Here is a 112,089-nt window from a genome sequence, read left to right as displayed (position 1 = left end):
CTGAAAGTAGTGGGCTGGGATGGCAACCCGGCATTCGACCAGCGCGTGTTTACGGAACTGTACGAAGCCAGCGGCGGTATTCCGCGCCGGGTGAACCAGATCGCCAATCGCCTGCTGCTGTTGGGCGCTGTGGAAGAGAGAAACCGCATCGATGCTGCCATGCTGCAGAACGTTCTGGCCGAGATGGAGGCGGAGCGTGCCTTCCCCGAAGCGGCACCCTCGCCGATGCCCGCGCAGGAGGTGAGCTATGAGCCTGTGAAGGCCATGCCCACCACTCCGCGGGTCGACAGGGAGATGCTGGAAGAATACCTGGCCGAGCGCGACGCCCAGATCGCCGAATTGCAGCAGGCCATCGTGGAAATGGCCGATCAGCGCGACGCCGATATTGCTGAGAAGGTGAACCCGGAGATCGAAAGCCTGCGCGCGCAGCTCGCCCGCGTCGAATCCAGGTGCTTTGAACAGGAGCGCACGATCCGTCAGACGCTCACCATGTTGATCGACTGGATCGAGAACGACATGGATTCGAGCAAGGCCGCCTGAACGCCAAGGCGGAGCCAATCCGGGCAAGGAGCCGAAACGCCGTGAATGCTCTGAACTTCGACAACAAGCCGGCCAAGGCGGAAGAAGTCGTCAACGGCCTGTCGGTCGATGTGGAAGACTGGTTCCAGGTCGGCGCATTCGAGGATGTGATCGAGCGCGGCCAGTGGTCCACTCTGGATGACCGGGTGGACCGCAACGTGCGCCGCATTCTCGACCTGTTCGACGAGGCGGGCGCTAAAGGCACCTTCTTCACGCTGGGCTGGGTGGCGCAGCGCCACGGAAGCCTACTGCGCGACATTGCCGGCCGCGGCCACGAAATTGCCAGCCACGGCTGGGATCACCAACGCGTGTTTCGCATGAACGAGGCGAGTTTCGCGGCCGATATTGCCAGCACCAGAAAGGTGCTGGAAGACGCGAGCGGCACGCGGGTTGTCGGCTATCGCGCGCCAAGTTTCTCCATCGATGCGCGCACGCCATGGGCGCACGAGGCACTGGTGGATGCGGGCTACCTCTATTCCTCCAGCGTCGCGCCGATTGCGCACGATCATTATGGCTGGCGGGAAGCGCCGCGTTTCGCGTTCAAGCCGGTCGAGGGCAGCAATTTCGTAGAGCTCCCCGTCACAACTGCCATGTTTCGCGGTAAGCGCCTGGCTGCAGGCGGGGGCGGGTTCTTCCGTGTCCTGCCATACGCGTTCAGCCGCTGGGCCATCCGCCAGGTCAACCGCACCGATGTGCGTCCGGCGATCTTCTATTTCCACCCCTGGGAAATCGATCCGGGCCAGCCTCGGGTGGCTGGGGCGCCGCTGCGTTCGCGTTTGCGGCACTACACGAACCTTGGCAAGATGTCCGGCAAGCTCGAACACCTCGTGCGCGAGTTTCACTGGGGCCGCATGGATGGCGTCGCCAAGCGTGAGAACCTGCGACTACGCCTGGAGAAAGCGGTGCACGGATGAATGCGCCGTTCCCCATGGTTCGCGAAATGACGCGCGCTGTCGACCTGCGCCAGCCAGACGAAGTGGCCCGCATCGAGGCATACGTGGCGGACCAAGCTGGATCGGTCTTCCACCGGCCGGCATGGTTGCAGGCTGTTGAAACAGGCACGGGCCAGCGCGCCCGAGGTCTTGTCGCGGAAAGAGGCGACAGGGTGACAGGCTGGCTGCCGCTGACCGAGGTTCATTCACCCGTGTTCGGACGAATGCTGGCGTCCTCCGGTTTTGCGGTTGAAGGCGGCGCACTGGCCGAAAGCGACGAAACCGCCTTGAACCTGATTACTGCGGCCGAGGAATATGCGCTTCGCCTGTCCTGCCCGACGGTGGAGGTTCGTGGCGGCGTGGCAGGCCGCGGATGGCACCTGCGCCACGAAAGCCATTGCGGCTTCGTCGCGCCGCTGGCCGTGGACGACGATGCGCAACTCGCAGCGATCCCGCGCAAGCAGCGCGCCGAGGTTCGCAAGAGCCTCAACATCAATCTGAAGGTCACGACTGGCAAGGGCTCGCTAGAACGCCTGGCGCATTACCGCGTCTATGCCGAAAGCGTGCGTAACCTTGGCACGCCGGTGTTCCCGAAGGCCCTGTTCGATGCCGTGCTCGACAGGCTCGATGCGGACATCCTGACAGTGTGGGACAAGGGCGCGCCCGTCGCGAGCGTGCTTTCGCTTTATCACGATGGCGCGGTCATGCCGTACTGGGGCGGCGGCACATGGAATGCGCGCCGCCTCCGCGCCAACGATCGCATGTATTTCGAGCTGATGCTGCATGCTCGCAGCCGCGGGTGCGAGCGCTTCGATTTTGGGCGCAGCAAGACCAACAGCGGGGCCTACGCATTCAAGAAGAACTGGGGTTTCGGAGCCGAGCCCTTGTCCTACGCAAGCTGGACCGCACCGGGCCATGAGGCGCGGGACGCCGATCCTACCAGTGCGCAGCACCAGTCGCGCATCGCGCTGTGGAAGAAGTTGCCGCTGGGCGTGGCGAACCGGGTCGGTCCGATCATTGCGCGCGGACTTGGGTAGGGGACAGCCATGAGCGGCGATATCCTCTTCCTCGCGCATCGCCTGCCGTTCCCCCCTGACCGCGGCGACAAGATTCGTTCGCACCACGTCCTCAAGGCGCTGGCGGGCATTGCGCCCGTGCATGTCGGCTGCCTCGCCGAGACCGATGCCGATATGGCGTCCGCGCACTTCCTGGACGGAATGGCGCGCAGCTGGTGCATGCCACGCCGATCGAAGCCGCTTACACTAGCCGGTGCCGAAGCTTTACTGCGCGGTGAGCCTGTAAGCTTTGCCGCTTTCCGCTCGCGCGAGTTGGCGGATTGGGTGCAGAACCTCCTCAGTTCGGGCAAGATAGCGGCAATCTACGTCTTTTCCGGGCAAATGGGACAGTATGTGCCGACCGATTGGCAAGGACACCTTCTGCTCGATCTCGTCGATGTCGATTCCGCCAAGTTCGAAGCTTACGGCAAGGCGGGAACCGGTCCACGGGCGTTCGTCGATGCACGGGAGGGGAGGCTGCTGAAAGCGGAAGAATCCCGCCTCGTACAACGCGCCGACACCACGCTGCTGGTGAGCGAGGCCGAGGCCAACTTGCTGCGGGAGCGGACGAGCGGAACGCACGATATTCGTGCCCTGCGCAACGGCATCGACTGTGCGCTGTTCGATCCGGGTTCGGTCGGACCTGCCCCGGTACTGATGGAAGGTGGCCCGCATTATGTTTTTACAGGGCAGATGGATTACGCCCCCAATGTCGAAGCCGTTACGCGGATGGCCCGCGAGATCATGCCCGACGTCCTACGCACTCTGCCCGCGGCACAGTTCCATATTGTCGGCCGCGCCCCTACTAAAGAAGTGCGATCCTTGCACGGCGTTCACGGTACCAGCGTCATCGGCGAAGTGCCCGATACGCGGCCCTGGCTCGCCGGCGCAGATGCCGTCGTGGCACCGCTCCGGATCGCGCGGGGTGTGCAGAACAAGGTGCTGGAGGCAATGGCCATGGCGCGGCCCGTCATCGTGTCGCCAGATGCTGCGAGCGGCATTCACGCAGCCGAGAACGAGCAAGTCCTCGTTGCAGAAGACAACGCCGCTTTCGTGGCTGCACTGCTGCGGCTTGCATCTGAGCCCGCCGCTTCACGGACATTGGGGCATGAGGCGCGGCGGTTCGTCATGGAGACAATGAACTGGCGAGCCATGCTGTCTGAATTGCCGCAATTGTTGAGCATGGTTCAGGTGTCTTCGCGCGATGCTGCTTGAAGCGGCCTCTCCGCATCGCGCCGCGATCACAGAGAGGATTGCGCCTGCCTGGCGTATGCCCCTGCTACGTCTTGCAATCGCCTGGGCCGCGATACTGGCGCTGTTCGCGGCGGACTGGGCGGTAATGGTGAACCAGTGGTGGAACATCTCCACCTTTAACCACATCCTGCTTGTACCGGTGATCATTGGTTGGCTGGTGTGGCAGAGATCGCCAGAACTGGCGAAACTGGTGCCGCAAGCATGGGGGCCGGGATTGCTGATGGTGACAGGGGCCATGTTCGCTTGGCTGCTGGGTGATATTTCCGGAACGGCAACCGTCAGCCACCTCGCGCTCGTGATGGTATTGCAGGCCAGCGTCGTCACCTTGTTCGGGCCGCGCGTGGCATGGGCGTTGCTCTTTCCGCTCGCGTTCGGCCTTTTCCTTGTCCCTGTCGGGGAAGAGCTTGTTCCGGCATTGCAGATGATCACGGCGCACATCACGATCGCACTGACCCATGCCAGCGGGATTCCCGCCGCGGTGGAAGGCGTCTTCATCGACACGCCGGTCGGCCTGTTCGAGGTCGCCGAAGCATGCTCGGGCGTGAAATTCCTGATCGCCATGGTGGCGCTTGGCACGCTGGTCGCGCACGTATGCTTCCTTGCGTGGCGACGGCGCGCGGTGTTCATGGTGGTGGCGGTTGTCCTGCCGATCCTTGCGAACGGCGTGCGCGCATGGGGCACGATCTACATCGCCCAGTCTCAAGGTATCGCCTTTGCCGCAGGCTTCGATCACATTGTTTATGGCTGGATTTTCTTCGCGCTGGTGATGGCGGCGCTGTTGGCCGCAGGCTGGAAGTTCTTCGACCGGCAGATCGGCGTTCCGTTCATCGATGCCGCTACGATCCGCGCCGCCAGGTGGCCCGGCCGCCTGGAACGCTGGAACGGCAATGGCTGGTTCGTCATGAGCGCGCTTGTTGTTGCAGCCGTGGTCCACATCGCCTGGGCGGCCCAGGCCCGCAGCGTAGAGGCAGCGCTTCCGGACGAAATCGGACTGGTCGAAATCGAGGGGTGGGAGCCTGTCGCGCTGGACCAGTCGTATCCGTGGCACCCGCGCGCGACCGGCTACGATCATCGGCTGATTACCAGCTATCGAGATAGGCAGGGCAGGGTGGTGGACGTGATCTTCGCACTCTACGCCGCGCAGGAAGAGGGCCGAGAGGCGGGGGGCTACGGCGAAGGCGCGCTGCCGAGCGATACCGAATGGCGGTGGCTATCGGCGAACAACGCGCCTGCTGGTGCGAGCGGCGTGCGATTGCAGGCGCTGGGCACGCAGCAACGCGTCGCCTACACCTGGTATCGTCATGACGAATGGACCGGCAGCAGCCGCCTTCGCCTCAAGCTGCTCAATATGCGGGATCGCCTGCTTTCCGTTCCACAGCCGACGATGATGCTTATCGTCTCTGCCGAGGATACGTCCACGCAGGACGGTGAGACCGTGCTCGCGGACTTTCTGCAATCCACCGCTCCCGTTTCGGATTGGATGGACGCTTTGGCCCGGCTCGACTAGTTCGCACGCATGTGCGGGATCGCGGGCCTTTTCCATTGCGGCACGATCAAGCCGGTCGATCCCATCAGGGTCGAACGGATGACCGACGTGCTCGCCCATCGCGGTCCGGATGGCTCCGGTGTCTGGACGGCGCAAGGGGTGGGCCTCGGCCATCGTCGCTTGTCGATCATCGACGTGGCAGGCTCTCCGCAACCGATGCATTCGATCAGCGAGAGGCTGACGATCAGCTTCAACGGCGAGATCTACAACTTTCGGGAAGTGCGAAAGGAGCTGGAAGCGCGCGGCACTACCTTCCGCACCGAGGGCGATACCGAGGTGATCCTTGCAGCCTACGAGCAGTGGGGTGCCGAATGCGTTTCCCGCCTCCATGGCATGTTCGCCTTCGCCATCTACGACCGCAAGCGACGGGAGCTATTCCTGGCGCGTGACCGTTTCGGCGTGAAGCCGCTGTTCTACACGCAGCTTTCCGACGGATCGGTTGCTTTTGCCTCCGAGCTCAAGGGACTGCTCGCCCACCCTTTGATGCGGCGTGATGCCGATCCAAGGGCGGTGGAGGACTTCATGGCGTGGGGCTACGTGCCCGACCATCGTTCCATCCTAAAAGGCGTGCGCAAATTGCCTGCCGGGCATACGCTAACGCTGCGTCACGACAGCCCGGTTCCGGAACCGCAGCAGTACTGGGACATCAGTTTCGCCAAGCGCCACAAGGGCAAGGCGAAAGACCTCGAGGCGGAACTGCTCCACCACCTCCAGCAGGCGGTGACGAGCCGCATGGTTTCGGACGTGCCGCTCGGCGCGTTTCTCTCCGGCGGTGTCGACAGTTCCAGCGTGGTCGCCTTCATGGCGGAAGCAAGCCGCCAGCCGGTGAAGACCTGTTCCATCGGTTTCGACGTCGCCAGCGCGGACGAGACGAGTTACGCCCGGCAGGTAGCAGAGCTTTTCGCTACCGATCACGAAGCCCGCACCGTAAGCGCCGACCAGTTCGACGCGATAGACACGATTGCAGGCATGTTTGACGAGCCGTTCGCCGATGCCAGCGCGCTGCCCACCTGGTGGGTGTGCCAACTGGCAAGGGAGAACGTCACCGTGGCCTTGTCCGGGGACGGGGCGGACGAAGCGATGGCGGGTTACAGGAGACAGGTGTTCCACGCGCACGAGGAGCGACTGCGCGGTTTGATACCAAAAGCGGTGCGCAAGAACGTGCTCGGCCCGCTCGGCCGGGCTTATCCGAAGGCGGACTGGGCACCGCGGCCCCTGCGGGCCAAGACGACGCTTCTTTCGCTCGCGGGTTCTGCCGAGGAAGGCTATGCCCGTGCGCTGTCGGTCGTGTCGCCGGAGGCGCGGTTCGCCCTCTACTCTCCGGACTTGGCCGGACAGCTCGGCAGCTATCGTGCGGAGCAGCCGCTTTACGATCTGATGGGCAGGGCACCGATGCGCAGTGGGCTGGATCAGGCTCAGTACGCGGACCTGAAGTTCTGGCTGCCGGGCGATATCCTCACCAAGGTCGACCGCACCAGCATGGCCGCCAGCCTCGAAGCGCGCGAACCGTTGCTCGATCATCGCCTCGTCGAGTTCGCGGCGGGGCTTCCGGAAGGGCTGCGCATCAAGGGCCGACAGGGCAAATGGCTGCTCAAGAAGGCGATGGGGCGGTACCTGCCGGAAGACATTCTTTACCGCCCCAAGCAAGGCTTCGTCACTCCGATCGCGGAGTGGTTTCGCGGCCCACTGGCGGGCAAGGCACGCGGCATTTCCAAGAGCGCGATGCTGGCGCGTACCGGGTGGTTCGACAATGTGCGCCTCGCCGAGATTGCCGAGGAACATATCGGAGGCCGCGCGGATCATTCTCGCCTGCTGTGGCAACTCGTCATGCTGGACCGCTCGCTGGCCCGCCTGGGAATCGCCTAATCCGCCATGCCGTGGCCGAGAGCCATGTATTCCTCGCTCTGCATTTCCTTCAGGCGGCTGACCGTGCGCTGGAACTCGAACGCACCATCGCCGGCTGGATAGAGATCCTCCGGTTCCGTCTCTGCCGTGGCAAACAGTTTCACGCGGTTTTCGTACAGCGCATCGATCAGGGTCACGAAACGGCTCGCTCCGTTGCGCATGTCCTTGTCCATCTGCGGGATGCCGACGATGAAGACCGTGTGATAGGTCCGCGCAATGGCGAGGTAATCGGGCGCGCCGCGCGCTTCCTTGCAGAGGCGCTTGAAACTGAACACGGCCACGCCTTTCAGGCTTTTGGGAACATGCATCATCCGTCCGCCGCCTACATCGAGTTCGGCGCTGGGAACGTGCTTGGCATCCTCGGGCGGGTAGTCGGTCAGGCGGAAGAACGCCTCGCGCACCTTGGCCGTTGCCTCATCGCCAAGCGGGCAGTGCCAGGTTTGCAGCCCGCCGATACGCTCCATGCGGTAGTCGGTCGGCCCGTCCAGTTCCACCACGTCCAGTTCGGCCTGGATCAGGTCGATAAAGGGCAGGAAATGCTCGCGGTTGAGACCATCCTTGTAGAGTTCGGTGGGGCGCCTGTTGCTGGTGGTGACGACCGTTACGTTCCGTTTGCAGATGAGGTCTGTGAACAGCCGGCTCATGATCATGGCGTCGGCGGAATTGTTTACCACCATCTCGTCGAAGGCGAGCACCCGAAGGTCTCTCGATAACTTCTCTGCCACCGGGGGGATGGGGTCGCCGCTCTCGCTCTTGCGGGCCTCCCGAAGGGCGGCGTGGACTTCCTGCATGAAGGCATGGAAATGCACGCGGCGCTTTTCCGGGATGTCGAGCGTGGCATGAAACAGGTCCATCAGCATGGACTTGCCGCGCCCCACGCCGCCGACCATGTAGACGCCCTGTGGCCGCGCCTTCTTTCGGCCGAACAGTTGCCCGAGCAAGCCGCCCGATTGCTCGGCCTCCAGTTCCTTCTGCAACGCCTCGAGCCTCTCCGCAGCGCGGCGCTGGTCCGCGTCGGGTTTCAGCTCTCCGGCAGAAATCAGGCGTTCGTAGCGGGAAAGGATACCGCTCATCGCTCGCGGGGCTGCATCGCCTCGAACTTGGGGAGGTCGGGATCGAAGAAATCCCAGGCCGGCGCGTCCTTCACGTAGATAACGCTCTCGGGCGAGACTACATTGGGATCGTCCAGTGATCCTGCCTGCAGGATCAGCACTTCATCACCCGGCAAGTCTCCGGTGGTGTAGAGACGTCCACCGCATTCGCCGCAGAAATGCCGCGTCACCTTGCCGCCCGTGTCACCGCCGTTGGTATAGGTCTTCGGCTCGCCGCGCAGGACCAGCTGGTCGCGACGCAGGCCGATAATCGTCGTGTGGCCGGTCCCGGTCGCCTTCTGGCAATCCTTGCAGCAGCACTGCGAGGTGAACATCTCCGGCCCGGTGACGGTGTAGCGGATGGCACCGCACAGGCATCCGCCCTCGACCTTGTTTCCTGCACCAATCGCCATCGTCAAACGTGCCGTTCCACCTGCATCTTCTTGATTTCCGCGATGGCCTTTGCGGGCGAGAGGCCCTTGGGGCACACGTTGGCGCAGTTCATGATCGTGTGACAGCGATAGAGACGGAAGGGATCTTCCAGGTCATCGAGCCTCTCACCGGTCATCTCGTCACGGCTGTCGGCCAGCCAGCGGTACGCCTGCAGGAGGATCGCCGGCCCAAGGAACTTGTCGGAATTCCACCAGTAGCTGGGGCAGGCTGTGGAGCAGCAGGCGCACAAGATGCACTCGTAGAGGCCATCCAGCTTGTCGCGCTGTTCGGGCGACTGGAGCCGCTCCTTGCCCGAAGGCGTGGTGGAGACGGTCTGCAGCCAAGGCCGGATGCTGGCGTACTGCGCGTAGAAGTGCGTGAAATCGGGCACGAGGTCCTTCACCACTTCCATGTGCGGCAGCGGGGTGATGCGGATGTCGCCCTTCACGTCCTCGATCGCGGTCGTGCAGGCGAGGCCGTTCTTGCCGTTCATGTTCATCGCGCACGAACCGCAGATGCCTTCGCGGCAGGAGCGGCGGAAGGTCAGCGTCGGGTCGATCTCGTTCTTGATCTTGAACAGGGCATCAAGAACCATCGGCCCGCATTCGTCCAGGTCCACTTCAAACGTGTCGTAGCGCGGGTTCTTGCCGCTGTCCGGATCGTAGCGATAGATGCGGAACTTGCGGATTTTCCCGCCGGTTTCCGCCTTGTGGACTTCGCCGTCGTTGCGGATCTTGCTGTTGGCGGGGAGGGTGAAGGTAGCCATGATCTGATCGTTCCTGTCGCTTCTGCGTGCCTATCTACTCATCCGGCGTGCGAGAGCAAGCAAAGCCTTGGGTTTTCTGCCCGGATTTGCACGCTTGCCGCGGCGAATGTGGAACACCTGGAACAGTGTCCTGACGCAAATGTCCGGACCTTCCATAGGCGAATGAAAAACCGGCGGAAATACGGGCTAGAGAGGGTGTTTTGCAGGCCATGCGCGGTTCCTATGTGAAAGACTTGGACGTAGGAAAGGAGCAGCGCAGGTATGACATGGAAACGGGCGGCAGTGTTCGGCAGCAGCGGCGGGATCGGCTCTGCACTCGTGCAGGCACTGGCGGAGCGGAACATACCCGTCTTCGCAGGGTCGCGAAGCGGCAAGGCGCCTGATCTTCCCGGCGTGACGCCATTCCGCTTCGATTTCGACGATGAAGCCAGCATCGCCGACGTTACCGAGACGTGGCGGGACGATCCGCCCGATCTGGTGATCGTCGCCACGGGCGTTCTCACGCTGGAAGACGGGACCGGGCCGGAGCGCAGCTTCAAGAACCTCGATGCCAGGGCAATGGCCCGCGTCCTGCACCTCAACACCATCGGCCCCGCGCTGGTGGCAAAGCACGTCCTGCCGCTGTTCCCTCGCGATGCCCCGGCGACCTTTGCCGCGATTTCCGCGCGCGTCGGCTCGATCGGGGACAACCGCATCGGTGGCTGGCACAGCTACCGCGCCAGCAAGGCCGCGCTGAACATGCTGGTGCGCAATTTCGCCATCGAACTTGCCCGCACGCACAAGCAGGCCGTGGCCGTGGGCCTGCATCCCGGCACGGTAGACACGCCCCTGTCGGAGCCGTTCCAGAACAACCTGCCCGAAGGCCAGCTCACCGCGCCCGACGAAGCCGCGGCCAACCTGCTGGGCGTGCTGGAAAAGCTGACTCCCGACAACAGCGGCGACGTGTTCGACTACAAGCGAGAGCGGGTGGAGCCCTAGCTGAAACCTAGCTGATGAGCCCGTGACGGCGCCAGCACTCGGCCAGCAGCGTTTCCAGCAGGTCGGCATGGCTGAAGCCTGCCTGCGCGGCCGCCTTTGCCATCACCTTCTCGCTCCACAGGTTGCAGTTGAGGTTGATCTCGATGAAATTGATGTCGCCGGTCTTCAGGTCGACGCGGAATTCAATCCGGCCATAGTCGAAGGGCGTCATCTGGCGGGCGAACTTCTTCGCCATTTCCTCGATCTTCGGCGCAAGCTCGGGATGGTCGAATCGCTTGAGCGCGGCCTTCTCCGTGTTGGGCACGAGGTCGCGCTTTTCGTAGTAGGTCCACAGCTTCTGCGTGTTCTCGCGCTCGTACCACAGCATCGGCAGGGCCGTCGGCTCGTTGTCCAGCGTGATGAAGGCGCACTGCACGTCGTAGCCGTCGAGGTAAGGCTCCACGATGGCATCGTGGCCCTGGCCGTGGATATCGGCGACGGCGTTGGTCACGCCATTCCAGTCGTGCGCGTCGGAAATGCCCCAGCTGGCGGAGCTCGCATTGGGCTTGATCACCCAGCGGCCATCGGGCGCGGGCGGCAGGTCCGCTTCCAGCACGGGTGCGCCCCTGCGATAGCAGAACCAGGGTGCCGTCGGCACGCCTGCGTGGGTGCAGACCAGCTTGGACACGCTCTTGTCATCGCCCAGGCCGCGCAGGAACGGCATGGCGCCGAGGTAGGGGATGCGGTGCATGTTGCACAGGATCGGGATCAGCATCTCGCTGTTCACGAAGCCGCCGCGGTTTAGCAGCGGGAATACGAAATCCACCTCGGGCCGTGTGAACAGCACGTCGTAACTGTTCGCGAATTCCAGGTTCAGGCCGAGGTTTTCCAGCGTGGTGCGCACCTCGTGGTGGTAGATCGCGTGGTTGCCATCCTCCGGATGCATCCCGCCGCCCCACAAGGCGTGCTTGGCCATGAACAGCATCTTCACGCGTTCCTTGGCGTCTTCGGGAATCCGCAGCGGGGCAATTTCGGTGGTCATGGACTCGGCCTTCTGGTGGCGGTTGAATTCTCGCGGCGGTTAGGCCCAAACGGGTTCCGGTGCAATCGCTGCGCAATTCGCCGTTGCAAAATCCGCGTATCGTGAAACAATCCGTTACTCCGGTGCCAGCCTGAGGAGGCGCGAATGGGGTTTGGCAAATGGTATGACGAGACCATCCTGCCCAAGGTCGTCTCGCTCGGCTGCGGTTCCGAGGACGTGGACGAACTTCGCCGCGAGGTGGTGCCGCTTGCCAAGGGCGCGGTGTTCGAACTGGGCTGCGGTGGCGGGTTCAACCAGCGGCACTATGATATTGATGCGGTCACAAGCTTTTCCGGCATAGATCCCAATGCCAGCCTGCTCGATGCGGCCCGGCAGCGAGCGCAGGAGAAAGGCTGGCAGGCCGATATTCGCGAAGGGAAGGGGGAGGACATTCCTTTCGGCGACGGGGCTTTCGATACGGTCGTGTGCACTTACACGCTATGTTCGGTGGACGATCCCGGCCGCGTGCTTTCGGAAATGCGCCGGGTGCTGAAACCGGGCGGGCGGCTGCTATTCCTTGAACACGGCAAGGCTCCCGATCCCGGCCCGGCGACTTGGCAGCGCCGTATCGAACCTGTCTGGAAGCACCTGGCGGGGAACTGTCACCTGACGCGCGAAGTGGGCGGCTCTATCCGCGCGGCCGGGTTCGAGATCGAGCCGATCGGACAGATCTATTTCGAGAAGGCCCCCAAGTGGGCGGGCTGGATGGAATGGGGCGTGGCGCGCCGGGCAGGCGCCTGAGCCGTTAGTTCCAGTCCTCGATTTCGGGCTTGGGAATATCCATCCCGAGCCGCTGCCCCAGCACCCACTCGCAAATTGCATAGGTCCGCTCGTTATCGACATCGATGGCGAGCGCACCATCTTCGAACACGACCGGACGCAGCTTTGCGCCGAAGCGCTTGCCAACTCGGTCAAGCCCGCGCGCGAAGGTGATGAGCCCAAAGCGCATCAGCAGGATATTGAAGATGCCCGCAGCCCGGACCATGCGGCCCGGATTGGACTGGAACTGCCCGCCTTCACGGAAGATTTCTGCTGCTTTCAGGCCTTTGCGATTGGCGAGGCCATAGAGATTGCAGTTTGCGTAACCGGCGTCCTTGAACTCGTAGAACCCGCGCTGGCCGCGCTCGTGCACGGCATGGACCCGCTCTTTGGTGGTCACGCCGATCACGGCATCGGCATCGCGCATGGCGTTACGGACCTGCTCGAAACCGTCGTGGGTCAGCAGCACGTTGTCTGCCGTCGTGATGACGAACGGTCCTTCCTCGCCCCTGGAGGCCGCCAGTACGCTCTCGACGATGTTGGCGTCGCTATCCACCAGCGTGATCGGCGCACCGCGATCGCGGAAGGTTTCCAGCACCGGATCGACTTCCGCCTGCCCATCGGGTTCCAGCACCACGCGGATCTCGCGAATGTCCGGAAGCGTGGTGAGCGTTTCCATGACATGCGCGATCAGTGGGCGGCCGCAGATCGGCGCCAGGCACTTGTGGCTGACCCCCGCGCGCGCGGCGAGGGGGTTGACCACGCCGGTGCGCTGGGCCGCCAGCACGATCACGGTGACGGGAAGTGGGTCCATCGTTGGCCTCCGTTAACGGCGGCGATCAGTTGCCGAAGGTGCGCTGCCACCAACCGCCGCGACGGGGAGAACCATCCTCGCTGGTTCCTTCGTCGCCTTCGGCCTGTTCACCGTCATTGGCGGGTGCTTCTGCCTTGGCAGTTTTCTTCGCAGGCTTTGCCGCAGGTTCAGCTTCAGCTTCGGCTTCGGCGGCTTCGGCCTCGACTTCTGCAGCAGGCTCGGCCTTCTTGCGACGAGTGCGCTTGGGCTTCGGCTTTTCCTCGGCTTCGGCGTCTTCCGGCTTGGCCTCTTCAGCCTCTGCGGGTTCGGCCTTCTTGCGACGGGTGCGCTTGGGCTTCGGCTTTTCCTCTGCTTCGGCGTCATCCGGCATGGCCTGTTCTGCTTCGGCGGGTTCGGCCTTCTTGCGACGGGTGCGCTTGGGCTTCGGCTTTTCCTCGACTTCGGGCTGGGCCTCGTCCTGCGGAGCGTCTGCCTGCTTGGCTACTGCTTCATTGGGTTCTTCGCCATCAGGACTTTCGTCCGAACGCTGTTTATCGTCGTTGGCGCTGTTGTCGTTGTCCTGCCGGTTGCGGTTCCTGCCGCGACCGCCGCGGCGACCCCGACGGCGGCGTGGCTTGCCATCGCTGTCGTCGTCGTTGCCATTGTCGGACGAGGTTTCGTCATCGTCGCCATCATCGTCGTTGTCATCGGAAGAGTCGTTCTGACCTTCGTCCTGCTGGCGATTCTTGTTGCGACCGCGACCGCCGCGACGGCGACGGCGACGCTTCTTGGGCTGGCCGCCCGTATCGTCATCGTCCTCGCCGCTCGTATCGTTGTCGTTATCGTCGTCGTCTTCGATGTCGTCATCGTCATCGTCATCGACGATCGGCTCGAACTTGGGAGCCTGCGCCGGGCGCGGGCCGGAGGAGGCGACGCGCATCTTCGCGCCTTCGTCTTCGCCTTCGGGCTTCACTTCCACGGTCACGCCGTAACGCTGTTCGATCTCGGCAAGGTCGGCACGCTTGGCGTTGAGGAGGTACACTGCCGCTTCGGTGGAGGCGAAAAGCGTGATCACCGTTCCCTTGCCCTTGGCGGCTTCGTCCTCGATCAGGCGCAGCGCGGAAAGACCGGCGGAGCTTGCCGTGCGGACAAGGCCGGTGCCGTCGCAGTGCGGGCATTCGCGCGTGGTCGCTTCCAGAACGCCGGTACGCAGGCGCTGGCGGCTCATTTCCATCAGGCCGAAGCCTGAAATTCGACCCACCTGAATACGCGCACGGTCGTTCTTCAGCGCATCCTTCATGCACCGTTCGACCTTGCGCACGTTTCCGGTGCGCTCCATGTCGATGAAATCGATCACGACGAGGCCCGCCATGTCGCGCAGGCGCAGCTGTCGGGCGATTTCCTTCGCCGCCTCGAGGTTGGTGTGGAGCGCGGTCTGCTCGATCCCGTGCTCCTTGGTGGAGCGGCCCGAGTTGATGTCGATCGACACCAGCGCTTCTGTCGGATTGATGATCAGGTAGCCGCCAGATTTCAGCTGCACCATCGGATCGTACATCGCCGACAACTGGTCTTCCGCGCCGTAGCGCTGGAACAACGGAACAGGATCGTTGTAGGCCTTCACCCGCCGTGCGTGGCTGGGCATCAGCAGCTTCATAAAGGACTTGGCGGCCTTGTAGCCTTCCTCGCCCTCGACCACGACTTCCTCGATCTCGCGATTGTAGATGTCGCGGATGGCGCGCTTGATCAGGTCGGAGTCCGAGTGGATCTGCGCCGGAGCACTGCTCGACATGGTGCGTTCGCGGATTTCGTCCCACAGGCGGGCGAGATAGTCGAAGTCGCGCTTGATCTCGGTCTTGGTGCGGCTGAGACCGGCGGTGCGCACGATCAGGCCCATGGACTTGGGAAGGCTGAGATCGGACACGATGCTCTTCAGGCGCTTACGGTCGGAACCGTTGGAAATCTTGCGCGAAATGCCGCCGCCGTGGCTGGAATTGGGCATAAGCACGCAATAGCGGCCAGCCAGCGACAGGTAGGTGGTGAGCGCAGCGCCCTTGTTGCCGCGCTCTTCCTTGGCGACCTGCACCAGCAGCACCTGGCGGCGCTGGATGACGTCCTGGATCTTGTAGCGGCGACGCAGCGCCTGGCGCTTGGCGCGGGCTTCGTCGATTTCCTTCGCACGGCTGCCACCCTGGCGGCGGCCCTGCGGACGACGGCCCTTGCCACGACCGCGGCCGCGACCACGGCGCTTGTCGTTCGATTCTTCCTCGTCGGAGTCGTCATCGTCCTCGTCGGAATCGTCCGATGCTTCCTCGTCGCCGTTCTCTACGTGGCCATCCTCGATGGTGGAGACGTCGTCCTTCTCGCTGGTGTCGATTTCCTCGACGCCGGTTTCGTCCTCGTCTTCATCCTCGTCGTCGATATCCTCGTCGAGCGGGGCGCCGTCCTCGTCCTCTTCGGCGCGAAGCTTTGCCTCTTCCTCGGCAGCGGCTTGTTCCTCGCGCAGCAGCGCTTCGCGGTCGGCGGCGGGGATCTGGTAATAGTCGGGATGAATTTCGCTGAAAGCGAGGAAGCCGTGGCGATTGCCGCCGAAGTCGACGAAAGCCGCCTGCAAGGAGGGTTCGACCCTCGTTACTTTTGCCAGGTAGATATTGCCCTTGATCTGCTTGTGTTCGGCAGATTCAAAGTCGAACTCCTCAATCCGGTTTCCCTTGAGCACCGCCACCCGTGTTTCTTCCGGGTGGCGCGCATCGATAAGCATGCGCGTTGCCATGTAGTATTCTCCGGGCAATCGCCGTCACTCCGGTCAGACGGCATGATGCCGGGCCGGGTGGAGAGGATTGCCGATATGTGTGGGGCCCGCGATTGTCGCGGGTGTTGGAAATCATCACGCCGCCCGTCCGGCAGGTCGCCGGTTTGCGGGTGGACGCGCGAAACGTGTCTGTCGCGGTGAAAAGGCGCAGGGTTTTCGTCTGCGCTGGAAGCCTTGCAGCCGTCGCACGTTCAGTCGAACGCTCCGTGGCTTGCTGGCTTTTACTTTGCATCGCGGCATCAACCTGTAAGCATTGCCGGGTTGGCCAGAAATGGGGCCGAGCCGGGCGCCGGATTGCATTATCGCTCCGGCTGCGTTCTAGCTAGCATCGGGGAAAAGATACGGCAACCTTGTTGCGCATTCGCGCAAATTTCCCTTGGTGTTGCCTTAACCATTCCCGCGCCTGCACGGCGCGCCGCAAAGGACGTTTCGCCGCCCGCATGGCGTATCGATTTCAGATCGGCCTGCTGTTCGCACTCCCGGTGCTTTTGCTGGGTGCGCTCTATACACTGGGCGCGGCCATCCCGGTTCCGGTGCTGGGCCGCGATTACGTGGTGCGCGTTGCCTTGCCCGACGGCAGCACGCCCATCGGCTTGCCGGAGATATTGGGCCCCTCCGATCCGGCGCGTCCGCTGGTGGTGATCGACGCAGGGCACGGCGGCCCCGATCCCGGCACGGTGAGCGAGACATACCGGGAAAAAGCTATCGTCCTTGGTCTGGCGCGTGCGCTGCGGGACCGATTGCTGGAAGATGGCGGCATCCGCGTCGCCATGACCCGCGACGACGATCGCTTCATCGTGTTGCAGGAACGCGCTGAGATCGCGCGGGCGCTGGGCGCGGACCTGTTCCTTTCCATCCACGCCGATTCCGCAGGCGACAAGGAGGGGGTGAGCGGGGCGAGCATCTACACCCTGTCCGAGAATGCCAGTTCCGAGGCCGCGGCCCTCTTTGCCGAGCGCGAGAACGATGCCGATATCGTCAACGGTGTCGATCTCTCCGGGCAGAACGAGGACGTGAACGCCATCCTTGTCGAATTGTCGCAACGACGCACGTCGGAGAAATCGGTGGAGTTTGCCGAACTCATAGAGCGCGAGGGCGAGGGGACGCTCGTCTTCCACCCCGAGGCCCGCCGCTCTGCTGCGCTGGCCGTGCTGCGCGCTCCAGACGTGCCGGGCGTCCTGTTCGAATCGGGCTTCGTGACCAATCCGGAGGATGCTGAAAGGCTGGCTTCGGTGGAGGGGCGCGAACGCTTCGCCGAAGTGATGGCACGGGCCATCCGCATCTATTTCGCACGCCAGACCGCGACGAACTGATGCTTATTCATTGTGGCGCCATCATCGGATGGCATGTAAGACGCTGGCCTGCCTTATGACGAACTCTGAATCATCTGCCATCGGCAACGCGTTGCAGCGTTTTCGCGAAACCACCCATCGCATCGGTGCACCGCTGCGCGATGCCTGGCGCGAAAAGCGCCTGTTCCGGTGGGCGGGCTACGCCGTTTTTGCCGCGCTGGTGCTGTGGCTGCTGGGCTGGGCCTGGCTGGCGCGCGACCTGCCCGATGCGGAAACCCTGCTGGATTACGAGCCGAACCTGCCATCAGTCGTGCGCGGCATCGATGGTGAGATCGTCCACCGCTACGAGCGTGAACGGCGGGTGGAACTGCAGTTCCGCGACCTGCCGGAGCAGTTGATGAACGCCTACATCTCGGCGGAGGACGAGACGTTCTGGACGCACGGCGGCATCGACGCGGGCGGCTTCATCGGCGCGGTGATCGATTACGTATCGAAGATCGGCTCTGGCGAGCGCGCAGTCGGCGGTTCGACCATTACGCAGCAGGTCGCCAAGAACATTCTTGTCGGCAACGAATACTCGGTGACGCGCAAGCTGAAGGAGATGATCCTCGCCACGCGTATCGAAGGCGTACTCTCGAAACAGCAGATCATCACGCTTTACCTCAACGAAATTCCGCTGGGTCGTCGCAGTTTCGGTGTGCAGGCCGCCGCGCGTGCCTATTTCGACAAGGACGTGGACGACCTTGAACTGCACGAGATGGCCTATCTCGCCATCCTGCCGCGTGCGCCGGAAGTCTACAGCCGCCAGGCGAACTACGATACCGCGCGCGAACGCCGCAACTGGGTGCTCGCCCAGATGGAAGACAACGGTTTTATCACGCCGCAGGAGTTGCAGGCCGCGCAGGCGCAGCCGCTGGGCATAATCCAGGGCCAGCGGGCGGAGCGCTCTGCGGACGCCGGCTATTTCCTTGAGGAAGTGCGCCGCGAACTCATTGAGCGCTTCGGTGAAGAGGCCGAAGATGGCCGCAACAGCGTCTATGCAGGTGGCCTGTGGGTGCGCACCTCGCTGGATACCGAGATGCAGGACGCCGCGCGCAATTCGCTGCGCGGTGCCATGCTGCGCTATCACGGCAACCGCGGCTGGGCGGGGCCTGTCGCGACGCTCAATCCCGATAATGGAGACCTGACGGCGCAGCTTCGCAGCTCCTACCTCTCGATCAATTACGAAAACTGGCGCGTTGGCGTGATCACCGCGCTGGGAAGCGGTTCGGCAACTATCGGTTTCTCGGACGGCGAGGAATATCCGCTGTCCAATCCCGCCGACGAGATGAGTGTCGGTGATGTCGTGGTCGCCTCGCCGCGCGGCAATGGCTGGCGGCTTGAGACTATCCCCAGTGTGTCGGGCGGCTTCCTGGCCATTGCACCCGACAGCGGGCGCATTCTTGCCATGCAGGGCGGTTTCGATTCCCGCCTCGGCAGTTTCAATCGCGCCACGCAGGCCAATCGGCAGCCCGGCTCGACGATCAAGCCCTTCGTCTACGCGACCGGCCTCGACAATGGCATGACGCCTGCCTCGATGATCCCGGATAGTCAGTACTGCTATTACCAGGGCGCTAACCTTGGCGAGAAATGCTTCACCAACTTCGGTGGTAGCCGTGGCGGGGGCGAGTACCCGATGCGATATGGCCTGGAGCAGTCCAAGAACCTGATGACGGTCCACATCGCGATGGACTCTGGGATGGAACAGGTAATCGACACATTCGAAGATGTGGGCATCGCGGACGAAGGTGCATACGAGCCGTTCCCCGCTTTCGCGCTTGGCGCTGGGGATACGACCGTAGAGCGCATGGCCGCGGCCTACGCAGCCCTCGTCAACCACGGGCGGCTCAATGATCCCACCGTGATCGACTACGTGCAGGACCGCGACGGCAAGGTGATCTTCCGCGCCGACAACCGCGAATGTACGAATTGTAACATGGACGAGTGGGACGGCGGCCCTATGCCGCGCTTCGGCAGGACCGGGCGGCAGGTGATGGATGCGCGCACCGCATTCCAGATCGTCAACATGCTGACAGGTGTGGTCGAGCGCGGGACCGCTACGCGCCTGCGCGACCTTGAGCTGCCGCTGTTCGGCAAGACCGGCACAAGCTCCGGTCCCACCAACGCGTGGTTCGTGGGCGGTTCGCCCGATATTGTGGGGGCGACCTATCTCGGGTTCGATCAGCCTCGCAACATGGGCGGATGGATCCAGGGCGGCAACACGGCAGCGCCGATCTTCAAGCAGTTCGTGCAGGAAACGCGCGACCACTGGAGCGGCAGGCCGTTCCTCGCGCCCGAGGGCGTGCGCATGGTGCGTGTGGATCGTCGCACGGGCCGCCGGGTGTTCGATGGCTGGCCTTCGGATGAGCCTACGTCCGCGGTGATCTGGGAAGCGTTCAAGCCCGACACCGAACCGCGCCGCAGCCAGCGGCAGGATGAGATCGACGCCATGCGTGAGATGATCCTTGCCCAGCTGCGCCGTCGCAACGAGGGCCCGCGTGTCCAGAGCGGCGCGGGCGAGCGCGAGGACTTTGCCGAGGAGCAGGGCGGCATCTATTGATCCGTCCGCTTTTCCACCACCGCACTTCCCCCGCGTCACGCCTTGCGCTAGGCGCGCGTCTCAAATCTTGTGAAGGACTAATGCCATGCGTGCCGAAGGGCAGGCCCACATCGACCGGATCGAAGCCGCGCTGGCGCTGGTGCGCAAGTCGCTGGACTGGGAACACGCGCTCCGCCGTCTCGACGAGCTGGAAGCCCGCGTGCAGGACCCCGACCTGTGGAACGATCCGAAGCAGGCGCAGGCCATCAGTCGCGAGCACAAGCAGCTGAAGGACGCGGTCGAGACGGTCAACGAGATCAGCCAGGAAATGTCCGACGCCTCCGAATTCGTGGAAATGGGCGAGGCCGAGGGTGACGATGATGTCGTGGCCGAGGGTCTTGCCAGCCTGGCAGCACTGGCCAAGCGCGCCGACCGCGACAAGGTGAACGCCCTCCTTTCGGGCGAGGCCGACAATTACGACACCTACCTGCAGGTGAACGCGGGCGCCGGGGGCACCGAGAGCCAGGACTGGGCGGAAATGCTGATGCGCATGTACGTTCGCTGGGCCGAGCGCCGCGGGTTCAAGGTGGAAACGGTGGAATACGCCGCTGGAGAACAGGCCGGCATCAAGAGCGCCACGCTGCTGATCAAGGGCGAGAACGCCTATGGCTATGCCAAGACCGAGAGCGGCGTCCACCGCCTCGTTCGCATCAGCCCCTACGACAGCTCGGCGCGCCGCCACACCAGCTTTTCCAGCGTCTGGGTCTATCCGGTGATCGACGACGATATCGACATCGAGATCAACGAAGGCGACCTGAAAATCGACACCTACCGCGCATCGGGCGCGGGCGGGCAGCACGTGAACACCACCGACTCTGCCGTGCGTATCACCCACAAGCCCACTGGCGTTGTCGTTGCCAGCCAGAACGATCGCAGCCAGCACAAGAATCGCGCAACCGCGATGAACATGCTGAAAGCGCGCCTCTACGAGCGGGAGCTGGCCGAGCGCGAAGCCGTGGCGGCGGGCGAATATGCGGAGAAGACCGAAATCGGTTGGGGCCACCAGATCCGCAGCTATGTTCTCCAGCCCTACCAGATGGTGAAGGACCTGCGCACCGGCACCACTTCCACCTCACCGGGCGACGTGCTGGATGGCGAGATCGACGATTTCATCGCCGCGGCACTGGCTCAGCGCGTGACGGGGGAAACGGTGGACGTCGATGACGTGGAGTAAGGACTCTTCCCGATAATAGCTCGACGGGATAACATTTTCGCGGGCCTCGCAATCGTGCAACGCTTTGATATACAGACCCTTGAGGGAGGGGCTTGCTGCGCATGATGGCGGGCCGGATTGGGCGAAATGGATCACGCACGAGATATCGATAACGTCCTGGATACGCTAACCGACAAGCAGCAGGACGTGCTGGACCTGCTGGTGCTGCACAAGACATCGAAGCAGATCGCCCGCGAACTTGGCATCTCGCCACATACCGTGGACCAGCGGGTGACGGCGGCGCGCAAAAAGTTCGGCGTTGAGACGCGTAGCGAACTCGCCGCTGCCTACATGGCCGCCACTGCCGACAGGGGCGATGCGCCATTATACGAAAGACCCGTATATCAATCCTCGCAGGTCGAAACTCTGCCGGAACCGCGCGACCAAGATGCCGGGTCCGACACGGTGCCGGACGATAGCCAGGTGCATGCCGATTCAGGCAGGCCTCCCGAAAGCACACGGCCAATCGTCCAGTACCGCGTCGTCCCGGAGTCTTTTGAGGGTCGCTACGGGTATTTCTGGCGTCTAACCGCTATCGTCGGAATTACCCTTGGCCTGCTGGTTGCAGCTTTGGTTGGATTGGCCATTTTCGGCGAACTATCCGAGCTCATGCAGTAGGCTGCCTTAGGACTCCTTCGCAGATCAAGAGGCCGCATGGCCGCAAATGGAGTTATCGAGATGGGCATGTCTCCCGACATTGCGCAGATGCGTATCACCCGCGAACTGAAAGCCGCCGAAGAGGCGCTGGACAATGCCTTGCTTCGCCAGAGCACCCTGCTTGCCACGATGATCGAGGCTCGGCGCGATACCGATGCCGGCCCCTTCGTTGGACAGGAAGCCCTGCTGCGTCTCACCAAGTCGCATCAGACGCTGGTTTCTGCCGGAAGCGACCTTGCCCGTGTCCACGCGAACCTGCTTCAGGTTCAGGGCGACGTGCTTGGTGTCGAGAAGTGCCCTCCGGGCGAGCCCATGGGCCACAAGGCCGATTTGCGCGCCGCATCCTGACCTCCCGAAAGCGATAGTGTGAACCTGTTCGTCCTCATTGTCGCTGCCACTTTCCTCGTCGTCGCTTTCGCGGCGGCGAGGGGAGATGCGCCCGAGAAATGTTGCGCCGCGATCATCGCTGCCGAGGCGATCATCGACCTGTTGCTCCAGTTCACGATCGGGCCGCGATCCTTTGTCGAATTCGACCTGAGCAGGTTACTGCTCGACCTGTTTGCGGCCAGTGCTCTCATCACTGTCGCAATGCGCGCCAACCGCCTTTACCCCTTGGCCATTGCCGCAGCGCAACTTGTCGCCGTGACCGGAAGTATCTCTGCGCTCGTGGCTCGCGATGGCTGGTCGCAGGCGTTCTGGGCGATGACGCAATTGCCGGTGCTGCTGCAACTGGCCCTCTTGCTGGGCGGAACACTAATGCACCGTTACCGCCTTTCCCGCGTCGGTCCTTACAACAGCTGGTCGCCGCTCCCTCGAACGAATGCACAGCCCGGCTGAACGGGAGCGGCCGCGAAACACGCTCGCCAAGGCATTTGCCGCTTTGCCTTCCGCCGCGCCTGTCGCTAGAGCCGGGGGCATGAAGAGAGGGTCCTTCTTGCGAATTCTGGCGGCTGGTGTGGCGTGCACGTCTCTTGCCGCGTGCGACGTCGCCGAGGACGACCGCCCCGTGACCGCTCGCGATTTTCCGCGGCCCTATCGCCCCGTGTCTGATACCGGATCGAACGCCTTCTCTACCGAGCAGATACGCGACGACCGGCAGGAAGCGCAGACCGTGATGGACCAGGCCGATATCACGCGCGGGATGACAGTGGCCGATATTGGTGCGGGCGAGGGATACTACACAGTGCGCCTGGCTGCGCGGGTAGGGGCCGATGGGCGCGTGCTGGCGCAGGATATCGACGAGGACGCGCTGCGCCGCCTGGGCAGCCGTGTGGAGCGCGAAAGGCTGGACAATGTCTCCATCGCGCTTGGCGACCCGGACGATCCCAAGCTGCCTGACGATAGCTTCGACCGCATCTTCATGGTCCACATGTACCACGAGATTGCCGAACCCTATGCCCTGCTGTGGCGCATGCGCCCCTCGCTGAGAGAAGGCGGGCAGGTCATCGTCGTGGATACCGACAGGCCGGCAGATCAGCACGGCATCAATCCACAACTACTGTTTTGCGAATTCGAACGCGTCGGCTATCGGCTCGTTCAATATGTGCGCAAGCCTCAGATTGCAGGCTATTACGCGCAGTTCGAAGTGGTGGGCGAAAGGCCCGATCCACGCGATATCGAGCCCTGCATGCAACCGGGCGATACCAACACCGAGTTCTCCCTGACGGATGAGAACACTTCTGGGGACAATGATGAGTTTCAAGGGTCTTAAGCCGATTTCCTACGGCGGCCGTGAAGTCTGGCCGCTGATCGAAGGCGGCAAGGGCGTTTCCGCCACCAACCACGCCAGTTCCGGCGCATGGGCCGCAGCCGGCGGCATCGGCACGGTCAGCGCCGTGAATGCCGACAGTTACGACAGCGATGGCAACCCCATTCCGCAGGTCTACCCGCAGGCGACCCGCACCGAACGTTTCGAGCAGCTTGTCCGCTATGCCATCGACGGCGCGACCGAGCAGGTGAAGCGCGCGCACGAGATCGCGGGCGGTAACGGCGCGATCAATATCAACGTGCTGTGGGAAATGGGCGGCGCGCAGCGCGTGCTCGAGGGTGTGCTGGAGAACTGCAAGGGCTTGGTGACGGGCGTCACCTGCGGCGCAGGGATGCCCTACAAGCTGGCCGAGATCGCCCAGCACTACAACGTCTATTACCTGCCGATCATCAGCTCGGCCCGCGCTTTCCGCGCGCTGTGGAAGCGTAGCTATTCCAAGGTGCCGGACCTGATGGCGGCGGTGGTCTACGAAGATCCGTGGCTGGCAGGCGGGCACAACGGTCTGTCAAACGCAGAAGACCCGCGCGAGCCGCAGGATCCCTATCCCCGCGTCGCGGCCCTGCGAGAGACGATGCGCAAGGAAGGCGTGTCCGAGGAAACGGCGATCGTTATGGCGGGCGGCGTCTGGTATCTGCGCGAGTGGGAAGACTGGATCGACAATCCGGAGCTTGGCAAGATCGCCTTCCAGTTCGGCACGCGGCCGCTGCTGACGAAGGAAAGCCCCATTCCCAACGTGTGGAAGGAAATGCTGCGCACGGTGGAGCCCGGCGATGTGCTGCTGCACAAGTTCTCGCCAACCGGTTTCTATTCCAGCGCGGTGAAGACGCCTTTCCTCTACGACCTGATGCACCGCTCGGAGCGGCAAATCCCGATCTTCAAGCGGGACCAGGAAGAGGGCACCATCCCGCTGATGGATCACGGCAAGGCGAAGTATTTCTACGTCCATCCCGGAGACCAGCGCAAGGCGCTGGCGTGGATGCACGAAGGCTTTACCGAAGCTCTCAAGACGCCGGACGATACCGTGGTTTTCGTGACGCCCGAAAGCGCAGACCAGATCCGTACGGACCAGGCGAATTGCATGGGCTGCCTGTCGCACTGCCAGTTCTCCAGCTGGAAGGATCACGACACGCACACCACCGGCCGCCTTGCCGACCCGCGCAGCTTCTGCATCCAGAAAACCTTGCAGGACATCGCCCACGGCGGCGATCCGGACGAGAACCTCGCCTTTGCAGGCCATGCGGCATACCGCTTCAAGACCGACCCGTTCTATTCCAACAACTACACCCCCACGGTGAAGGAACTGGTCGAGCGGATCCTGACGGGCGACTGATCCTGGCGGACGCGCACGAAGAGCCACCGCCCTTGCGCAATACCCTGCGCGAGGGGCTGGCCATTCCGCGCGTCCTGCTGAACCCGTTCCGGCTGCCGAAGGCGGGCAGGGAATTTGGCCGGGGCAGGGCAGTGATCGTCATTCCCGGCCTTGCCACTGGCGATGTTTCCACCACCCTGCTGCGGCGGACGCTGAAGGCGCGCGGCTTCAGGCCAGAGGGTTGGCGGCGCGGGCTGAACACCGGGGCCGATCCGGCGAAGCTGAAAGCGCTCGAAGCGCGGCTTGAGGATCTGCACCGCCAGACCGGCGAGAAGGTCGTCCTGATCGGGTGGAGCCTTGGCGGACTATATGCGCGGGTGCTCGCGCATCGCTCACCACAGCATGTCGGGATGGTAGTGACGGTCGCCAGCCCCTTCTCGGGCGACCGCCATGCCAATGTCGCGTGGAAGCTATACGAGGCGATCAACGATCACACGGTCGATAATCCGCCTTTCGCGGAGCAGGTTTCCGATAAGCCGCCTGTGCCGACGCTGGCAGTCTGGTCTGCCTGCGACGGTATCGTTTCGCCGCTGTGCTCGCGCGGACGGGACGAGGAGGCGGACGAGACGCTGCGGATCGACGCGCAGCATTTCGCGCTGGGAACGTCAGCTGCTGCAATCGAAAAGATACTGGCAAAGATGGCGGAAATGGACGCCGCCTAGGACTCAGGTCCAGAGCTGGAATTTCTTCAGCGCCTCGCCCAGGGCATTGTCGCCCTCGGGCCGGGAGGCGACGCGCTCCACCAGTTTCCACTTCCTGCTCACGGCAGACCTACGCCACAGGTCAGACACCCACACGGTGCCTTTCCATTCGTGCTCGCCGATCGAAGCCTCAATCTCCATCTGGCAGGCGAACAGACCGATGGAGCCGTGGCGGCGCACGTAGATGTCGCCGAAGCGGTAGGAGTGGCAGCGCAGGCGCGTGGTTGCCGCTTCCAGCCAGCTCACCCGGTCAAGCAGGGTGGCTTTCTTGCCGCCGAGGAGAAACACGAAGTCGCGCGCAGCGACTTCCTTCATCAGCTTGCGGTCGCCGCGCATCCACGCACGCATCCATTGATGTTCAAGGGTTTCGAGGCGTGCGGCAAAGGTATCCATGTCCCCTGCGCACCTAGCCGAACGGCAGCGGCGCGCAAGGGACGATCACCCGATCAGTCGAATTGCCAGCTGCGCTCGCCGTGGCTCGTCACGTCGAGACCTTGGACTTCCTCTTCCTCCGTCACGCGCATCGGGATGAACAGCGATACGCCGATGGCGATCACCGCCGTCACAACGGCGGAGAACAGGGCGACGATGGCGATGGCAAGCGCCTGCACGCCGACCATGCCGCCCATCGTCATGCCGTCGGCATAACCGGTCCCGCCAAGATCCTGCGAGAGGAACACGCCCAGCAGCAGGCTGCCCAGCATCCCGCCCACGCCGTGAACCGCGAATACATCGAGCGAATCGTCGATGGCCAGCTTGGTCTTCACCAGCTGGATTGCGTAGTAGCAGACGAGCGCGGCCAGAATGCCAAACAGGATTGCCGCACCCGGCGAGATGAAACCGGCGGCGGGCGTCACCGTCGCAAGTCCAGCGATAGCACCGGTAGCAAAGCCGACCGTGGTGGCTTTCCCGAAAGCGATTTTTTCCACCAGCGCCCACGCCAGCGCCGCAGTCGCGGCGGCGACATGGGTGTTGATGATCGCCATCGAGGCATCGTCCGTCGCGGTGAGAGCGCTGCCGCCGTTGAAGCCGAACCAGCCGACCCACAGCAGCATCGCGCCCAGCATCGTCATGCCAGGGGCGTGCGGTAGCAGGGTGGAGCCGGGGAAGCCCTGCCGCTTGCCCAGCAGCAAGGCGACGACCAGCGCCGAAGCGCCCGCCGTGGTGTGAACCACGAGGCCCCCTGCGAAATCGAGCACGCCAAGCTCGCTCATCCAGCCGCCGCCCCAGATCCAGTGGGCGACCGGCGCATAGACGAGCAGGCCCCAGATGGCAGCGAAACCGATGACCCAGCCGAAGCGCGCGCGGTCTACCCATGCGCCCACCATCAGGGCCGGGGTAATCGCAGCGAAAGTCATCTGGAAGGCCGCGAAGGTGCTTTCGGGAAGGGTGATGCCACTGCGCACGTTATCGAGATTGATCAGCATCCACTTGCCGCCATCGCCGATCCAGCCACCCGTGGTGTTGCCGAACGCGAGGGTATAGCCAACGACGATCCAGAGCACCGAAGCGATGCCCGCCACCGCGCCGACCTGCAGCAGCACGGAGAGGAAGTTCTTCGCCCGCACCAGTCCGCCGTAGAACAGGCCGAGACCCGGCAGCGTCATCAGCAGCACGAGGGCCGTCGCCGTCAGGATCCACGCGGTATCACCCGTCTCGTTCTGCGCGATGTTGGTGAGTTCCTGCGCGCGCGCCGTCTGCGGCAGGGCGGTAAGCACCGCCGCGGCGGCAAATGTGCGAAGCATAGATGTTCCCCTCGAACCCGTTCTGAAGCGGGATTGCGTCCGGCGCGCGTGTTAGGACAGATTCTTCCAATTGGGCAAGGCTTCTGTTGCGTGTTGCGGCACCCTGTTGTGGACGGCTAATCCATTGCCATGCCACGCAGCTTCCGACTCGCAGCCTGTATCACCGCTTTCCTTGCCGTTCCTGCCACAGCGCAGGACGTGGAGCTTCCCTACTGGGCGAGCATCGACGCGCCCGAAGCGAACATGCGGGTGGGCGCAGGGGAGCAGTTTCCGATCCAGTGGGTCTACAAGCGCGAGGGGCTGCCAGTGAAGGTCGTGCGGCTCATGCAGGGCTGGCGCTATGTCGAGGAGCCCGACGGCACGACTGGATGGATTTCTGCCAGCTTGCTCAGCCGCCAGCGCACCGCCATCGTGGTCGGGGATGGTCTGGCTGCGATGCGCGAGGGGCCATCGGACGATGCAGACCTGCGCTGGAATCTCGAGCCGGGGGTAGTCGGCGAGCTTGGCGATTGCGAAGCTGGTTGGTGCGAACTGGATGTGGATCGCCACATCGGGTGGGTGAGAGAGGGCCGCCTCTGGGGTGCGGGCGAGCCCTGATCGCTTCCGCCAACGAAAAAGGGCGGCCCCGAAGGACCGCCCTTTCGATTGTTCCGGGCGACCGGCGTTCAACCCTCGAAGCTGTAGCTCATGGTCTGGCCGGTAGAGTCGGTCACATCCATCATGCCGTCTTCGGCACCGGGCTGGATGTTCCAGCAGTCTTCGCCGTCGCCACCTTCAGCGGTGAGGCAGGTGCCGCGGATGTTGTCTTCCCAGGTGCCGGTTTCCACCTGTTCGCCACCCTGCATCACGGCGTAGGTTCCATCGGCGTTGAGAGCGACGGAGACTTCGGTGCCGTCCTCTGTCGTGGAGGTGTAGGTCCCGGCACTGGTGCTGGGGATCACTTCGGCAGCCGCTTCGTCGAGGCTCGCATCCTCGGCCGGTTCGTCGGCACCGCCGCCGCAAGCGGCGAGACTGGCGAGGGCGGCAACTGCGATAAGCTTCTTCATTCTTGTTTCCCTGTAACTCTTGGTATGAAATTCATCCCTCGTAACGGGCGAGGGGGCAAATGGGTCCGGTCTGGTCCGCAGCCGATCAGGCCGGGATCTCGTCGACGTGGTCTGCCAGAGTGCCATCGACCGGCATGACCGTCGAGACATCGCCTGCTTCGGACGTGGTTTCCATGCTGCCGTCTTCCTGCTTCGGGCCGTCGGTGAAACAGCTTTCCTCGTCTTCGCCTTCGACCAGGAAACAGGTCATTCCGCCTTTCATGAAGATAACGCCGCCCGTGGCATCGCCGCCTTCGGCAACGCGCGAGAATGTCATGCCGGGATGGATTTCGATGAAATCGATCTCGCCGCCGCTACGCGTCACCTGGTAGGTTCCGGGGGCGACCGCTTCGAAACCGGGCGCATCGCCTTCCAGCATGTCGCTGGCGTCGGCCGTGGCGGTTTCTGTTCCAGCTGCGTCGTCTGCCACAGGTTCTTCGCCGGCACCGTTGCAGGCGGCGAGCGCAAGTGCGGCGCTGATGGCGATTATTCTCTTCATGCTAAGGCTCCTCTTTCCTCCGTTTGTTGACATTGTCCCACGGAAATCGAGGCTTGCCAAGGGCGGACCTTGCAGCCCGCCCTGACAATTTCTTGATCAGGCGATCTCGACGGCGACTGCCGTCGCTTCGCCGCCGCCGATGCAGAGCGAGGCGATACCGCGCTTCTTGCCCTGCGTCTTGAGAGCGTTGAGCAGGGTGACGATGATGCGCGTGCCGCTGGCACCGATGGGGTGGCCCAGAGCCGTGCCGCCGCCGTTCACGTTGATCTTGTCGTGATCGATGCCGATGTCGCGCATCGCGAACATGGCGACGCAGGCGAAGGCCTCGTTCACTTCCCACAGGTCGACATCGTCAACGCTCCAGCCGGTCTGTTCGAGCAGCTTCTTGATCGCACCCACCGGCGCGATGGTGAACTCCTCGGGGGCCTGGGCGTGAGCGGTGAGGCCGTGGATGGTCGCAACCGGCGTCAGGCCCTTTGCTTCGGCCACGCTCTTGCGCGTCAGCACCACGGCAGCCGCGCCGTCGGAGATCGAAGAGGAGGTGGCGGCGGTGATGGTGCCGTCCTTGGCGAAGGCCGGACGCAAGGTTGGAATCTTGTCCGGGCGGCCCTTCGACGGTGCTTCGTCGGTATCGATGATGACCTCGCCCTTGCGGGTCTTGATCGTGATCGGAACGACCTCGTCGGCGAAGGCGCCGCTTTCGATCGCCTTGTTTGCACGGTCCAGCGAGGCGATGGAATACTCGTCCATTTCCTCACGCGTCAGCTGGTACTTGTCGGCCATGTCCTGCGCGAAAGTGCCCATGGCGCGGCCTTCCTCGTAGGCATCTTCGAGGCCGTCGAGGAACATGTGATCGTAAGCCGTATCATGGCCGAGGCGCGCGCCGCTGCGGTGCTTTTTCAGCAGGTAGGGAGCATTGGTCATGCTCTCCATCCCGCCCGACACAATCACGTCGACCGTGCCGGTGGCGAGCGCTTCTGCGCCCATGATCACGGTCTGCATGCCGCTGCCGCACACCTTGTTCACCGTGGTCGCCTGCGCCGAGAGCGGCAGGCCGGATTTTACCGCGACCTGGCGGGCAGGGGCCTGGCCGAGACCGGCGGGAAGCACGCAGCCCATGTAAACGCGGTCCACGTCCTCGCCCGCCACCCCGGAGCGATCCATCGCCGCCTTCACTGCGGTCGCGCCAAGATCGGTGGCCGAAGCGTCGGACAGCGCGCCCTGCATCGAACCCATGGGGGTACGGGCATAGGAGAGAATGACGATCGGATCGGCTTCGTTGAAAGTGGCCATGGAATGCTTGCCTCTCGTGAGATTAATTGAAAGAAACGTGTTTGGTGGGCTGTGTAGAAGGGGATTGCGACATGCGCAAGATTGTGCGCTGCAACATGATGATCGCAGCACTCACCTTCGTACTGGCTGCTTGCGCCACACCAGCCTCGTCTGAAAAACCGCCGAGCGAAGCGCGCGTTCCATGGCATCCGGTCGATGCCCGGACAGGCGCGATCACCGATGTGGCTGATCTGGAGAGCCTGGCGCAAGCCTTTCCGAATTCCTCGTCCGTCCGGCTTCGTCTGTTGAATGCATATGTCGCTTCCGGTCAAAACGCGCAGGCAACAGTGGTGGCAGAGGGACTGGTGCTGGACGGTTACGCTTTCTCGCCCGGTGCGATGGATTACCTCAAAGGGCTGTTTGCCACCGGATCGGTGCCCTCTTGGTTCGTCATGAACGATGAAAATGCCGCGCCGCTGCCCGCCAGCGAGATCGTGGCCACCATTCCTGAAAAAGCCAAGTTGCCCGAAGGCTTGTCGGTTGTTGCCGATGGTCTCTTCGCAGTCACGACTGTCGTTTCGCGAGAACTCTGGCTCCGTGGCGAAGAGTCCTGGTCTGCGGTACCCTTGCCGGATGCCGGAAACCTCAGCGGCATAGCGAGCGATGCAAGCGGCCTTGTCGTGGCATCGGCGGACCTCGGGATGGTTCCTCCGGGAGAAGAAGCCTTCTCCGGCCTCATCGCGATGGAAGAACGGAACTATGCCGTTTCGATGCCCGCTCCGGAGGGCGTGAACTTGTCAGACCTGACATTTGTCCGCGACCAGACCATCTACGCCAGCGATCCCGCTGGTGGTGGGGTCTACAGGTCGGAGGCCATAGGATCGGCTCTCACGGCTCTCGTGCCGCCGGGCACCTTGCGCTCGCCACAGGGGATTGCGCCCAGCGAAGACGGGGCGCGGCTCTACGTCAGCGACTATCGTTATGGGCTGGCGGCGATTGACAGCGCGACGGGGCAGGTGTCGAGGCTCACCGCCGATACACCGATGCTGTTGGACGGGATCGACGGTCTCTGGCTGCACGAAGGCGAGTTGATTGCCATCCAGAACGGTCTCAGCCCCAGGCGGATCGTGGCCCTGCGCCTGTCCGAGGACGGCAATCGCATAACCGGGATGCGCGTGCTGGAACGGGCCAATCCCGACTGGACCGAGCCGCTTGGCGGCGACATTCACGAAGGCGCGCTATATTATATAGGGAACGGCAGTTGGGACCTGTTCGAGGAGGGCGGCACGCTGAAGGAAGGTGCGGAACTGCGCCCCACGCACATTCGCCGACTTGAGCTGAGGGAGAAACCCACGGATTAGCGGGCCATAGGGCGCTCGACTGCCTTGCATCGCGGCCTTCCATTGCCTAGACGCGCCCACGAAACCCCGCAGCAACCTGTCGAGTCTGTCTTGGTCGATCTCAGCCAGTATTTCCCCATCCTGCTTTTCCTCGCCATCGCGGCGGGGCTTTCGGCAGCCTTCGTGTTCCTCCCCATGGGCGTCTCCCGCCTTACGGGCGCGCACAAGCCGCAGGCCGAGAAGTTGACCGAGTACGAATGCGGCTTCCCCGCGTTCGAGGATCCGCGCAGCCAGTTCGACGTGAAGTTCTACCTGGTCGCGATCAGCTTCCTGCTGTTCGATCTGGAAGCGTCGTTCCTGTTCCCCTGGGCCGTCAGCCTCGATCACACGGGCTGGGCTGGCTGGATCGGAATGATGATGTTCCTCGGCATCCTTGCCATCGGGCTCGCCTATGAATGGAAGAAGGGAGCTCTGGACTGGCAATGAGCACTCGCGACGAACCTGCACTCTATCCGCCGTACCAGGATACGGTGGCCGACTCCGCCAATCCGGCGCTGCACGACTTGCCGACCGCGAAGGGTGGCGACGTGAAGCAACCCGATGCGGAATACTTCAATGCTCTGCAGACCGAGGTGAACGACAAGGGCTTCCTCGTCACCAGCACCGAGGACCTGTTCCAGTGGGCACGCACCGGCTCGCTGTGGTGGATGACTTTCGGTCTCGCCTGCTGCGCGGTCGAGATGATCCACGTCAACATGCCGCGCTACGACATGGAGCGCTTCGGCGTCGCCCCGCGCGCCAGCCCGCGCCAGTCGGACGTGATGATCGTGGCAGGCACACTGTGTAACAAGATGGCGCCTGCGCTACGCCGCGTTTACGACCAGATGTCGGAGCCGAAGTACGTGATCTCGATGGGCAGCTGCGCCAACGGTGGCGGCTACTATCACTACAGCTACTCTGTTGTGCGCGGATGCGACCGCATCGTGCCTGTCGACATCTATATCCCCGGCTGTCCTCCGACTGCCGAGGCGCTGCTTTACGGCGTGATGCAGTTGCAGCGGAAGATCCGCCGCATCGGCACGATCGAGCGTTGAGGGAGGCAAGCTGATGGCAAAAGTCCTGCATTCCGCCCCGCGCTATGCCACCAACGAAGGTGTGCGCGATGCCCTGTGCGCCGCGCTCGGCTCCATGGTGGTCGACAGCATCGAGGAATTCGGTGAGATCGTGATCACGGTGAAGCGCGAGAGCATCGAAGATGCCCTGCGCCTGCTGCGTGACGAGCATGCCTACCAGCAGCTGATGGAAATCGCCGGGGCCGACTATCCGAGCCGTCCCGAGCGGTTCGAAGTCGTCTACATGCTGCTCAGTCTCACCAAGAACCACCGCGTCATGGTGAAGGTTTCGACCGACGAAGCAACGCCTGTGCCCACCGTCACCACGCTGTGGCCAGTCGCCGGGTGGCTCGAACGCGAAGTGTTCGACATGTATGGCGTCATGTTCGACGGGAACACGGACCTGCGCCGCATCCTGACGGACTACGGCTTCGAGGGGCATCCCTTCCGGAAGGACTTCCCGCTGACGGGCTACACCGAGCTGCGCTATTCCGAAGAGGAGAAGCGCGTGGTGTACGAGCCTGTCGAACTCGCGCAGGATTTCCGCAGCTTCGACTTCACCTCCCCATGGGAAGGCGCGGACTACGTGCTGCCCGGTGACGAAAAGGCGGACGTGCCGCCGGTCGACGACCCGAAGGTCACGGAAAAGCCCAGCGACACCGGCGCCGGTGCCAAGGCCGATGAAAAGGCCGAGGAAAAGGTGAGCGCGGGTGCTCCTGCCGAGGAGGACACCGGTATCGACACCGAGGCGCCCGAAACCACCGAGGACCAGCCCGACCGCAAGGCGAGCGAGGGTGACGTGCACGATACCAAGGGCGCGACCAAGCCGGAGGACAAGGAATGAGCGGTCTCACTTACGAGCAATCGCCGACCACCGAAGGCGAGGAAATCTCGAACTACACCATCAACTTCGGCCCGCAGCACCCCGCGGCGCACGGCGTGCTGCGCATGGTGATGGAGCTGGACGGCGAGATCATCGAGCGTATCGATCCGCACGTCGGCCTGCTGCATCGCGGCACCGAAAAGCTGATCGAATACAAGACCTACCTGCAGGCCCTGCCGTACTTCGACCGGCTCGACTACTGTTCGCCGCTGGCGCAGGAATACAGCTACGTCCTCGCCATCGAGAAGCTGCTGAATGTCGAGGTGCCCGAGCGCGCCCAGTACCTGCGCGTGCTGTTCGCCGAGCTGACCCGCATCTGCAACCACATGCTCAACATCGGCGCGCACGTGATGGACGTGGGCGCGATGACGCCGAATCTGTGGGTTTTCGAGCTCCGTGAGGATTGCTTGAACTTCTTCGAACGTGCGTCCGGCGCCCGCATGCACTCTGCATGGTTCCGTCCCGGCGGCGTGCACCAGGACGTGCCGCTTAAGCTGCTGACCGATATCGGCGACTGGGTGGACGGGCGCCTGCCCGAACTGTTCGGCGACGCGATGAGTCTTGTCACCGACAACCGCATCTTCAAGCAGCGCAACGTCGATATCGCCGTTGTCAGCAAGGAAGATGCGGTGAAATGGGGCTTCTCCGGCCCGATGATCCGCGCTGCCGGCATTCCGTGGGACCTGCGCAAATCGCAGCCCTACGACGTGTATGACCGGATGGACTTCGAAATTCCCGTCGGCACGAACTCGGACTGCTACGATCGCTTCATGGTGCGCGTGAAGGAAGTTTACGAGAGCGCCAAGATCATCAAGCAGTGCCTGGCGGAAATGCCCGAAGGCCCGATTGCTTCCGAAGACCGCAAGGTCTCGCCGCCCAAGCGCGCCGAAATGAAGCAGTCGATGGAAGCGCTGATCCACCACTTCAAGCTCTATACCGAGGGCTTCCACGTGCCCGCTGGCGAAGTCTACGTCGCAACCGAAAGCCCCAAGGGCGAATTCGGCGTCTATCTGGTCAGCGACGGGTCGAACAAACCCTACCGCTGCAAGATTCGCCCGACGGCGTTCTCGCACCTGCAGGCGATGGACTTCATGTCGAAGGGCCACATGCTGCCGGATGCGACCGCCATTCTCGGGGCGATCGACGTGGTGTTCGGGGAGTGTGACCGGTGATCTGGCGCGAACTCTTCATCTTCGTCGCCGCGTTCGCGGCGTTTGCTTCGGCTGTTGCCGCGTATCTCGCGGCGTTTCACGGCGAAGCGAGCCTGAAGGAAGTGCTTTCCACCGCCTTTGCCGCGGTGATCGGCCTCTATGCGGGCCGTTATCTGGAACGGAGGCTGGCACATGGCCGCTCGTAAGATCGCTGCCGACACCCCCGAACTGCGCGCGCAGTGGGGAGGTTGGACTTTCACGGATGCCAACCGTGAAAAGGCCGACTGGCACATCAAGAAGTATCCCGAAGGCCGCCAGAAAAGCGCGGTGATGCCGCTGCTCGACCTGGCCCAGCGCCAAGTTGGCGAGGAAACGCAGACGCAAGGCTGGCTGCCGCTGCCGGTGATGGAATACATCGCCGACTACCTCGACATGCCGGTGATCCGCGTGCTCGAGGTGGCGACCTTCTACACCATGTATAACCTCGAACCCGTGGGCAAATTCCACGTTCAAGTCTGCGGCACCACGCCGTGCATGCTGCGCGGGTCGGACGACCTGATCGAAGCGTGCAAGAAGCGCGGCATGAAGGCAGGCCACGTCTCCGACGATGGCCTTTGGTCCTTCACCGAGGTGGAGTGCATGGGCAACTGCGCCACTGCGCCGATGGTGCAGATCAACGACGACAACTATGAAGACCTGACCGCAGAGCGGCTCGACAAGGTCCTCGACGCGCTGGCCGCGGGCGAGCAGCCCAAGACCGGCACGCAAGAGCCGGGTCGCCACACGAGCGAACCTGCTGGCGGTCCGACTAGCCTCAAGGAAATGGTCGACGCCAACCACGATTACCGGAGCGAGTGGTAATCATGGGGCTCAACGTCTTTGGCATCCTCGGGCTGGTGTTCCTGTTCATCGCTGCCGGTAACTTCATCGGCGGCGAGGGTTCGCGTGGCTCGTCGTTCCTGGCGTTGGGTATCGTCTTTCTCGTCTTCTTCGGCCTGAAGAAGAAGCGCGGTTCCGCTGCGGAGGATGCCGAATGATCGAGCAGATCATCCCCATCCTCATCGCCGTCGTGCTGATCGCTCTGGCGTGGAAGGTGTTGAAAGGCATCGTGAAAACCGTTGCGCTGGTGGTGATCCTGGCGGCGGTTGCGGTGTGGGTGTTCGGCGGAGGGCTGGGCGCATGATCGACAAGCTCGTCCTGCGCCAGATTTCCCGCGTCGGCCTTGCTGCCGGAAGCCTCGGCTTCATCGTGGGCGGCGTTCTGATTTGGCTCGGCATGGATACGCTGGGCGATGGTTTGATGATTTTCGGCGGAGTGGCCTTGCTGGTCTTCGCCTTGTTGCTGGCGAAAACGCCGACAGGAGACAAAGATGCTGGCTGACAAGGATCGCATCTTCACCAACGTCTATGGCTTCCAGGACTGGGGGCTGAAAGCCGCGCAGAAGCGTGGTGACTGGGACAATACGAAAGACCTGATCGCCAAGGGGCAGGACTCGATCATCGACGAGATCAAGGCCTCGGGCCTGCGCGGTCGCGGCGGCGCGGGCTTCCCCACCGGGATGAAGTGGTCCTTCATGCCCAAAGAGAGCAAGGACGGTCGCCCGTCCTTCCTGGTCATCAACGCCGATGAATCCGAGCCGGGTTCGTGCAAGGATCGCGAGATCATTCGCCACGATCCGCACAAGCTTATCGAAGGCGCGCTGGTCGCCGGTTTCGCCATGCGGGCGAGGGCGGCCTACATCTACATTCGCGGCGAATACATCCGCGAGGCCGAAACGCTCCAGGCCGCGATCGACGAGGCCTACGACGCAGGGCTGATCGGCAAGAACGCCAGCGGTTCTGGCTACGATTTCGACGTGTTCATGCACCGCGGCGCGGGCGCTTACATCTGCGGGGAAGAAACCGCGATGATCGAGAGCCTCGAAGGCAAGAAGGGCCAGCCCCGCCTGAAGCCGCCGTTCCCGGCCGGCGCGGGCCTCTACGGCTGCCCGACCACGGTGAACAACGTTGAGTCGATCGCGGTGGTGCCCACCATCCTGCGTCGCGGCGGCGAATGGTTCGCCAGCTTCGGGCGCGAGAACAACAAGGGCACCAAGCTCTTCCAGATCAGCGGCCACGTGAACAATCCGTGCGTCGTCGAAGAAGCGATGAGCATCACCTTCGAGGAGCTGATCGACAAGCACTGCGGCGGCATTCGCGGCGGGTGGGACAACCTGCTGGCCGTGATCCCCGGTGGTTCGTCCGTACCGCTGGTGCCCGGTGAGCAGATCCGCAATGCGCACATGGATTTCGACGGGCTGAAGGAACTGGGCTCCGGCCTCGGCACGGCGGGCGTGATCGTGATGGACAAGTCCACCGACATCGTGCGCGCCATCAGCCGCATCAGCTATTTCTACAAGCACGAAAGCTGCGGCCAGTGCACCCCCTGCCGTGAAGGCACGGGCTGGATGTGGCGCGTGATGGAACGGCTGCGCGTTGGCGAGAGCAGCCCGCGTGAAATCGACATGCTCTACGAAGTCACCAAGCAGGTGGAAGGCCACACGATCTGCGCCTTGGGCGATGCCGCCGCATGGCCTATCCAAGGCCTGCTCAAGCACTTCCGCCCCGAACTCGAGCGCCGCATTGCCGCGCGTGAAAATGCCATGCCAGAGGCTGCTGAATAATGCCTAAAGTCAAAGTAGACGGACAGGAAATCGAGGTTCCGGACGGCGCGACCGTCCTTCAGGCCTGTGAACTCGCAGGCAAGGAAATCCCGCGTTTCTGCTATCACGAGCGCCTGAGCATCGCGGGCAACTGCCGCATGTGTCTGGTGGAAGTGAAGCCGGGGCCGCCCAAGCCGCAGGCGAGTTGCGCGCTGCCCGCCACCGAGGGCCAGGAAATCCGCACCGACAGCGAGATGGTGAAGACCGCGCGCGAAGGCGTGATGGAATTCCTGCTGATCAACCACCCGCTCGATTGCCCGATCTGCGATCAGGGCGGCGAATGCGACCTGCAGGACCAGGCCATGGCCTATGGTCGCGGGGCGACGCGCTATCACGAGAACAAGCGCGCGGTGACCGAGAAGTACATGGGCCCGCTGATCAAGACGATCATGACCCGCTGCATCCACTGCACCCGCTGCGTCCGCTTCTCCGAGGAGATCGCCGGGGTGGACGAAATCGGCGCACTCTATCGCGGCGAGGACATGCAGATCACCACCTACCTCGAGCAGGCGGCGAAACACGAGCTGTCGGCCAACGTGATCGACCTGTGTCCGGTCGGCGCGCTCACCAGCGGCCCCTATGCTTACGAAAGCCGCCCTTGGGAGCTGAAGAAGACGCTGGGCATCGACGTGTCCGACGCCGTCGGCTCCAACATCCGGATCGACAGCCGCGGTCGCGAAGTGCTCCGCGTCCTGCCGCGCATCAACGATGATGTGAACGAGGAGTGGATTTCCGACAAGGCGCGTTATCAGGTCGACGGCCTTGTACGCCGCCGTCTCGACAAGGTGTGGATCCGCAAGCGCGGGAAACTCGAAGCCGCTTCGTGGGAAGACGCCTTCAAGAAAATCGCCGCCGCCAAGCCGGGCAAAAGCATCGCCGCCGTCGCTGGCGACCTGCTCGACTGCGAAACGATGTTCGCGGCCAAGGCCCTGCTGAAGGCGAGCGGTTCCAACCTGATGGAAAGCCGCCAGACCGGCATGGACTACGACGTGTCCAACCTCGCGGCGGTCAACTTCAACAGCACCTTTGCCGGGATCGAGGAAGCACAGGCCGTGCTGATCGTCGGCAGTCAGGTTCGCTGGGAAGCCCCGCTTATCAACGTGCGCCTGCGCAAGGCCGTGAAGCGCGGAGCCAAGGTGTTCGTGGTCGGCCCCGAGTGGGATACCACCTATCCGGCAGAGTTCCTTGGCGACGACGCATCCGTCCTTGCCAAGCTGCCGCAGCACGTTCGCGATGCTTTTGATGGCAAGGACAACACCGCCGTCATCCTCGGCGCTGGCGGCTTTGCCGCCGGTGCGCACGGAGCGGCGATGGCAGCTGCCAGTTCGCTGGGCGCAACCTTCAACGCTCTGCACACTGCGGCTGCCCGCATGGGCGCGCTGATGCTGGGCTTTGCCAGCAAGGGCGGCATTGCCGATCTCGCGTCGGCCAAGCCCAAGGTGGTGCTGGCGCTGGGCGCGGACGAAGTGGACTGGAGCCAATTCGATGGCTCGCTGAAAGTCTACATCGGCCACCACGGTGACAAGGGCGCACACGCTGCCGACATTATCCTGCCCGCCTCCGCCTACACGGAAAAGGCCGGCACCTACGTCAACACGGAGGGCCGCGTGCAGATGTCCGATAAGGCCGTGTTCGCTCCCGGCGATGCGCGCGAGGACTGGACGATCCTGCGCGCACTGGCCGATGCGCTGGGCGTTTCCGTTGGCTTCGACAGCTTCGACGAGCTTCGCGCCGCCATGGCTGCCGAAGTGCCCGCGCTGGGCGTGGAGGGCCTGGCCGATTACGGGGTGATGCCCGCATCGACCGATGGCTCGAGCGCCAGCGGCACGATCGGCTACCCGATCAAGGACTTCTACCTCACCAATCCCATCGCGCGCGCCAGCGTGGTGATGCAGCGCTGTTCGGACGAACTGCTTCACGGTGACGAGATCAAGGAGGCCGCGGAATGACCGACTTCTTCATCTCGCTGGGCATGGACGCAGGCTGGGCGTTCTTCGTCGCCTCTCTTGCGGGTGTGTTGCTGATCGCTTTCCCGCTGATGCTGGCCGTGGCCATCGTCATCTATTGCGACCGCAAAATTTGGGCAGCGATCAACCTGCGCCGAGGCCCCAACGTTGTCGGCCCCTTCGGCATCCTGCAAAGTTTTGCGGACGGCCTGAAGGTGTTCTTGCAGGAAACGATCATCCCCTCGGCGTCCAACAAGGGCATTTTCATCCTTGCGCCGATCATCACTTTCACCGTGGCGCTGCTCGCCTGGGCGGTGATCCCGTTCGATGCGGGCGTGGTGCTGGCGGATATCAACGTCGGCCTGCTCTACATCCTGGCGATCTCGTCTCTGTCGGTATACGGCGTGACGATGGCGGGCTGGGCATCGAACTCGAAGTATCCCTTCTTCTCCGCCATGCGCGCCGCCGCGCAGATGATCTCGTATGAAGTCTCGATCGGCTTCATTCTCGTTTGCGTGGTGCTCTATGCCGGCACGTTCAACCTGACCGGCATTGTCGAGGCGCAGCGCGGACACGGGCTCGGCATCGTCAACGGCTACTGGTTCAACATCCTGCTCTTCCCGATGTGGGTGATGTTCTTCATCTCCGCGCTGGCGGAAACGCAGCGCGTGCCGTTCGACCTGACCGAAGCGGAAAGCGAGCTGGTGGCCGGTTACCAAACCGAATACAGCTCGATGGCCTTCGCGCTGTTCTGGCTGGGTGAGTACGCCAACATCCTGCTGATGTGCGCGCTCAACACGCTGCTGTTCTTCGGTGGCTGGCTGCCGCCGGTGGACTGGGAGCCGCTCTACGCAGTGCCGGGCTTCATCTGGTTCTTCGCGAAGACGTTCTTCTTCTTCTTCATGTTCAGCTGGGTGATGGCGACCGTTCCGCGCTACCGCTACGACCAGCTGATGCGCCTTGGCTGGAAGGTGTTCCTGCCGCTCAGCCTGGTGTTCGTTTTCCTGATTTCCGGTTGGCTGATGCTGACCCGCTATGGAGGTGCCGCATGAGCGTCGCCCATCTCATCAAGTCGTTCACCCTGTGGGAATTCGTGAAGGCGCACGCCCTTACGCTGAAGTATTTCTTCAAGCCCAAGGTGACGATCAACTATCCGTTCGAGAAGAACGCTCTCAGCCCGCGTTTCCGGGGTGAGCACGCGCTGCGCCGCTATCCGAACGGCGAAGAACGCTGCATTGCCTGCAAGCTGTGCGAGGCCGTGTGCCCCGCGCAGGCGATCACCATCGAGAGCGAGCCGCGTTCGGACGGCAGCCGCCGCACCACGCGCTACGACATCGACATGACCAAGTGCATCTACTGCGGCTTCTGCCAGGAAGCCTGCCCGGTGGATGCCGTGGTGGAGGGGCCGAACTTTGAATACGCGACCGAAACCCGCGAGGAACTGCTCTACGACAAGGCAAAACTGCTGGCGAACGGGGACAAGTGGGAGCGGGCCATTGCCGCGAACCTTGAAGCCGATGCGCCGTATCGTTAAGCGCGCCGCAAGACTCGCCAAGAGCTAAACCCAGGGGCTGACTTTGACCGTCTTCGCTTTCTACCTTTTTGCCGCATTGATGATCGCCTCCGCGGCGTTCACCATCTTTGCGCGCAACCCGGTGCACTCGGTGCTCTGGCTCATCCTCGCCTTCTTCAATGCGGCGGGCCTGATGGTGATCGTGGGGGCCGAATTCCTCGCGATGCTGCTGGTCGTGGTCTACGTCGGCGCGGTCGCGGTGCTGTTCCTGTTCGTCGTCATGATGCTCAACATCGACTATGCCGAAATGCGCGCGGGCTTCATGAAGAACGCGCCGCTGGGCGTGGCCGTGGCCGTCATCCTGCTGGCTGAACTGGTGCTGGGCGTGGGCGCCTATCGCGCCGGCGCGCTGGACCTCGGCACCCCCGATGGCAGCGCCGCGCCGCTTGTGGGCGAAAGCAACATCGAGAGCATCGGCGCGCTGCTGTACGGGCAGTATCTGTTCCTGTTCGAAGTGGCGGGCATCATTCTGCTCGTCGCCATGATCGGCGCCATCGTGCTGACCCACCGCGGCAACACCAATCCGCGCGGGATGCAGGACATTGGCAAGCAAAACCGCCGCCGCCCGGAAGAGGCGACGCGCAACGTGAAGCCGGAAATCGGTCAGGGGGTCGAGCTATGATCGGTATCGAACATTATGTCGTCGTGAGTTCGATCATCTTCGTGATCGGCGTGCTGGGGATTTTCCTCAACCGCAAGAACATCATCATCATCCTGATGGCGATCGAGCTGATCCTGCTGTCGGTGAACCTGAACCTTGTGGCTTTCAGCGCCTACCTGGGCGATCTGACGGGCCAGATCTTCGCCATGTTCGTGCTGACCGTGGCTGCCGCCGAGGCCGCCATCGGCCTCGCCATTCTCGTAATCTATTTCCGTAACCGCGGCACCATTGCGGTGGACGACGTCAACCGGATGAAGGGATAGACCTTGAACTCGATCCTGATCATCGTTTTCGCGCCGCTGCTGGCTGCGATTGTCGCTGGCCTTGGCGGCAAGTGGATTGGCCACACCGCGGCAAAGATCGTCACCACCGCAGGCCTGTTCCTGGCCTGCGCGCTGAGCTGGCCGATCTTCCTGTCGTTCATTGCCGGCAATGCCGAGGCGAGCGTGACCCCGGTCATGACCTGGGTGCAATCGGGCGCGATGACGTTCGACTGGGCACTGCGGGTCGATACACTGACGGCCGTGATGCTGGTGGTGATCACCACCGTATCCGCGCTCGTACACCTCTACAGCTGGGGCTACATGGACGAGGACCCGGACCAGAGCCGGTTCTTCGCCTACCTGTCGCTGTTCACCTTCGCCATGCTGATGCTGGTGACGGCGAACAACCTGGTGCAGATGTTCTTCGGTTGGGAAGGCGTAGGCCTCGCCAGCTACCTGCTGATCGGGTTCTGGTACAAGAAGCCCAGCGCCAATGCCGCCGCGATCAAGGCCTTCGTGGTCAACCGCGTGGGCGACCTTGGATTCATGCTGGGTATCTTCGGCACCTTCCTGGTGTTCCAGACCACCAGCATCCCTGAAATCCTCGATGCCGCACCCGCGATGGCGGGTAGCTCGATCACTTTCATGGGCGCGCGCTGGGATACGATGACGATCCTTTGCCTGCTGCTTTTCGTGGGCGCGATGGGCAAGTCCGCACAGCTTGGCCTGCACACTTGGCTGCCCGATGCGATGGAAGGCCCAACGCCGGTCTCCGCGCTGATCCATGCCGCCACCATGGTGACCGCAGGTGTGTTCATGGTCTGCCGCCTGTCGCCGATGTTCGAGGCCGCGCCTGTCGCGCTGGCCGTGGTGACGACGGTCGGTGCGGCAACCTGCCTGTTCGCCGCCACCATCGGCACGACGCAGTGGGACATCAAGCGCGTGATCGCCTATTCCACCTGCTCGCAGCTGGGATACATGTTCTTTGCCGCTGGCGTGGGCGCATACGGCGCCGCCATGTTCCACCTGTTCACCCACGCCTTCTTCAAGGCGCTGTTGTTCCTCGGCGCGGGCTCGGTCATCCACGCGATGCACCACGAGCAGGACATGCGCTATTACGGCGGCCTGCGTAAGGAAATCCCGTTCACGTTCTGGGCGATGATGTTCGGCACGCTGGCGATCACGGGCGTCGGTATCTATCACCTCGGCGCAGGCTTTGCCGGCTTCTGGTCGAAGGATGCCATTCTCGAGGTGTCTTATGCCGCTGGTGGCAATGGCACCGGGGCGTTCTGGGTTGGCGTGTTTGCGGCGCTACTAACCAGCTTCTATTCTTGGCGCCTGATGTTCCTCACCTTCTGGGGCAAGCCGCGCTGGATCGAGAGCGAGCACATCCAGCACGCCGTCCATCACGGCCATGACGAGCCGGACGAGCACAATCCCGCAGCGCAGGAAGACGCTGGCCACGACGTGACCCATGCCGTCCCCAATCCGGACCATGGCGATGGAACCGGTGGTTATCATCCGCACGAGAGCCCTTGGACGATGCTTGTGCCGCTGGGCGTTCTCTCGCTGGGTGCAATTTTCGCCGGTCAGTTCTTTGCCGAGTCGTTCCTCGACAGCGCAGAGTTCTGGGATGGCTCCATCGCCTACAACGCCGAATTGATGCACGCGATGCACGAGGTTCCCTACTGGGTGAAGTACTCGGCGCTGGTAGTGATGTTGCTCGGTCTGTTCGGAGCCTGGCTGGCCTATATCCGCCGCCCGGACCTCCCGCGGCAGACCACGGAGCAGCTCGGCCCGATCTACAACTTCGTCTTCAACAAGTGGTACTTCGACGAACTCTACAATCTCATCTTCGTGAAACCCGCCTTCTGGCTCGGCCGCGTCTTCTGGAAGAAGGGCGACGAGGGCACGATTGACCGCTTCGGCCCCAACGGCGTTGCCTGGGTGGTCGATCGCGGCAGCGGCTTTGCGAAGAATGTCCAGTCCGGTTATCTTACGAGTTACGCCCTGATCATGCTGCTAGGCCTTGTCGCCGCAATCACCTGGGTGCTGTTCTGATGGGCGGCTTTCCTATCCTTTCCGTCATGCTGGCGGTGCCGCTGGTCGGGGCCATTGCCTGCCTGTTCCTCGATGCGAAGCCTGCGCGCATGGTCGCGCTGGTGGCGACGCTCATCAACCTCGCGCTGGGCGTGGTGCTGTGGGCAAATTACGATATCGGCGGCGCGCAGTGGCAGTTCACCGAATACAACGAGCTGTTTGATGGCTTTGCCTATGCCCTAGGCATTGACGGCATCGCGCTGATGCTGATCATGCTCAGTGTATTCCTGATGCCGATCTGCATCGGAGCAAGCTGGGAAGCGATCACCAAGCGGGTGGGCGAATACATGGCCGCCTTCCTGCTGATGGAAGTTCTGATGATCGGCGTGTTCGCCGCGCAGGACATCTTCCTGTTCTACATCTTCTTCGAGGCTGGCCTCATCCCGATGTACCTTATCATCGGCGTGTGGGGCGGGCAGAACCGCATTTACGCTGCCTACAAGTTCTTCCTCTACACACTGCTCGGCTCGGTGCTGATGCTGATCGCGATGCTGTGGATGGTGAATGCAGCGGGCACCACATACATTCCGTACCTGATGGAATACGACTTCCCGGTGGAAGCGCAGACCTGGCTGTGGCTGGCCTTCTTCGCCAGCTTCGCGGTCAAGATGCCGATGTGGCCGGTCCACACCTGGCTCCCCGATGCCCACGTGCAGGCGCCGACCGCAGGCTCAGTCATCCTGGCGGGCGTGTTGCTCAAGCTTGGCGGCTACGGCTTTATTCGCTTCAGCCTGCCGATGTTCCCCGATGCGAGTGCCGATTTCGGTTGGCTGGTCTGGGGCCTGTCGATGGTCGCTGTGGTCGTCACCAGCCTGATCGCCCTGGTGCAGGCCGACATGAAGAAGCTGATCGCCTATTCGTCTGTCGCGCACATGGCTATCGTGACGGTGGGCCTGTTCGCGTTCAACGTGCAGGGCCTCGAAGGCGCGATGATGGTGATGCTGGGCCACGGCCTTGTCTCGGGCGCGCTGTTCCTGTGCGTCGGCATCATTTACGATCGCCTGCATACCCGCGAGATTTCGCGTTATGGCGGCCTCAGCATCAACATGCCGGCCTACGCCGTGCTGTTCATGCTGTTCACCATGGCTGCCGTTGGCCTGCCGGGCACCAGCAACTTCGTGGGCGAGTTCCTCGCTCTGGCCGGCATCTACCAGGCCAACAGCTGGGTCGCCTTCGTCTGCACGACCGGCATCATCCTGGGCGCTGCCTACATGCTCTATCTCTATCGTCGCATCTGCTTCGGCGAACAGAAGAACGCCGATGCCGCGGCCATGCCTGACCTGACCGTTCGCGAATACCTGCTGCTTGGCCCGATTGCCGCCGCAGTGCTGTGGATGGGCGTCTATCCGGAAAGTTTCCTTGCTCCCATGCGTGCCGATATCGAAGTGCTCGATGCCCGTCTTGCCGCTGCCGCTCCTGAAGGCGATGCAAACCTCGCCATGGGCGAAGGTCTGCCCGCCGAAGAAGAGCATGCCGAAGGGGGGGCACACTGATGGACTATGCCGTTTCCCTCTCGCTGATCGCGCCGGAGATCATTCTCGGCGTATCCGGCCTGCTCCTGCTGCTGGTCGCCGCCTGGGGTGGTGACAAGGGCGCGCGCGTCATCTCAATTGCCGCCACTATTGCTTTGGGCGGAGCCTTCGCACTCGTCGCTCCCGCGGTCTGCGGCGGATGGTCCGGCCCCGATACGCTCGCCTTTGGCGGACAGTTCCGTGCCGATGCCTTTGCCGGGCTCGCCAAGCTGATGATCTTCGCTGCCGCCGGTGCGGCCTTGATCGTGGCCCCGCGTTTCTTCGAGCGCCTTGGCGCCATGCGGGCCGAGTTCCCGATCCTGGTGCTGTTCGCCACTCTCGGCATGAGCATCATGGTGTCGGCGGCCGATCTCATCACGCTCTACATCGGTCTCGAACTCAATTCGCTCGCTGCCTACGTTCTCGCCGCGATCCTGCGCGATGACGAGCGAAGCGCGGAAGCGGGCCTCAAGTACTTCGTGCTGGGCGGCCTTGCCTCGGGCATTCTGCTGTTCGGCATGAGCCTGACATACGGCTTTGCCGGCACCACGAATTTCGGTGGCATTGCTGTTGCGGTTTCGGATGGCCTGTCGACCGGCCAGTTGTTCGGCCTCACGTTCGTGCTGGCGGGCCTCGCTTTCAAGATCAGCGCCGCGCCGTTCCACATGTGGACGCCCGACGTTTACGAAGGCGCACCCACGCCGGTAACGATGTTCTTCGCCAGCGCGCCCAAGGTCGCGGCTATCGCGCTGCTTGCCCGTGTTTCGCTCGAAGCGTTCGGCAGCCAGTCGCTTGCCTGGCAGCAGATCGTGATCTTTGCCGCGCTGCTCTCCATCGTGATCGGCGCGCTGGGTGCGATCGGCCAGCAGAACGTCAAGCGCCTGCTTGCCTATTCCAGCATTAACAACGTGGGCTTCATCCTGATCGGCCTGGCCACCGGCACACTGGCCGGTGCCAGCGCCATGATGGTCTACCTCGCGATCTACGTCGTGATGACGGTCGGCAGCTTCGTTGCCGTGCTGCTGATGCGCGATGCCGAGGGCAACCCGGTGGAAGGCATTTCCGACCTTGCCGGGCTTTCCACCACCCGTCCGGCCCTTGCATGGGCGCTGATGGCGCTGATGTTCAGCCTTGCAGGCATTCCGCCGCTGTTCGGCTTCTGGGGCAAGTTCGTGGTGTTCCAGGCTGCGGTTCAGGCAGACCTGATCGTGCTCGCTGCAATCGGGATCGCCGCTTCGGTGATCGGCGCGTTCTACTACATCAAGATCGTCAAGGTGATGTTCTTCGATGAGCCTGCCGGAACGGTGACGGGCAAGGGCGATGCGCCGCACTGGGCGCTGCTGTTGATCTGCGGCGTACTGGTGTCGCCACTGGGCTACCTGCTGACGGGCTGGCTGGGCGGCCTTGCAGACATGGCAGCAGCCTCGCTCGCCGTCGCGTTCTGATGTGTCCCCGCAGATAGAGACCGTTCCCGAAACCGGCAGCACCAATGCCGATCTCCTCGCGCGTCTCTCGGCGAGCGAGCTGGTGCGGGAAGGTTACTGGCTTGTAGCTGATCGTCAGACTGCGGGGCGGGGGCGGCAGGGTAGAAGCTGGATCGACGCGCCGGGCAACTTTATGGGCTCCACCGTGGTGCGGCTGCACGACCGCGATCCGTCGCCCGGCACGCTCAGCTTCGTGGCTGCACTGGCGGTTTACGAAACGGTGCTACCGCTGCTGGCCAATCCTTCGGCGCTCATGCTCAAATGGCCGAACGATGTCTTGCTTGATTGCGCAAAGTTCTGCGGGCTCTTGCTCGAATGCGAGCGTGGCCATGCTGTGATCGGCATCGGTGTAAACCTTGCCGCAGCGCCGGAAATCACGGACAGGAAGGTGAGGTCGCTCTCGGATAGTGGGCCAGCCCCGGCTCGCGATGCATTCGCAAGCGCACTCTCCGCGCAGTTCGCGACGGAATTGCAGCGGTGGCGCGAATTCGGGGCAGGGCCGATCACCAACCGCTGGAAAGCCGCCGCGCACAAGCCCGGTACGCCGCTGTCGGTCCACGATGCAGGCGGAAGCGTGCTGTCCGGTACCTACGATGGCCTGACGGACGATGGAGCGCTACGCTTGCGCCTGCCCGATGGCACCACACATATTGTCCACGCAGGCGATGTAACGCTGGAGGAACGCTGATGCTGCTCGCAGTCGATGTCGGCAATACGAATGTCGTTTTCGCCCTTTTCGAGGGCAAGGACATTCGCGCGCGCTGGCGCATCGCCACTGATGGTCGTCGCACGGGGGACGAATACGCCACCTGGCTGCTGCAACTGCTTTCGATGGAGGGGATCGAACGAGGCGAAGTGACCAGCATTATCTTCGGCTCCGTCGTGCCGCGTGCCGATCACAACCTTACGGTGCTGGCCTCGAAGTATTTCGGCATCGAGCCGCTGATCGCCGGGCAGGGCAAGGCGGCGTGGAATTTCGAGATCGACGTCGAGCAGCCCCACACGCTTGGCGCAGACCGCGCACTCAATTGCATCGCCGCGCATGAGATGGTGGGCGGAGACATGATCGTGGTCGATTTCGGCACGGCGACGAAGTTCGAGGCGGTGGACTTCAACGGTGCCTACAAGGGCGGCATCATCGCGCCCGGCATCAATCTTTCGCTTGATGCACTCGTAGGCAAGACCGCGAAGCTTCCGCGCATCGCCATCGCTGCGCCGAAGACGTCCAGCGTGATCGGCCGCAACACCGAAGACCAGATGCTGATCGGGGTCTTTTGGGGGTATGTGGCGATGATGGAGGGGCTGATAGAGCGCATGAAAGCGGAAATCGGCCGCCCGGTGAAAGTGGTGGCGACCGGGGGACTTGCCATCCTGTTCGACCAGAAAACCGACATATTCGACGTGATTGACGCCGACCTTACCATTCGCGGCCTGCAAATCCTGGCCGAGCGCGCTGGAGCGACATGAAGAAAGATTTTACCCCGCAAGACGAATTGCTGTTCCTGGCCCTGGGGGGATCGGGCGAGATTGGCATGAACGTCAATCTCTACGGATGCCAGGGCAAGTGGCTGATGGTGGACCTTGGGATGAGCTTCGGCCAGGCCGAATATCCCGGCACCGAACTGATGTTCGCCGACCCCGAATTCATCGAGGAACGTGCGAAGGATCTGCTCGGCATCGTGCTCACCCACGCGCACGAGGATCATATCGGCGCGATCCCCTATTTCGCGGCAGACCTTGGCGTGCCGCTCTATGCGACGCCTTTCACCGCCGATCTCATCGTGCGCAAGCTGGACGAGGCGGGGTTGACCCGCGAAGTGGAATTGCACGTGATCGAGGAAGACCACGGCGAATTCGAACTCGGCCCGTTCTCGATCACCTACATCCCGCTTGCCCACTCGATTGCGGAGGGGAATGCGCTGCTGATCGACACCCCCTTTGGCCGCGTATTCCACACCGGCGACTGGAAGCTGGATGACGACCCCCAGATCGGCACCCCCGCGACCGAGGAAGAACTGACGGCCATCGGCGACCAGGGCGTGCTGGCTCTCGTCTGCGACTCCACGAACGTCTTCAATCCTGTCCCGTCGGGCAGCGAGGGTGCGGTTTACGCGGGCCTGCTGGAAGAGGTGCAGAAACATCGCGGCAAACGCGTGTTGGTCACGACTTTCGCCTCCAACGTGGCGCGCCTGAAGACATTGGGTGCCGTGGCGCAACGAACCGGGCGGCAACTGTGTGTCGCGGGTCGCTCGCTCGACCGGATGATCGAGGTTGGCAGCGCCAACGGCTACCTCGACGATTTCCCCGACACGGTGGATTTCGACACCGCCATGGGACTGCCCCGCGGCGAAGTGATGATCATCGCGACGGGCGGGCAGGGTGAGCCACGCGCTGCACTCTCGCGTATCGCCGATGATAGCCATCCCATTGGGCTCGACGAGGGCGACGTGATTCTTTTTTCCAGTCGCGTGATCCCCGGCAACGATATCGCCATCGGCCGGGTGCAGAACCAGCTGGCCGAGCGCGGCATCATCATGGTCACGGACCGGCAGAGCGAAATCCACGTTTCCGGCCACCCGGGACGCCCCGAACTCGAGGCGCTGTATGGCTGGCTGCGTCCCGATGTGCTTGTCCCGGTGCATGGCGAAGTGCGCCACATGCAGGAGCAGGCACGCCTCGGTCGGGCCTCCGGAATTGCGCACAGTGTCTTCCAGAAAAACGGCGATATCGTGCGACTAGCTCCAGGCGCGCCGGGCAAGATCGCGGAAGTGCGAACCGGCAGGCTGGTGCTGGACGGCGATATCATTGTGCCAGCCGATGGGGACGCTGTGACAATGCGCCGGCGCCTTTCGCGCGACGGCCTTCTGATCGTCATTCTCGACCAAACGGGCGGCGTGCACGTTGAAGGCATCGGACTGCCGCTCGATGAAGATTACGAGGAATTCGTCGAGGAGGCCGAAGCCGACGTTCTTGCAGGCATCCATAAGTTGAAGGGCCGCCGACGGGAAGACCGGGAGGAAGTGCTCGAAGCGGCCCGCCTCGCAGCCCGCCGGGCGGCGCAGCGCTGGTCAGGAAAGAAACCGCAGACGCGCGTGATAATCGCAGGCGAGTAACCCGTGCAGATAACTTCGATCATCGCAATCTACGCCCTGTTCTGGGTAATGAGCGCTTTCGTCCTGCTGCCATTCGGCCTCCGAACTCCGGACGAAACGGGCGACAGGCTGGTGCCCGGACAGGCGGACAGCGCGCCGGTCAATTTCCGGCCGGGCCGGTTGAGCATGCGGGCGACGATACTGGCGGCCGTGCTGACAGCTTTCTTCGTCGCCAATTACTCGCAAGGCTGGATCACGGTGCAGGATATCGACCTGCTCGGCCAGCTTAGCCCGCCGCCGGAGTAAGTCTCTGTTAGTCGCGCAGGCGGTCTATCGCCTGTGCCAGCGCAACGTAGAGCTTGCCCATGTCGCTTGAGAGCAGGGTGACGGCCATGGCGTTGCCATCCCTTGTCGACAGCACGCCCCGCAGCATCGCCTCGAAATCGTGGATGTAGCGGTTTACCGTTTCGCGGAATTCCGCGTCTTCGGAATAGACGGCGCTCACCTGACGCGCCTCGTTGTTGTCGAGCAGCTTCACCGCGCGCCGCGTGAAGATACCGCGATCGCCGCGCAGATAATGCGCCCATTGCGTGTCGCCGATATCGTTGTCGAAGGCCTTGGCAATGTCGATGGCGCTGGAATTGAGCGCTTCCGTGATCAGGGCCATTCGACGCGAGAAGTCGTTGTTGATCTGCTCCTCGGCCCGTTCGCGCGCATATCGCACGCGGCCTTCAAGGTTGGCTGCGAGTTCGTTTACCTGCTCGAGTTGTTCACGCAGTTGCTCGGCGGTTTGGCGTCCCGCCGTATCGGCGCGTGAGGTCGCTTTTTCCAGCTCTGCGATAGTCTCTTCCGCATGGCGGCGCATCGCAGAAGCGAGTTGCTCGCGACTGGCTTCTGCAAGCTCTTCCGCCATGTTCGCAACGCCCTGCGCCTGTTCCCCGCGCAGGTTTTCGAGCACTTCTGTCGATGCCTTGGTCAGCATGTCGATGGCGTCTCGAAGCTCGCGCGACGTGCGCTCTGCCAGCCTTTCCGCTTCGCTGCTGACCTTGCCGAGCTGGCTTTCCAGGTCACCCATCTGTTCCAGCGAGGCACTGCCGGTTTCGCGGGTTTGCGCCAACTGGTCTGCAAGTTTGGCCCCGCGCGTTTCCGCATCCTGGATCAGGCCATGCAGCTCACGCGCGGTCGCGCCGAAGGTGTTCAGACGGTTTTCCGCACCGGCAACGGCGCTGGACAGTGCGCCTTCGGAATGATCGGCGCTGGAACGGATGATTTCCAACAAGCGAACGCTGTCATCGGTGAGGCGCGTAATGAACTGCCCGCTTTCGTCGAGAACGGCGCGGCTCTGCGACAGACGATCGGAGAGGGCTTCTGTCGCGGCAACCACCTTGTCCTGCGTGTCATCGGTTTGCGACCTGAGGTTGACGAGGCGCTCGTCCAGCGTGACCAACCGTCCCGCCAGTGCTTCGCCGCGCTCGGCCAGACCGGCGACGTGAGCAAGATGTTCCTCTTGCCGTTCGCTCAATTCGCTGTCGAATTGGGCGATGCGCGCGGCAAGTGCGGAAAGCGCCTCTTCCTGCGCCGTGGCATATGCCTGGCGACGCTTTTCGAAATCAGCCTGGAATGCGTCCATCGCATCGCCAAGACGCTGGTCCACTTTCGCGGCTTCGTCGTTCAGGGCAACGAGCCGCATGCGTGCGTTGGTCATGGCGGACTCGTCCAGCCTCACCACGCCTTCGAGGACCTGCTTCATGCGATCTTCGAGCGCGGAGATCGCATCGGACCAGCGCTTGATGGCCGCGGACTGGCCGGTGTCGAGGCCGCCAACCAGTTTCTCGCCCTCCAGGCGAAGGGCAGCAAGGCGTTCGCGCATTGCGGTTGCCGCAGCAGCCTCCCGCTCGTGCATGGCATCCGCATCATCCTGCAACTGCTTGGCCAGCGCTTCGGAGCGGGTGGCGATCGCATCGAAAACGCGTTCTTCGTCGTTGTCGAGCTGGCGGCGGAATTCGTCGCTGTTTGCTCGCAGGCGGTCAAACCTCTGACCGGCCAGTTCGCCCAGCTTTGCCAGCTGATCCTCGAACGCGGCAAGCGTGTCCTCGACCTTCGCTCCAATCTTCGCGACATGGGCTTCCCCTGTTTCCTGAAAGCCGTTCAGACGCTCGAACGAAGCGATCAGTCCATCAACCTGTTCCTGAGCATTGTTGCCGGCGTTGCCCAACTGGTTATTGAGGTCACGCGCCGAATTGGTGAGGACCGGCAACTGGTCGCGGAGCCGCTCCATGTTGGAAACGGCCGAATCGCTGACGTTGCCGATGTTCTCCACTTGGGCTGAATTGTCGCGAATAAGGTCCTGAAGACGATCAGCGTTGGTCGAAAGACGCTCCGCCGCGATACGACCGAGGCTTTCGAGATCGCGTGATTGCGCTTCGATGAAATCGCGGGCGAGGGCGAGTTCGCGGTTAACCACCAGCAGACGGCTTTCCAGGCGGGCCGACTCGTCCGCCAGCGCGCGTGCCGCATCAGTGAAGCGATTCGCCTCTCGGCGACTGTTCCGCATGCCGATGAGATAGAGACCCGCGAGCAGGACCAGTGGCACCGACCATTGCACGATCCATTCAATCCAGCGCTCCGGCGTAGCGCCTGCCAGAATTTCCCGGTGATGCACCCACCCGAAGAACGCCGTCCAGACTACCGCCGCCCCTATGGTGAGCGCCGGTGCGAGCCAGGTCGCCTTCGGTCTGGCCGGCTCATCTTCCCAATGTTCTTCCTCGAAAGCCTGTTCTTGAGAGGTTTCGTAGGCTTCCTCCCGGTCTACCGGGGTTTCGTCAAAGGTATCCCGGGCAGTATCGTCCTGCCCCGTCACAAGGTTCTGTCTGCGGCTCATTTCGTGTCCTTAACACACCGTAAACGCCTTGGGAGCAGGGGAAATGGTTAAAACCCACCGCGTAGCGCACACGGCGGTCATTTTGTCCGCAGGCTCGCTTCGCCATCTTGGCAGTGGGGCGCATGCGCCCTAGCTAGGCCCCATGCCGACCACGAACGACACCCCATGCGCGCCGCGCTGATCGCGATACCGCAGCCGGGTGAGGGGCCTTCGCCCAAAGTCGCCGGCAAGACCATCGCGCACCGGCAATTGCTGTTCGCGCGCGAGGCAGGCTGCAAGAGCGTCACAGCGTTCGGCAACGGGGCATCGCCCGAAGGCATTGAACTGCGCCACGCTGCCGAGCGTATGGGCCTGAAATACCATGTCATATCGAGCGCCCATGCGCTGCCCGGCATCATTCGCGACGATGACAGCCTGATGGTCCTGCAGCCGGGTTTGTTACCCGAATCCCGCGTCGCGCTGGAATTGCTGCGCGCCGAAGGAGACCGGATCCTCGTCGTTTCGGCAGGCCCGGGGGCCAGCGCCGGGTTCGAGCGCGTGGACCTCGATCGTGCATGGGCAGGGTCGATGACGGTTCCGGGGCACCTGCTGGGGAAGCTGGCTGATTTGCCGGAGGATATCGCTCCGCATGGCGCCCTGCTGCGGATTGCCCTGCAGCACCGCTTGCCAGAGGCGCGCCTTGCGGATGACGCGCTGGACAACGGCGGGTGGACGCTGGTTTCTACGCCGGAAGCGGCAGCAGCGCAAACTCTCGCGTGGCAACGCAGGCATTTGCGAGAGACTTCGCCCGCAAGGTTATCTCGCTGGATCGCCCGGTTTCTGGCCACCGGACCGACAAGGCGCCTTCTGGATTTGCCATACATCCGGTCCGGATTGCTTGTGCTGGCCGGACTGATGCTAGGGGGCGGCATTGCATCAGGGCTTTACGAGCGGCCCGTCCTCGGTTTTGCGCTGATTGCTCTGAGTGTGCCGGTGGTCGAATTCTTTCTCGCACTAGGAGCCCTTGCGGTCGCACCTTTCGGGAAATTGCGACACTGGCCCTGGCTAGGCTATGCCGTTGATGCGGCTCTTCTTGCGCTGGGTATTCTTGCCATCGACAGCCTCGCGCATCGAAGCGTTTTCCCGCCACTCGTTCTTGGCTCGGCGTTGCTGCTGCTGGACAGGCGCGGGCTGCCGGCATGGCTCGAGCCGCTGCGCGACAGGATGGTGATTGGCGGCTTTCTGGCCATCGTTGCCTCACTTGCGTCGCCTGAACTTGCCATCATGCTCGCAGGATTGCTGGTGCTTTTCGCCAACATCATTCCGCCACGAAGCTAACGCGGGTTTAACCAAGCTGCACTATGGCCGAACGTATGAACGACTCTTCATCCGCAGGCCCTTACGCACAATCCGTCGAGGACATGCTGCGGGGCGAACTGGCGCAGGGCGATGTGATCCTGTCCACGGCGCGCCCGATCCTGCGCCACCTGCTTGCCAACGACGACCATGCGCTATTCAGCGACGAGGTTATCGCCCGCATCCGCGGGATAATGCTGCACCTCGCCCGGCAAATGCTGTTCGAACTTGCCGCGGAAATCGAGGCCGAAGACCGCAACGCCTTTGTGACGGATCGCGAGGATGCGCTGGCAGGCACTTTGCTGGAAGACGCGGCGTTCCTTGGACACGCGCATGCACTTGCGATCGAAGCGCAACTGGCCGATCGGCTGAACGCGCGCAGCGGTATCGACCCGGTGCTGTCGCCGCTTATGCAGGAACTGGCAGCATCGAGTGACGAGGCTCTTGCGGCCGCTGCGATGGGTGTGGTCGCGGCACAGGCCCGCTTCATGCGGAAAGTCCGGCGAATGGAACTTCCCCTTGAAGAGTTGCCAGCGGAGTTGTTCCACGCAGCCACCAAGGCGCTGAAGAGATCGCAAGGTGAACTTGACGGTCAGGCAAAGACGGTTTGTGACCGGCTCCGCGAAAATTTCGACGAAGCCGAGCGACGCATCGGCAGGATGACAAGACTGGTGTTGGCCATGGGGTCGAAAGCCAGTCGTGCACTGTCGATAGACCACGCCGGGCTTTCACTCTTCTCGACAGCGCTGGCGATGGCCTGCGAGCAGGAGCGCGACGTTGTCGTCCTCTCCCTCGGCGAGAACCATTGCGCGAGGCTTGCCATTTCGCTGCGGGCCGCCGGCCTTGGTCAGAGTGCGGTGGAGGAGCAGTTTCTCTACCTGCACCCGGACATTTCGCTTCCCGAGGGTTTCGATACGCTGCGTGCCGATCGGGCGGCAGACCTGTTGAGCGCGGCAGCGTCCGGAACGGCGCATTGAGCCCATGGCCGCCGCATCACCCATCATCGCGCATGCGCGCACCGACGGGCAGGACCGCCTGATCGAAGCCGATGAGCCGCTGGCGGGCTTCCACATGCGCGCTGGCGGGGAACTGCCGGGCGCTCTCATCACGCCCGCGCTCATCGAACTGGTAAGGAAGGCGCGCGTCTACGGCCTTAGCCTTGCGCGGGTAATCCGTGCGCAGGACGAGAGCGAGCAGGTGACGGCCTGGGTCGAAGTGAAGCCGGATGGCGACGGCGCGAGGATCGCCATTGCCGATTGGCAGGCGGAACCCCTTCGACCCATCGCGCAAGCGGACGCATCGCGCGAAAAGCACGCCCTTATACGCCAGATCGCGGGATTGAGCGCCCAGCTAGGTCCGTCGCAGGAACTTCTGAGCGTAGAGGGCGCGGCCGATGATCTTGCCGACTTGGTGAACCAGATGCGCTCCGGCATCGGCGAAGCATGGACGAATTTCGTCGCGCCGGGGCGGACTGCCCATCACCAGCCCCTTCACTGGCGCTTGCTCGACGGGGCCTCTGTCGACATTCCCGGCTCCGACCGCCGATGGAACGTGCATCTCGTTCCGCTGGGAAAACCACAGGCGGGAAGCGCGGGCTTCGAGCTTTATCTGGTGCCGCAGAAGGTTGAAGCGGAAAAGCCGCCGAAGTCCGAGCGCAGCACTGATCGAACGAGCGGGATCGGGCGCGATATCGCCCCTGTCCTGCGCCAGCCGGTCAGCCGCATCATCGCCAATGCCGAAACCATCCGCACGCAGCTGGCCGGTCCCCTGGCGGAAGAATACAGCAATTATGCCGCCGACATTGCCTCGGCGGGCGAACACCTACTGGCACTGATCGACGATCTGACCACGCTGGAACTGGTGGAGGACGAACAATTCGAAACCGCGCCCGACACCATCGATCTCGCCGACGTGGCGCAGCGCGCAGTTGGCATCCTCGGTGTGCGGGCAGGCGAGCGCGGCATCACGCTGGATGCACCCAAGTCGGCCGACAGCGTTCCTGCCGTGGGCGAGTTCCGCCGGGTATTACAGGTCTTGTTGAACCTCGTCGGCAACGCCATCCGGCATTCGCCGGAAGGCGGGGAAGTCTGGATACGAACCGAGCAGGTGGGTGAGCGTGCCCGCATTACCGTCGCCGACCAGGGCGAGGGACTGGACGAGGACGAACAGAAGAAAGCTTTTGCCAAGTTCGAGCGCCTCGGTCGCAGCGGCGACGGCGGCTCGGGGCTCGGCCTCTACATCTCGCGCCGACTGGCCGAGGCGATGAATGGCTCGCTGACCGTAGAGAGCGCCAAGGGGCAGGGTGCGCGCTTCACGCTGGAGCTGCCCAGCTTCAAGGAGCGGCGCAGGGAACCGCGCTAGCCATCGTGCAAAAGAAAGCGCCCGGCCTTTCGACCGGGCGCTTCGTTGCTTGATTATCGCTTCTATCAGCGCTGGCTGAGCGGCACGTAGTCGCGCTGCGTCGGGCCGGTGTAGAGCTGGCGCGGGCGACCGATGACCTGGCCGGGATCGGAGATCATCTCGTTCCACTGCGCGACCCAGCCCACCGTGCGGGCGAGAGCGAACAGGGCGGTGAACATCGTCGTCGGGAAACCGATGGCCGAGAGGATCACGCCGGAATAGAAATCCACGTTCGGAAACAGCTTCTTCTCGATGAAATAATCATCGTTCAGCGCCATTTCCTCAAGCTGCAGGGCGGTTTCGAAGACCGGATCCTTCACGTTCAGCGCATCGAACACTTCGCGCACGGTCTTCTGCATTACGGTCGCGCGCGGATCGTAGTTCTTGTACACGCGGTGGCCGAAGCCCATCAGGCGGAACGGGTCGTTCTTGTCCTTGGCGCGCTCGATGTAATGCGGAATGCGATCCGGAGTGCCGATCTCGCGAAGCATGTTGAGCGCCGCCTCGTTCGCGCCGCCGTGGGCAGGGCCCCAGAGGCAGGCGATACCCGCGGAAATACAGGCGAACGGGTTGGCACCCGACGAACCGGCGAGGCGCACGGTGGAGGTCGAGGCGTTCTGCTCGTGGTCGGCGTGAAGGATGAAGATGCGATCCAGCGCCTTCTCAACGGCCGGGACGATCTCGTATTCCTCTGCCGGCACACCGAAGGTCATGCGCAGGAAGTTGCCGGTGTAGCTGAGGCTGTTCATCGGCTGCATGAAAGGCTGGCCAACGGCGTACTTGTACGCGTTGGCAGCGATGGTCGGCATCTTGGCGATCAGCCGGTGGCTGGAAATCTTACGGTGCTCGGGGTCCGAGATATCGGTGCTGTCGTGGTAAAACGCGGAGAGCGCGCCCACCACGCCGCACATGATGGCCATGGGATGTGCATCGCGGCGGAAGCCCTGATAGAACTGCCGCATCTGGTCGTGCAGCATCGTGTGATAGGTGATGGTGTTGGTGAAATCGTCCAGGCCTTCGGAGCTCGGTAATTCGCCGTTCAGCAGCAGGTAGGCTACTTCCATGAAGCTGGACTGTTCGGCGAGCTGGCCGATGGGATAACCGCGGTGCAGCAGCACGCCTTCATCGCCATCGATAAAGGTCAGCGCGCTCTCGCACGAGGCGGTAGACTTGTAACCGGGGTCGAAAGTGAACCTGCCGGTCTTGCCGTAAAGCTTGCGGATATCGATGACATCCGGCCCGCAGCTGCCCTCCAGCGTGGGGAAATCGAAGCTCTCGCCTCCTACTGTCAGATCCGCTTGCTTGTCAGCCAAAGCTGTTCTCCTTCATGTGTTTGCTATCGGCAATTGAGAGAATGTCTCAAGCGCCGGTTTGATCGTCGATCCGTGCAAGGCTTTCTTCCCTTCCGAGAAGCACCAGCACGTCGAAAATTCCTGGCGAGGTGGTTTGCCCCGTGAGTGCCGCGCGAAGCGGCTGCGCAAGTTTGCCGAGGCCCAGCTCCAGCTCTTCCGCGTAGGCTTTCAAATTGGCCTCCAGCGCCTCGATTGTCCAGTCCGTTTCGCCGCGCAACCGATCGGCAATGACGGCGAGGCGGGAGCGCGCGTCGTCATCCAGCAAACCCGCGGCCTTCTCGGTAAGTTCCAGCGGTCGCTGTTTGAACAGGAAAGCGGCACCATCGGCAAGTTCGTTCAGATCGCGGGCGCGGGTCTTGAGCTCGGGCATCGCCCTGGTCAGCAGCGCTTCGTCCGCCTCGGGGCCGATCAGCGGTGCAATCAGGCTGGCGAGCCGAGCGTCGTCGGCCTTGCGGATGTAATTGCCGTTCATGCTCGACAGCTTCTTCATGTCGAAGCGGCTGGGCCCCTTGCCGACGGCATCGATATCGAACAGCGCAATCGCTTCGTCGCGGCTGAATTCTTCCTGATCGCCATGGCCCCAGCCAAGACGCAACAGGTAATTGAACAGCGTTTCGGGCAGGATGCCCATCTCGCGATAGTCACGTACGCCCAGCGCCCCATGGCGCTTGGAAAGCTTGGCCCCGTCGTTGCCGTGGATCAGCGGCACATGGGCGTAGGTCGGCTCTTCCCAGCCATCCTCGATACCCTGCATCGCGCGGATTACCTGGATCTGGCGGAACGCGTTGTTGAGGTGATCGTCGCCGCGAATGATGTGGGTGCAGCCCATGTCCATGTCGTCCACCACCACGGCGAGCATGTAGGTGGGCGTGCCATCGGCGCGCAGCAGGATGAAATCATCGATCTCGCGGTTGTCGACCTTCACACGGCCCTGAACCGCGTCCTCGATCACCGTCTCGCCGCCTTCCGGTGTCTTGATGCGAATGGTGTAAGGCGCACCTTCAGGCGCTTCGGAAGGATCGCGATCGCGCCAACGCCCGTCATAACGCAGCGGCTGCTTGGCAGCTTTCTGTTGCTCACGCATTTCGGCGAGTTCTTCCGGCGAGGCGAAGCACTTGTAGGCATGGCCGGCTTCAAGCAGCTTGCGCGCAACTTCGGCATGCCGCTCGGCGCGCTGGCTCTGGTAGACCGTCTCGCCATCGAATTCGAGGCCGAGCCAGTCGAGCCCGTCGAGGATGACGTCGATCGCTTCCTGGGTGGAGCGCTTCTTGTCGGTGTCCTCGATCCGCAGCAGGGCCGTACCGCCGTGGTGGCGGGCGTAGAGCCAGGAAAACAGCCCGGTGCGGGCATTGCCGATATGCAGGAAGCCGGTTGGACTGGGCGCGAAGCGCGTCACTACCGGACGCTGCTCTGAACCGTTGCCAATCGAACTTGCCATAACTGCTTGTTTCCTGTCCTGTATTTCCATGGCCAGCAAACATCCCCCTCTTGTCCCGCTGGGCGACGAACCGGGCGATGTTGCAACGCAGCAGTCGCATTGGCGAATGCCGCGGGATTTGTCCAGCATAGCCGATGGGGCGGAGCGTTTCCTCGGCCATTCGGGCTTTGATCGTGGGCCGTGGCTGGCAGTTGCCTTTGCCGCCGGCATTGGCGCATGGTTCGCGCTCGGTTCGCAGGCGACATGGATCATGGTAATAGCTGGCGGCGTGCTGGCGGCGTTGGGTGCCGTTGCACTGTGGAAGGGCCGGGAGGACCGGGTTCACCTCGTCGGTGCAGTGGTGGCCTGCGGGCTGCTGGTGTCATTCGGGACGGGGCTCGCGTGGGCGCGCAGTGAACTGGTCGGGGCGGAGGCGTTCGAGAGACCGCTGTACGACACATTTCAGGGCCGCGTTCTGGAGCGTATCGAGCAGCCGGCGCAGGACAGGGTGAGGCTGGTGATGGCAACTCGCCATCCTGACAGCGGCGAGGCGGTCAAGATCCGCGTCAATGTCCCTCTGGACGACGCGACCCCGGCCATGGGTGAGGGTGCGCTGGTGGAAGTGCAAGCGCGCCTGATGCCGCCTGCTCCGCCAATGCTGCCCGGAGGTTACGACTTCGCGCGCACCGCCTGGTTCGAGGGTTATGCGGCGACCGGCAGCGTGCAAGGAGAAGTGCGTGTCGTCGAGAATTCCGCGAGGGATGGGGGCTTCATTGCGAGCTTGCAACGCCGGTTATCGGGCCATGTGCGGGAGAATCTGGGCGGATCGGCAGGCACCATCGCGGCCGCCTTCGCCAGCGGGGATCGCGGTGCCATCAGCGAAGCGGACGAAGACGCCATGCGCGATGCAGGGCTCACCCACCTGCTTTCGATCAGCGGCTTGCATGTGAGCGCCGTGATCGCGGGCACATACCTGCTGGCGATACGCCTGCTTGCCCTGTGGCCTTGGCTCGTACTTCGGGTCCGCCTGCCTGTGACAGCCGCGGCAATCGCTGCCCTTGCCGGCATCGGGTATACCCTGCTGACGGGCGCCCAGGTGCCCACCGTGAGAAGCTGCATTGCCGCGCTGCTGGTGCTGGGAGCGCTGGCGTTGGGCCGGGAACCGCTGTCGCTGCGTATGGTGGCTGTCGCGGCGGTCGCGGTCTTGCTGATGTGGCCCGAAAGCCTGGTGGGGCCCAGTTTCCAGATGAGTTTTGCCGCCGTGATTGCGATTGTTGCCTTGCACAACGCAGAACCTGTGAAACGATTTCTGGCGCCGCGAGAGGAAAGCCGCGCTGCCTGGCTCGGACGGCGAACGCTGATGCTGCTGGTAACGGGCATGGTCATCGAGATCGCTCTGATGCCGATCGTGTTGTTCCATTTCCATCGCGCCGGTGTTTACGGAGCATTGGCGAACGTCATTGCCATCCCGCTCGTCACGTTCATCTCCATGCCGCTTATCGCTGTTTCGCTGGTGATGGACCTCGTTGGCCTTGGCGCGCCCTTCTGGTGGCTCGTCGGTGTCTCGCTCGACCTGCTGGTCGGCATAGCCCATTTCACCAGTAGCCAACCCGGAGCGGTGAAGCTGATCCCACAGATTACCGGTTTGACGTTCGCCCTATTCGTCGCCGGCGGCCTCTGGCTGGCGTTATGGCGCGGGAAGGCTCGTTTGTGGGGTTTTCTGCCGGCGGCACTGGCCACGCTCATGCTGGTCCTGACTCCGATCCCTGATGTCCTCATATCGAGCGACGGGCGTCATGTGGGCGTTACCGGCGAGGGCGAGCGGCTTCTCGTCCTGAGAGACACACGTAGCGACTACACGCGCGACAACCTGCTGGAACTTGCCGGGGTCGAGGGCGAGACTGTTCCCATGGCCGAATGGCCCGGCGCAGATTGCACCGCGGATTTCTGCGTGGTGACGCTGGAGCGGGGCGGCAGGTCTTGGAGCATCCTCATGAGCCGCAGTCGCAACATCGTGGGAGAACGGGCTCTCGCGGCGGCATGCGAACGCGCGGATATCGTCGTGTCGGATCGCTGGTTACCTCGCAGTTGCTCGCCAAGGTGGCTGCGGGCCGATGCACGAATGCTTTCCCAAACCGGCGGGCTAGCCATCGTCCTGGGCGAGGAGCCGGAAATCCGGAGCGTTGCCGATGTGCAGGGCGGCCACGGCTGGTGGCGGGGCCGGGAGCCGGATTGAGAAACGAAAGAGGCGGCACCCATGCCGGACGCCGCCTCCTCGAAACATGCTTTGCGATTGAGCCCTAGTGGTAGCGGCGCAGCAGCCCCGCAAGCTTGCCTTGCACCTTGACCTGACGATCTTCGTAGACCTGTGGATCGTAGGACGCATTTGCGGGGTCGAGGCGGATCTTGCCGCCATCGTGATAGAGGTACTTCAGAGTCGCTTCCTCATCGTTGACGAGGGCAACAACGATATCGCCGTCGCGTGCCGTATCCGCCTTCTTCACAAGGGCGAAGTCGCCATCGAAGATACCGGCTTCCACCATCGAATCGCCCGAGACCTCCAGCGCGTAATGCTCACCCGAGCCGAGCAGGGCGGCGGGCACGGGCAATGTCTGGTGATCTTCCAATGCCTCGATCGGGACACCGGCAGCAATGCGGCCGTGCAGCGGAATTTCGATAACGTCATTCGCCGGCGCGGGCTGGCTGGCGGGCGCGGTGGTTGCCTTGGCGACGGGATCAGTTGCCCTTCCGCCGAGATTCTCCGGCATCTTCACCACTTCAAGAGCGCGAGCACGGTTCGGCAGGCGCCGAATGAAGCCCCGCTCCTCCAGCGCAGAGATCAGGCGGTGGACGCCTGACTTGCTCTTCAGGTCGAGCGCTTCCTTCATCTCCTCGAAACTGGGAGAGATACCGCGTTCTTCCAGGCGACGGTGAATGAACAGCAGCAATTCGTGTTGCTTGGCAGTCAACATGGGCAAGCCCCTCATCAATGTTCCACATCGGGAACGAATAAGGAACAATTAAGAAACAGATTCGCTCAAGTCAAGCGATACCGCCATTTCGGATGCGATAGGTTTCCACGGTTTCGGCGGAACTCGTCGGTGCGGCGTCGATATTCCGCCGGATAAGCACATCTGCTTCGGCGAGCGCGCGAAGGGCGCTGCTATCCTGCTCCTCGATTAGTGTGACGGTTCCGCCGACCATCCGGCCGCGGAGGAATTCCGTGCGCTTGCCCCCTGCGGGAAGGGGGGTCTTGCAAGGCATGGCAACGGGATGCGGCAAGACTTCTTCGGCACCCCCCATCTTGCGAAGCACCGGCAGGAGAAAGAGGTAGGCGGTGACGAAGCTGGATACGGGGTTGCCGGGGAGGCCGAGAATCACCTGATCGCCGCGCCGCGCCACCATCAGGGGCTTTCCCGGTTTCATCGCCACGCGCCAGAAATCGATTGTCGCACCCCACTTTTCCAGCGCAGGCTTCACGAGGTCGTGATCCCCGACAGAGGCACCGCCGCTGGTAACAATCACATCGGCAGATGCCGCGCGTTCAAGGCCTTCTAGCATCGCATCCATCGTATCCTTGACGGGACCGATACGAAGACAATCCGACACGAACGGGCGAGCGAGTGCTTCGATTGCCGGGCCGTTGCTGGCCGGGATCTGATGCGGTTCGCATCGTTCCGGATCGGCGCTCAATTCGTCGCCGCTGTCGAGAACGGCGATCGACGGCAACTGGTGAACAGGCAGATGGCCATGCCCGCCAGACAGGGCGAGCGCGAGTTGCACCGGCCCGAGGCGCGTGCCGCTCCGCAGCAGAAGGTCACCCACCTTGAAATCGAACCCGGCCCGGCGAATGTGGCGGGGAGTTGGATCGCCTTCGCCGTTGAGCGATAGGCTATCGCCCTCTCGCGTCGCATTCTCCTGAAGCAGGACCGCGTCGGCGCCCCGTGGCATGATAGCCCCGGTGGAAATGCGGACCGCTTCGCCTGCCTTCAGCATGTCGTCGAACGGGTGGCCCGCCGCGCTTTCACCCACGATATGCCACGGACCGGCATGGTCCCCCGCACCGATTGCGTATCCATCCATGGCAGAAAGGTCCGCGCTCGGCTGCGTTCGCCGGGCCTCGACGTCTGCAGCCAGGCATCGGCCTACCGCGTCGGCAGCGGCGACTTTCTCCGCAGGCAGAGGGGAGACAAGCGCGCAGAGGCGCTGCTGCGCATCTTCTACCGGTATCGGCATGGGCACGCTCACCCGGCGCGCCAGTCGCCGCTCTTGCCGCCGGTCTTTTCCAGCAGGCGGACGCTTTCGATGATCATGCCTTTCTCCAGCGCCTTCGCCATGTCGTACAGCGTCAGCAAAGCGATGGAGGCGGCAGTGAGAGCTTCCATTTCCACGCCGGTCTTGCCGGTCAGGGCCGCGCGGGCCGTCACTTCAACCGCGTCGTCCGAAAAGGCGAAGTCGACCGTGACGGTATCGAGCGCGAGCGGGTGGCAAAGGGGGATGAGATCACCTGTCTTCTTTGCCGCCATGATGCCGGCGATGCGCGCGGCGGACAGCACGTCGCCCTTCGGGCCACTGCCCTCGCGCACGGCTTTCAGCGTGGCTGAAGACATGCGGATCCGGCCCTCGGCCGTGGCACTGCGCACTGTTTCTGCCTTGCCGCCCACATCCACCATGCGCGCGGCACCCTTGTCATCAAGATGGGTAAGATTGCTCATGCCAGCGACCTATCCCAGATCGCCGGAAGGGAGCAACGACTAGCTGCGCAAACTTTGCGGAACCTTGCCACCGTTCTCGGCCAGCTTGTCCATGACGTGCCGGTGCAGGGCGATGTTTTCCTCCGCCTTGCCGGAGTAGTCGTTGTCGCCAAGTTCGTGCGCCAGCTCCTTGCGGTTCTCGAAGCTGGGATCGAGACCGACGAGTTTCATCAGGTCGACGATGGACGAGCGCCAGTTGAGCTTGTCGGCGCCGTCCATCGAGTCGAGCCGAGCCTCCACATCGACTTCGCTAATGGGAGAGCCCTTGGCCTCGGCGCGCCCGAAGCCGCCTGCGCCGGGGTTCGAAGTGGTTTTCGGCGCTTCCTGCGCCTGTGCTTCCTTGCCGAAAATCGCGTCCTTGATGGATCCGAAAATTCCCACGTCACTTTCCTTGTATGGCCAAGGTCGTGAGAATGTAAGCCAATTGCGACGCTGGCAAGTCTATCCGTTCAACAGTTTATGCGTTGCCGCCTCGATGTCGGGCTGGCGCATCAGGCTTTCGCCCACCAGAAAACACCGCACACGAGAGCGCGCGAGGCGCTGGCAATCGGCGTGGTTGTTGATGCCGCTCTCGCCTACGAGAAGAGTGCCTTCCGGAGCCAGCGTAGCAAGGCGCTCGGTGGTTCCAAGATCGGTGGTGAAGGTCTTCAGGTCCCGGTTGTTGACCCCTATCAGTCGTGACGTCAGGTGCTGGGTCGCGCGTTCAATTTCGGACTCGTCATGCACCTCAACCAGCACATCCATGCCATGATCCAGTGCCGCGGCCTCGATCTCGGCCATCAGGTTATTTTCGAGTGCAGCTACGATGATGAGAATGGCGTCGGCGCCCAACGCGCGGCTTTCGGCCACCTGCCAGGGATCGACCATGAAGTCCTTGCGCAGCACCGGGAGCTCGCACGAGGCACGCGCTTCCAGCAGGTAGTCTTCGTGGCCCTGAAAATAAGGCGCATCTGTCAGGACGGAGAGACAAGCGGCACCGCCCGCAGCGTAATCCATCGCATGCTGATGCGGGCGAAAATCCTCGCGAATGAGACCTTTGGAAGGGGAAGCCTTTTTGATCTCGGCAATCAGCCCGAAGCCGTCGGCGGACTTCGCCTCCAGAGCCTTGCGAAAGCCGCGCGGGGCGCTGGCTTCTGCGGCAAGACGACGGAGATCGGCCTCGGTCTTCGCAGCCTTGCGAACGCGCACTTCCTCGCGCTTCGTGGCGCAAATTTCTTCCAGCTTGTTCATTTCGCAGCCGCAATCCAGCATTCGAGCAGCGTCTTGGCTAGACCCTTGTCCAGCGCTTCTGCTGCTTCTTCCACGCCTGCCTCCCAGCTTTCGACCTCGCCAGCCACGATCAGCGAGCCTGCCGCGTTGAACAGTACGGCATCGCGATATGGCCCGGGCGCGCCCTGCAACAAGGCTTGGAGAGCCTTGGCGTTATGCACCGCATCGCCGCCACGGATGGCTTCGACCGGGGCGTGGCGAAGCCCTGCGTTCTCGGCACGAACGCGCGTCATCTGCACTTCGCGGCCCTGCACGTCGGCAACTTCGTTCCCTTCGTCGAGGCTGAGTTCGTCCAGCCCCTCGTCACCCGAAACGATGAAGGTGCGTTCGGTGCCGAGCCGCGCCATGGCATTGGCGTAGATCGGCACGTAGGCGGGGCGCGCGATCCCGATAAGCTGGCGGCGGACCCGAGCGGGATTGGACAGCGGTCCCATCAGGTTGAAGATCGTGCGCTTTGCCAGTTTCTGGCGAATGGGCTGGATGCGCGCCATGGCCGGGTGATGGTTCTTGGCGAACAGGAAGCAGATGCCGATCTCGCGCAAGGTATACTCTGCCGTGCGACCGGCGGCGTCCATGTCGAGACCCAGCGCTTCCAATGTATCCGCCGCGCCCGCCTTGCTGCTCGCCGCGCGATTACCGTGCTTGGCAACCGGGACTCCGCAGGCAGCAACCACCAGCGAGACCGCCGTCGACACATTCAGCGTATGGTGGCCGTCACCGCCGGTGCCGCACACGTCGATGGCGTTTTCCGGCGCTTCGATGGGGATCAGGCGCTCACGCATCGCACGCGCCGCGCCGGTAATTTCCTCGGCGTGTTCGCCGCGGTCCGACATGGTGGAGAGGAAGCTGGCAACTTCCTCTTCGGAGGGCTTGCCGTCCAGCATGTCTCCGAAAGCCTGCTCGGCCTCGGCTTCGCTCAGCGGGTGATCGGCAGGTGGGAGGACGCTCATGCTACCAGCCTTGCAGGTAGGCTCACTTCGATCTCGCAGATGCGGCAGAAGTTGGCGAGCAATTCGTGGCCGTATTCCGTGGCGATGCTTTCCGGGTGGAACTGCACGCCATGGATGGGAAGCTCCGCGTGGCGGAAGCCCATCACAGCAGTGCCATCGAGGCCCGGCGTCTCGCTGGTGGCGTTCACGACAAGCGAGGCTGGAATATCCTCAACGATCAACGAGTGGTAGCGGGTGGCGGTAAAGGGGGAGGGTAACCCATTGAATACGCCCGTGGAATCGTGATCGACCGGAGAGGTCTTGCCGTGCATCAGCCCCCCTCGCGCGACAGTGCCGCCGAAGTGCTGTCCGATGGACTGGTGCCCGAGGCAAACGCCCAGCAGCGGACGCTGCGCATCGGCGCAGGCGGCGACGAGGTCCAGACTGATCCCCGCCTCGTTCGGCGTGCAGGGGCCGGGTGACAACAGAATGCCTTTCGCGCCTGTCGCCAGCGCCTCGCGGGCGGTGAGCGCATCATTGCGCACCACGTCCACTTTCGCCCCCAGTTCCATCAGGTAATGGACGAGGTTGAAGGTGAAGCTGTCGTAGTTATCGACAACGAGAATATCGGGCTTCTGGCTCATGCGGGTTGCCTTTTGCCTGTCACGGCTTCGCGATCAAGCGGATTTGCCAGCGAACTGGTCTGTTGCGCGCACCAGACCGTCGATGATGCCGGGTTCCGAGGCACTGTGCCCCGCATCGTGGACGATGCGCAGTTCGCCTTCGGGCCATATCTTGCTGAGAGCGTAGGCCGAGGTGGGCGGGGTGCATATATCATGGCGGCCCTGCACTATGATACCGGGAATACCCTTCAGCCTGTCCGCATTATTGAGGAGTTGTCCGTCCTCAAGGTAGAAATCCTCGAGAAAGAAGCGCGCGGCAATCCGCGCCATCGGGAGAGCCGTCGCGGCATCGGCATAGTGCTCCAGCAGTTCAGGCTTGGGCAGCAGGGTAGCAACATTGCCCTCCCACAGCGCCCAGGCACGTGCCGCTTCAAGGCGTACCGCCTCGTCATCGCTGGTAAGGCGTTGGTGGAAAGCGGCGACGATATCGCGTCGCTCGTCCTCGGGAATGATGTCGATAAAATCGTCCCAGGCTTCCGCCATGATCTCGCTGGCGCCGTACTGATAGAGCCAGTCCTTTTCCTTTTGTCGCGCAAGGAACACACCGCGCAGCACCAGTTCGCTGACCCGCTCGGGATGGGCCTGCGCATAGGCGAGAGCGAGGGTCGCGCCCCAACTGCCGCCAAAGACCTGCCAGGTCTCGAACCCGCACATTTCGCGCAGCCGTTCCATGTCGGCGACGATGCGCCAGGTGTCGTTGTTCTCGATTTCCGCGAAAGGCAGTGATTTGCCGCAGCCGCGCTGGTCGAACAGGATCACGTCGTAGAGTTCGGGGTCCCACTGGCCGCGATGATCGGGTGAAATACCACCGCCCGGGCCCCCGTGCAGCATGACGGCGGGCTTTGCGCCTTTCGTACCCACGCGCTCCCAGTACAGCGAATGACCTTCGCCCACGTCCAGCATTCCGCTGTCGAAGGGTTCGGTGATGGGATAAAGGCCGCGGTAATTCGTCATTCGGTAATTTCCTTGTCACGCACGATGATGATTGGGCCGATGGGCGGCCCAGCGTCCATACGGTTCTTCGCCGGGTCCCACATCTGCGACACGCTGCCATCAAGAAACAGCGCGTTGTTCACGCGCAGCATGTCGCGATAGAAGCGCGCCAGCTTCCCGAAACTGACCGGTGCTTCGCTCATGACGAAATGCGCACGCCCTGCCGCATCGACGCCTACCGCGTTGCGAACTTTCTTGCTGGCACCGTCGACATCGAATGCGGGATGGAGGTCTCCGCTGATGACCAACATCGGGCCAGACTGCGTGGCGAATTGGGGGCGATTGTCGACTTGCCGGGCAAATCGCTCGGTATCCCAGACGCGCCATGGGCCTTCGGCAGTTTCTCCGAAGAAGACGCCATTGGGCAGAAGGTGGAAATTGCCGGGGCCGTCGTTCTGGTTGAGAACGGTGAAGCGCAGCCCGTCTTCCACGTAGTAGCCGATGGGCTGGCCTTCGGCGTTGAACATCCCGCCGTTCATGGCCATCGCGACCGTTCTGGCGTCATTGCCAAGCCCGGTTTGGAGCGCCTCCAGCGAACGGTAGGCCGCGTCGGAGTCGTCGGGTGAGAGGTCCATGGCGATGGTATGCTCACCCGGTTGCGCTGTGCAATGCGTGAACGGAGAATCCTCGAAGACGAGAGGTTCGCAGATCGACTCGCGGGGCAGGGTCTCGTCACCCTCTGTGCGGATCGAGCAGGCCGCCAGGACGATTAGCGCGAAGCTTGCAAAGGCGTGCTTCGCGCGAGGGTTCATTGCCCGAACCCGGGTTCGCTCGCCACCTCCACGGCTTCACGCGCGGCCGCGATCAGCGCACCGGCCTTGTGGCGGCATTCGGCGGCCTCGTAGGCAGGATCGCTGTCGGCCACGATGCCCGCACCCGCCTGCACGTGCATTACGCCGTCCTTCACCACCGCCGTTCGCAGGACGATGCAACTGTCGACGGACCCATCCGGTGCGAAATACCCTACGCCGCCCGCATAGGGACCGCGCGTTTCCGGCTCCAGCTCGGCGATGATCTCACAAGCGCGGATCTTTGGCGCGCCGCTTACCGTCCCGGCGGGAAAACCTGCGAACAGCGCATCGAGCGCGTCCTTGTTGTCAGCGAGGCGTCCCACGACATTGCTGACAATGTGCATGACGTGGCTGTAGCGTTCGATGGTGAAGCTGTCGGTCACGGTGACGCTGTCGGCACCCGCCACGCGTCCCACGTCGTTGCGCCCAAGGTCGAGCAGCATCAGGTGCTCGGCGCATTCCTTGGGATCGGCCAGCAGGCTGATCTCGTTCGCCTTGTCCTCGCTGGTAGTGGCACCGCGAGGGCGGGTTCCGGCGATGGGGCGGATGGTCACCTCGCCTTCGCGAACACGCACGAGGATTTCCGGGCTGGACCCCACGACGGCGAAGCCGGGCAGGTCGAGGAAATACAGGAAAGGCGAGGGATTCACGCGGCGCAGCGCACGATAGAGGTCGAGCGGGGGCAGGGGGAACGGGCAGGTGAAACGCTGCGCCAGCACGACCTGGAAGATATCGCCTGCGGTGATGTAGTCCTTGGCGCGAAGGACGATGCGCTCGTAATCCGCCGGGTCCATCACAGCTTCCAGCGAGAGTTCGGGCGCATCGGAAAGTCGCTCGGTCTCGGGCACGCGCTCACCCAGCTTGCGCAAGGCTTCGTCGATACGTTCCGCAGCCCGCTCGATCATGTCCGTAGGGTTATCGCTGCGCGCCCACAACGGCGCGGTCACATAAAGGCTGTCGCTCAGCCGGTCGAAGACCAGCACGAGAGCGGGCCGGGCAAACAGCATGTCCGGCAAAGCGAGTTCGCTGTCCGGCGCGCGGGGCAGGGTCTCGACAAGACCGATGGTCTCGTAGCCGAAGTAGCCGACAAGACACGCCAGTGCAGGCGGCAGGCCTTCAGGCATGTCGATCCGGCAGGCATTCGCCAGCGCGCGCAGTTCGGCCATCGCATCGCCGTCTAGAGGCTCGAAAGCGTTGCGATCGTGCCGCCATGCGCGATTGACCTCTCCCCGCGCTCCGGTGGCGCGAAACAGCAGGTCCGGATCGAGGCCGAGGAGGCTGTAGCGCCCACGGGTTTCTCCGCCCTCGACGGACTCCAGCAGGAAATCACCGCGTCCCGGCTCGATCAGCTTAAGGGCCGCGCCTATCGGCGTTTCGGTATCGGCAACGACCCTGCGCCAGACGAGCGTGTTGCGTTCGGCAGCGAGTGCGTCCCGCGCGGCATCGGCGTTCTCGAGTGTGGCGGACAAGAGCCCTGACCTTACTGGCCCGAGCCGGTGAGCGACGCGCGCACGGCCTCGATACCAACCGAGTTCAGTTCGATTTCGATTGAGCTTTCCGCTGCGGCAAGGAACTGCTGCAGGTATTCCTCGCCCGCCGCCTCTGCCAGCTGCTGCTGCGTGTTGGCGACGACGGGATCGTCCTCGGCGAGTTCCGCGGTTTCGATCTCGTCCAGTTGCAGCACGAACCATGTGCTCGCTTCGGGCAAGTTCACGATCTTCGCCGTGCCTTCAGCCATCGTGAAGAACAGCAGCGTGGCGCGCGAGAGATTGCCTTCCTCGGCCAGCTGGCGACGATTGAGACGCAGCGGCTCCGGCGCTGGGAGCGCGACATCTTCAGCCGCCACAGCCTCAGCGAGGGTGCTGCCCTCGTTCACGCGCTGCTCAATACGGCGGGCCGCTGCGCGTGCGGCTGCCATGCCCTGATCGCGCCGCCATGCCTGTATCACGGTGTCCCTGATTTCGGACAGCGGCGCTGCGGCGCGCGGAGTGACCTGCGCAACCTCGAAGACCATGAATTCCTCGCCCGGCACGATCTCTGCGAGCTGCGGGCTTCCTTCGCTCATTTCGAAAGCGAAGCCGATCACACGCTGGAGTTCTTCGGGAGCGGGTTGCGGCGTGCCGTAGATGGTGCCCTCGGCGGTAAGCGGCTGCGTCGTCTGCACTTCGACGCCGAGCTCCTCCGCAGCTTCCGAAAGACTGCGCCCGTCGGTCAGTTCGTCTTCGAGCCGTTCGGTAAGCTCGTTCAGAGCAAGACGGCGACGTTCCGCCGTCAGTGTCTCGCGGATGGCATCGCTCGCCTGGGCAAGCGTCTGGCCGCTGATCTGGTTCACGTCGCTTACACGCAGGACATACCAGCCCAGTTCGCCGCGGACCGGACCGACCAGATCGCCTTCGGATGCAGCAAAGGCTGCCTGCGCAACGGCCTGCGATGTCTGGGAAGCGAGGGCAGCCTGGTCCAGTTCCGTGAGGGATACGGTGCTGAGGCCCTTGGAACGCGCCGATGCTTCCAGCGAAACGCCGCCTTCGACCTCGTCGATAATGGCCTGCGCCGCGGCCTGCGTTGGAACGACAAGCTGCGTAAAGCTGCGCTGTTCGGTCGCGGCATAGGCCTCCGCATCGCGCTGGTAGCGACGGGCGATCTGCTCCTGTGTGATGGCGGGCAGGTCGCCCACGGCATCGATGCCGAACGTGACGTAACGCAGCGTGCGGCGTTCCGGGCGGATGTAGTTGGCCCGGTTCGCCTGATAATATTCCTGCAATTGCTCGTCTGTCGGATCACCTTCGGGCGCGAAAGCACTTGCCGGAATGGCAGCACCGCTGCCGCTGCGCGTTTCGGCCACCAGCTGGGCATAACGACGACCGAAGCTGTCGGGAAGCTCTGCGCCATAGCTCAGCGGCAGGAGCAGCTGGCGGCTATACAGGCCCATGCCGAGATCTTCGAGAACGCGTGCTTCAGTAAGGGAGTTCTGCCGCAGGAAGTTGCGGAAGATTTCCGGGTCGAACTCGCCATCGAGGCCGTTGAATGTGGGGATGGCGCGCAGTTCGCTGTTGATGGCCCGGTCACTCACCCGCAGTCCCAGGTTCTCGGCAAAGCCGACCAGAGCCAGGCGCGTGACCATGGTGTCGAGCACTTCGTCAAGGCCGCCCTGCTGGACGAACGCTTCCATCGTGAGCGCCGGATTCTCGGCCCGCGCCTGCTGCAAGGCATTGTTGGCATTGGTTTGCAGGTCGGCCGTGGAGATGCGCTCGTCACCAACGACGGCCACCCGGTCGCCGCCCGCCACGCCGCCGAACATGCCCGTGTTGGCCACATCGGAGCTGGCGAAAGCGACTGCGATCAGGGCCAGGAAGGCAAGGGTGACGCCGATGCCGATCTTGGACTGGAAGAACTTGCGGAAGAAGGTGATCATCGATGCGTCGTTTTCTGTCTCGTGCAGCGGGCCGGAATGGGCGCGCTTCGTTTCGCGGGTCGCTTTATCCGGCCTGATACTCTCTCGCAACAGCAAGACACACCTTTCCGACAAAGTGGAAAACCAGCTTTGACAAGCCGGTGACGGCGGACTAGCGGACAACTCTACATGTACGAGACGGAGCCTGCGGGCATCCTTCTCCTGACAGCAATATCACGGAAATATCACGAGAAATGACCACGCGACCCTACATCGTCGGCAACTGGAAAATGCACGGCACGCGGGCCATGCTGGCCGAAGCGCGCGCGATCGACCGCGCGGCAGAGCGTCTGTTGAAGGTGGAAGTTGCCATTGCTCCACCGTTCACGCTGATTCACGCAACACGAAAGGAAGCCAACCTCATCGGAATCGGCGCGCAGGATGTGCACGCTGCCGATGGCGGCGCGCACACCGGTGACATTTCCGCCGCCATGGCGAAGGACGCTGGCGCAGGCTTCACGATCGTCGGCCATTCGGAACGCCGTGCCGATCACAAGGAAACCAATGCGCTGGTGAAGGAAAAGGCCGAAGCCGCCATCGCCGCCGGGATGAATGTGATCGTGTGCGTCGGCGAGACCGAGGCGGAGCGCGATTCCGGGAAGGCCGAAGCCGTCGTTGCAAACCAGCTTTCCGGTTCGCTTCCCGAAGGCGAGGGGGTGGCCGAGAAAATTACAGTCGCTTACGAGCCCGTCTGGGCCATCGGCACTGGTCGCACTCCGACCGTGGACGATATCGGCACCATGCATCGCCACATCCGTGAGAAGCTCGTGGCGACCTTTGGCGAGGAAGGCGAAGCGATCCGCATCCTTTACGGCGGTTCGGTGAAGCCGGACAACGCTGCCGAACTCCTTGCTGCGGACGAAGTGGGCGGGGCACTCGTCGGCGGGGCCAGCCTGACAGCCGAAAGCTTCCTTGGTATCATCATCGCAGCAGCGGCAGAGGACCAGGACGACAAATCCTGATCTCGCGAGGCTTGCGCGCACCTGCCCTTGTGGCGGAGCGCGCATAGGCCTATGTGATCCTCGAACCCAGTCTCAGACAGGAATAGCGTTCCTTTCGTCATGTTTATCTTTTTCACCGTTCTGCAGGCGGTCATCGCCGCAACTCTCGTCATCCTAGTGCTGATGCAGCGTTCGGAAGGCGGCGGCCTCGGCATCGGCGGCGGCGGCAGCCCCGGCGGCCTCATGTCCGCTCGCGGTGCGGCCGATTTCCTGTCCCGCGCCACGAAATGGTCGGCCATTCTTTTCGTCAGCCTTTCCATCGTGCTGGCGGCTCTGGCAGTGGACGTGACGGGCCAGCGCGATTTCGAGGACACGCTCGACCGTACAACGACGGCGCCGGGTGAAACTGCTGCGGATGAAGCCGCCGCGCCGCAACCTGAAGCGCCCGCGGAAGATCCGCTGGCCGATCTGGCGGAATAATTCTTCCACGGGGATAAACGCCCGAACCGGTCGAATTTGATACCAAATCGCTTGCGCCGAATCCGCGTGTGAGCTTAAGGCCCAACTCCCATGGCGCGGTACATTTTCATCACCGGCGGCGTGGTCTCCTCGCTTGGCAAAGGTCTCATGGCAGCATCGCTTGCTGCCCTCCTCCAGGCGCGTGGCTACAAGGTCCGCATTCGTAAGTTCGACCCCTACCTTAACGTGGATCCGGGGACGATGAGCCCCTACCAGCACGGGGAGGTCTACGTCACCGACGACGGGGCCGAGACCGATCTGGACCTCGGTCATTACGAGCGTTTCACCGGTGTCTCAGCGCACCAGAATGACAACATCACCTCGGGCCGCGTCTACCGCGACATCATCGCCAAGGAACGCCGCGGCGACTACTTGGGCGCGACCGTCCAGGTGATCCCGCACGTTACCGACGCGATCAAGGAATTCGCGCTTGCCGACCAGGGCGACCACGATTTCATCCTGTGCGAAATCGGCGGCACTGTCGGCGATATCGAGAGCCTTCCGTTCATGGAGGCCATCCGCCAGTTGCGTAACGAGCTCGAACCGGACCAGACCCTCTCGGTACACGTCACGCTGGTGCCCTACATTGCGGCGGCCGGCGAGCTGAAGACCAAGCCGACGCAGCACTCGGTCCGCGAGCTCGCATCACTGGGCATCAAGCCCGACGTTTTGTTGTGCCGCTGCGAGCACCCGCTGCCCGACAGCGAACGTCAGAAAATTGCCAACTTCTGCAACGTGCGCATGGAATCGGTCATTCCAGCTCTCGATGCCACCAGCATCTACGCCGTGCCGCAGCAATATCACGGCGTTGGGCTGGATAGCGAAGTGTTGCGGCATTTCGGCATGCTCGGCACATCCAACCCGCCCGACATGACACGCTGGGCCGACGTGGTGGATCGCTACGAGCATCCCGAAGGCGAAGTCACGATTGGGGTCGTCGGCAAATACGTCGGCCTGCCCGATGCCTACAAGTCGCTGAACGAAGCCCTGGTGCATGGCGGGATGGCCAATCGCACCAAGGTCAACATCAAGTGGATCGATGCGGAGATCTTCGAACAAGGCGATGCCGAGATCGCGGCGGCGCTAGAGCCCATGCACGGCATTCTCGTGCCGGGCGGCTTTGGCGAACGCGGTTCCGAGGGCAAGATCGCCTCTGTGCGGTTTGCGCGTGAACGCAAGGTGCCTTTCTTTGGCATCTGCCTCGGGATGCAGATGGCGTGTATCGAGGGCGCACGCAACACGGCCGGGATTGCGGCTGCATCCTCCACGGAATTCGGCGAAACGCCGGAGCCGGTGGTCGGCATCATCACCGAGTGGATGAGCAAGGAAGGACTGCAAAAGCGGTCCGAGGAGACCGATCTTGGCGGGACGATGCGGCTCGGCGCTTACGAAGCGAAGCTTGCAGGCAACAGCCACGTCTCCAACATCTATGGTGGAGCCACTTCGATATCGGAACGTCATCGCCACCGTTACGAAGTCAACTCGGCTTACATGGAGCGTCTGGAGGCCGGTGGCCTGATCTTTTCGGGCATGTCGCCGGACGGCCTCCTCCCAGAAATTGTCGAGCGTCCGGACCACCCGTGGTTCGTGGGCGTGCAGTTCCACCCGGAATTGAAGAGCCGCCCGTTCGACCCGCACCCGTTGTTCAGCGGCTTTATCGCAGCAGCGCTAGCGCAGTCACGCCTGGTATAATGCTCAAGACGATTCCCGGCGTGTTCAGTGCCGGATACTGACACTCTTGAGAATAACCTTGCATCGCAGCGCCTCTAGCGCGTAACGATTTGAATAAGGGGAATGGGTCTCTTGTGCGCTCGGTCGCAGGTCTTGCACGACGATCCCAGGTTTAGTTTCAGGCCGGCCCAGCGCGGACAACAGGGTTTATCCGCGCATGTCGGTTCGGTCTTGCCTCTTGGGGGCGGCTGTCTCTTGCGACCCGGACAGCCATTTCCGAAGGCGAGTCGGCGCTAAATGCGTCGAGGGGGCGAGGCTTTAGCGGGCCTCGCCCCCAACTGTTTCCGTTAGGGGAATTTAGCTAAAGATCAGGCCGCGTCAGCCTTGTCGTCACCCTTTTCCTTGTTCTCGACCACCTTCAGCGAGTTGCCGCCGATCGCAATCTTCTTCGGCTTCATCGCTTCGGGCACTTCGCGCACAAGGTCGATCACCAACAGTCCGTCCGCCAGATCGGCGTCCGACACGCGCACGTAATCGGCCAGTTCGAAGCGGCGTTCGAACCCGCGGTTGGCGATGCCGACATGCAGCATCTCACCTTCGGCGTTCTCTTCGCGCTTGCGGCCCTGCACGGTCAGCAGGTTCTGCTGGGCGGTGATATCGAGGTCTTCCGGGCGGAAGCCTGCAACGGCGATTGTGATGCGATAGGCATCCTCGTCACGACGCTCGATGTTGAAGGGGGGATAGTTGTCGCCGGCGTTGCGTGCATTGTTCTCCAGCAGGTCGAACAGGCGATCGAACCCGACGGTGGAGCGGCGATAGGGGGTAAAGTCCATTCGGTTCATTTGAAACAAATCCTCTTCTGAGCAATTTGACACTATGTGCGGACCCGCTTTCGGCATCCGCGCGATTGAGATAGGAAGGCGCAAATACGCTTTCAAGAACTGGCGCACCACCACTCCGCAGGGGAATTTCGTGAGCACACCCAAGGTCGAAATCTACACCAAGATGTACTGTGGCTTCTGTCACCGCGCAAAGCGCCTGCTGGATCAGAAGGGCGTGAACTACGAGGAATACGACATCACGCTGGGCGGTCCCAAGCGCCAGGAAATGCTGGATCGCAAACCCGATGCCATGACAGTTCCGCAGATTTTCATCGGTGACAAGGCCATCGGCGGGTCCGACGATCTGGCCGCGCTGGAACGTGAAGGCAAGCTCGACGCCATGCTCGGTCTCTAAGCCGCCATCATGCCCCGTATCGCTCTTCTGCAGATGACTTCGGGTATCGATCCCGATGCCAATGCCGCCACCATCGGCGAGGCTATCAAGCGCGCTGCGGGGGAGGGGGCGGAAATGCTTTTTACCCCGGAGATGGCCGGCCTGCTCGATCGCAAGCGGGAGCGCGCATCGCGCAATATCGTGCCGGAAAGCGAAAGCGTGCTGGTTGACCGGATTGCCAAGGCCGCCGGCGAGGCAGGTGTTTGGACATGTCTCGGCCTGCCGGTTCTGCGCGAAGACGGGCGCTGGGCAAATCGCACGATCGTGTTCGACAAGAGCGGCGAAATCGAGGCACGGTACGACAAGATTCATATGTTCGACGTCGAACTCGACACCGGGGAGAGCTGGCGCGAATCCGCTGCCTATGTTCCGGGCGAAAACGTCGTCACCGTCGAGGATACCCCGGTCGGACGTCTTGGCCTAACCATCTGCTACGACATTCGCTTTCCCGCGCTTTTTGAAGAGCTCGGCAGGCACAAGTGCGACGCGATCTCCATTCCGGCGGCCTTTACCGTGCCGACCGGAAAGGCGCATTGGCACCTCCTGCAACGCGCGCGTGCGGTGGAGGCAAGCGCCTTCGTGATCGGCGCGGCTCAGGTTGGCAGGCATGAAGATGGTCGCCAAACCTATGGGCATTCAATCGTTGTCGGCCCGTGGGGAGACGTCTTGCTGGACATGGGAGGCGAGGCTGCGGGACTTCAGGTCTGCGATATCGACCTCGGTCGCATTGCAGAGGTGCGCAAGCAGTTGCCCAGCCTTGCCAACAAGCGCGATATCCCTAAATCAGGGGCGCAATGATCGTTTACGACCTTTTGTGTGAACGCGGCCATCGTTTTGAGGGTTGGTTCGGCTCCTCCGAAGATTTCGCTTCGCAGCAGGAGCGCGGACTGGTGTCCTGCCCGACGTGTGACTCCGAGAACGTCACCAAGGCGCCGATGGCGCCGGCAGTGGGTCGCAAGGGCAACCAGCAGCAGGTAAACGCACGCCAGGGCAACGGCCCGGAGAAGGACGGCAACGGCCTCTCCAACACACCCATGACGCCCGAAGTGGCTGAAGCCATCGAAAAGCTTGCCAAAGCGCAGGCGAAAGCTCTGCAGAACAGCACCTGGGTAGGCAAGGACTTTGCCGAACAGTCCCGCGCGATGCATTACGGCGAGCGTGATCACGCGCCCATCCATGGCGAGGCGACCTTGCAGGAAGCGAATGAATTGCTGGACGAGGGTGTCCCGGTGGCGCCGCTCCCTCTGCCCGTCGCATCGCCTGACGACGTGAACTGATTGCCAGTATCGCCGCGCCCCATTAGGGGAGGATTCGCGCGCCCGTAGCTCAGTCGGATAGAGCATCGGATTCCTAATCCGGGGGCCACAGGTTCGAATCCTGTCGGGCGCACCAAAGGGCAGCATCCCGGAAGGGGTGTTGCCCTTTGGTTTGTGCGCGCTGCCTTTGATTGTCATCAAAGAAAAAGGGCCCCTCCACACTGGAGAGACCCTCTTCCTTGTTCGGTATCTATCCGCGATTAGAAGCGGAAGTTGGCACCGAAGTAGAAACGACGACCGTTGGTGTCGTAATACAGGTTGTTGTAGCTGCCGCCCGAAAGCTGACCCAGCGACGGATCGGCAGCCGTGTTCACGTTGCCCAGCGGGGGACGCTTGTTGAACAGGTTGTCGACGCCGAAGCGCAGGTTGATCGTTTCGTTGACCGCGTACGAACCGTTCAGGTTGAACAGGTTGTAGCTCGGATAGCCGGTGGTCGGCGTCGGAGCGCCGATCAGGGCTTCCGTCGCGTCTTCGATCGACGGCAGGTGCTGCCACTGGACGCCAACGTAAGCTGGGCCCCAGTTATAGCCGAGCGTCGTGAACACGCGGTACTCGTAGTTACCGCCGTTCAGACCGTTCTCACCAGTTCCCAGCGTGCCGACATAGTCGACCATGTCCAGGATGCCATCGAGCGAGGTCGACTTGAAGTCGATCGCATAGCTGCCCAGCACGTTCAGGTTGAGCGTGCCCGGACCGGCTTCGAGAGCGAGGTCGAGAGCAACGTCGATACCCGACAGTTCGAAGGCGCCATTGTTCACGTAGGTACGCTGGACGTTGCCCAGAGCACCGGTCGCGTTACGCGGCACCAGCTGACAGAACTGCGAGTTGGCGACTTCCTGCGGCGTGCCACCGAACGCGGGGTTCAGCAGCGGATCGTAGCAGGAACGCAGAGCGATACCGACAGTCTGCAGACCGATCGCATCCTCCACGCTGATGTTGTAGTAGTCCACCGTCAGGCGAGCGCGAGAGATCGCTCCGCCGATGTACGGCTGGAACACTGCACCAACGGTCCAGGTGTCGGCCTTTTCCGGCACCAGGTTCGGGTTGCCGACAGTGGTCGGGAAGGCGAAGCCGCCGGTAGCGCTGCTCTGCACACCCGAGTAGTATTCCTCGTCGGCATCCGGGTTGCCACTGGCTTCCATCTGGATGCGGCAGATCGCCTCTACCTTGGCACCGTTTTCGTTGCCGCCTTCGAAGGCGTCGCCCGGCTGGTTGGCCGAGAACGACAGCGGGTTTGCCAGCGAACAGGGGTCGCCCACCGAGTTGCCGCCGAAGGTCTGCGAGGCCTGCAGGAACAGCTCACCGATGTTCGGTGCGCGCTCTGCACGGTTGTAGCCACCGCGGATACGCAGCCAGTCGGTCACTTCCCAGTCGCCCAGGATCTTGTAGGTGTAGCTCGTACCCGTCGTCGAATAGTCGGAAATACGGCCACCGATTTCCAGGTTCAGCTGCTGTACCATCGGAAGATCCGAAAGGAGCGGGATGAGCAATTCGCCGTAAAGCTCGTGAACGTCGAAAGACGCATCCACGTTGCCGCTCGGATAGATGCCCTGCGCCTGGTCGAGGAACGAACGGCCCTGCGTGGTGAGGGTATCGTTATCGAACTCGAACTGGACTTCGCGGTAGCTGGCACCGACTGCGACACCCACTTCACCGGCGGGAAGCTGGAACAGACCGCCCGAGATGTTCGCCTCGGCAATTGTCTGGGTCACTTCCGAACGGTTCTTCAGGTCCGCACGGATGGCTTCGAGGCAGTCCTCGGAGAAGCCACCAGCCGGCGGGTTGAAGAGGTTGAGGCCCGAAGTACAGGTGGCGGTGGAAGCACCGAAACCGAAGTTCGGCGGGCCCTGGTTGCCGGTCTGGCTGAAGCCGCGACCGAAGTTCGGCGCACCGAGGACTTCCTGGAAGCGGGCCAGCGAGTTCACGCCGGTCTGCTTGGCATAGGTCGACGAAATGCCGTGGCTGACGAAGGTCTCCCAGGCAAAGCTGGTGCCGGGGATATAGCCTTCGAAACCTGCCGTGAGGTTGTAGGTCGTGACGTCGGTGAAGGTCTCACGATCGTCGAACAGCAGCGACTGGAGCTGGAACGGCGCGTCCGGATCGGGACGACTGTCGAGCAGGGTCTGCAGCTGAGCAGGCAGTTCGCCATCATCGAGTCCGGTCGGGTCGATGTTGACGGTCCAGCCGCCCACGGCCGGCGAAGGCTCGTTACGCGTGAAGGTCTCGACGTGGCTGAAAAGCGCCTGGCCGAACACGCCAACCCAGTCGTTGATCTCGTAGTTGCCGCGGGCGAACGCGTTGTAGCGCGTCAGCGGCAGGATGAGATAGAGGCTGGTGTTGTTGGAGCTGATCGCGCCGTTGATCGTCTGCTTGAAGGGCAGTCCATCGAGCGGCAGGTCGAACGCGTCGTTACCGAAGTTGGACGGCGTGCCGTTTGCGCCGATGGTGAAGGCCTGGCCGGTTGCCGGATTGACATAGACGTTCACACCGGGCGTGCCGTTGGGACCGTCGGGGAACACAGTACCGAAATCGGGCTGGTTCGGACCGAAGCCGAAGTTGATGCCCGGCGCCGGAATGAAGAACTGGCCGCCGCCGATGTTGGGATCGGCATAGAGGTCCGTGTACCACTCGCGATCGCGCTGGAAGTTGGCTTCGCGGGTGTTCATCGACATCGCGAGCGAAATGTTGCCGCGACCGTCGGCGAAGTCGGTGCCCATGATACCAGAAAGCTGGTATTCGAAGTTGTCGCCTTCCTCGGTAATGCCGAACTGCGCATCGAGTTCGAGACCTTCGAAATCCTTCTTGAGGATGAAGTTGGTCACACCGGCAACGGCGTCAGCACCGTAGGTTGCCGATGCACCGCCCGAAATCGTTTCGATACGCTCGATGGCTGCAGAGGGCAGGGTGGAGATATCGACCACGCCCGAAGCGTTGCCCGGCGTACCGCGGCGACCGTCGATCAGGACGAGGTTACGGTTGGTGCCGATACCGCGCAGCGAGATCGTTGCAGCGCCCGGCGTGTTCGTTGCCGTGGGCTGGATGTCCTGCCCCTGCGTCGGGGTCTGCGCCGGAACGAACTGCGGCAGCTTGTTCAGGTTGGCTTCGATAGCGGCGGTGGAGGACTGCTCGAGCAGGCCTTCGTCGACGGTCACCATCGGGCTGTTGGAGTTGTAGTCCTGCGTGGCGATGCGCGAACCGGTAACAACGATACGCTGGGTCGGCGCGGAATCTTCCTCACCCACCTGCACGTCATCGCCGACTGTTGCATCCTGTGCCATGGCCGGAGCGGCCAGGACCATTGTGCCGGCACCACCTGCCAGCAGTGCAGCGCGGAATAGCTGCGCACGATTAAAGGTTTTCACTTTGTGCTCCCTTCACAGTGAAGGCAGGCTTGCACGCTGCAACCCTGCCGATGGTCATCGTCCCACGATAGATTGCCCGTGGCCGCACCGGAGAGCGTGTCGCTTTCCGGCGTGAAATCGCGGGTTCAATGTGTTTGATGGATTGTTGCGGGTGCAGAAAATGTGCGCGCAGATGCGGGAGCCGAAAAGACCCGTTCGCAGCGCTGTGTTGCGCAATGTGCATACATTTTCCTCCCCCGGCGGACTGGCATTTCTCTGAAACCAGCCTGAACCGAAGCACTGGCATATTCAGGCTTGTTGATTGTGTCTAGTCGGGGAATCGCAAGCGGTGTGGGCAGATGGATTGAGCGGGGAATTTTAAAACGCGTAGGCCAGAAACAGGGGGCAATTTTTCATTTCTGTGAAATTATAATACCGTTATGTTTGAATGGTTTAATCCGACCTTTGCTCTAATTCCGGATTCGCGCGCAACAAAGTGTTGCCCTGCTGCATCGCCTTTGAATTTGATAGTATCCGAAATCGTTGATCGAGTCCGGAATGGTCTTTCGCGGCAATTTTATGGCGGCTCTGGAAGGGTGTGGGGACATCGTGACGGTGTCACTGTTCAAATCCGTGCAAGGCTATTAAGGGTCTGGTGCAGCCACGAACAAGGCAGGATGAATGAACGAAGCCCGCAAGAAGAATACGGGGGCCGCCAGAGAGGAAGCGACAGCGATCGTGGTGCCGGAATGGCGCAGGTTGCTGTTCGATCACGCCCGCTCTGTCTACGCCGACGGAACAGAAGCGCGCGAGCAAAAGGCCGCAACACAAGAACTCCAGCAGTTGCTTGGCCCGATGGCCGACGAGGCCATGCGGATCGTGGAGGCTTTCGCGCACGGCGCGCGTGCCGCCGATGGTCTGACCGGCGCGGGCCAGACGGTGCCGCCCGAATTCGAAACGCGCCTGTCGATCATCCTGAACGGTCTTGCGCCCGAAGCGGAAACCCACCGATCGGGGGAGGGCGAGCAAAGCGCGGTTATCCAGCAGGAACTCTGGCAACTCCTCTACAAGGTGCGCGAGAGCGCGGAACTCTCTTACGCACGCGAGATCGACCTCGTCGAACTCGACCGGCGGATCCTTTTTCTGTTGCGCAGCCAAGGGCCGCTCGTTCCCGCCGATATTTCCGGCTCCGTCGGCGTCGACAAGGCGCAGGTCAGCCGCTCCGTCAAACGTCTGCTGGAGCTCAAGATGGTGGAGCGGGACCAGATCCGCGCCCCTGTAAGCCTCACCCGCAAAGGCACGACGCTGGCCGACCGGCTTCTGCGGCTCGCCGAGTTGCGCAATCGCGAACTCACTTTCGACATCGGAGACGAGGAACTCGCGTTGTTCTTCGCCGTCATCGAGAAGCTGCTGCACCGCGCAGTGATGCTCTATGAGCAGGAGCGCGCGCTGAACCAGAACGATGTGAAATCGCTCAACCCGTTCGTGGCGGACCCCGATTACGAGCCGAATTCGGAAAGTCCGATCGTGATCGAACGCAGCCGCATACTGGCGCCATTGATGACGCTTTCGGCCTACTTCAGCCGCAGTGGAGCTTTGACCTTCAAGCGGCTGACAAGCCTATCGAATTTTGAAAGCTGGGTGCTGAACGAGATCGCGCTGGATGCGCCGATCGACTGGAATACGCTCGTTTCGCGCCTCGACCGTGATCACAGCCAGGCCGGGCGAACCGTTACGGCGTTGATCGAGCGCGAACTGGTGAAACGCAGTGGCAAGCCCGGAAGGCGGCACGGATTGTTTTCTCCGACGGAGGAGGGGCAGCGCCTGATCGAGATCATCCAGGAAGCGAGCCGTCAGCGCAGTGCATTCCTCATGGCCCCGCTCTCGGTGCCGGAACGGGAAAAGTTCTTTGCGACTTTCGAGAAGGTTCGGCGCAACGCCGTCGTACAGCTAGAGCGCGAACGCACGTTCGACGAGCTGGGTCACGGCGCGCCGTAACACGTGGGTCTAATGTAGGGGCAAAAGCGCCGCGGCTCGGAAGGTATTACCGAACGCGGCGAACGCGTACCGATGCCTGGCGGTCGAATGTCAGCAGGAAGCTGCCGAGCGATGCGCGGTCGATCTCAACCTGGTCGCCCCGACGCGGTACGCGATAAGTGCGCGAAACAGATTCTGTAAACTGCCATTGCGCTCCGTCTTCGAGAGTGATGACATATACGCCTGGCTCACGCTCAGTCACTGCGCTGACGCGGGATTGTAGCTGGTCCAGTTCTCCGGCTGGCGTTTCGAACCGATCAGGTGTGCGAACATCCTCGCGACCGAACCCGGAAGGGCCGCGCGTGTCGAGAGGCGCGCCGCGTCCGCCGCTTGGGGCGGCCATCTGACCGGGTACCGAACTGCGAGCCTGTCCGCCTGCAGCGGCGATGTTGTTGTCGTAGCAGGCAAGCCGCGCGGTCGGGTCGTCGATCTCCGCGCAATTGCGCAGGATGTTGAGCACGATGGCATCGTCCACCTGCGCGGCGGCAGGTGTTGCCAGAGCGGCAAGCGGAAGGGCAACGGCAGAAACAGCAAGGGCGCGAAACGCGGTCATGGTACAGGGAAACTCCTCTCGTCAGCCAGCGTGATGGCGCGGAAGGGCTTCAGGTGCAAGGGGCTTGCGGTGCATCGTTGGCGCGCCGCAAGCTTTTTGCACTGGTGTTCCCGCAATCAGGCGTCGACGGTCTTGGCGTCCTTGGTGTCCAGCACCCCTCGCTTGATCTGGTCGCGCTCGATGCTTTCAAACAAGGCCTTGAAATTGCCCTCGCCAAACCCCTCGTCGCCCTTGCGCTGGATGAATTCGAAGAACACCGGGCCCACCTGCGCCTCGGCAAAGATCTGCAACAGCAGGCGAGGGGAACCGCCCTCGGTCGTGCCGTCCAGCAGGATGCCGCGCGCCTTTAGCGCTTCTACGTCTTCGCCGTGATCGGGAAGGCGGTCGGGCAGCATCTCGTAATAGGTCTCTGGCGGGGCCGTCATGAACGGCACGCCGAATTCCTTCAGTTTGTCCCACGCGGCGACGAGGTCGTCGCAGATGAGGGCGATGTGCTGGATGCCCTCGCCGTTGAACTCGCGCAGGAACTCCTCGATCTGGCCCTTGCCGCCTTCGCCCTCTTCGTTGAGTGGGATGCGGATCTTGCCGTCGGGCGCGGTGAGTGCCTTGGAGGTGAGGCCGGTATATTCGCCCTTGATGTCGAAAAAGCGGATTTCGCGGAAGTTGAAGAGCGTCTCGTAATAGTCCGCCCAGTACTTCATGCGGCCACCGTAGACATTATGGGTCAGGTGATCGATCACGTTGAAACCGGCGCCTTCCGGATGCTTTTCGACACCATCAAGATACTCAAAATCGATGTCGTAGATGGAAAGACCCTTGCCATCTTCATCGTGGTAGCGGTCAATCAGGTAGACGATCGCGCCGCCGATCCCGCGGATGGCAGGGATGTGCAGTTCCATCGGGCCGGTTTCGACCTGGACCGGTTCTGCACCGCGCTCGAGCAATTCCTTGTAGGCCTTGGCCGCATCCTTGACGCGGAAGCCCATGCCGCAGGCGGACGGGCCATGTTCGCGGGCGAAGAACCAGGCGGCACTGCGCGGCTCGTAATTGAGGATCAGGTTGATCTGGCCCTGGCGCCAAAGCTGCACATCCTTCGACCGGTGCGATGCCACGTGCTTGAAGCCCATGGCTTCGAAGACAGGCTCGATCACACCTTTGTCCGGTGCGCAGAATTCAACGAACTCGAAGCCGTCGAGGCCGATTGGATTTTCGAAAAGATCATTCATGGTTTCACTTGTAACCTTTTTTGGCTTCTGGTGCAACAGGCTACCAATCCGACCGACTTTCCGCAGGTCCCGGCGAATGCCGCTTGAATCGGCGGACTGTTTGTGATTCAAGGTGTTCCCATGAACGGGTTGGTGCATCGCAAGGAAATGGTCAGGGAGCGGATCGTGAATGCGATCGCGCTGCTGGTGCTGATGCTGATCGGCGGTCTGGCCCTGATCGGTCCTTCCGGAGTGCTGGCATGGGGCGAGCAGGCAGCCCGCCTGAGCGAACATGAGCAGCGGATCGCCGCCTTGCAGGAGCGCAAGGCCGAGTTGGAGAACCGCGTCGAACTGCTCGATCCCGAGAACGTCGACCCCGATTTTGCCTCGGAACTCGTGCGCGGCAACCTGGGTGTTGCGCATCCCGACGAATACGTCGTCGAACTGGAACCGATCGACTGACCGCTCGCTTCGGATTGGCACCGCGAACAATCCATTTTCACCACATTGGTAAATGAGGAAAGTGCGGCGTTGCCAGCGCGTCGCATGGGTGACTATAGGCGGTCGCGAAAACACACCAGCGCTGCGACGCTGCAGCGACATTAGGGGATTGCATCTTGGCCAAAGCCTCCGACTCCAAAGCCGAAAAGAACGCGCAGCCTGCCGGCGACGATGATTTCGCCCTGCGCTCCCTGCAGGAAGCCCTGGAGAAGGAAAAACGCTTCAAGCCCAGCGAAGACCAGCTGATGCATTTCTACGAGCAGATGCTGCTCATCCGCCGATTCGAGGAGAAGGCCGGGCAGCTTTACGGCCTCGGCCTGATCGGCGGCTTCTGCCATCTTTACATCGGCCAGGAAGCCGTTGCCATCGGCCTGCAGAGCGCGCTCGATAACGACCGCGACAGCGTGATCACCGGCTATCGCGATCATGGTCACATGCTTGCCTACGGCATCGATCCCAAGGTCATCATGGCCGAACTGACGGGCCGCGCCGCCGGTATTTCCAAGGGCAAGGGCGGCTCGATGCACATGTTCAGCACCGAGCATAAGTTCTACGGCGGTCACGGCATCGTCGGCGCGCAGGTTTCGCTTGGCGGCGGTCTCGCGTTTGCCCACCAGTACAACGAGGACGGCGGCCTGTGCCTCGCCTATTTCGGTGACGGTGCGGCGAATCAGGGTCAGGTCTACGAGACCATGAACATGGCCGCGCTGTGGAACCTGCCAATCGTCTTCGTGGTGGAGAACAACCAGTACGCCATGGGCACCGCGGTAAAGCGTTCCAGCGCGGAAACCGAGTTCTACCGCCGCGGCACCGCGTTCCGCATTCCCGGCATGGACGTGAACGGCATGGACGTTCTGGAAGTGCGCCAGGCAGCCGAAATCGCCTTCAAGCACGTGCGCGACGGCAACGGCCCGGTGCTGATGGAATGCAACACCTACCGTTATCGCGGTCACTCCATGTCCGATCCGGCGAAGTATCGCACGCGTGAGGAAGTGCAGGACCAGCGCGAGAAGAACGACCCGATCGAACGGATCAAGAAGGAACTCGCCGCGGCGGGCATCGACGAGGACAAGTTGAAGGAAATCGACAAGGGCATCCGTGCCACCGTGGCCGAAGCCGCAGACTTTGCCGAAAGCTCGCCGGAGCCGGAACCCGGTGAACTCTACACCGATGTTCTGGTGGGGGAGTACTGAGCCATGGCGATCGAACTGAAAATGCCCGCCCTCTCGCCCACCATGGAAGAAGGCACGCTGGCCAAGTGGCTGGTGAAAGAGGGCGACACCGTTTCCGCTGGCGATGTTCTCGCCGAGATCGAGACCGACAAGGCCACGATGGAGTTCGAATCCATCGATGAGGGTACCGTTGGCAAAATCCTCGTCGCCGAAGGCACCGAAGAGGTGAAAGTTGGCACCGTTATCGCCATCCTGGCGGGCGAGGGCGAGGATGTCTCGGATATCGAAGCTCCCGCACCCACAGCATCGTCCGATGACGAAGTGAAGGACGTCGAGGGCGAGGGCAAGGACGTGGGCCGCGAGGGCAATCCCCTCGATATCGACAAGCCCGCATCGAAGCCGCGTGCCGACGATCCCGAAGTGCCCGAAGGCACCAACATGGTGAAGCTGACCGTTCGTGAAGCGCTGCGCGATGCCATGGCGGAGGAAATGCGCCTCGACGAACGCGTGTTCGTGATGGGCGAAGAAGTGGCCGAGTACCAGGGCGCCTACAAGGTGACGCAGGGGTTGCTCGACGAGTTCGGGCCCAAGCGCGTGATCGATACGCCGATCACCGAATACGGCTTTGCGGGCATCGGCACGGGCGCCGCTATGGGCGGCCTGCGCCCGGTGGTGGAATTCATGACGTTCAACTTCGCCATGCAGGCGATTGATCACATCATCAATTCTGCCGCCAAGACGAATTACATGTCCGGCGGCCAGATGCGCTGCCCAGTGGTGTTCCGTGGCCCCAACGGCGCGGCAAGCCGCGTGGGCGCGCAGCACAGCCAGAACTACGGCCCGTGGTATGCCAGCGTGCCCGGCCTGATCGTGATCGCTCCCTACGATGCGCAGGACGCCAAGGGCCTGCTCAAATCGGCTATCCGCAGCGATGATCCGGTCGTCTTCCTCGAGAATGAACTGGTCTACGGCCAGAGCTTCGAGGTTGCCCAGCTTGACGATCACGTCCTGCCCATCGGCAAGGCGCGGATCATGCGCGAGGGCAGCGATGTCACCATCGTGTCCTACTCCATCGCCGTCGGCGTGGCGCTGGAAGCTGCCGAGGAACTGGCAGAGCAGGGCATCGATGCCGAGGTTATCGACCTGCGCACGCTGCGCCCGCTCGACACCGAGACCATCCTCAAGAGCCTGGCGAAGACCAACCGCGTGGTGATTGCAGAGGAAGGCTGGCCCACCTGCTCGATCGCATCAGAAGTGATCGCGGTGTGCATGGAAGAAGGGTTCGACCACCTCGATGCGCCCGTGCTTCGCGTGTGCAACGAGGACGTTCCGCTTCCCTATGCGGCAAACCTGGAAAAGCTGGCGCTGATCGACAAGGACCGCGTCGTCGCGGCCTGCCGCAAGGTGACCTACGCAGACTGATTGGCGCGGACTGATAGGGCGCGGGGGCGACGTCCCCCACGTCAGTCAGCCGTGATGTAGCCGATATCCTCGAAGATGTCGCAGCGGGCGACCGGATCGGGATCGCCGGGGTTGCGCTCCTGGATCCCGGACAGGTCTCGGTCTGCCCGAACCGTGTAGCTCGCGATCGCACGGACCTCGCCGTCATCGAAGGTAAAGGGTTCGCCAACCAGTGACTGGTAGTCGTAGCTGATCTCGACGAACATCACCGCCTCGTCCTCAAACGCGATGACCTCTTCGCCCACCGGACCCATGCCGGGGAAGGTGTCGGCGCTCTCCCCGTCGCCTTCCACGCCGTAGGAGCTCGCGTGGTTCTTTAGGCCCACGCAGCGCTGCCAGTTGATGAATTGCTGATTGTCGGAGCCGGGCACCACCTCCAGGCTGCTCAGGATGACGCGACCATGGGTGAAGAGGTCGATGCTCTGCCCTCCCTGCAACTCCGCCCCGAAGAACAGGTCGTTGATGTCGCCCTCGTAGATCTTGCGGTCCTCGATCATAGACTGGTCCCCGATGCGCGATGCGTTGTCGGCGATCAGGTTGGCGAGTTGTGTCACTTTCATCTGCACGAGAACGCGGTTGGCGACTTCCGCACCCATCAGGCCAACGCCGAGGATGAAGGGAAAGGTCAGCGCGAATTCGGTCATCGCAACGCCGGCGGTATTGCGACGCAGGCGGGAGAGGAGACGCAGCATCATGCGGGGCAACTCCCAAGCGTCGCTTCGTTGACTTGTTGCAGGTTGAAGGGCTGGTTGCGCAGGATCGTGCGTGCGGTAACCGTCACTTGCGGATCGAGATTGACCACGCCCGGTACGGGGAACATGCGATCGTAAGCCGCGGTCACATCGTAAACCACGGCGTCGCGCGCGCCGCTGGTGGCAGCGAGCGCACGGTCTGCATCCCAAACACCGTTGCCGTTCACATCCTCGAACGATTCATTGTTGTTGCAGATGCCATCATGGTTGGTGTCCGTGAAATCCTCCGCCTGTCCCACATCGCTGTAATCCGTGTAGGCGCTGCGGGTGAAAGTCACGGTGGCGCTAGGCACCACACCTTTCACCGCTTCACGAACGGCGGTGTCGAGCGCGGCGGGGTTGTTCGCAAATTTCTCGATGGACGCATCGCGCGCAGCATTCTGCACCGCACCTTCGATCATCGTGTCGGCGTACAGGTTGTAGGTAAGGTCAAAAAGACCCATGATCGTGAGGATCAGGGCAGGGGCGATGAGGGCGAATTCCGCCACCGTAACGGCCTGCTCGTCGCGGGCGAGGCTATGGAGCATGGCGCGCATCAGTTGGTGATCCTCAGTTCGCTCATGGCGCGGGCGATGGCCTCGAAAGCGTCGTTCAGCTGCTCCGCATTGGATGCCTGAAAGGAACGGCCTGGGCCTGCACATTCGGTCATCAAATCGGTCAGCCCGGTGCCGAACGCCACCACCCAAACGGTAATGTTGCGGTTCTTCACCTGCTGACAGGCGACGGCGAACCGGTTTTCGACCACGGCCGACAAGGGATTGATGTCCTGCGTGGCCGGATCCCAGCGGCGCTGATCCAGCCCGTCGATGCCATAGGCACCGTAGGCGAGGTCGTAGGGCTCGGTCTGTCCGTCGGTCAGCCAGATCATGTGACGCGCGCGTTCGTGAGAAGGAGTATCGGCATTTTCGGATGCGAAAAGGCCCGTAGGTGAAAGCAGGCGACCGCCCCAGATCATGCCGATGTCGTGGTAGGTTGCCCCGTAGGGCGCGAGCGTGGCGAGATAGGCATCCAGCTCGTCGCCATCCATCACGGACAGTTTCTTCGCGGCGGCCGGGCAATCGGAAAACCACCAGGTGCCGCTGTCCACATACTCATTCGTGGTGCGGTGCTTGCGTGTATCGAAGGATCCATTGCCGTTGTTCTCGATACGACGGACGTAAATCTCCGCCGGATAACGCGGGCGCCATTGGGTCGAAGGGTCGCCTGAAGAGGGGACGAGATCGATGTCGAGATCGAGCGCGCGGGTGAAATCAACGTTGTCGAAATCGGTGATCTGGTAGGTGTCGCGCTCCTCGATGCAGCCGCCGACTTCGGTGCGCCAGTTGCTGACGTCCAGCGTTACCTCGTCGTATTCCCACACAGCGCGGTCGAAACTGGGCACTTCGCGCACGCGCTCGTACGTCTGCACGTAGTTCGTATCCGTGCTTTTCATGACGCGGCAGGTGCTGCCGCTTCGCCAGGTCTGGTAGCGGGTGCCGTTTTGCACGCGCTGCATGGGCTGGATGAGAAGAACGGCGGCCGGTTCGGCTTGCGCCTGCGTAAAGCTCGAGCCGTTTTCGGTGTCGGTGTAGGTCCAGGAGTTTGCGGGCTGCGAGCCAGTGCAGCTCCACCAGCCGGACTGATCCGCGCTTGCCGACGCATTCCATGTCGCGGCGTAAGTCGACAGTTCGACCCAGTTGCTGCGTGAACCGGATACGTAGTTCCAGTTACGGTTGAATGTGCGCGCCACTTCGCTGTTCGGCACCCTGATGTCGGTGTCGATGCGGCCCTGATAGTGCCAGTCGTCGACGACCCAGTCGTCTTCCAGCAAGTGTCCGACATTCACATTGGTGGCGTAAGGCACGAAGCCATAGCGGATTTCCGTGTTGGGCGCTTTGCCGGCTTCCACCGTCGTGTAGAAGTCGCGAATGGTCTGCTTCAGCGTCTCCAGCCGCGAGAGGGTGTCGCCAGCGTTGGTATGACGCATGGAGCCTGTGGTATCGATCACCATCATCACGTCGAGGTTGCTGAAGTTCAGGATCGCCTCGCATTTCACCGAGACATCGAGACTGTTTTCGCCGAAAATCCGCATCAGGGTTGTGGGGATATCCACTGAGGCGACGCCGGAAATGGCGTAATCGCTTTCCAGCGTCATCTCGAACTGCCGATTGCTGGTGCCGTAGACACCATCGCGAAAGTTTATGTTGAAGAACCGCTGGCCCGTACTGCCCACGTCGTCCGGCACTTCGCCATCGAGAACCACCGATGCGCCAAGGCGTTGCCTGGCCGCCAGCACGCCCGCATCGCAGGCCTGCTGCAATTGTACCTGGCTAAGATAACCGCGCCCCATGTCCACGCCGCTGCCGATCAAGGCCAGCAGCGGGAGGAGGGCTGCGGCCATCATGGCCGTCACATTACCAGAGGTATCGCGTGCGATCCGGCGACCCAGGCAAGTGCCGCCGGCGCAGCGGGATATGAGAGGTTCGGTCACGGCCACCGCAAGTAGCTATCGTGACTGATGTCATTGTTGAGAAAAGCGGTTAAGAAATTGATTTATTCGAGTAGGATAGGCGGCATTGCGCGGCCGCCGTATCAGTCTTCGTCGAGAAGGAAGATGGGCCGGGTGTAAGTGATGAACGGGAATTCGATCCCGGCAAAGCCGAGGAAGCTGTCCATCTGGTAGGAGATGACGAGCTGGATTTCGGTTGCTCCGGCAACGCGCTGGGTGCCGGGAGTGGTAACGATGGCATTCACCCTGTCCTGGTGAAGCAGGTATGGTGCGCCGAGCGCGTGGTTTTCCGCCCAGGTTTCGATCTGCGAATTCGAGATCGTGTTGCCGGTCTGGTATTGCACCATCGCATAGCGCGCCACGTCGGCAGATAGGCCGCGCAGAGCGTTATAGTTCTGCATCGCCACACCCACCTGCAGCACGCCGATCATCATCAGGATGAGGGCGGGGGAAAGAAGCGCGAATTCGATCGCGGCCGAGCCGTTGTCATTGCGGCGAATGCGGGTGAGGAGCTTGCGGATGGTCATGGTCGTCTATCCGATCTGCACGGTCCGGCTGACATTGTAGGTGAAGCCCTGGCCCACGCCCCATTTCGTCCAGATCGGGGCATAGGTGTCGGTCAGATCCACCTGGATGAACTTGTATTCGACACCGCTGCCGCATGTATCAGGCGTGGTGACGTAATCGGTCGAGGTGCCGCAACGATATATTTCCGTGACGGTAATCTGGTCGGTGGTGAGCCCGGTGGAGTTCGCCACGATATCGCGCACGGTGGTTCGCGCTTCAGCCGTCTCCGGAATCACCGCGCGGACGACCGAAGCCGCCTCCGCAGCTCCGCTTTGCAGATCGGTCTGCCGGGCCACCATCGTTGCGACCTCGAAGCCGCCAAGCGCGAGAATCAGCAGGACCGGCGCGACGAAGGCGGTCTCGATTGCCATCGATCCGCGTTCGTTCGCCCGCAGGCGCGAAAGTCGGCGAAGGTGGGAGGCGAGATGGCGCATCATGCCACCAGCCTCACCTTCGATGCGGTGCTGACGACCGTGGTGTCTTCACTCGAACCGCCGGGGCAGAACGTCTGCATGTCGGTGGTACCGGTCAGGGTAATGTTCTTGGCTGCGATCATCAGGCACTGGCTGGTCACGCCCGCTGTCCCAGCGAAGAAGACCTCGCTGTTCGGGAAATAAAGCGTGCCGTTCAGGATCGTATTGGCGTTGCCGTTGATGCGTTGGCCATTATTGCCTGCGCCCGGACCGTCGCGATCCTCGAACACCAGCATCCCTGCAAGCTCGTTGGCTTCTTCAGGAGACACGCCGATGGCCATCAGGTCGGCGGCTGTCATCGCCGTCAGGTTCACGTCCGCACCGCCGTTGATGACGATGGAGGCCCCTTCATAGAGAACGAACATGACGCCCGCGCCGCTGACTTCGTGCTGCCCGTTGATTTGCAACTGCCCGCCAACGATGTTGTAAACGCCGGGAGCGAAAGCCGTATTGCAGCCGATCTGAATGTCGCTGTAGGTGCCCGGACGGACGTTACCCGCCTCGCCCCCTTCGATAATACGGACGTTCGAATAGGTGACGGTGCGGCTACCGGTCCAATGCTCGTGCTTTTTATTTGCACCCTGGCCGACATCGTTGGCCCCGTTATCTGGCGTTACAGTAGTCCCTTCGACGGTGCCATTCGGCACGATAATTTGCCTCTGCGTCGTGGTGATGTCCGAATCTTCTTTCGGATTAGGATTATCCCATGGAACCATGCTGTTATGATTGGGGCCTTCATAATAGCTGTAAGTGCGCTGAATCCTCACGGTTTCGTCGGCATAGGTCGTGTCACTCTCAGCGGAGCAGCTGTATGTGCGCGGGGTCTGCGATTCTCTGGGGTTGGGCGGAGACAGTTCGGCGAAGGGATCGTAGAGTCCGCTCATGTACTCCATGATGACGTCGTCGGTATTGTCCTTCAGCCACTGGTCGACACCGCCGGCCGAGAGAATCCACCCCGCTTCGATTTCCGGATTGCCGTTCACCTTGATCGAAAGATCGTCGGTGGACAGTGCTGCCATGCCGCAGCTGGCGGTCAGCACGGCGTTACCGCCGATGGTCACGGCGCCTTCGTCGTCCTCGTCGGTCGCGATCAGGCAGCTGGTGAAGGTCACGCCTTCCTCGAAACTGGCCTGCGCATAGGCATAGACCTCTGCCGCATCGCCGGTAAGGAAGCTGGAGAAGGGAAGTTCCTTGGATGCCGTGGCGGACACGGCAACGGAATTGTCCGTACCGCCGGCAAAGTCTGCCAGACGAATATCCGGGGCGGTGTTGAAATCATCGGTTGCAGAGAGGTTGGCTTCGAACTCCTGCAGCGCACGAAGCTGGTACGTGCCCTCAGTTTCCTCTTCCGCCGCGGCCCAGGCACCGGCGACCGCCGCCTGATCGACGGCGAACTGCAATTCGCGTTTCCACATGTACCACTGCGTCACATCGACACCCAGGCCCGCGCCGCCGATCAGCACGGGCATTCCCAAGGCAACCAGAAGCGTGGCATTACCGCTGCGACATTGCGCAAGGTCGCCCAGTGTATTGCGGATAAGCTTGCGGATCATTTCGGTGCACCTGTTATTGTTACCACCTGACCACGCAGTATACCGAGGCTGTGGTTTCGCGGGTGTAACCAAGGGGAGTTAACAAGCCGTTTGCCAGGGTCTGCGCGATCCCGGAACGATCCTTGGGCGTGCGGACCGACAATCTTTGACTTGGGCCGGATTTTAAGGTGAAGGCTGTTCGCGCATGTCCTCCGATCTTGTCGAAACCCTGCCTCTGCCTCAGCGCCTCGCTCTGTCGTATGCGCCGCAAAGGACGAAGTCCGCCACGCTGGCCTTGCTCGCGCTCGACACACGCCTGGCAGGGATTATCCGCAACGGCGGAGAACCTGTGATCGCGCAGATGAAGCTCGCCTGGTGGCGGGAGCGGCTGGAGCAGGCTCCGTCCGACTGGCCGATTGGCGAGCCGTTGCTTGCGCTGTTGCGCGGTTGCGGCATCGAGGCGGCGCGGCTCGTGCCACTAGTCGACGGGTGGGAGATGCTCCTGTCAGAAACGCTTGGTCGCCCCGAACTGTCCACCTTCGCACGTGGCCGGGCGCTCGGCTGGGCAGCCGTCAACGATGCATCCGGGCGAGGCCAGCCCGATGCGCCGGTCGAGAAGGCCGGGCGGGAATGGGCGCTGCTGGATCTGGCGATGCATCTCGATAGCGAGGCTGAAGCGGCCATGGCGCGCGAAGCCGCGGCGGCATCGGGCGGCCCGCGCCCGCGCCTGCCAAAGGAAGTGCGCTCGCTCGCGGTGTTGCACAGCCTTTCTCTCAGGGCACACCGTCTCGGCTCGGGCGAATTGCTCGACGGGGCAGGGGCGATGGCAACGGCCTTGCGTGCAGGCCTGCTTGGCATGTAGCGTAAGCCCCCGAATCCAAGGGGGAAATTATCGATGAACCGAATTATCCTGGGCGCCTTCAGCGCATTGCTGCTGGTGGGACTGGGTCTGTTCTGGATACAGGGCAGGGCGCAGGTCGAGAAGGGCGCCCCCCCGCCCGAGCCCGAAAGCGCGCAGGACGCAATCGATCCCGATGCTCTGCCTGTGGCCGACGTTTCGGGCCTGACCGGGCCCGAGCCGCCCGAAGCGAGCGAGCTGACCCGCGAGCAGCGTCGTTTCTTCCGCTATGATCGCAACCGCGACCTGAAGATCACCCGCAATGAAATGCTCTCCACCCGCACGGATTCCTTCCGGAGGCTGGATACCGACGGCAACAACCTGCTGACCTTCGAGGAATGGGCCATCACCACCAGCGATCGCTTCGCGGAGATGGATGCGAACGAGGACGACGAACTGACGCAGGCGGAATTCGCCACCAGCGCACCGAAGCCGAGGGCCACGTCGCGGCCAAGCTGCAATTGCTAGAAGATCAGGCGGGGACGGTCAGGCTCTCCAGCCACTCGCCGAAATCGGCCTTGGCGCGCGAGGTGTAGGCTTCCTTGCGCTGCTTCTTTTTCACCTCGTGCAGAGGCGGGAAGAGGCCGAAGTTCACGTTCATGGGCTGGAAGTGGCTGGCATCGGCATCGCCGGTGATATGGCTCAGCAGCGCGCCCATAGCCGTGGTTGCGGGGGGAGGGGACCACGTCTCGCCCGCCAGCTCGCTTGACGCCATCATGCCGGCCATCAAGCCAACGGCGCTGCTTTCCACATAACCCTCGCAGCCCGTCACCTGTCCGGCGAAGCGGATGTGCGGCGCCGATTTCAGGCGCAGCTGCCGGTCCAGCAATTCGGGCGAATTGATGAAGGTGTTGCGGTGCATCCCGCCAAGCCGCGCGAACTCGGCATTCTCCAGCCCCGGAATGGTGCGGAACAGCTCCACCTGCGCGCCGTACTTCATCTTGGTCTGGAAGCCGACCATGTTCCACAGCGTGCCCAGCTTGTTGTCCTGCCGCAATTGCACCACGGCATAGGGCCAGCGCCCCTGCGGATGTTCCTCGGTGCGGTCGTGCGGATTATCGAGGCCGACGCCTTTCATCGGGCCGTAGCGCAAGGTCTCGACGCCGCGCTCGGCCATCACTTCGATCGGCATGCAGCCATCGAAATAGGGCGTGTCGGCTTCCCATTCCTTGAACTCGCCCTTCTCTGCATCGAGCAGGCCCTGCACGAAGGCCTCGTACTGCTCCTTGTTCATCGGGCAATTGATGTAGTCGCCATCCTCGTTGGAGGCCGCCGTGGTCTTGTTCCAGCGCGACTGGATCCACGCCTTGCTCATGTCGATGCTGTCGCGATAGACGATCGGCGCGATGGCATCGAAGAAGGCGAGCCGGTCCTCGCCGGTCGCACTGACGATGCTCTGCGCCAGGCTGGCAGCGGTGAGAGGCCCGGTGGCGACGATGGTCATGCCGTCCTGCGGTAACTGGTCCACCTTCTCGCGCACGATGGTGATGTTGGGGTGCTCTTCCAGCCGCTTCTGCACTTCGGCGCTGAATACGTCGCGGTCCACCGCCATGGCGCTGCCGGCAGGAACGCGAGCGAGTTCGCCGGCGGACATGATGATGGAATCGAGCCGCCGCATCTCGTGGTGCAACAGGCCGACCGCGTTCTTCTCGTCGTCATCGCTGCGGAACGAATTGGAGCACACCAGTTCGGCCAGTCCGTCGGTCTGGTGTGCGGCCGTCATTTCACCGCAACCGCGCATTTCGGACAGGCGCACTTTCACGCCGCGCTGCGCAAGCTGCCAAGCCGCCTCGCTGCCCGCGAGACCGCCGCCGATGATGTGGACCTGATGTGTCATGACAGCGCAGGTAGGCGAGTTGACGGTCAATTTCGAGGGGGTAGTGTCGGCCCATGGCAAATCGTTTCGCGCGCAACCTCGTCGCCTCCTTCGCAATGATGATCGCTTCCCCGCTGGCCGCGCAGGAGAGCGCGCCTTGCGAGCACTGCTACACGGCAGAGGAAGCACGCGAGGACCTGAGGACACTCTACGCCCGCTTGCAGCAGGAGCACGTCGATCTCTTCGCCCGCCGAAGCCGTACCGAATACGATGCCCATATCGAGAGCCTGCGATCCCGCATCGATGGCCCAATACCGAAGGCAGAGTTCCACCTGATGCTCCACGAAGCGATGGCCCTCGGGAACGTGGGCCACGCCAAGACCGAGGCGGCCATGGGAGACCTCTTCGCCTACGTGGGCGAGGGCGGGGCGATTATTCCCCTGTCGGTCACCTACCGCGACGGCGCGATGGTGACGGACCAGTGGGCGGGCGAGGGCGAAAGCCTGCCGCCCGGCTCCCGCATTACCGGCCTTGGCGGAATATCGCTGGCGGAGTTCGAAAGCCGTGCCCGCTCCATCATATCTGCCGACAGCGACCGCCTGCTCCGCTCGCAGATCGAGCTTGGGCTGCCCGCCTATCTCTATTTCGTCTTCGGGCCGCAGGAGAGCCTCGCAATCGAATACATCGGGCCGGACGGGCAACCTGCCACCGCTTCGGTGTCGGCTATGGGCCTTGGCGAGATGTACGCGATGCAGGCAGCGCGCCCCGTCGCGGCGCCGGACCGTAGCCCCGGTGCGCGTATCCACCGCGACCTTGGCGAGGGCATCTATTACCTCCAGCCCGGCCCGTTCTCAGCAACCGAGGAAGAACGCGGCGAGGACGGCGAGACTTACACCATCGCCCCCTTCCGCGCTTTCGTCGAGGAAGCCTTCACCGCGATCTCGGCCAGCGGAGCGACTGACTTGGTGATCGACCTGCGTGACAACGGCGGCGGCGATGCGAGTTTCTCCGACCTGATCGTGGCGCGACTGGTGGAGGAACCCTACCGCTATGCCTCCCGCTACGAAGTTCGCGCCGGGCCGAACACCAAGGCGGCATGGGCCGACCGGGAGGGCGATGCGAATACGCTCGCAGGCCGGATCGCCGCCGCGCTCGCTTCTGCCGACGATGGCCAGGTGGTGTCGGTCGACCTGCCCCTGACGCAGCCCATTGCCGACAACGCGTTCGACGGGCGCGTGTGGGTGCTGGTCAACCAGCACAGCTATTCCAACGCCGCAGTGGTGGCGGCACTGATGCAGGACCTTGGCATTGCCACCATCGTGGGAGAGGAAACGGCTGACCTGCCCACCACCTACGGCGCGGTGGAGACCTTTGCGCTGCCCAATTCCGGCGCGGTCATCACCTATCCCAAGGCCTACATGGTGCGCCCTTCGGGCGAGGAGACGACGCGCGGGGTTGTGCCGGACTTCGTGATTGCGCCGAACCCTGTGGGCAGCGCCGAAGACGTTATGCTCGAAACCGCTCTGGTGCAGATCAGGGCGGAGCGCTAAGCGCGTCACATGCCTCCCAAGCAGCCCCATCCCGCGCTGGCGCAGAAGCGCCCTTTCCTGGTGCTCAGCATCGTTGCGGCGCTGTCCTATTACTATCTTCAGGCGACGAACCTGCCGGAGCTTTATCTCATCCCGATCAAGGGGTTCGGTGTCGGTTTCCTGGCGATCTACGCTTACCTGCGCCACCAGAGCGGGGATTCGCACCGACTGGCGCTGGCAATGGCCGTGGCGGCATGCGCGGACATGGCCATCGAGTTCGACCTGCGCGTGGGCGCGGCGGTGTTCTTCGTCTTCCACATGCTGGCGGTCTCGGTCTTCATGCGCCACTCGCGCGGCAAGCTGCACGGGGCGGACCAGTGGGCTTTCCTCGCCATCCTGATCTTGCCGCCGGTGATCGGTTATTTCCTGCCCTACGACCGCAATATGGCGTGGGCCGTGGCGATCTACGCCGTCGCGCTGAGCCTCATGGCGGCAAGCGCGTGGATGAGCGATTTTCCTAGGATGCGCGTGGCTGCGGGTGCGTTGCTGTTCGTGGTGTCGGACCTGCTGATCTTCGCACGGCTCGGACCGCTGTCGGGTAGCGAAGTACCCGAATACCTCGTCTGGCCGATCTACTACCTCGGCCAGTTCCTGATCACCGTGGGCGTAGTAACGACGCTGCGGAAGCGGAACCCGGAACTGCGGGTGGCGTGGCGGCGGGAGGACTAGCCTTCAGGCCCAGCCCGCTTCGCGCATCGCATAGCCGTCGTTCCAGATCTTGGTCATGTGGGCTATCCTGCCGTCCTCGAACCGGAAGACGTAGCAATAGTCAGAAGCGATGGCCTTGCCTGTTGGCGGCACGGGTCCACCCTCACCGGAATGGGTGGCACGAAAAACCGCAGCGGCCACGAATGTCCCAGTAGCTTCGTCGCCGCCAAAAGCCAGTAACTCGTAGCTCATGTTGGGCAGCGGTTCGAGCAAATGGGCCATCCACTCGGTATAGCCTTCTACCGTGGTGATTTCTGCAAGAGCATCGGCCTGCGCGGTGAAGACGGCGTCAGGCCGGCACCACTGCTTGCAGACGTCCCAGCCCTTGCCGGTTTCGCAGGCATCGAAAAACGCGAGTGCATCGGAATTGATCGACATAATCTTTCCCCCAAAGACGTAAGAGCGATCCTACGCCAACGGGGGAAGGTAGCGAATCAATTCTCGTCGGCGTCATCCGCGATGTTGTCGTCGCGGTCCAGCGTCGTATCGGGCACCGTTTCGTCACCACCGCCGCGGCGTTCGAGCATTTCCTCGACCACGGCTTCCTCGGCTTCGTTCTCCGGGCTCTCATCCTCGTCGATGCGTGCCGCGCCGACGATGTGTTCGCCCTTCGCGACGTCGAAGATACGGATGCCGGAGGAGCTGCGGCCGTAAATGGCCCAGCCCTGGTGGTTGTCGAAACCGCCTTCCACCAAGTGACGGAAGTTCACCGGCAGGCGGATCAGTTTCGCGCGGTCCGTCACCAGCATCAGCTGCATGCCGTGGCGCACTGGGAAGCTGGCAACGACCGGGCCGTTACGCTCGGGATCGCTGCCGGGCGTGCCGATATTGGTGATGCCTTGTCCGCCGCGACCCGTGGTGCGGTATTCGTAGGCGCTGGAAATCTTGCCGTAGCCGTTGGCGGTGATGGTGAGGATGAATTCCTCGCCTTCGGCCATGGCTTCTACCTGATCTTCGGGCAGGGTGGCTTCGGCGTCGTTGTTCTTCCACGCCGCTGCGCGCAGATAACCGTCGCGCGTTTCCATATCGTGGCCCAGCTTTTCCAGCACGGCAAGCGAGACGACCTTGGCACCGTCCTTCAGGGCCATGCCGCGCACGCCGATACCGGTGCGGCTCTTCGTTTCGCGCGCGTCGGTGGCGGCGAAGCGGATCGCCTTGCCGGCATCGGAGGCGAGGAAAATTTCCTGTTCCTCGTTTAGCAGGCGCACGCCGATCAGCCGGTCCCCGCTACCCTCGACGAAGCCCATCGCGTACTTGCCGTTCGACGGCACATTGGTGAAGGCATCCATCGAGTTGCGGCGGACCATGCCTTGCTCGGTGGCGAAGACGATATTGAGCGCTTCCCACTCGTCCTCGTTCTCCGGCAGAGGCAGCACGTTGGTAACGCGTTCCTCGTCGCCCAAAGGCAGCAGGTTGACCATCGGGCGGCCCTTGGTCTGCGGGCCGCCTTCGGGCAACTTCCACACCTTCAGGCGATAGACGCGGCCCGTATTCGTGAAGAAAAGCACGGGGTTATGCGTCGACGTTACGAACATTTCGACGACGGCATCCTCGTCCTTCGTCGCCATGCCGCTGCGGCCCTTGCCGCCGTGGCGCTGCGCGCGGAATGCCTCCAGCGGGGTGCGCTTGATGTAGCCGGAGTGGGTAACGGTGACGACCATCTCCTCCCGCTCGATCAGGTCCTCGTCCTCGATCCCGTCCCATGCAGGCGCGATTTCGGAGACGCGCGGTGTGGCGAACTGGTCGCGCACTTCCTGCAATTCCTCGCGCATGACGCCGTACAGTTTTGCGCGGTCAGCCAGCAGCGAGAGGTAGTACTCGATCTTGTCGGCCAGTTCCTGCAGTTCGTCGCCGATCTCGTCGCGGCCGAGGGCCGTCAGGCGATGCAGGCGCAGGTCGAGGATGGCTTTCACCTGCCGCTCCGAAAGCTGGTAGGTACCGCCCGCTTCGTCCGCTGTCGGCTCGATGGCTTCGACAAGGCGAATGTACTGCGCGATGTCGCCAATCGGCCATTCCTTGTCGAGCAGCTTCTGCCGCGCGATCTGCGGGTTGGACGATCCGCGGATCATCGCCACCACCTCGTCGAGGTTCGACACGGCGACGACCAGGCCCAACAAGACGTGGGCACGATCACGCGCCTTGTTCAGCTCGAATTTGGTGCGCCGCGTGATGACCTGTTCGCGGAAAGCGATGAAGCTGGAAATGAAATCGCGCAGATCAAGCGTTTCGGGACGTCCACCACGAATGGCGAGCATGTTGGCCGGGAAACTCGCCTGCGCGGGCGTGTGCCGCCACAGCTGGTTCAGCACCACTTCGGGCGTGGCATCGCGCTTCAGTTCGATTACCACCCGCACACCGGCGCGGCTGGATTCGTCGCGGATGTCGGAAATACCCTCGATCCGCTTTTCCTTCGCGGCGTCGGCGATCTTTTCCACCAGGCCGGCCTTGCCCACCTGGTAAGGTATGGAGGTCAACACGATCGACTGGCGATCGTTCTTGCCCGTCTCGATCTCGTGCCGGCTACGCTGGAGAATGGAGCCACGCCCGGTGGTGTAGGCAGAGCGTGCGCCGCTCTTGCCAAGGATCAGCGGGCCGGTGGGGAAATCGGGGCCGGGGATGATCTCGTGCAGCTGCTCTGCCGTGATGCCGGGGTCGTCCATATAGGCGAAGCAGCCGTCGATCACTTCGCCAAGGTTGTGCGGCGGGATGTTGGTGGCCATGCCCACCGCGATGCCACCAGCGCCGTTCACAAGCAGGTTGGGGTAGCGCGCAGGCAGGACGGACGGCTCTTTCTCCGACCCGTCGTAGTTGTCGACGAAATCGACGGTATCCTTGTCGAGGTCGCTCAGCAGCGGGTCCGCCGCCTTGGCAAGGCGGCTTTCCGTATAACGCATGGCCGCCGGCGGATCAGGGTCCATCGAGCCGAAGTTGCCCTGGCCGTCGATCAGCGGCAGGCGCATGGACCACGGCTGCACCATGCGGGCCAGGGCATCGTAGATCGCGCTGTCGCCGTGCGGGTGATAGGAGCCCATCACTTCACCGACGATCTTGGCCGATTTGCGGTAGGGGCGCGTGGAGGTGTAGCCGCCGACTTGCGCTGCATAGAGGATACGGCGGTGGACGGGCTTCAACCCGTCGCGAACGTCGGGGAGGGCGCGGCTGACGATCACGCTCATCGCGTAATCGAGGTAGCTCGTCTTCATCTCCTCGACGATGTCGATGCGTCCGAATTCGCCCGGATTATCCGGCGCGCCAGTAATTTCGTTCTGGTCGCTCACTAACCTGCAATTCCATTATCGTTCTGGTTGTCCGGCAATGTAGGGAAGGGGGGCGAGGGGCACCATAGCAAGCGCGCGAAACGCCCGGTAAAACCGCCCGTTTTCCACACCTCACCGCGCCATTCCTGAATTTTGCCGTCTTACCCCGTTAAAACGCCATTCAGCGCATGACCTGTAGGACATGTTTGCAATCTCGGGCTGAGTGTGCATGAGGCCACGACCGGGAACGACGGGCAGTATCAACGTGTTTACTGCCTGCCAGAATTACCAGGAGAGAATACCACTATGCTTCGCGCTTTCCGCACCACTCGCAACAAATCCATCCGCGGCACCGTTGCCGGTTTCGCCCTTGCCATCGCCCTTGCCGGCGGTGTGTCGATGGGCTCTGCCGCCGTGACGTCCGAAGCTGCGCAGGCGCAGGACAATTCGCGCGGATTCGTTGAAGCCTACCAGCCCGTTGCCGCAATGGTTCAGGGCGAGACCCCGGATGTCGCAGGCGCGCGCGCCGCGATCCCCACGCTGATCGCTGCCATCGAAACCCCTGCCGACCGCAACGTGGCGGGCAATCTCATCCTCAACATCGGCAACCAGCTGTCCGAACCCGCGCTGCAGCGCCAGGGCCTGGAACTGATGCTGGAGAGCGGCCTTGTCGCTCCCGAGCAGGTCGGCCAGTTCAACTGGTTTGTCGGCAGCCTGGCTTTCAATGCCGGTGACTATGCCGCCGCGCGCACCGCGCTGCAGGCCGCCGTGGCCGCCGGCTATTCCGATCCGGAAGCAGACGCCACCGCTCTGGTGGCCGAAAGCTATGCCCGCGAAGACAATTACGAAGCTGCCTACAACACCGTGATGGAAGCCGTGGCCGCTGCCGAAGCCGCGGGCACCACGCCCAGAGAAGGCTGGCTGCTGAGTACGCTGCAGCGCACCTATAACAATGATATGCGCGAAGAAGCCTTGACGACTTCGGAAGCGCTGGTCCGCCACCACGCCAATCAGACGAACTGGGTGAACACCCTGCAGGTCGTGAACGCACTCTACGAACTCGACCCCGAAGTGCGCGTTGACCTCTATCGCTTGATGCGTTCCACCGACGCGCTGACACAGCGTCAGGAATTCGTTCGCTACATAGAGGACCTCGATCCGCGCGTGATGTCGAACGAAGTCCAGGACGTGCTGGCCCTTGGCATGACCGCTGGCGTGTTCGATTCCGCCGACCCGTACTACACCGAAGTGAAGGGCATCGTTGATACCCGTGCTCCGCAGGATCGCAGCGGCATCGAAGGTATCGTCTCCGACGGAGAAAGCGGCGACTCGCTCGACGCCATGAGCGCTGGCGACGTGCTCTACTCGCTGGACGATTTCGCCCGCGCCGAAGGCATGTATCGCATGGCCCTGGAAAAGGGCGCCGATGCAAATACCGCCAACACCCGTATCGGTATCGCTCAGGTTGAGCAGGGCAACTACGCGGCCGCTCTCGAAACCTTCGGCATGGTCGATGGCAACCGCGCACCGGTTGCCCGCATGTGGGCGGCCTACGCTGCCTCGATGATGTAAATATACCTCGACTACGAACGCAAAAACGGCGCGGAAACTTCGGTTTCCGCGCCGTTTTTCATTGGATGGCGTCAGCCGCTAGACGTTGAACTTGAACAGCAAAACGTCGCCGTCCTTCACCAGGTATTCCTTGCCTTCCTGACGCAGTTTCCCCGCCTCGCGTGCCGGACCCTCACCGCCCAGGGCCACATAGTCCTCGTAAGCGATGGTTTCGGCGCGGATGAAGCCCTTTTCGAAATCGGTGTGGATCTCGCCTGCCGCCTGCGGAGCCTTGGCGCTGCCGGGCGTCGTCCACGCGCGAGCTTCCTTCGGGCCGGCCGTGAAGAAGGTCTTGAGGTCGAGCAACTGGTAACCGGCACGGATCACTCGGGCGAGGCCGCTCTCCTCAAGGCCCAATTCGGCGAGATATTCACCGCGTTCCTCCGGCGCCATGCCGACGAGTTCGGACTCGATCGCGGCTGAGACGACCACGGCCTCGGCCCCTTCGGACTTCGCCTTCGCGAACACCTTTTCAGAAAGGGCGTTGCCGGTCGCCGCGTCTTCCTCGGCCACGTTGCACACGTAGAGCACGGGCTTCGCCGTTAATAGCTGCGCCTGGCGGAATAGGCGGGCTTCCTCGTCATCGTTGGGTTCCACCAATCGCGCAGGTTTGCCGTCGCGCAGCAACTCCAGCGCCTGGCCCAGCACGCTGGCGAGCATCTTGGCTTCCTTGTCGCCCGCAGTGGCGCGCTTGGCCGCGTTGTCGACGCGCTTCTCCAGGCTTTCGAGGTCCGCCAGCATCAGTTCGGTTTCCACCACTTCCGCATCGGCGATCGGATCCACCTTGTTCGACACGTGCTGGATATCGTCATCCTCGAAACAGCGCAGCACATGGACGATGGCGTCCACCTCGCGAATGTTGCCGAGGAACTGATTGCCGAGCCCTTCGCCCGAGCTTGCCCCTTTCACGAGGCCAGCAATGTCCACGAACGACAGCTGGGTGTGAATGATCTTGGCGCTGCCGGCGATCTTGGCGATCTGTTCCAGTCTCTCATCCGGCACGGCGACCTGGCCCACATTGGGCTCGATCGTGCAGAACGGATAGTTTGCAGCCTGCGCGGCCTGCGTTTCGGTAAGGGCGTTGAAAAGGGTCGATTTGCCGACGTTGGGCAGACCCACGATCCCGCAGCGGAATCCCATAACTTGCGTGCCTTCATGCGATTGGAAATATGCTCGGCCGCGCCTTAGCCGCCTGCAGGCAGGATTGCCAGCGCCGGGTTTGTGCGAATGGTCATCGCCTGGCGTGGCGTCATGTTCGAAGCGTCGGAAGGGCAGGCCGCCATCGAAGCAGTCAGCTGATCAGTCCTGCATCTTCAGGGCATATTCGCTCATGAAGCGGGCGTCGTCGTCCGCCGCCAGCCACTCCGCACAGCCGCCGATCGCGCCCAGCATCTGCACCAGGTCGTCCATTTCCGATTTGGCGTAGTTGCCCAGCACATGCCCGTGCACGCGGTCCTTGTGGCCAGGATGGCCGATACCGATCCGCACGCGGCGGAAATCCGGGCCAAGGTGCGCGTCGATCGAGCGCAGGCCATTGTGCCCGGCGTGTCCGCCCCCGCGCTTCACCTTGACCTTGGAGGGGGCAAGGTCGAGCTCGTCGTGAAATACGGTCAGCGCCTCGATCGGCAGCTTGTAGAAGCGCATGGCCTCGCCCACGCTGCGGCCGCTTTCGTTCATGAAAGTGCCCGGCTTCAGCAGCAGGACTTTCTCGGACCCGATGCGTCCTTCCTGCAGCCAGCCCTGGAACTTCTTCTGCACCGGGCCGAAATCGTACATGTCGGCCAGCACGTCGCAGGCCATGAAACCCACGTTGTGGCGTTGCATGGCATAGCGTGGGCCGGGATTACCGAGGCCTACCCAGAGTTGCATGGGGATGCCCCCTTCTAGCGCTGGCTCTGCTGAGGAACGCCGGTCTGCGGCGTGTCTTGCGGGGCAATAGCCTGCTGGCTGGTGTTGCCGAGGACCTGCATCACCGAGAGATAGAAATTCGCGCAGGTGTTGGCGAACGTATCAAGCTGCTGGCGATTGGAACTGGCGATAAGGTTGGCCGCGGACCTGAACTGGGACACCGCCTCTGCCGAGGAATAGTGGCTGAGACGCCCGGCATAGAACGCCGAGATGATCGTGAGGTTGTTCAGGATGTCCACCCGCTGCTCTGGCGGCAGGCTGGCCGTGTTGAGCAGTTCCGTCCGGCGTTGCTGCATCAGCACGAAGCACTGGAAGTCCTGCGGATCGGCAGGCAGCGTGCCCTGCTGCTGGGCGAAGGCGGGGGTGGAGGCGGGGACTGACGAAATCGCCAGCCCCGCGCCCAGTGCAAGAGTGGATGCGAGTGCGCGAAGGCGCATTATTCGCTCTTCTCTTCCTGCTCTTCTTCAGCGTCCGCATCGGGACCCTGTTCGGTTGCAGCGACACCGCCTGCATCGACTTCTTCTTCTTCACCCTCTTCATCGCCGGAACGCTTGAGAGCGGAAGGTGCCACGACGGTGGCAATGGTAAAGTCGCGGTCGGTGATCGCGCTTTCGGAACCTTCGGGCAGCGTGACGGCGCTGATGTGCACCGAATCGCCGACTTCGAGGCCGGTAACGTCGATTTCGATCTCGCCCGGAATCTTGTCCGCTTCGCAGATCAGTTCCAGTTCGTGACGGACCACGTTGAGAACGCCGCCCTTCTTGAGGCCGGGGCTTTCTTCTTCGTTGGTGAAGACGACCGGAACGTTCACGTCGATCTTGGCACCCTTTGCAAGGCGCAGGAAATCGACATGGACCGGACGGTCGGTGACGGGATGAAGGGCCACATCCTTGGGGAGGGTGCGGGTCTTCTTGCCGTCGACAGTGACCTCAACGATGGAGTTCATGAAGTGACCGGTCATCAACAGCTTGACCAGTTCCTTCTCTTCCACGTGGATCGTGGTGGGTTCTTCCTTGCCGCCATAAATAACGGCGGGTACGCGGCCATCGCGACGCAGCGCACGGGAGGCTCCCTTGCCAGCCCGTTCACGCATCTCGGCCGGCAGAGTCAGAGCGTCGCTCATCAGTATTGCCTTTCGATTGCATATGTATCTGCTACCGCGCCTCCAGGGATGACATCGGCAGCAGGCCGCGCGTCTAGCAGGAAACGCTGCAAAAGCAACTACTGGATACGGCGCACTTCATAGCCGCGCCGGTCAAGCATTGCGACCACGCCTTCCTCGCCGATCACGTGGCCCGCACCCACGGCGACGAAGGGCCTGCGCCGCGCCTCGATCAGCTCGGCGATACGCGGCACCCAGCGCGCATTCCTCTCGGTCAGCAGGACCCGGCGCAATTCGGGCGAGAACTGGAGCGAATTGTTGACGTGCGATGCCAGCACGTCCTCGTCCCCCGTCAGCCAGGCGATCAGCATTTCCTGGTCCGAGTTCGCCTCGTGCGATCGCGCCACGCCGTAGAGCAGGTCGCTCTGCGCTGCCTGCGAAAGGGTGTCGAACATGCCGAGCTGGGCGGCAAAGCTCTCCAGTCCGATCACTTCGCCGGCGTTGTGAATCATCACCCGGTCGACGCCGTTGGCGGGATCGCCGGTGCGCACCTCGCCCGACAGCATCATGGCCGCCGCCCAGCTTTCCACCCGCCCGAAGTCGGTCCCGCTCATGTCCGCATCCTCGATGAGTTCGCGAAGAGCAGGGCGTTCGTCCGGCTCGACACGGTCGAGCAGCGGAGGCTGGCCGGGGGTTTCCGAGAGATCGGCGAAAAGGCCCATGCCCGAAGGATCGTCGAGATTGGCGACTTCGACTACCACGACACCGGCGCTTGCGAAGGTCTCGTCGAGCAGCGGGGTACCCCAATAAAGATCGTCGGGCAGGGCGTGAACCGTGCCGAAGACCCAGCCTTTCCCGCCCGAAGGCGCTGTCACCTCCCAGATGGCGGGCGATGCCTCGGGCCAGTCGCTTTCCGGTACGAAAGGGTCGCCGCAGCTTACCAGCCACAGCGACCCGATCAGTACAACAGACTTGAGAAGGCGTTGGATCAATTGTCGATCCGCTCCACCGTCAGGCCGCGCTCTTCCAGCAGGCTCTGCACGCTGCCTTCACCGGCAAGGTGGCCCGCACCCACGGCGACGAATACCGTGCCGGGCGCATCCATGCGCGTCTCGATCCAGTCCACCCAGTTGCGGTTACGGTTCACCAGCAGGCGCTCGTAAAGTTCCGGATCGTCCATTTCCTCGTTCATGATTTCGCCCAGCGTGTCGGCATCGCCTTCGAGCCACTCGGCCTTCATGGCTTCCAGCGAGGATACCGCGCGGTCGAGGTTCTCGACCGTGGCATCGAGCAGTTCCAGCTGCGCGTCCATCGGCAGGGTGTCGAACAGGGCGATCTGCTCCTCCACCGTTTCCAGCGCGCCGCGCTGCTTGTCTTCGCCGCGCTGGCGCAGGACCATCTCGACACCCGAATTCGGCTGCCAGCCAGCCTGCATCAGCGGCAGCATGGCGAGGTTCAGCGTGGCGGCCCATGGCTCGACCGGGTCGAGCGCCGCGGCCGGCACGCCAAGGCCATCGAGAGCCGCTTCGTATTCGGCGCGGTTTTCCTCGGTCATCAGGCTGCGCAGCGTCTGGCCTTCGGGCAGCATGGCGAGGCTCGCCATCATCTGCGCGGAGCTTGCCGCTTCGTCCATGTCGATCTCGAACACGAGTTCTTCGGAGGCGTCGAAGGCGGCGGCGACGCGATCATCGAACCAGGTTTCGCCTTCGGGCAGCACGTGAATGGTGCCGAACAGGTAGATCGTGGTGTCCTCGTCGGACAGGCTCCAGAGGGCAGGGCCGCTGGCTTCGGCGTGGTCGTCCGCCATTGCGGGCGATGCGAGGGTGCCCAGCGAAAGGGCGAGGGCGGAAGCGGTAAGAGTCAGTTTGCGAAACATTGTCGGAATTCCTTAGGTTGGATTGCAGGGTAGTGAAAGTCAGCGCAAGCCGAGCTTGCGAAGGCCGTAGGCGGCGAACATGACGACCGCAGTGGCGAAATAGATTGCGATATGATCGACTTCGGGTGCCAGGCCGAGATCGTGGAAGAGCCACCAGCTCGGCATGGCCACGAAGTAGAAGTAGAAGGCGATGAGCGACGCCCAGAGATTGTCGAGCAGGTCCAGTTCGTCCACCCGGCGGAAATAGCTCCAGGTGAACCACGTGAAGCTCACCAGTGCGACACCCCACATCAGGAAGAAGCTCCAGCCCGGCAGGACGCCGTCGACGAGCAGGTCGGCAGCGTAGCCGGTGACGAAGCCGGCGACGATTGCCACGGCAAAGCCCAGTGCGCAGAACGTCCAGAACCGGTTTCGGCGTATCTTCAGCCGGGCCTCGCCCGACAGGGTTTCACTCGTGTCCGTCATCGAAGATCCCCTCGATTGGCATTTCAAAAAGGCGGGCGATGCGAAAGGCGAGGGGCAGGGAAGGATCGTGCTTCCCGGTCTCGATGGCGTTCACGGCCTGGCGCGATACATCGAGCCTGCCGGCCAGTTCTGCCTGGCTCCAATCGCGTTCCGCACGCAAAACCTTCAGGCGATTGTTCATCAGACGACCAGCGAGACCATCGAACTTACGACGATCGCTCCGATGGAAATCCGGAACGTCAGCGCCTCTTCCCGTGTCATCGGGCGCGAGTGGCAGCTATCGAACAACTTGCGAAACATGGTCTGTCTCCGTCATGCGATCCTGACGATATGTCAGGTATGCATGACTATATGTCGCGATTCGCTGACTATGTCAAGAGAACCTGACAAAAGGAAAGGTATGCGCTACATCGCGCACCCTTATTCCCGTGATTACAACAGATTAATTGATTCGCTCGGCCTCAAGTCCGCGCTCGGCCAGCTTGACCAGCACCGATTCGGGCCCCTCGAAATGGCCCGCACCCACGGCAAGCAGCACGGTGCCGGGCTGTTCCAGGCGGTTTTCAAGCCAGCCTGCCCATTGCGAGTTGCGCCGATCGAGCAGCACGTCGTTGAAAGCCTCGGCAATCTTGCCGCCGCCAAAGCCGAGATCGAAGTCCTCCTCCACCTCGCCGCGGGCCCAGCTGTGCTCCATTTCCCAGTAGTCATCGCCTGTCAGCGACTCCGTTTCGGACGCATAGAGCCCGTCCAGCGTCTTGCCGCTCCATTGGCGCAGGCGCACGTCCAGTTCACTGACGATCGGCCCGTCGTCCACACGGAACAGGCCGTACATCACGCGGCCGAAATCCTCGATGGACTCGATCGGCTTGCCTTTCTCGGCAAATTCCCGCTGCAATACCGTTTCCACGCCGTAATCGTAGCTGGAAGGATCGCCTTCCAGTCCCGACTGTCCGAACCCCAGCAGGGCGACCATCACAGGGATGGAATCCACATATTCGAACGGCAGGCCGCTCTGCGCCACCAGTTCGCGCCAGCGCGGGCGGGCTTGCGGTGATAGCTGGGCGGAGGTGGGCGTGCGGTTCGCCAGCACCCGCGCAATCTTGGGCGCGATGGAGCCCATGGCCCCTTCGCTGTCCTCGTCGCTGGTTTCCACCACCAGCACGTCCGCCTCCTCGATGATCGCGTCGAGGTGCGGATTGCGCCAGCGGAACCCCTCGGGCAGCAGGTGGATCGTGCCCAGCATGTAGATGGTGGTATCCTCGTCGGACAGTTCCCACATCGCCGGCGCCGGATCGTAATCCTGCGTGAAGGCGTAGGGGTCCGCCTCCGTCTGCGCCGAAAGCGGGGCGGCGAGGGTGGTGGCCAGCACGGCGAGGGCGGCGCTCAAACCCTTGAGGATGCGGGGCGACATGCTCTCACCAGACACCGCCGCGCCCGGTCCTGTCAAGCACGCTTCGCGCCTGCGGCATTGACGGCTTGCGGGGCTTGAGCCATTGCGCCGCACCTATGGACCGCAATCCGCAAACGAGCTTCCAAGACATGATCCTCGCCCTCCACGATTTCTGGAGCGCGCAGGGCTGTCTCATCCTGCAACCCTATGACATGCGCATGGGCGCAGGCACCTTCCACACCGCCACCACGCTGCGGGCGCTGGGGCCGGAACCTTGGAACGCCGCCTTCGTGCAGCCGTGCCGCCGCCCGACCGACGGGCGCTATGGCGAGAATCCCAACCGGTTGCAGCACTACTACCAGTACCAGGTGATCCTGAAGCCGAGCCCGCCCGACATCCAGGAGCTTTACCTGAAGTCGCTGGAAGTGATCGGCATCGACCCGCTGAAGCACGACGTGCGCTTCGTGGAGGATGACTGGGAAAGCCCCACGCTGGGCGCATGGGGGCTTGGCTGGGAAGTGTGGTGTGACGGGATGGAAGTCACCCAGTTCACCTATTTCCAGCAGATGGGCGGCTTCGACTGCAAGCCTGTTGCGGGCGAACTGACCTACGGCCTCGAACGCCTCGCCATGTATATCCAGGGCGTCGACAACGTCTACGATCTCAATTTCAACGGCGGCACGTCCTCAAGTAGCGAAGCGGTAGGACGCGAAAGGCGCGTAACCTACGGCGAGGTCTTCCTCGAAAACGAGAAGCAGATGTCGAAGTGGAACTTCGAGGTCGCCGAAACGGACGCCCTGTTCGACCTGTTCAACAAGGCCGAGGCCGAGTGCCGCAACGCGCTCGATGCCGATGTGCCCATCGCCGCCTACGAACAGGCGGTGGAGGCCAGCCACCTGTTCAACCTGCTCCAGGCGCGCGGCGTGATCAGCGTGCAGGAACGCGCCAGCTACATGGCCCGCGTGCGTGATCTGGCGCGCGGCTCCTGCGAGAAATACGCAGAGAAAATGGCGCCCGCGTGGAAAGAGAAATACCCGGAGTGGTCGCTATGAGTGATTTCCTGCTCGAACTGCGCTCCGAAGAGATCCCCGCCCGCATGCAGGCAGGGGCCCGCGCCGAACTGGAAAAGCTGTTCCGCCGCGAAATGGATGCTGCCGGTGTGGACGTGGGCGATATCACCGTATGGTCCACCCCGCGCCGCCTTGCGCTGATTGCGCGCGGTCTGCCGGACGCCACGCAGCCCGTCAGCAGCGAGGAGAAAGGCCCGCCCCTTGGCGCGCCCGATCAGGCGGTTGACGGTTTCTGCCGCAAACAGGGTGTCTCCCGCGAAGACCTCGAAGTGCGCGAGGTGAAGGGCCGCGAGACGTATTTCGCGGTGAAGAACATTCCCGGCCG

109 protein-coding genes and 1 tRNA gene (2 of these 110 cut by a window edge) are annotated in these 112,089 nt (G+C 62.8%); 63 read left to right on the top strand and 47 right to left on the bottom strand.

The window, feature by feature from the left end:
- The 6 genes in view from D4Q51_RS15440 to D4Q51_RS15415 are tightly spaced (at most 41 nt apart) and all read left to right on the top strand, a layout consistent with a single transcriptional unit that may run on beyond the window.
- Positions 1-540 carry the final stretch of an XrtA/PEP-CTERM system-associated ATPase gene (locus D4Q51_RS15440; RefSeq protein WP_120078700.1) on the top strand. It extends 615 nt beyond the left edge of the window, so 540 of the gene's 1,155 nt are visible here — the last part of the coding sequence; the start codon falls outside the window, past its left edge; the stop codon is at positions 538-540.
- Positions 541-581: 41 nt separating this feature from the next.
- Positions 582-1,493 (top strand): XrtA system polysaccharide deacetylase, encoded by a 912-nt coding sequence (locus D4Q51_RS15435; protein ID WP_240624800.1) that lies wholly within the window; start codon positions 582-584, stop codon positions 1,491-1,493.
- Positions 1,490-2,548, top strand: coding sequence for a FemAB family XrtA/PEP-CTERM system-associated protein (locus D4Q51_RS15430; RefSeq protein ID WP_120078699.1), 1,059 nt, complete (start codon positions 1,490-1,492; stop codon positions 2,546-2,548). Before D4Q51_RS15435 ends, D4Q51_RS15430 begins: the two co-directional genes overlap by 4 nt.
- Before the next feature lie 9 nt (positions 2,549-2,557).
- The gene (locus tag D4Q51_RS15425; RefSeq protein ID WP_120078698.1) at positions 2,558-3,781 is read left to right on the top strand and encodes a TIGR03087 family PEP-CTERM/XrtA system glycosyltransferase; all 1,224 of its coding nucleotides are present in this window, start codon (positions 2,558-2,560) and stop codon (positions 3,779-3,781) included.
- Positions 3,771-5,327 (top strand): exosortase A, encoded by a 1,557-nt coding sequence (gene xrtA, locus D4Q51_RS15420; RefSeq protein WP_120078697.1) that lies wholly within the window; start codon positions 3,771-3,773, stop codon positions 5,325-5,327. Before D4Q51_RS15425 ends, xrtA begins: the two co-directional genes overlap by 11 nt.
- Before the next feature lie 9 nt (positions 5,328-5,336).
- Positions 5,337-7,232 carry an XrtA/PEP-CTERM system amidotransferase gene (locus D4Q51_RS15415; protein WP_120078696.1) on the top strand — a complete coding sequence of 632 codons (1,896 nt, stop codon included), beginning with the start codon at positions 5,337-5,339 and terminating at the stop codon, positions 7,230-7,232.
- On the opposite strand, the gene zapE is transcribed toward D4Q51_RS15415, so the two are convergent.
- The 3 genes from zapE to D4Q51_RS15400 are packed head-to-tail and all read right to left on the bottom strand — an operon-like array spanning position 7,229 to position 9,560.
- On the bottom strand, positions 7,229-8,344 hold the full coding sequence (zapE, locus tag D4Q51_RS15410) for a cell division protein ZapE (protein WP_120078695.1): 1,116 nt from the start codon (positions 8,342-8,344) through the stop codon (positions 7,229-7,231). The genes D4Q51_RS15415 and zapE overlap by 4 nt on opposite strands.
- Complete coding sequence (locus D4Q51_RS15405) at positions 8,341-8,775, bottom strand: GFA family protein (RefSeq protein ID WP_120078694.1); 435 nt, start codon at positions 8,773-8,775, stop codon at positions 8,341-8,343. The genes zapE and D4Q51_RS15405 overlap by 4 nt, the downstream gene beginning before the upstream one ends.
- A 2-nt stretch (positions 8,776-8,777) precedes the next feature.
- Positions 8,778-9,560, bottom strand: coding sequence for a succinate dehydrogenase iron-sulfur subunit (locus tag D4Q51_RS15400; RefSeq protein WP_120078693.1), 783 nt, complete (start codon positions 9,558-9,560; stop codon positions 8,778-8,780).
- A gap of 261 nt (positions 9,561-9,821) precedes the next feature.
- On the opposite strand from D4Q51_RS15400, the gene D4Q51_RS15395 reads away from it, so the two are divergent.
- On the top strand, positions 9,822-10,538 hold the full coding sequence (locus D4Q51_RS15395) for an SDR family NAD(P)-dependent oxidoreductase (RefSeq protein ID WP_120078692.1): 717 nt from the start codon (positions 9,822-9,824) through the stop codon (positions 10,536-10,538).
- A gap of 7 nt (positions 10,539-10,545) precedes the next feature.
- Here D4Q51_RS15395 and D4Q51_RS15390 read toward each other — a convergent pair whose 3' ends face one another.
- The gene (locus tag D4Q51_RS15390) at positions 10,546-11,559 is read right to left on the bottom strand and encodes a D-alanine--D-alanine ligase family protein (protein WP_120078691.1); all 1,014 of its coding nucleotides are present in this window, start codon (positions 11,557-11,559) and stop codon (positions 10,546-10,548) included.
- Between the two features lie 144 nt (positions 11,560-11,703).
- Here D4Q51_RS15390 and D4Q51_RS15385 point away from each other — a divergent pair, with 144 nt between their 5' ends.
- Positions 11,704-12,339 carry a class I SAM-dependent methyltransferase gene (locus tag D4Q51_RS15385; protein WP_120078690.1) on the top strand — a complete coding sequence of 212 codons (636 nt, stop codon included), beginning with the start codon at positions 11,704-11,706 and terminating at the stop codon, positions 12,337-12,339.
- Positions 12,340-12,343: 4 nt separating this feature from the next.
- On the opposite strand, the gene D4Q51_RS15380 is transcribed toward D4Q51_RS15385, so the two are convergent.
- Positions 12,344-13,171 (bottom strand): NTP transferase domain-containing protein, encoded by an 828-nt coding sequence (locus tag D4Q51_RS15380; protein WP_120078689.1) that lies wholly within the window; start codon positions 13,169-13,171, stop codon positions 12,344-12,346.
- A gap of 25 nt (positions 13,172-13,196) precedes the next feature.
- A complete protein-coding gene (locus D4Q51_RS15375) occupies positions 13,197-15,920 on the bottom strand; it encodes an Rne/Rng family ribonuclease (RefSeq protein ID WP_120078688.1) in 2,724 nt (907 codons plus the stop codon).
- A gap of 479 nt (positions 15,921-16,399) precedes the next feature.
- Here D4Q51_RS15375 and D4Q51_RS15370 point away from each other — a divergent pair, with 479 nt between their 5' ends.
- The 9 genes from D4Q51_RS15370 (at position 16,400) to D4Q51_RS15330 (ending at position 25,558) form a co-directional block, all read left to right on the top strand.
- On the top strand, positions 16,400-17,272 hold the full coding sequence (locus tag D4Q51_RS15370; RefSeq protein ID WP_120078687.1) for an N-acetylmuramoyl-L-alanine amidase family protein: 873 nt from the start codon (positions 16,400-16,402) through the stop codon (positions 17,270-17,272).
- A gap of 55 nt (positions 17,273-17,327) precedes the next feature.
- The gene (locus D4Q51_RS15365) at positions 17,328-19,850 is read left to right on the top strand and encodes a penicillin-binding protein 1A (RefSeq protein WP_120078686.1); all 2,523 of its coding nucleotides are present in this window, start codon (positions 17,328-17,330) and stop codon (positions 19,848-19,850) included.
- A gap of 85 nt (positions 19,851-19,935) precedes the next feature.
- Entirely contained in the window at positions 19,936-21,063 is a 1,128-nt protein-coding gene (prfB, locus tag D4Q51_RS15360; RefSeq protein ID WP_120078685.1) for a peptide chain release factor 2, read from the top strand.
- 126 nt (positions 21,064-21,189) lie between these two features.
- Positions 21,190-21,720 (top strand): helix-turn-helix transcriptional regulator, encoded by a 531-nt coding sequence (locus tag D4Q51_RS15355; protein ID WP_120078684.1) that lies wholly within the window; start codon positions 21,190-21,192, stop codon positions 21,718-21,720.
- A 36-nt stretch (positions 21,721-21,756) separates the two neighbouring features.
- Positions 21,757-22,107, top strand: coding sequence for a hypothetical protein (locus D4Q51_RS15350; protein ID WP_162925359.1), 351 nt, complete (start codon positions 21,757-21,759; stop codon positions 22,105-22,107).
- Positions 22,108-22,125: 18 nt separating this feature from the next.
- Positions 22,126-22,596 carry a hypothetical protein gene (locus tag D4Q51_RS15345; protein ID WP_120078682.1) on the top strand — a complete coding sequence of 157 codons (471 nt, stop codon included), beginning with the start codon at positions 22,126-22,128 and terminating at the stop codon, positions 22,594-22,596.
- Positions 22,597-22,675: 79 nt separating this feature from the next.
- Positions 22,676-23,470 carry a class I SAM-dependent methyltransferase gene (locus D4Q51_RS15340; protein ID WP_120078681.1) on the top strand — a complete coding sequence of 265 codons (795 nt, stop codon included), beginning with the start codon at positions 22,676-22,678 and terminating at the stop codon, positions 23,468-23,470.
- Complete coding sequence (locus tag D4Q51_RS15335; protein WP_120078795.1) at positions 23,451-24,857, top strand: NAD(P)H-dependent flavin oxidoreductase; 1,407 nt, start codon at positions 23,451-23,453, stop codon at positions 24,855-24,857. The genes D4Q51_RS15340 and D4Q51_RS15335 overlap by 20 nt, the downstream gene beginning before the upstream one ends.
- Before the next feature lie 32 nt (positions 24,858-24,889).
- The gene (locus tag D4Q51_RS15330) at positions 24,890-25,558 is read left to right on the top strand and encodes an alpha/beta hydrolase family protein (RefSeq protein WP_120078680.1); all 669 of its coding nucleotides are present in this window, start codon (positions 24,890-24,892) and stop codon (positions 25,556-25,558) included.
- Positions 25,559-25,561: 3 nt separating this feature from the next.
- Here the strand turns inward: D4Q51_RS15330 and D4Q51_RS15325 are convergent, their stop codons facing one another.
- Positions 25,562-25,990 (bottom strand): nuclear transport factor 2 family protein, encoded by a 429-nt coding sequence (locus tag D4Q51_RS15325; protein ID WP_120078679.1) that lies wholly within the window; start codon positions 25,988-25,990, stop codon positions 25,562-25,564.
- Between the two features lie 53 nt (positions 25,991-26,043).
- Positions 26,044-27,342: an ammonium transporter gene (locus tag D4Q51_RS15320; protein WP_120078678.1), complete on the bottom strand. Its 1,299-nt coding sequence runs from the start codon at positions 27,340-27,342 to the stop codon at positions 26,044-26,046.
- 129 nt (positions 27,343-27,471) lie between these two features.
- Between D4Q51_RS15320 and D4Q51_RS15315 the strand changes: the two genes are divergently transcribed.
- Entirely contained in the window at positions 27,472-27,939 is a 468-nt protein-coding gene (locus tag D4Q51_RS15315) for an SH3 domain-containing protein (protein ID WP_120078677.1), read from the top strand.
- A gap of 68 nt (positions 27,940-28,007) precedes the next feature.
- Here D4Q51_RS15315 and D4Q51_RS15310 read toward each other — a convergent pair whose 3' ends face one another.
- The 3 genes from D4Q51_RS15310 to D4Q51_RS15300 form a co-directional block, all read right to left on the bottom strand.
- Positions 28,008-28,388: a hypothetical protein gene (locus tag D4Q51_RS15310; protein WP_120078676.1), complete on the bottom strand. Its 381-nt coding sequence runs from the start codon at positions 28,386-28,388 to the stop codon at positions 28,008-28,010.
- An 85-nt stretch (positions 28,389-28,473) separates the two neighbouring features.
- On the bottom strand, positions 28,474-28,926 hold the full coding sequence (locus D4Q51_RS15305; protein ID WP_120078675.1) for a hypothetical protein: 453 nt from the start codon (positions 28,924-28,926) through the stop codon (positions 28,474-28,476).
- Between the two features lie 96 nt (positions 28,927-29,022).
- Positions 29,023-30,219 (bottom strand): thiolase family protein, encoded by a 1,197-nt coding sequence (locus D4Q51_RS15300; RefSeq protein ID WP_120078674.1) that lies wholly within the window; start codon positions 30,217-30,219, stop codon positions 29,023-29,025.
- A 71-nt stretch (positions 30,220-30,290) separates the two neighbouring features.
- Between D4Q51_RS15300 and D4Q51_RS15295 the strand changes: the two genes are divergently transcribed.
- The 23 genes from D4Q51_RS15295 to D4Q51_RS15195 all read left to right on the top strand — a co-directional run bounded on the left by D4Q51_RS15295 (position 30,291) and on the right by D4Q51_RS15195 (position 50,321).
- Positions 30,291-31,559: an SMP-30/gluconolactonase/LRE family protein gene (locus D4Q51_RS15295; RefSeq protein ID WP_120078673.1), complete on the top strand. Its 1,269-nt coding sequence runs from the start codon at positions 30,291-30,293 to the stop codon at positions 31,557-31,559.
- A 90-nt stretch (positions 31,560-31,649) separates the two neighbouring features.
- Positions 31,650-32,024: an NADH-quinone oxidoreductase subunit A gene (gene ndhC, locus D4Q51_RS15290; protein ID WP_120078672.1), complete on the top strand. Its 375-nt coding sequence runs from the start codon at positions 31,650-31,652 to the stop codon at positions 32,022-32,024.
- On the top strand, positions 32,021-32,632 hold the full coding sequence (locus D4Q51_RS15285) for a NuoB/complex I 20 kDa subunit family protein (RefSeq protein ID WP_240624798.1): 612 nt from the start codon (positions 32,021-32,023) through the stop codon (positions 32,630-32,632). The genes ndhC and D4Q51_RS15285 overlap by 4 nt, the downstream gene beginning before the upstream one ends.
- 13 nt (positions 32,633-32,645) lie before the next feature.
- Positions 32,646-33,494 carry an NADH-quinone oxidoreductase subunit C gene (locus tag D4Q51_RS15280; RefSeq protein WP_120078671.1) on the top strand — a complete coding sequence of 283 codons (849 nt, stop codon included), beginning with the start codon at positions 32,646-32,648 and terminating at the stop codon, positions 33,492-33,494.
- A complete protein-coding gene (locus D4Q51_RS15275; RefSeq protein ID WP_120078670.1) occupies positions 33,491-34,705 on the top strand; it encodes an NADH-quinone oxidoreductase subunit D in 1,215 nt (404 codons plus the stop codon). Before D4Q51_RS15280 ends, D4Q51_RS15275 begins: the two co-directional genes overlap by 4 nt.
- Complete coding sequence (locus D4Q51_RS15270; RefSeq protein WP_120078669.1) at positions 34,702-34,890, top strand: hypothetical protein; 189 nt, start codon at positions 34,702-34,704, stop codon at positions 34,888-34,890. Before D4Q51_RS15275 ends, D4Q51_RS15270 begins: the two co-directional genes overlap by 4 nt.
- Positions 34,877-35,545 (top strand): NADH-quinone oxidoreductase subunit NuoE, encoded by a 669-nt coding sequence (nuoE, locus tag D4Q51_RS15265; RefSeq protein WP_120078668.1) that lies wholly within the window; start codon positions 34,877-34,879, stop codon positions 35,543-35,545. Before D4Q51_RS15270 ends, nuoE begins: the two co-directional genes overlap by 14 nt.
- A gap of 2 nt (positions 35,546-35,547) precedes the next feature.
- Entirely contained in the window at positions 35,548-35,721 is a 174-nt protein-coding gene (locus tag D4Q51_RS15820; protein ID WP_162925358.1) for a hypothetical protein, read from the top strand.
- Positions 35,718-35,867, top strand: a complete 150-nt coding sequence (locus tag D4Q51_RS15815) for a hypothetical protein (protein ID WP_162925357.1) — start codon at positions 35,718-35,720, stop codon at positions 35,865-35,867. Before D4Q51_RS15820 ends, D4Q51_RS15815 begins: the two co-directional genes overlap by 4 nt.
- Positions 35,864-36,064, top strand: coding sequence for a hypothetical protein (locus D4Q51_RS15260; protein WP_120078667.1), 201 nt, complete (start codon positions 35,864-35,866; stop codon positions 36,062-36,064). Before D4Q51_RS15815 ends, D4Q51_RS15260 begins: the two co-directional genes overlap by 4 nt.
- The gene (gene nuoF, locus D4Q51_RS15255; protein WP_120078666.1) at positions 36,054-37,346 is read left to right on the top strand and encodes an NADH-quinone oxidoreductase subunit NuoF; all 1,293 of its coding nucleotides are present in this window, start codon (positions 36,054-36,056) and stop codon (positions 37,344-37,346) included. The genes D4Q51_RS15260 and nuoF overlap by 11 nt, the downstream gene beginning before the upstream one ends.
- Positions 37,346-39,334: an NADH-quinone oxidoreductase subunit NuoG gene (nuoG, locus tag D4Q51_RS15250; RefSeq protein WP_120078665.1), complete on the top strand. Its 1,989-nt coding sequence runs from the start codon at positions 37,346-37,348 to the stop codon at positions 39,332-39,334. Before nuoF ends, nuoG begins: the two co-directional genes overlap by 1 nt.
- Entirely contained in the window at positions 39,331-40,383 is a 1,053-nt protein-coding gene (nuoH, locus tag D4Q51_RS15245) for an NADH-quinone oxidoreductase subunit NuoH (protein WP_120078664.1), read from the top strand. The genes nuoG and nuoH overlap by 4 nt, the downstream gene beginning before the upstream one ends.
- The gene (nuoI, locus tag D4Q51_RS15240; protein ID WP_120078663.1) at positions 40,380-40,865 is read left to right on the top strand and encodes an NADH-quinone oxidoreductase subunit NuoI; all 486 of its coding nucleotides are present in this window, start codon (positions 40,380-40,382) and stop codon (positions 40,863-40,865) included. Before nuoH ends, nuoI begins: the two co-directional genes overlap by 4 nt.
- Before the next feature lie 37 nt (positions 40,866-40,902).
- Positions 40,903-41,526 carry an NADH-quinone oxidoreductase subunit J gene (locus D4Q51_RS15235; RefSeq protein ID WP_120078662.1) on the top strand — a complete coding sequence of 208 codons (624 nt, stop codon included), beginning with the start codon at positions 40,903-40,905 and terminating at the stop codon, positions 41,524-41,526.
- Complete coding sequence (nuoK, locus tag D4Q51_RS15230) at positions 41,523-41,828, top strand: NADH-quinone oxidoreductase subunit NuoK (RefSeq protein WP_120078661.1); 306 nt, start codon at positions 41,523-41,525, stop codon at positions 41,826-41,828. Before D4Q51_RS15235 ends, nuoK begins: the two co-directional genes overlap by 4 nt.
- A 3-nt stretch (positions 41,829-41,831) precedes the next feature.
- Complete coding sequence (nuoL, locus tag D4Q51_RS15225) at positions 41,832-43,889, top strand: NADH-quinone oxidoreductase subunit L (RefSeq protein WP_120078660.1); 2,058 nt, start codon at positions 41,832-41,834, stop codon at positions 43,887-43,889.
- Positions 43,889-45,421: an NADH-quinone oxidoreductase subunit M gene (locus D4Q51_RS15220; RefSeq protein WP_120078659.1), complete on the top strand. Its 1,533-nt coding sequence runs from the start codon at positions 43,889-43,891 to the stop codon at positions 45,419-45,421. The genes nuoL and D4Q51_RS15220 overlap by 1 nt, the downstream gene beginning before the upstream one ends.
- On the top strand, positions 45,421-46,884 hold the full coding sequence (gene nuoN, locus D4Q51_RS15215) for an NADH-quinone oxidoreductase subunit NuoN (RefSeq protein ID WP_120078658.1): 1,464 nt from the start codon (positions 45,421-45,423) through the stop codon (positions 46,882-46,884). The genes D4Q51_RS15220 and nuoN overlap by 1 nt, the downstream gene beginning before the upstream one ends.
- A 1-nt stretch (position 46,885) precedes the next feature.
- Positions 46,886-47,611 (top strand): biotin--[acetyl-CoA-carboxylase] ligase, encoded by a 726-nt coding sequence (locus tag D4Q51_RS15210; protein ID WP_240624794.1) that lies wholly within the window; start codon positions 46,886-46,888, stop codon positions 47,609-47,611.
- Positions 47,611-48,390, top strand: coding sequence for a type III pantothenate kinase (locus D4Q51_RS15205; protein ID WP_120078657.1), 780 nt, complete (start codon positions 47,611-47,613; stop codon positions 48,388-48,390). Before D4Q51_RS15210 ends, D4Q51_RS15205 begins: the two co-directional genes overlap by 1 nt.
- On the top strand, positions 48,387-50,036 hold the full coding sequence (locus D4Q51_RS15200; protein WP_120078656.1) for a ribonuclease J: 1,650 nt from the start codon (positions 48,387-48,389) through the stop codon (positions 50,034-50,036). Before D4Q51_RS15205 ends, D4Q51_RS15200 begins: the two co-directional genes overlap by 4 nt.
- A gap of 3 nt (positions 50,037-50,039) precedes the next feature.
- On the top strand, positions 50,040-50,321 hold the full coding sequence (locus D4Q51_RS15195; protein WP_120078655.1) for a DUF1467 family protein: 282 nt from the start codon (positions 50,040-50,042) through the stop codon (positions 50,319-50,321).
- Between the two features lie 7 nt (positions 50,322-50,328).
- Here D4Q51_RS15195 and D4Q51_RS15190 read toward each other — a convergent pair whose 3' ends face one another.
- Complete coding sequence (locus D4Q51_RS15190) at positions 50,329-52,896, bottom strand: coiled-coil domain-containing protein (RefSeq protein ID WP_120078654.1); 2,568 nt, start codon at positions 52,894-52,896, stop codon at positions 50,329-50,331.
- 165 nt (positions 52,897-53,061) lie between these two features.
- Here D4Q51_RS15190 and D4Q51_RS15185 point away from each other — a divergent pair, with 165 nt between their 5' ends.
- Genes D4Q51_RS15185 through D4Q51_RS15175 form a run of 3 tightly spaced genes read left to right on the top strand, consistent with a single transcriptional unit; the run spans position 53,062 to position 56,592 of the window.
- Entirely contained in the window at positions 53,062-54,213 is a 1,152-nt protein-coding gene (locus D4Q51_RS15185) for a hypothetical protein (protein ID WP_120078653.1), read from the top strand.
- Positions 54,214-54,236: 23 nt separating this feature from the next.
- Positions 54,237-55,208 (top strand): hypothetical protein, encoded by a 972-nt coding sequence (locus tag D4Q51_RS15180; protein WP_120078652.1) that lies wholly within the window; start codon positions 54,237-54,239, stop codon positions 55,206-55,208.
- A 4-nt stretch (positions 55,209-55,212) separates the two neighbouring features.
- Positions 55,213-56,592 (top strand): sensor histidine kinase, encoded by a 1,380-nt coding sequence (locus tag D4Q51_RS15175; RefSeq protein WP_120078651.1) that lies wholly within the window; start codon positions 55,213-55,215, stop codon positions 56,590-56,592.
- A gap of 65 nt (positions 56,593-56,657) precedes the next feature.
- Here the strand turns inward: D4Q51_RS15175 and D4Q51_RS15170 are convergent, their stop codons facing one another.
- Both D4Q51_RS15170 and gltX read right to left on the bottom strand, forming a co-directional pair.
- Entirely contained in the window at positions 56,658-57,944 is a 1,287-nt protein-coding gene (locus tag D4Q51_RS15170; RefSeq protein WP_120078650.1) for a citrate synthase, read from the bottom strand.
- Between the two features lie 46 nt (positions 57,945-57,990).
- The gene (gene gltX / locus D4Q51_RS15165) at positions 57,991-59,421 is read right to left on the bottom strand and encodes a glutamate--tRNA ligase (protein ID WP_120078649.1); all 1,431 of its coding nucleotides are present in this window, start codon (positions 59,419-59,421) and stop codon (positions 57,991-57,993) included.
- Between the two features lie 28 nt (positions 59,422-59,449).
- On the opposite strand from gltX, the gene D4Q51_RS15160 reads away from it, so the two are divergent.
- Positions 59,450-61,636, top strand: coding sequence for a ComEC/Rec2 family competence protein (locus D4Q51_RS15160; RefSeq protein ID WP_120078648.1), 2,187 nt, complete (start codon positions 59,450-59,452; stop codon positions 61,634-61,636).
- A gap of 64 nt (positions 61,637-61,700) precedes the next feature.
- Here the strand turns inward: D4Q51_RS15160 and lexA are convergent, their stop codons facing one another.
- The 11 genes from lexA to D4Q51_RS15105 form a co-directional block, all read right to left on the bottom strand.
- Positions 61,701-62,372: a transcriptional repressor LexA gene (gene lexA / locus D4Q51_RS15155; RefSeq protein WP_120078647.1), complete on the bottom strand. Its 672-nt coding sequence runs from the start codon at positions 62,370-62,372 to the stop codon at positions 61,701-61,703.
- A gap of 70 nt (positions 62,373-62,442) precedes the next feature.
- The gene (locus D4Q51_RS15150) at positions 62,443-63,636 is read right to left on the bottom strand and encodes a molybdopterin molybdotransferase MoeA (protein ID WP_240624792.1); all 1,194 of its coding nucleotides are present in this window, start codon (positions 63,634-63,636) and stop codon (positions 62,443-62,445) included.
- Positions 63,637-63,644: 8 nt separating this feature from the next.
- Positions 63,645-64,115, bottom strand: coding sequence for a cyclic pyranopterin monophosphate synthase MoaC (moaC, locus tag D4Q51_RS15145; protein WP_120078645.1), 471 nt, complete (start codon positions 64,113-64,115; stop codon positions 63,645-63,647).
- Between the two features lie 39 nt (positions 64,116-64,154).
- A complete protein-coding gene (locus D4Q51_RS15140; protein WP_120078644.1) occupies positions 64,155-64,535 on the bottom strand; it encodes a DUF3597 domain-containing protein in 381 nt (126 codons plus the stop codon).
- A 60-nt stretch (positions 64,536-64,595) separates the two neighbouring features.
- Positions 64,596-65,384: an indole-3-glycerol phosphate synthase TrpC gene (gene trpC / locus D4Q51_RS15135; protein ID WP_120078792.1), complete on the bottom strand. Its 789-nt coding sequence runs from the start codon at positions 65,382-65,384 to the stop codon at positions 64,596-64,598.
- Positions 65,381-66,373: an anthranilate phosphoribosyltransferase gene (trpD, locus tag D4Q51_RS15130; protein WP_120078643.1), complete on the bottom strand. Its 993-nt coding sequence runs from the start codon at positions 66,371-66,373 to the stop codon at positions 65,381-65,383. Before trpD ends, trpC begins: the two co-directional genes overlap by 4 nt.
- Positions 66,370-66,996 (bottom strand): anthranilate synthase component II, encoded by a 627-nt coding sequence (locus D4Q51_RS15125; RefSeq protein ID WP_120078642.1) that lies wholly within the window; start codon positions 66,994-66,996, stop codon positions 66,370-66,372. The genes trpD and D4Q51_RS15125 overlap by 4 nt, the downstream gene beginning before the upstream one ends.
- Before the next feature lie 33 nt (positions 66,997-67,029).
- Positions 67,030-67,989 (bottom strand): prolyl aminopeptidase, encoded by a 960-nt coding sequence (gene pip, locus D4Q51_RS15120; protein ID WP_120078641.1) that lies wholly within the window; start codon positions 67,987-67,989, stop codon positions 67,030-67,032.
- On the bottom strand, positions 67,986-68,780 hold the full coding sequence (locus D4Q51_RS15115) for a phosphodiester glycosidase family protein (RefSeq protein ID WP_120078640.1): 795 nt from the start codon (positions 68,778-68,780) through the stop codon (positions 67,986-67,988). The genes pip and D4Q51_RS15115 overlap by 4 nt, the downstream gene beginning before the upstream one ends.
- Complete coding sequence (gene trpE / locus D4Q51_RS15110) at positions 68,777-70,288, bottom strand: anthranilate synthase component I (RefSeq protein ID WP_170146355.1); 1,512 nt, start codon at positions 70,286-70,288, stop codon at positions 68,777-68,779. The genes D4Q51_RS15115 and trpE overlap by 4 nt, the downstream gene beginning before the upstream one ends.
- A gap of 11 nt (positions 70,289-70,299) precedes the next feature.
- Positions 70,300-72,321 (bottom strand): peptidylprolyl isomerase, encoded by a 2,022-nt coding sequence (locus tag D4Q51_RS15105; protein WP_162925355.1) that lies wholly within the window; start codon positions 72,319-72,321, stop codon positions 70,300-70,302.
- A 143-nt stretch (positions 72,322-72,464) separates the two neighbouring features.
- On the opposite strand from D4Q51_RS15105, the gene tpiA reads away from it, so the two are divergent.
- The 3 genes from tpiA to D4Q51_RS15090 all read left to right on the top strand — a co-directional run bounded on the left by tpiA (position 72,465) and on the right by D4Q51_RS15090 (position 75,422).
- Entirely contained in the window at positions 72,465-73,232 is a 768-nt protein-coding gene (gene tpiA, locus D4Q51_RS15100; RefSeq protein ID WP_120078637.1) for a triose-phosphate isomerase, read from the top strand.
- A 99-nt stretch (positions 73,233-73,331) separates the two neighbouring features.
- Positions 73,332-73,691 (top strand): preprotein translocase subunit SecG, encoded by a 360-nt coding sequence (secG, locus tag D4Q51_RS15095; protein ID WP_120078636.1) that lies wholly within the window; start codon positions 73,332-73,334, stop codon positions 73,689-73,691.
- A 90-nt stretch (positions 73,692-73,781) separates the two neighbouring features.
- Positions 73,782-75,422, top strand: a complete 1,641-nt coding sequence (locus tag D4Q51_RS15090) for a CTP synthase (protein WP_120078635.1) — start codon at positions 73,782-73,784, stop codon at positions 75,420-75,422.
- Positions 75,423-75,769: 347 nt separating this feature from the next.
- Here D4Q51_RS15090 and D4Q51_RS15085 read toward each other — a convergent pair whose 3' ends face one another.
- Positions 75,770-76,243 carry an Hsp20 family protein gene (locus D4Q51_RS15085; protein WP_120078634.1) on the bottom strand — a complete coding sequence of 158 codons (474 nt, stop codon included), beginning with the start codon at positions 76,241-76,243 and terminating at the stop codon, positions 75,770-75,772.
- Positions 76,244-76,373: 130 nt separating this feature from the next.
- Here D4Q51_RS15085 and grxC point away from each other — a divergent pair, with 130 nt between their 5' ends.
- The 4 genes from grxC to D4Q51_RS15065 all read left to right on the top strand — a co-directional run bounded on the left by grxC (position 76,374) and on the right by D4Q51_RS15065 (position 78,068).
- The gene (gene grxC, locus D4Q51_RS16000) at positions 76,374-76,637 is read left to right on the top strand and encodes a glutaredoxin 3 (protein ID WP_276309497.1); all 264 of its coding nucleotides are present in this window, start codon (positions 76,374-76,376) and stop codon (positions 76,635-76,637) included.
- A 9-nt stretch (positions 76,638-76,646) separates the two neighbouring features.
- Positions 76,647-77,474 (top strand): carbon-nitrogen hydrolase family protein, encoded by an 828-nt coding sequence (locus D4Q51_RS15075; RefSeq protein WP_120078632.1) that lies wholly within the window; start codon positions 76,647-76,649, stop codon positions 77,472-77,474.
- Positions 77,471-77,953, top strand: coding sequence for a DUF1178 family protein (locus tag D4Q51_RS15070; RefSeq protein ID WP_120078631.1), 483 nt, complete (start codon positions 77,471-77,473; stop codon positions 77,951-77,953). The genes D4Q51_RS15075 and D4Q51_RS15070 overlap by 4 nt, the downstream gene beginning before the upstream one ends.
- 38 nt (positions 77,954-77,991) lie before the next feature.
- Positions 77,992-78,068: transfer RNA gene (locus D4Q51_RS15065), tRNA-Arg, on the top strand.
- A 124-nt stretch (positions 78,069-78,192) separates the two neighbouring features.
- On the opposite strand, the gene D4Q51_RS15060 is transcribed toward D4Q51_RS15065, so the two are convergent.
- On the bottom strand, positions 78,193-81,354 hold the full coding sequence (locus D4Q51_RS15060; RefSeq protein ID WP_240624790.1) for a TonB-dependent receptor domain-containing protein: 3,162 nt from the start codon (positions 81,352-81,354) through the stop codon (positions 78,193-78,195).
- A 660-nt stretch (positions 81,355-82,014) separates the two neighbouring features.
- Between D4Q51_RS15060 and D4Q51_RS15055 the strand changes: the two genes are divergently transcribed.
- Complete coding sequence (locus D4Q51_RS15055) at positions 82,015-83,331, top strand: MarR family transcriptional regulator (protein ID WP_120078629.1); 1,317 nt, start codon at positions 82,015-82,017, stop codon at positions 83,329-83,331.
- Between the two features lie 46 nt (positions 83,332-83,377).
- Here the strand turns inward: D4Q51_RS15055 and D4Q51_RS15050 are convergent, their stop codons facing one another.
- Positions 83,378-83,923, bottom strand: a complete 546-nt coding sequence (locus tag D4Q51_RS15050; RefSeq protein ID WP_120078628.1) for a hypothetical protein — start codon at positions 83,921-83,923, stop codon at positions 83,378-83,380.
- A 116-nt stretch (positions 83,924-84,039) separates the two neighbouring features.
- Positions 84,040-85,149 (bottom strand): 4-hydroxyphenylpyruvate dioxygenase, encoded by a 1,110-nt coding sequence (gene hppD / locus D4Q51_RS15045; protein WP_120078627.1) that lies wholly within the window; start codon positions 85,147-85,149, stop codon positions 84,040-84,042.
- A gap of 120 nt (positions 85,150-85,269) precedes the next feature.
- Between hppD and D4Q51_RS15040 the strand changes: the two genes are divergently transcribed.
- The 3 genes from D4Q51_RS15040 (at position 85,270) to D4Q51_RS15030 (ending at position 88,223) form a co-directional block, all read left to right on the top strand.
- Positions 85,270-85,590 (top strand): FtsB family cell division protein, encoded by a 321-nt coding sequence (locus tag D4Q51_RS15040; protein ID WP_120078626.1) that lies wholly within the window; start codon positions 85,270-85,272, stop codon positions 85,588-85,590.
- A gap of 155 nt (positions 85,591-85,745) precedes the next feature.
- The gene (gene pdhA, locus D4Q51_RS15035; protein ID WP_120078625.1) at positions 85,746-86,822 is read left to right on the top strand and encodes a pyruvate dehydrogenase (acetyl-transferring) E1 component subunit alpha; all 1,077 of its coding nucleotides are present in this window, start codon (positions 85,746-85,748) and stop codon (positions 86,820-86,822) included.
- 3 nt (positions 86,823-86,825) lie between these two features.
- Positions 86,826-88,223, top strand: coding sequence for a pyruvate dehydrogenase complex E1 component subunit beta (locus D4Q51_RS15030; RefSeq protein ID WP_120078624.1), 1,398 nt, complete (start codon positions 86,826-86,828; stop codon positions 88,221-88,223).
- A gap of 41 nt (positions 88,224-88,264) precedes the next feature.
- On the opposite strand, the gene D4Q51_RS15025 is transcribed toward D4Q51_RS15030, so the two are convergent.
- The 6 genes from D4Q51_RS15025 to D4Q51_RS15000 form a co-directional block, all read right to left on the bottom strand.
- A complete protein-coding gene (locus D4Q51_RS15025) occupies positions 88,265-88,957 on the bottom strand; it encodes a TadE/TadG family type IV pilus assembly protein (protein WP_120078623.1) in 693 nt (230 codons plus the stop codon).
- Positions 88,954-89,550 (bottom strand): TadE/TadG family type IV pilus assembly protein, encoded by a 597-nt coding sequence (locus tag D4Q51_RS15020; RefSeq protein ID WP_162925354.1) that lies wholly within the window; start codon positions 89,548-89,550, stop codon positions 88,954-88,956. The genes D4Q51_RS15025 and D4Q51_RS15020 overlap by 4 nt, the downstream gene beginning before the upstream one ends.
- Positions 89,550-91,484: a Tad domain-containing protein gene (locus D4Q51_RS15015; protein ID WP_162925353.1), complete on the bottom strand. Its 1,935-nt coding sequence runs from the start codon at positions 91,482-91,484 to the stop codon at positions 89,550-89,552. The genes D4Q51_RS15020 and D4Q51_RS15015 overlap by 1 nt, the downstream gene beginning before the upstream one ends.
- A 101-nt stretch (positions 91,485-91,585) precedes the next feature.
- On the bottom strand, positions 91,586-92,029 hold the full coding sequence (locus tag D4Q51_RS15010) for a TadE/TadG family type IV pilus assembly protein (RefSeq protein ID WP_120078620.1): 444 nt from the start codon (positions 92,027-92,029) through the stop codon (positions 91,586-91,588).
- 6 nt (positions 92,030-92,035) lie between these two features.
- On the bottom strand, positions 92,036-92,506 hold the full coding sequence (locus tag D4Q51_RS15005) for a TadE/TadG family type IV pilus assembly protein (protein WP_120078619.1): 471 nt from the start codon (positions 92,504-92,506) through the stop codon (positions 92,036-92,038).
- The gene (locus tag D4Q51_RS15000) at positions 92,503-94,095 is read right to left on the bottom strand and encodes a TadE/TadG family type IV pilus assembly protein (protein WP_120078618.1); all 1,593 of its coding nucleotides are present in this window, start codon (positions 94,093-94,095) and stop codon (positions 92,503-92,505) included. Before D4Q51_RS15000 ends, D4Q51_RS15005 begins: the two co-directional genes overlap by 4 nt.
- Before the next feature lie 184 nt (positions 94,096-94,279).
- Here D4Q51_RS15000 and D4Q51_RS14995 point away from each other — a divergent pair, with 184 nt between their 5' ends.
- Positions 94,280-94,936: a squalene/phytoene synthase family protein gene (locus D4Q51_RS14995; protein WP_120078617.1), complete on the top strand. Its 657-nt coding sequence runs from the start codon at positions 94,280-94,282 to the stop codon at positions 94,934-94,936.
- Positions 94,937-94,969: 33 nt separating this feature from the next.
- Positions 94,970-95,440, top strand: a complete 471-nt coding sequence (locus D4Q51_RS14990) for an EF-hand domain-containing protein (protein ID WP_120078616.1) — start codon at positions 94,970-94,972, stop codon at positions 95,438-95,440.
- Between the two features lie 4 nt (positions 95,441-95,444).
- On the opposite strand, the gene trmFO is transcribed toward D4Q51_RS14990, so the two are convergent.
- On the bottom strand, positions 95,445-96,809 hold the full coding sequence (trmFO, locus tag D4Q51_RS14985; protein ID WP_120078615.1) for a methylenetetrahydrofolate--tRNA-(uracil(54)-C(5))-methyltransferase (FADH(2)-oxidizing) TrmFO: 1,365 nt from the start codon (positions 96,807-96,809) through the stop codon (positions 95,445-95,447).
- 53 nt (positions 96,810-96,862) lie between these two features.
- Between trmFO and D4Q51_RS14980 the strand changes: the two genes are divergently transcribed.
- The gene (locus D4Q51_RS14980) at positions 96,863-98,338 is read left to right on the top strand and encodes a S41 family peptidase (RefSeq protein ID WP_120078614.1); all 1,476 of its coding nucleotides are present in this window, start codon (positions 96,863-96,865) and stop codon (positions 98,336-98,338) included.
- A 9-nt stretch (positions 98,339-98,347) separates the two neighbouring features.
- Positions 98,348-99,046, top strand: coding sequence for a lysoplasmalogenase family protein (locus D4Q51_RS14975; RefSeq protein ID WP_120078613.1), 699 nt, complete (start codon positions 98,348-98,350; stop codon positions 99,044-99,046).
- Positions 99,047-99,049: 3 nt separating this feature from the next.
- Here D4Q51_RS14975 and D4Q51_RS14970 read toward each other — a convergent pair whose 3' ends face one another.
- Positions 99,050-99,463 (bottom strand): ester cyclase, encoded by a 414-nt coding sequence (locus D4Q51_RS14970; protein WP_120078612.1) that lies wholly within the window; start codon positions 99,461-99,463, stop codon positions 99,050-99,052.
- Between the two features lie 56 nt (positions 99,464-99,519).
- Entirely contained in the window at positions 99,520-102,288 is a 2,769-nt protein-coding gene (gene gyrA, locus D4Q51_RS14965) for a DNA gyrase subunit A (RefSeq protein WP_240624818.1), read from the bottom strand.
- 360 nt (positions 102,289-102,648) lie between these two features.
- Here gyrA and D4Q51_RS14960 point away from each other — a divergent pair, with 360 nt between their 5' ends.
- Entirely contained in the window at positions 102,649-103,914 is a 1,266-nt protein-coding gene (locus tag D4Q51_RS14960; protein ID WP_120078610.1) for a tetratricopeptide repeat protein, read from the top strand.
- A 78-nt stretch (positions 103,915-103,992) separates the two neighbouring features.
- On the opposite strand, the gene ychF is transcribed toward D4Q51_RS14960, so the two are convergent.
- From ychF to D4Q51_RS14915, 9 genes are all read right to left on the bottom strand, one after another.
- Positions 103,993-105,093: a redox-regulated ATPase YchF gene (gene ychF / locus D4Q51_RS14955; protein WP_120078609.1), complete on the bottom strand. Its 1,101-nt coding sequence runs from the start codon at positions 105,091-105,093 to the stop codon at positions 103,993-103,995.
- A gap of 159 nt (positions 105,094-105,252) precedes the next feature.
- On the bottom strand, positions 105,253-105,822 hold the full coding sequence (pth, locus tag D4Q51_RS14950) for an aminoacyl-tRNA hydrolase (RefSeq protein WP_120078608.1): 570 nt from the start codon (positions 105,820-105,822) through the stop codon (positions 105,253-105,255).
- 14 nt (positions 105,823-105,836) lie between these two features.
- On the bottom strand, positions 105,837-106,298 hold the full coding sequence (locus D4Q51_RS14945) for a hypothetical protein (RefSeq protein WP_120078607.1): 462 nt from the start codon (positions 106,296-106,298) through the stop codon (positions 105,837-105,839).
- A complete protein-coding gene (locus tag D4Q51_RS14940; RefSeq protein ID WP_120078606.1) occupies positions 106,298-106,984 on the bottom strand; it encodes a 50S ribosomal protein L25/general stress protein Ctc in 687 nt (228 codons plus the stop codon). Before D4Q51_RS14940 ends, D4Q51_RS14945 begins: the two co-directional genes overlap by 1 nt.
- Before the next feature lie 98 nt (positions 106,985-107,082).
- Complete coding sequence (locus D4Q51_RS14935) at positions 107,083-107,955, bottom strand: TraB/GumN family protein (RefSeq protein WP_120078605.1); 873 nt, start codon at positions 107,953-107,955, stop codon at positions 107,083-107,085.
- Entirely contained in the window at positions 107,952-108,839 is an 888-nt protein-coding gene (locus D4Q51_RS14930) for a TraB/GumN family protein (RefSeq protein ID WP_120078604.1), read from the bottom strand. The genes D4Q51_RS14935 and D4Q51_RS14930 overlap by 4 nt, the downstream gene beginning before the upstream one ends.
- Before the next feature lie 39 nt (positions 108,840-108,878).
- Positions 108,879-109,304, bottom strand: a complete 426-nt coding sequence (locus tag D4Q51_RS14925; RefSeq protein ID WP_120078603.1) for a hypothetical protein — start codon at positions 109,302-109,304, stop codon at positions 108,879-108,881.
- On the bottom strand, positions 109,288-109,485 hold the full coding sequence (locus D4Q51_RS14920; protein ID WP_120078602.1) for a helix-turn-helix transcriptional regulator: 198 nt from the start codon (positions 109,483-109,485) through the stop codon (positions 109,288-109,290). The genes D4Q51_RS14925 and D4Q51_RS14920 overlap by 17 nt, the downstream gene beginning before the upstream one ends.
- Before the next feature lie 261 nt (positions 109,486-109,746).
- Positions 109,747-110,715, bottom strand: a complete 969-nt coding sequence (locus D4Q51_RS14915) for a TraB/GumN family protein (protein WP_120078601.1) — start codon at positions 110,713-110,715, stop codon at positions 109,747-109,749.
- Between the two features lie 95 nt (positions 110,716-110,810).
- Here D4Q51_RS14915 and D4Q51_RS14910 point away from each other — a divergent pair, with 95 nt between their 5' ends.
- A complete protein-coding gene (locus tag D4Q51_RS14910) occupies positions 110,811-111,746 on the top strand; it encodes a glycine--tRNA ligase subunit alpha (protein WP_120078600.1) in 936 nt (311 codons plus the stop codon).
- Positions 111,743-112,089, top strand: the 5' portion of a protein-coding gene (gene glyS, locus D4Q51_RS14905) for a glycine--tRNA ligase subunit beta (protein WP_120078599.1). The gene runs 1,813 nt beyond the window's last position; the window shows 347 of its 2,160 coding nt (coding positions 1-347); the start codon lies at positions 111,743-111,745; the stop codon falls past the right edge of the window. Before D4Q51_RS14910 ends, glyS begins: the two co-directional genes overlap by 4 nt.

Origin of the sequence: Aurantiacibacter odishensis (genome assembly GCF_003605195.1) — a bacterium.
GTDB lineage: Bacteria > Pseudomonadota > Alphaproteobacteria > Sphingomonadales > Sphingomonadaceae > Alteraurantiacibacter > Alteraurantiacibacter odishensis.
Note: the sequence above shows the minus strand (reverse complement) of the source record. Positions and strands in the feature narration are given on the sequence as shown.

Excerpts from the sequence above, each read along its gene's own strand:
- D4Q51_RS15430 (WP_120078699.1), top strand. The coding sequence starts at position 1,490 with ATGAATGCGCCGTTCCCCATGGTTCGCGAAATGACGCGCGCTGTCGAC.
- D4Q51_RS15425 (WP_120078698.1), top strand. The coding sequence starts at position 2,558 with ATGAGCGGCGATATCCTCTTCCTCGCGCATCGCCTGCCGTTCCCCCCT.
- xrtA (WP_120078697.1), top strand. The coding sequence starts at position 3,771 with ATGCTGCTTGAAGCGGCCTCTCCGCATCGCGCCGCGATCACAGAGAGG.
- D4Q51_RS15415 (WP_120078696.1), top strand. The coding sequence starts at position 5,337 with ATGTGCGGGATCGCGGGCCTTTTCCATTGCGGCACGATCAAGCCGGTC.
- zapE (WP_120078695.1), bottom strand. The coding sequence starts at position 8,344 with ATGAGCGGTATCCTTTCCCGCTACGAACGCCTGATTTCTGCCGGAGAG.
- D4Q51_RS15405 (WP_120078694.1), bottom strand. The coding sequence starts at position 8,775 with ATGGCGATTGGTGCAGGAAACAAGGTCGAGGGCGGATGCCTGTGCGGT.
- D4Q51_RS15400 (WP_120078693.1), bottom strand. The coding sequence starts at position 9,560 with ATGGCTACCTTCACCCTCCCCGCCAACAGCAAGATCCGCAACGACGGC.
- D4Q51_RS15395 (WP_120078692.1), top strand. The coding sequence starts at position 9,822 with ATGACATGGAAACGGGCGGCAGTGTTCGGCAGCAGCGGCGGGATCGGC.
- D4Q51_RS15390 (WP_120078691.1), bottom strand. The coding sequence starts at position 11,559 with ATGACCACCGAAATTGCCCCGCTGCGGATTCCCGAAGACGCCAAGGAA.
- D4Q51_RS15385 (WP_120078690.1), top strand. The coding sequence starts at position 11,704 with ATGGGGTTTGGCAAATGGTATGACGAGACCATCCTGCCCAAGGTCGTC.
- D4Q51_RS15380 (WP_120078689.1), bottom strand. The coding sequence starts at position 13,171 with ATGGACCCACTTCCCGTCACCGTGATCGTGCTGGCGGCCCAGCGCACC.
- D4Q51_RS15375 (WP_120078688.1), bottom strand. The coding sequence starts at position 15,920 with ATGGCAACGCGCATGCTTATCGATGCGCGCCACCCGGAAGAAACACGG.
- D4Q51_RS15370 (WP_120078687.1), top strand. The coding sequence starts at position 16,400 with ATGGCGTATCGATTTCAGATCGGCCTGCTGTTCGCACTCCCGGTGCTT.
- D4Q51_RS15365 (WP_120078686.1), top strand. The coding sequence starts at position 17,328 with ATGACGAACTCTGAATCATCTGCCATCGGCAACGCGTTGCAGCGTTTT.
- prfB (WP_120078685.1), top strand. The coding sequence starts at position 19,936 with ATGCGTGCCGAAGGGCAGGCCCACATCGACCGGATCGAAGCCGCGCTG.
- D4Q51_RS15355 (WP_120078684.1), top strand. The coding sequence starts at position 21,190 with ATGGATCACGCACGAGATATCGATAACGTCCTGGATACGCTAACCGAC.
- D4Q51_RS15350 (WP_162925359.1), top strand. The coding sequence starts at position 21,757 with ATGGCCGCAAATGGAGTTATCGAGATGGGCATGTCTCCCGACATTGCG.
- D4Q51_RS15340 (WP_120078681.1), top strand. The coding sequence starts at position 22,676 with ATGAAGAGAGGGTCCTTCTTGCGAATTCTGGCGGCTGGTGTGGCGTGC.
- D4Q51_RS15335 (WP_120078795.1), top strand. The coding sequence starts at position 23,451 with ATGAGTTTCAAGGGTCTTAAGCCGATTTCCTACGGCGGCCGTGAAGTC.
- D4Q51_RS15325 (WP_120078679.1), bottom strand. The coding sequence starts at position 25,990 with ATGGATACCTTTGCCGCACGCCTCGAAACCCTTGAACATCAATGGATG.
- D4Q51_RS15320 (WP_120078678.1), bottom strand. The coding sequence starts at position 27,342 with ATGCTTCGCACATTTGCCGCCGCGGCGGTGCTTACCGCCCTGCCGCAG.
- D4Q51_RS15315 (WP_120078677.1), top strand. The coding sequence starts at position 27,472 with ATGCCACGCAGCTTCCGACTCGCAGCCTGTATCACCGCTTTCCTTGCC.
- D4Q51_RS15310 (WP_120078676.1), bottom strand. The coding sequence starts at position 28,388 with ATGAAGAAGCTTATCGCAGTTGCCGCCCTCGCCAGTCTCGCCGCTTGC.
- D4Q51_RS15305 (WP_120078675.1), bottom strand. The coding sequence starts at position 28,926 with ATGAAGAGAATAATCGCCATCAGCGCCGCACTTGCGCTCGCCGCCTGC.
- D4Q51_RS15300 (WP_120078674.1), bottom strand. The coding sequence starts at position 30,219 with ATGGCCACTTTCAACGAAGCCGATCCGATCGTCATTCTCTCCTATGCC.
- D4Q51_RS15295 (WP_120078673.1), top strand. The coding sequence starts at position 30,291 with ATGCGCAAGATTGTGCGCTGCAACATGATGATCGCAGCACTCACCTTC.
- D4Q51_RS15285 (WP_240624798.1), top strand. The coding sequence starts at position 32,021 with ATGAGCACTCGCGACGAACCTGCACTCTATCCGCCGTACCAGGATACG.
- D4Q51_RS15280 (WP_120078671.1), top strand. The coding sequence starts at position 32,646 with ATGGCAAAAGTCCTGCATTCCGCCCCGCGCTATGCCACCAACGAAGGT.
- D4Q51_RS15275 (WP_120078670.1), top strand. The coding sequence starts at position 33,491 with ATGAGCGGTCTCACTTACGAGCAATCGCCGACCACCGAAGGCGAGGAA.
- nuoE (WP_120078668.1), top strand. The coding sequence starts at position 34,877 with ATGGCCGCTCGTAAGATCGCTGCCGACACCCCCGAACTGCGCGCGCAG.
- D4Q51_RS15820 (WP_162925358.1), top strand. The coding sequence starts at position 35,548 with ATGGGGCTCAACGTCTTTGGCATCCTCGGGCTGGTGTTCCTGTTCATC.
- D4Q51_RS15815 (WP_162925357.1), top strand. The coding sequence starts at position 35,718 with ATGATCGAGCAGATCATCCCCATCCTCATCGCCGTCGTGCTGATCGCT.
- D4Q51_RS15260 (WP_120078667.1), top strand. The coding sequence starts at position 35,864 with ATGATCGACAAGCTCGTCCTGCGCCAGATTTCCCGCGTCGGCCTTGCT.
- nuoF (WP_120078666.1), top strand. The coding sequence starts at position 36,054 with ATGCTGGCTGACAAGGATCGCATCTTCACCAACGTCTATGGCTTCCAG.
- nuoG (WP_120078665.1), top strand. The coding sequence starts at position 37,346 with ATGCCTAAAGTCAAAGTAGACGGACAGGAAATCGAGGTTCCGGACGGC.
- nuoH (WP_120078664.1), top strand. The coding sequence starts at position 39,331 with ATGACCGACTTCTTCATCTCGCTGGGCATGGACGCAGGCTGGGCGTTC.
- nuoI (WP_120078663.1), top strand. The coding sequence starts at position 40,380 with ATGAGCGTCGCCCATCTCATCAAGTCGTTCACCCTGTGGGAATTCGTG.
- nuoK (WP_120078661.1), top strand. The coding sequence starts at position 41,523 with ATGATCGGTATCGAACATTATGTCGTCGTGAGTTCGATCATCTTCGTG.
- D4Q51_RS15220 (WP_120078659.1), top strand. The coding sequence starts at position 43,889 with ATGGGCGGCTTTCCTATCCTTTCCGTCATGCTGGCGGTGCCGCTGGTC.
- nuoN (WP_120078658.1), top strand. The coding sequence starts at position 45,421 with ATGGACTATGCCGTTTCCCTCTCGCTGATCGCGCCGGAGATCATTCTC.
- D4Q51_RS15205 (WP_120078657.1), top strand. The coding sequence starts at position 47,611 with ATGCTGCTCGCAGTCGATGTCGGCAATACGAATGTCGTTTTCGCCCTT.
- D4Q51_RS15200 (WP_120078656.1), top strand. The coding sequence starts at position 48,387 with ATGAAGAAAGATTTTACCCCGCAAGACGAATTGCTGTTCCTGGCCCTG.
- D4Q51_RS15190 (WP_120078654.1), bottom strand. The coding sequence starts at position 52,896 with ATGAGCCGCAGACAGAACCTTGTGACGGGGCAGGACGATACTGCCCGG.
- D4Q51_RS15185 (WP_120078653.1), top strand. The coding sequence starts at position 53,062 with ATGCGCGCCGCGCTGATCGCGATACCGCAGCCGGGTGAGGGGCCTTCG.
- D4Q51_RS15180 (WP_120078652.1), top strand. The coding sequence starts at position 54,237 with ATGGCCGAACGTATGAACGACTCTTCATCCGCAGGCCCTTACGCACAA.
- D4Q51_RS15175 (WP_120078651.1), top strand. The coding sequence starts at position 55,213 with ATGGCCGCCGCATCACCCATCATCGCGCATGCGCGCACCGACGGGCAG.
- gltX (WP_120078649.1), bottom strand. The coding sequence starts at position 59,421 with ATGGCAAGTTCGATTGGCAACGGTTCAGAGCAGCGTCCGGTAGTGACG.
- D4Q51_RS15160 (WP_120078648.1), top strand. The coding sequence starts at position 59,450 with ATGGCCAGCAAACATCCCCCTCTTGTCCCGCTGGGCGACGAACCGGGC.
- lexA (WP_120078647.1), bottom strand. The coding sequence starts at position 62,372 with ATGTTGACTGCCAAGCAACACGAATTGCTGCTGTTCATTCACCGTCGC.
- D4Q51_RS15150 (WP_240624792.1), bottom strand. The coding sequence starts at position 63,636 with ATGCCGATACCGGTAGAAGATGCGCAGCAGCGCCTCTGCGCGCTTGTC.
- moaC (WP_120078645.1), bottom strand. The coding sequence starts at position 64,115 with ATGAGCAATCTTACCCATCTTGATGACAAGGGTGCCGCGCGCATGGTG.
- trpC (WP_120078792.1), bottom strand. The coding sequence starts at position 65,384 with ATGAACAAGCTGGAAGAAATTTGCGCCACGAAGCGCGAGGAAGTGCGC.
- trpD (WP_120078643.1), bottom strand. The coding sequence starts at position 66,373 with ATGAGCGTCCTCCCACCTGCCGATCACCCGCTGAGCGAAGCCGAGGCC.
- D4Q51_RS15125 (WP_120078642.1), bottom strand. The coding sequence starts at position 66,996 with ATGAGCCAGAAGCCCGATATTCTCGTTGTCGATAACTACGACAGCTTC.
- pip (WP_120078641.1), bottom strand. The coding sequence starts at position 67,989 with ATGACGAATTACCGCGGCCTTTATCCCATCACCGAACCCTTCGACAGC.
- D4Q51_RS15115 (WP_120078640.1), bottom strand. The coding sequence starts at position 68,780 with ATGAACCCTCGCGCGAAGCACGCCTTTGCAAGCTTCGCGCTAATCGTC.
- tpiA (WP_120078637.1), top strand. The coding sequence starts at position 72,465 with ATGACCACGCGACCCTACATCGTCGGCAACTGGAAAATGCACGGCACG.
- secG (WP_120078636.1), top strand. The coding sequence starts at position 73,332 with ATGTTTATCTTTTTCACCGTTCTGCAGGCGGTCATCGCCGCAACTCTC.
- D4Q51_RS15090 (WP_120078635.1), top strand. The coding sequence starts at position 73,782 with ATGGCGCGGTACATTTTCATCACCGGCGGCGTGGTCTCCTCGCTTGGC.
- D4Q51_RS15085 (WP_120078634.1), bottom strand. The coding sequence starts at position 76,243 with ATGAACCGAATGGACTTTACCCCCTATCGCCGCTCCACCGTCGGGTTC.
- D4Q51_RS15075 (WP_120078632.1), top strand. The coding sequence starts at position 76,647 with ATGCCCCGTATCGCTCTTCTGCAGATGACTTCGGGTATCGATCCCGAT.
- D4Q51_RS15070 (WP_120078631.1), top strand. The coding sequence starts at position 77,471 with ATGATCGTTTACGACCTTTTGTGTGAACGCGGCCATCGTTTTGAGGGT.
- D4Q51_RS15055 (WP_120078629.1), top strand. The coding sequence starts at position 82,015 with ATGAACGAAGCCCGCAAGAAGAATACGGGGGCCGCCAGAGAGGAAGCG.
- D4Q51_RS15050 (WP_120078628.1), bottom strand. The coding sequence starts at position 83,923 with ATGACCGCGTTTCGCGCCCTTGCTGTTTCTGCCGTTGCCCTTCCGCTT.
- hppD (WP_120078627.1), bottom strand. The coding sequence starts at position 85,149 with ATGAATGATCTTTTCGAAAATCCAATCGGCCTCGACGGCTTCGAGTTC.
- D4Q51_RS15040 (WP_120078626.1), top strand. The coding sequence starts at position 85,270 with ATGAACGGGTTGGTGCATCGCAAGGAAATGGTCAGGGAGCGGATCGTG.
- D4Q51_RS15030 (WP_120078624.1), top strand. The coding sequence starts at position 86,826 with ATGGCGATCGAACTGAAAATGCCCGCCCTCTCGCCCACCATGGAAGAA.
- D4Q51_RS15025 (WP_120078623.1), bottom strand. The coding sequence starts at position 88,957 with ATGATGCTGCGTCTCCTCTCCCGCCTGCGTCGCAATACCGCCGGCGTT.
- D4Q51_RS15020 (WP_162925354.1), bottom strand. The coding sequence starts at position 89,550 with ATGCGCGCCATGCTCCATAGCCTCGCCCGCGACGAGCAGGCCGTTACG.
- D4Q51_RS15010 (WP_120078620.1), bottom strand. The coding sequence starts at position 92,029 with ATGACCATCCGCAAGCTCCTCACCCGCATTCGCCGCAATGACAACGGC.
- D4Q51_RS15005 (WP_120078619.1), bottom strand. The coding sequence starts at position 92,506 with ATGATGCGCCATCTCGCCTCCCACCTTCGCCGACTTTCGCGCCTGCGG.
- D4Q51_RS15000 (WP_120078618.1), bottom strand. The coding sequence starts at position 94,095 with ATGATCCGCAAGCTTATCCGCAATACACTGGGCGACCTTGCGCAATGT.
- D4Q51_RS14995 (WP_120078617.1), top strand. The coding sequence starts at position 94,280 with ATGTCCTCCGATCTTGTCGAAACCCTGCCTCTGCCTCAGCGCCTCGCT.
- D4Q51_RS14990 (WP_120078616.1), top strand. The coding sequence starts at position 94,970 with ATGAACCGAATTATCCTGGGCGCCTTCAGCGCATTGCTGCTGGTGGGA.
- trmFO (WP_120078615.1), bottom strand. The coding sequence starts at position 96,809 with ATGACACATCAGGTCCACATCATCGGCGGCGGTCTCGCGGGCAGCGAG.
- D4Q51_RS14980 (WP_120078614.1), top strand. The coding sequence starts at position 96,863 with ATGGCAAATCGTTTCGCGCGCAACCTCGTCGCCTCCTTCGCAATGATG.
- D4Q51_RS14975 (WP_120078613.1), top strand. The coding sequence starts at position 98,348 with ATGCCTCCCAAGCAGCCCCATCCCGCGCTGGCGCAGAAGCGCCCTTTC.
- D4Q51_RS14970 (WP_120078612.1), bottom strand. The coding sequence starts at position 99,463 with ATGTCGATCAATTCCGATGCACTCGCGTTTTTCGATGCCTGCGAAACC.
- gyrA (WP_240624818.1), bottom strand. The coding sequence starts at position 102,288 with ATGAAGACGAGCTACCTCGATTACGCGATGAGCGTGATCGTCAGCCGC.
- D4Q51_RS14960 (WP_120078610.1), top strand. The coding sequence starts at position 102,649 with ATGCTTCGCGCTTTCCGCACCACTCGCAACAAATCCATCCGCGGCACC.
- ychF (WP_120078609.1), bottom strand. The coding sequence starts at position 105,093 with ATGGGATTCCGCTGCGGGATCGTGGGTCTGCCCAACGTCGGCAAATCG.
- pth (WP_120078608.1), bottom strand. The coding sequence starts at position 105,822 with ATGCAACTCTGGGTAGGCCTCGGTAATCCCGGCCCACGCTATGCCATG.
- D4Q51_RS14945 (WP_120078607.1), bottom strand. The coding sequence starts at position 106,298 with ATGCGCCTTCGCGCACTCGCATCCACTCTTGCACTGGGCGCGGGGCTG.
- D4Q51_RS14940 (WP_120078606.1), bottom strand. The coding sequence starts at position 106,984 with ATGAGCGACGCTCTGACTCTGCCGGCCGAGATGCGTGAACGGGCTGGC.
- D4Q51_RS14930 (WP_120078604.1), bottom strand. The coding sequence starts at position 108,839 with ATGTTTCGCAAACTGACTCTTACCGCTTCCGCCCTCGCCCTTTCGCTG.
- D4Q51_RS14925 (WP_120078603.1), bottom strand. The coding sequence starts at position 109,304 with ATGACGGACACGAGTGAAACCCTGTCGGGCGAGGCCCGGCTGAAGATA.
- D4Q51_RS14920 (WP_120078602.1), bottom strand. The coding sequence starts at position 109,485 with ATGAACAATCGCCTGAAGGTTTTGCGTGCGGAACGCGATTGGAGCCAG.
- D4Q51_RS14915 (WP_120078601.1), bottom strand. The coding sequence starts at position 110,715 with ATGTCGCCCCGCATCCTCAAGGGTTTGAGCGCCGCCCTCGCCGTGCTG.
- D4Q51_RS14910 (WP_120078600.1), top strand. The coding sequence starts at position 110,811 with ATGGACCGCAATCCGCAAACGAGCTTCCAAGACATGATCCTCGCCCTC.